Source organism: Citrobacter sp. Cf116 (genome assembly GCF_030336505.1).
GTDB classification, from domain to species: Bacteria; Pseudomonadota; Gammaproteobacteria; order Enterobacterales; family Enterobacteriaceae; genus Citrobacter; species Citrobacter freundii.
This window is the reverse complement of the sequence record NZ_JAOWEQ010000041.1, coordinates 333,664-448,316: the sequence shown is the minus strand read 5'-3', so window position 1 is coordinate 448,316 and position 114,653 is coordinate 333,664. Positions and strand designations below refer to the sequence as shown.

Here is a 114,653-nt window from a genome sequence, read left to right as displayed (position 1 = left end):
TACCGGCGTGACCGTCTTCACTGATGACACGTGCGGCGGCAGCGGCATAGTCGGCGCGGGTCGCTGAGGCAATTTTGCCTTCACCTGCAGCCCCGATAAACACGCCATGTTCCAGAGCAGCCGGTGCGCTGGCGAGATAGTTTTCGGTGTACCAGCCGTTACGCAGTAGCGCGTAGGCGATACCGGATTCAGCCAGCATCTGCTCGGTTGCCACATGCTCATCAGCCAGCCCCAGCGGGGAGGTGTCAGCGTGCAGCAGGCTGGTGTAGGCGATAAATTTCACGTGAGCGGCTTTCGCTGCGTTAATCACGTTGCGATGCTGCGGGGCACGTTGTCCCACTTCGCTGGAGGAGATCAGCAGTAGCTTGTCGATACCCTGTAAGGCAGTTGTAAAGGCGGCTTCATCGCTGTAATCCGCCTGACGAACGGTAATGCCCTGCTGACTAAGCGCCGTCGCTTTAGCGGGATTACGCACGATTGCCACAATCTGGCTGGCAGGAACGGTTTTCAGCAGAGATTCAATAACGTGTTGGCCCAGTTGGCCGGTGGCGCCGGTAATCGCGATCATGGGGTGACTCCTTGGTATTGGTCTTGTGTTTAATCACGCTAACACCTAAACTTACTTTTAGTAAGTACGTACAAAAAGGTTAGTATGAAAATGACAGCTTCGACGCTCTCCCAGCAGTTACGCGATGGCAACTTGTTTGCCGAACAGTGTCCCTCCCGCGAGGTGTTAAAACACGTCACCAGTCGATGGGGCGTGTTGATTCTGGTGGCGCTGCGCGACGGTACGCACCGTTTCAGCGATTTGCGCCGTAAGATGGGCGGGGTCAGTGAAAAGATGCTGGCGCAATCCCTGCAAGCGTTAGAGCAGGACGGGTTTATCAATCGGGTGTCATATCCGGTAGTACCGCCGCACGTGGAATATAGTTTGACGCCGTTGGGTGAGCAGGTGAGCGATAAAGTCGCCGCGCTGGCGGACTGGATAGAACTGAATTTGCCGCAGGTTTTAGCGCAGCGGGAAGAGCGGGCGGCGTAAAGTATTGTCGGATGGCGGCTAACGCCTTATCCGGCCTACAGATTATTTCGACTCGTAGGCCGGATAAGACGCTATTGCGTCGCATCCGGCACGAAAATTACTTACTTAAATCCAGCTGGTAAATGGCGAAACCGATGTCATCGGTCGCGACTTTTTTCAGCGGATACTGGCTTTTCTCTTTAATAAACGCCGCGGCTTTATCAGACGGTGATGTTTCAAAGCGAATATCCAGTGGCGTATCGCTGTGAATTGGCGCCAGACGCCAGTTGTTATCTGCCGCCGGATGAATTTCACCGGCACGCTTCGTCTCCGCACCAATCCACGCGGCCAGCACCGAGCGGTTTTCATCCGGAGAAGCAAACGCGATGTGGTTGTCGCCGGTTCCGGCAAACTTACCGCCGTAGGCGCGGTAGTTGTTGGTCGCGACGAGGAAGGTAGCATTCGGATCGATTGGTTTGCCGTTAAAGGTCAGATTTTTAATACGTTCCGCTTTCGGATTAATGGTCTGACATTCCCCGTCGTAGCGGGCGGGTTGCGATACATCAATCTGGTAATTTACGCCGTCAATCACGTCGAAATTATAGGTACGGAAGCCGTCCCAGTTAATCAACGACTGTGGTTTGCTGCTGTGGATATCAATCTGATTGAACTGCCCGGCGGAACATTCCAGCCACTCTTTCACCTCTTTACCGCTGGCTTTCACCACCACCAGAGTGTTGGGATAGAGATACAAATCAGCGGCGTTACGGAAGGTTAACTGGCCTTTTTCGACTTCTACAAAGCTGGCCGGATCGTTCTTACGCCCACCGACCTTAAACGGCGCGGCGGCGGAAAGTACCGGTAGTTTTGCCAGATCCGGATCGCCCTGAATAAAGTGTTCCACATAGGCTTTCTGCGCGTTGTTCACCACCTGTACGGTCGGATCATCCTGTACCAGCGCCAGATAGCTGTACATATTGTCGGCGGATTTACCGATCGGTTTGCTGACAAACTCACGCGTGGCGTCGTGATCGGCTTTCAGGATCTCAACGATTTTTTTGTCTTCTGCTGCCAGTGATTTTTTCGCTGCCGCGTCATAAATCGGACGTGCTTCGGCTTTCGCCTGGGTGACCTGCCATTTACCGCTGTCGTTATTCAGCACTAAATCCACCACCCCCAGATGATCGCCCCACATACCCGGCATCACCGCCGGAACCCCATTCAGCGTACCTTTTGTGATATCTGCACCTTTGATGTTGGCAAAGTCTTTACCAGGGAAAACGGCGTGAGCGTGGCCAAACATAATGGCATCCACGCCTGGGACTTCACTGAGGTAATAAACGGAGTTTTCCGCCATGGTTTGATACGGGTCGGCAGAAAGCCCGGAGTGAGCAACTACCACCACGACATCGGCACCTTTTTCTCGCATTTCGGGAACATATTTGCGTGCAGTTTCCGTAATGTCGTTCACCGTCACTTTACCGCTGAGGTTGGCTTTATCCCAGGTCATAATCTGCGGTGGCACAAAACCGATATAGCCAATCTTCAGCGTCTGCTTGTTCCCTTCTTTGTCGACAACCTCAGTGTCTTTGATCAGATAAGGCGTAAACAGCGGCTTTTTGGTCTTAACGTCGATGATATTGGCGTTAACGTAAGGGAACTTCGCCCCTGCCAGCGCGTTGTGCAGATACTCAAGACCGTAGTTGAATTCATGGTTGCCGAGGTTACCCACCGCGTAATCCAGGGTATTCAGCGCCTTATATACCGGGTGAGTTTCGCCCGCTTTCAGCCCTTTGGCCGCCATGTAATCCCCGAGCGGGCTGCCCTGAATCAGATCGCCATTATCAACCAGCACGCTGTTTTTGACTTCTCCACGCGCAGCGTTGATAAGACTTGCCGTACGTACCAGACCGAATTTTTCAGTCGGTGTATCTTTGTAATAATCGAAATCCATCATATTGCTATGCAAATCAGTGGTTTCCATTATACGCAGATCGACGGTCGCGGCATTGACGCTGGCTGCAATCAGCGTTGCCAGAAGCGTTGCACTAAACTTAATCATCAGGGGCATCCTTTTAAGATCTAAGCCACAAAAGAAAATGTATATAAATCTTCTTGCTTACAGAACTGTGAATCATGACATGAATATAGCGTTTAAAACCGCAGACGCTATCACAGTTGGCGGATCCCCTGACGATCGGGTATAAGTAAAACAACGAGTTAACACCACTGACAGAAACGAGGTGGAGAATGCTAGAACATGTATGCCAGCTTGCACGGAACGCGGGCGATGCCATTATGCAGGTCTACGATGGAATCAAACCGATGGAGATTACCAGCAAGCAGGATGATTCTCCGGTCACGGCGGCGGATATCGCCGCGCACAAGGTTATCCTCGAGGGATTACTGGCGCTGACGCCGGATATTCCCGTCCTGTCTGAAGAAGCGCCTCCTGGCTGGGATGTCCGCCAGCACTGGCAGCGCTACTGGCTGGTGGACCCGCTGGACGGGACCAAAGAGTTCATTAAGCGTAACGGTGAATTTACGGTCAATATTGCGCTGATCGAAAAGGGAAAGCCGGTTCTGGGCGTGGTTTACGCGCCGGTAATGAAAGTGATGTACAGCGCAGCAGAAGGTAAAGCGTGGAAAGAAGAGTGCGGCGTACGTAAACAAATTCAGGTTCGTGACGGGCGTCCGCCGCTGGTGGTCATTAGCCGCTCGCATGCCGATAATGAGTTAAAAGAGTATCTGCAACAGTTGGGCGAGCACCAGACCACGTCGATTGGCTCATCGTTGAAGTTCTGTCTGGTGGCGGAAGGGCACGCACAGCTGTACCCGCGTTTTGGGCCCACTAACGTATGGGACACCGCCGCGGGCCACGCTGTTGCCGCCGCAGCCGGGGCGCACGTTCACGACTGGCAGGGGAAACCTCTGGATTACACCCCACGTGAATCGTTCCTCAACCCCGGCTTCCGCGTTTCTATTTACTGAGCAATTTGTGCAGCAGGACAATCACCTGCTGCACCTCTTCCATTCTTTTCATTCTGAAAGGGCAGCGAACTGGCAGCCAGGATCGGCGGTGAAAGCGTCATGATTAACTGCCCATGCCAGGCATCGAAGGCCGCCACGGCATTGCGTTTTAAAAAGACATTTACCGCACGTTGCAGGCCAGGTGAATTCGCGCAATTGACGAAAAAGAGGCGCGTTTTGATATATCTCTGTCAGCGGCGTCTGCAGCATATTCCCTACCGCAACGGGCAAACGACGACAAGGATACACGTCGGCATTGGGCATGATGGTGATTAACCCTGCTCCTGCCTGGCAGCGATAAGGCGCGGATTCATGATGCTGAAATTGTAACGCGCGCAGCATTGAGATTTCAGTTTTGCTCTGAGGTTTTAAAAAACGATGCACAAAACTGGGACGTTCTATTTTCTTTTTAATCTGTGCCGCAAATTGAAAGAAATCCTGAGTTTCTGCTTGATCCAATATATCAGGTATGTTTTCGCGACAAGGGATCAGACGATCGAACCATAGACGGTCTACCGCATAGCGCCTGGCCATATTTGCAACGGTGGCAAAGCTTCTGATATTTTTTTTGTGTGCCGTAAAAGACCAGAGCACACGTCGGCCTTCAGCTTTTAACCGTTTTGTTGTCTCGAGTACGCGGGAGAAGTTGCCAGTGCCGCGGATTTCGTCATGAATGATGCTGTCTCCGTCCACGCTTAACTGAATAAAAGCCAGGCGCATTGGGGCGATAAGTTTTAAACGCGTTTCGGTGAGTAGCGTCCCGTTTGTGAGGATGGCGATGTTCGGGCGCTGCGGATGCTCATGCAAAAACTGAAGTAATTTGATGAAGTCTGGATGAGCGAAGGGTTCACCGCCGGTTAGCGTGAGCAAAAAAGGTAAGGGCGAGGACCCCGCCAGTTGCTGGTGGAAATGCAATATTTGCTCGGCTATTTCCTTGAGTTCAGCGAGCGAATTGCGTTTCCCCTCATACCCGGGTTGATAACAATGCTGACAGCGTAAATTGCAGCTATCTGTGATGTGCCACTGGACTGTTAAATGTTGAGGACGAAAATTCGCTACCATTTTTGATTAATCACCGCCGCATCCACCACATCCACTTCCTCCGCAGCTACTACCGCTACAACTACTGCCGCTACAGCTACTGCCGCCACAGCCACTGCTATCGCTAGTGTCGTGAATAAAACTGTTATTATCATAATCTGAAGCTGCAGCCTGTGCGGTATAAAGACCCGTGATAGCAGCGCTACCGATAAGCACTTTACTTAACCATTCCTGCTGCAGATTCTTGTTCGTGATGTTTAATAACGTGTCATGATAAAGCCGAATGTACTCTTGTCCGCAGGGGGTGAGAGTGACGGTATTCATATTTATTCTGCTGGCAAATACGACAGGGACAACAACAAATATGGTTAAGATGAGATAGCCAATATTAGCGTGTCCTGTATTCATGACAATTATGAGCTTATATAAACCAAGCACCATTAGTGATAACAAACATATTCTATGTCTCTTTATTATTTTTTGTTTATCTTTTTTACTATAAACCAAACACATGCTTTCTGCTTTTTTATGATGACTTTCATCTTTCCCAGTGAACACTTTGTTTATCCTGAATACGCTCTTTGGCTTCCTGAAATATGCAAGTATGAGTCTTTCATAGTTCGTGGTGTTCGTTTTTTTCTTTTTAGTTATTTGATAACATTGATCATTTTTTCTGATAATGTAACCTTCATCAAGCAGTGGTCCCATCACCATCCTGGCGATCCCCATTGTGGGATCTTTTAGCCATGCGATAAAAAAAGGGTCTTCATTGACATTTAAGGATGTGGATTGTTTTTTATGTAAACTTTTCTTATATAAAATAAGATAATACCGCGATGTTATGATTATTGTGTAATAGAAAAGTAAAAAGTGACCGCCACTCAGTGAAATAATTGGGTTGGCTCCCAGACTCCATGTCATGGTGATTAATCCTTAGTGATTTAATACTGTTGGTCAGGGTTATATCACGCGATTTCTTTCTCCGCCAGTTTTTGACGGAGAAAGAGGAATAAAGGACAATATATATGAAGTTTATTTATTGTGAGAGCAATTTGTGCAGCAGGGCAATTACCTGCTGCACCTCATCCTGCGTTAATGCGCCATCTTTTGCCCACTGCACGCGTCCGTCCTTATCGAGTACGACGATAGCGGAGCTCTCTTCATCCAGTTGCCAGGCTTTACGCGCAATGCCATTGCTGTCGACAATGAATTGCGACCACGGGTAGAGCTTCTTATTGCTCTCCAGACTGCTGCGCACAAACATACCTGAGCCGGGAATGGCGTCATCCGTGTTGACGATAGTGGTGGTCTGGTATTTGTCGTGCGGCAGGTTGGCGGCTTTGATTGCCTCGATCAGTGTCGCATTTTTCTCTTTGGCGGAGGTGCGTCCAGCAATGTGTTGCACAATTCGCACTTTCCCAGGCAACTGCGCGCTATTCCAGCTTTTGTAGCTAAACTTATCGTTATCGAGAATCAGTTCGCCGCGATCGGCGATCCCCACCGGTGGTACGCGTTGGTCAGTCTCAAACTTATGTGCGGAGGCAATCATCGGCAGCAGCAGAAACGACAGCGCCAGCAGTTTTCGTAAGGTCATAGGTTTTCCTTCTTTCTTTTATTTTGCAGGTGATCCGACCACTTGGGTCTGGAATTTAATCATATGTGCGATTGATGCTTTTTCCCGCAAGCGCGATGCCAGTTTGCGGACGGGCGCACAAATCCTGCGAAAAATGAAGGCTTATACTGAAGACAGCGAAGCGTTGAAAAGATAATTCTGAATAATTGTAACCTGAAGGTAAATAAACTTATACACGCTGGAAACATCAACGAGATAGTCTATAGTCATAGGGCATTAAAATTTGCGCCTGAGGATTGTCGGACCGATTGTGGTACCGCAAAGGCGTAATGCTCAGCAGGAGACAACAATGAAAATTTTCCAACGATACAACCCGCTGCAGGTGGCGAAGTACGTGAAGATCCTGTTTCGTGGACGGTTATATATCAAGGATGTAGGCGCTTTTGAATTTGATAAGGGTAAGATTCTTATCCCAAAAGTGAAGGACAAGCTGCATTTTTCCGTGATGTCCGAAGTTAACCGTCAGGTCTTGCGTCTGCAAACTGAGATGGCTTGATCAAGTGCTAGGCAGTAGTTAAAAAAACGGCTCCTGGACAGGAGCCGTTGATGTTTCTGTAAGGCGTTACGACGCCTTTGCCTCTTCTTTTGCATCTGGCAGTTTTGGTACCAGAACTGTAGGTTTGCTGTCCAGACGCGTCACCAGCAGCTGATCGATCTTGTAGTTATCGATATCCACCACTTCAAATTTGTAGCCAGAATACTTCACCGAGTCGGTGCGTTTCGGGATTTTACGCAGCATGAACATCATAAAGCCGCCGATGGTTTCATAGTTGCCGGACTGCGGGAACTCGTCGATATCCAGCACGCGCATAACGTCATCAATCGGCGTACCGCCATCAACCAACCATGAGTTCTCATCACGCGCCACAATCTGCTCTTCCAGACCCTGGCCAACTAAATCACCCATTAGCGTGGTCATCACGTCGTTGAGCGTGATAATCCCTACCACCAGCGCGTACTCGTTCATGATGACGGCAAAGTCTTCGCCTGCGGTTTTGAAGCTTTCCAGTGCTTCAGAGAGCGTCAGCGTGTCCGGGACGATCAGCGTATTGCGGATCTGTACGCCGCTGTTCAGCGCCATGCTTTGGTTCGCCAGTACGCGGTTGAGGAGATCCTTTGAATCGACATAACCAATGATGTGGTCGATATCTTCGTTACACACCAGGAATTTGGAGTGCGGATGTTCCGCCACCTTGTTCTTCAGGCTTTGCTCATCTTCATGGAGATCGAACCAGATAATATTCTCGCGCGAGGTCATTGAAGACGGGACGGTACGCGATTCCAGTTCGAACACATTTTCAATCAGCTCATGCTCCTGTTTGCGCAGAACACCCGCCAGCGCACCGGCTTCGACCACGGCGTAAATGTCGTCTGAGGTGATGTCGTCTTTTCGCACCATTGGGATCTTAAACAGACGGAAAATGTTGTTTGCCAGACCGTTAAAGAACCACACCAGCGGGCGGAAGACCAGCAGGCAGAAGCGCATCGGGTTGATGATACGCAAAGCCACAGCTTCTGGCGCAATCATACCGATGCGTTTCGGGGTTAAATCCGCGAACAGGATGAACAGGCCAGTAACCAGCGAGAATGACAGAATAAAGCTTAACTGTTCGGACAGCTCTGGAGCGAAGTATTTTGAGAACAGGCTGTGAAAAGCCGGGGAGAATGCCGCATCACCGACGATACCGCCGAGAATGGCGACCGCGTTAAGGCCAATTTGCACGACGGTAAAAAACATGCCGGGGTTTTCCTGCATCTTCAAAACACGTTGTGCGTTTACGTTGCCTTCATCGGCAAGCAGTTTAAGTTTTATTTTGCGTGATGCAGCAAGCGAGATCTCAGATATCGAGAAAAACGCACTCACGGCGATCAGGCAGAGAATGACTAAAATACTGTTTAACATATCTTATCCGACCGTTCAGGTCAGATCCTCGGAAGGGAGAAGTTGATACTCGTCGTCTTTCAAGCTGCAGGTGCGTTAGCTGCACTCATTCACCCCAGTCACATAGTTATCTATGCTCCTGGGGATTCACGAGTTTGCCGCCTGCCTGCAACTCGAAATCCATAGAGTATAAATCCAATGGAATATTCAATGAAAACCGGTCCGAAGGGAGTGGACCGGTAATTTCAGAAGCTAGTATAGCGTAAGGTACTGTAAAGCCGCCAGAGGGCGGCGATTATCCTTGTGGCGGCAGGCAAACACCAATCCCGCCAATACCACAGTATCCATAAGGATTTTTATGCAGATATTGCTGGTGATCGTCCTCGGCATAGTAGAAAGGCGTTGCCGTAGTGATTTCTGTGGTAATGGTGCGCTCGTCGCCTGCGGCGGTCATTGCTGCCTGAAAACGCTCAAGGCTGGCCTGTGCGGCGGCGGTTTGTTCCGGCGTTAACGGGTAAATGGCGGAGCGATACTGCGTACCCTGGTCGTTCCCCTGACGCATGCCCTGCGCCGGATCGTGATTTTCCCAGAACACCTGCAGCAGTTGTTCGTAGCTGATAACATGCGGGTCATAGACGATGCGTACCGCTTCGGCATGCCCGGTGTCGCCAGAACACACTTCCCGATAGGTTGGGTTTGGGGTGTAGCCGCCGGTGTATCCGGCTGCCGTGCTGTATACACCGGGTAATGACCAGAATAAACGCTCAACGCCCCAGAAACATCCCATGGCGAAATAAGCGGTCTCCATACCGTCGGGCACGTTGGTCATCGAATGTTGGTTAACCGCATGCAGCGTTGCCACTGGCATCGGGGTGTTGCGTCCAGGTAGCGCATCTGCTTGAGTAACAAGATGCTTTCTATCAAATAAACTCATGGCCGTTCTCCCGAAATCAGTCATTTGGGTTAAGGTTGTAACGAGACGCGTCTTTGCCCACAATAAACGGCGTGAATACGTCTAGAGTTAAACATAAGAAATATTTGGGTTGTCGTCTGTTTTTCAACTCTTATTGTTGATTTTTTGTTAAGCCGAGGAACGGCATAGTATTTTTTTCCAGGGGTGGGAAAAAAGGATATTCAGGAGAAAATGTGCCACATATCCGTCAGTTATGTTGGGTGGGATTACTGTGCTTAAGTGGCTCCGCCGCCGCCGCGAATGTTCGCTTACAGGTCGAAGGATTATCAGGACCGCTGGAGAAAAACGTCCGTGCGCAGCTGTCCACGATTCAAAGTGATGAAGTCACTCCAGACCGACGCTTTCGTGCGCGCGTTGATGATGCCATCCGCGAAGGGCTAAAAGCGCTGGGCTACTTTGAGCCGACCATTGATTTTGAACTACGTCCACCGCCGGCGAAAGGCCGCCAGGTGCTGATCGCCAAAGTGACCCCCGGCGAGCCGGTGCTGATTGGTGGCACCGAGGTGATTTTGCGTGGTGGCGCGCGTACGGATAAAGATTATCTGGATCTGTTGAAAACGCGCCCGGCAATCGGCACCGTGCTGAATCAGGGGGACTATGACAACTTCAAAAAGTCACTCACCAGCGTGGCGCTGCGCAAAGGTTATTTCGACAGTGAATTTAATAAAAGCCAGCTTGGAATAGCGCTTGAGCGCCGCCAGGCGTTCTGGGATATCGATTACAACAGCGGCGAACGCTATCGCTTTGGGCATGTCACCTTTGAAGGCTCGCAAATTCGCGATGAGTATCTGCAAAATCTGGTGCCCTTTAAAGAAGGTGAAGAGTACGAGTCGAAAGATCTGGGCGAACTGAACCGTCGTCTGTCGGCGACCGGATGGTTTAACTCCGTGGTCGTCGCGCCGGAGTTTGATAAAGCCCGCAAAACCAAAGTGCTGCCGCTGAAAGGCGTGGTCTCACCGCGCACCGAAAACACCATCGAAACCGGGGTCGGTTATTCAACTGATGTTGGACCACGGGTGAAGACCTCGTGGAAAAAGCCGTGGATGAACTCCTACGGCCACAGCCTGACGACCAGCGCCAGTATCTCGGCACCAGAGCAGGTGCTTGATTTCAGCTATAAAATGCCGCTGTTAAAGAACCCGCTGGAACAGTATTACCTGGTACAGGGCGGCTTTAAGCGAACCGATTTAAACGATACCGAGCAGGACTCCACGACGCTTGCGGTTTCCCGCTACTGGGACCTCTCCAGCGGCTGGCAGCGCGCGATTAACCTGCGCTGGAGCCTCGACCACTTTACCCAGGGTAACGTCACCAACACCACTATGTTGCTCTATCCGGGCGTGATGATCAGCCGGACGCGTTCACGCGGCGGCTTGATGCCTGTCTGGGGCGACTCTCAGCGTTATTCTATTGATTACTCCAACACCGCCTGGGGGTCAGATGTTGATTTCTCCGTTTTCCAGGCGCAAAACGTCTGGATCCGTACGCTGTACGATCGCCATCGCTTTGTGATGCGCGGCAACCTCGGCTGGATTGAGACCGGAGACTTCGACAAAGTACCGCCGGACCTGCGTTTCTTCGCCGGGGGCGATCGCAGTATTCGCGGCTATAAATACAAATCTATTTCGCCGGAAGGTAGCGACGGCAAGCTGAAAGGGGCCTCCAAGCTGGCAACTGGCTCGCTGGAATACCAGTACAACGTGACCGGTAAATGGTGGGGCGCGATGTTTGTCGATAGCGGTGAAGCGGTCAGCGATATTCGCCGAAGCGATTTCAAAACCGGTGCCGGGGTCGGCGTACGCTGGCAATCACCAGTGGGGCCTATCAAGCTCGACTTTGCCGTCCCGGTCGGTGACAAAGATGAACATGGTTTACAGTTTTACATCGGTCTGGGGCCTGAATTATGAGTTTATGGAAGAAGATAAGCCTCGGTGTGCTGATTTTTATCCTGCTGTTGTTAGGCACGGTGGCGTTCCTCGTCGGTACCACCTCGGGCCTGCATCTGATCTTCAAAGCCGCTAATCGTTGGGTTCCGGGGCTGGAGATTGGTCAGGTCACCGGTGGCTGGCGGGATTTATCACTGAAAAATATTCGTTATGACCAGCCTGGCGTGGCGGTGAATGCTGGCGAAGTACACCTGGCCGTGGGGCTTAACTGCCTGTGGAACAGTAGTCTGTGCGTCAACGATCTGTCGCTGAAAAATATCAATGTGGCGATCGACAGCAAAAAGATGCCGCCATCCGCGCCGGTTGAGGAAGAAGAGAGCGGTCCGCTTAATCTTTCCACGCCTTACCCCATCACGCTTTCGCGCGTGGCGCTGAACAACATCAATATCAAAATCGATGACACCACGGTTTCGGTGCTGGATTTTACCTCCGGCCTGAACTGGCAGGAAAAAACGCTGACGTTGAAGCCAACGTCATTACAGGGGCTACTGATTGCCCTACCTAAAGTGGCGGAAGTGGCGCAGGAAGAGGTTGTCGAACCGAAGATTCAAAACCCGCAGCCGGATGAAAAGCCGCTCGGCGAAACGCTAAAAGATCTGTTCTCAAAGCCGGTGCTGCCGGAAATGACCGATGTCCATCTGCCGCTCAATCTCAATATTGAAGAGTTTCGCGGCGAGCAGCTGCGCGTGACCGGAGATACGGATTTAACGGTCCATAGCATGCTGCTAAAAGTGAGCAGCATTGACGGCAACATGAAGCTCGACGCGCTGGACATTGACTCGAATCAGGGAACGGTAAAAGCCAGCGGCACAGCGCAACTGACCGACACGTGGCCGGTTGATATTACGTTAAACAGCACGCTAAACATCGACCCGTTAAAAGGCGAAAAGGTGAAGCTGAAGGTCGGCGGCGCGCTGCGCGAGCAGCTGGAAGTCGGCGTCAATCTGTCTGGTCCGGTGGATATGGACCTGCGTGCACAGACGCGTCTGGCTGAAGCCGGATTACCGCTCAACATTGAGGTGGTGAGTAAGCAGGTTTACTGGCCGTTTACCGGTGAGAAACAGTTCCAGGCCGATGACATCAAACTCAAACTGACCGGTAAGATGACCGACTATACGCTGTCGATGCGTACCGCCGTGAAAGGTCAGGATATTCCACCGGCTACCATCACGCTGGACGCCAAAGGCAACGAACAGCAGATCAATCTCGACAAACTCAGCGTTGCGGCACTGGAAGGGAAAACCGAGCTGAAAGCGCTGGTGGACTGGCAGCAGGCGATCAGCTGGCGCGGGGAGCTAACGCTGGATGGTATCAACACCGCAAAAGCGATACCGGACTGGCCGTCAAAACTGAATGGCCTGGTGAAAACTCGCGGCAGTCTGTACGGCGGAAGCTGGCAGATGGAGGTTCCCGAGCTGAAGCTGACCGGCAACGTGAAGCAGAACAAGGTCAATGTGAACGGTTCGCTGAAGGGGAACAGCTACCTGCAGTGGACGATCCCGGGCCTGCATCTGGAACTGGGGCGCAACAGTGCGGACGTAAAAGGTGAACTTGGGGTTAAAGACCTCAACCTCGACGCGACGATTGATGCCCCAAGCCTGGATAACGCGCTGCCGGGGCTGGGTGGTACGGCGAAAGGGCTGGTAAAAGTTCGCGGTACGGTTGAAGCACCACAGCTGCTGGCGGATATTACCGCCCGTGGTCTGCGCTGGCAGGAACTTTCCGTTGCTCAGGTACGTGTTGAAGGGGATGTTAAATCGGCCGAGCAAATCGCCGGTAATCTTAATGTTCGCGTAGAGCGGATTGTACAACCTGACGTGAATATTGGCCTGGTGACGCTCAACGCCAAAGGCAGTGAAAAGCAGCACGAGCTGCAGTTGCGCATTCAGGGGGAACCGGTTTCCGGGCAACTGGATCTTGCCGGGAGCTTTGATCGCAAAGAACAGCGCTGGAAAGGAGAGTTAAGCAATACCCGCTTCCAGACGCCGGTCGGTCCGTGGTCGCTCAACCGGGCTATCGCGCTGGATTACCGTAATCAGGAACAAAAAATTAGTATCGGACCGCACTGCTGGAACAACCCGAATGCGGAGTTGTGCGTACCACAGACGATTGATGCGGGCGCGGAAGGGCGCGCGGTGGTGAATCTAAACCGCTTCGACCTGGCGATGCTAAAACCGTTTATGCCGGAGACAACCCAGGCCAGCGGCGTGTTCACCGGTAAAGCCGATGTGAGTTGGGACACCACCAAAGAGGGTCTGCCACAGGGGCAGGTCACCCTGAGCGGACGTAACGTGAAGGTCACGCAAAGCGTGAATGATGCACCGCTCCCCGTGGCGTTTGAAACGTTGAATCTCACCGCCGACCTGCACAATAACCGTGCCGAGCTGGGCTGGCTGATTCGTCTGACCAACAACGGACAGTTTGACGGACAGGTGCAGGTAACAGACCCGCAAGGGCGCCGTAATCTGGGCGGTAACGTCAATATTCGCAACTTCAATCTGGCGATGGTGAACCCCATCTTCTCGCGCGGTGAAAAAGCGGCAGGGATGATCAACGCCAACCTGCGGCTGGGCGGCGATGTGCAAAGCCCGCAGTTGCTCGGACAGCTGCAACTGAGCGGTCTGGATATAGACGGTAACTTTATGCCGTTTGACATGCAGCCAAGCCAGTTAGCCGTTAACTTCACCGGAACACGCTCAACGCTGGCGGGCGTGGTGCGTACGCAGCAGGGAGAAATTAACCTGAGCGGCGATGCCGACTGGAGTCAGATAGACAACTGGCGGGCGCGCGTCGCGGCTAAAGGCAGTAGGGTACGTATTACCGTGCCGCCGATGGTTCGCCTGGATGTCTCGCCGGACGTGGTCTTTGAAGCCACGCCGAGCCTGTTTACCCTGGATGGCAACGTAGATGTGCCGTGGGCGCGTATCGTGGTACATGACCTGCCGGAAAGCGCGGTTGGGGTTTCCAGCGATATGGTCATGCTTAACAACAATCTGCAGCCCGAGAAACCGCAGACTGCTGGCATTCCGATCAACAGCAACCTGAACATCCACGTCGGTAACAACGTGCGTCTTGACGCCTTTGGTCTGAAAGCGCGTCTGACGGGCGACCTGAAAGTGGTACAGGATAAGCAGGGGCTGGGGCTGAACGGACAAATTAATATTCCGAGCGGTCGCTTCCATGCCTATGGTCAGGATCTGATTGTGCGTAAGGGCGAGCTGTTGTTCTCCGGTCCGCCGGATCAGCCGTTGCTCAACATCGAAGCGATTCGTAACCCTGATGCCACCGAAGACGACGTGATCGCTGGCGTTCGCGTCACTGGTACCGCCGATGAACCGAAGGCGGAGATCTTCTCTGACCCGGCAATGTCGCAGCAAATGGCACTTTCCTACCTGCTACGCGGACAAGGGCTGGATAGCGAGCAGAGCGATAGCGCAGCGATGACCTCAATGCTTATTGGTCTGGGGGTTGCACAAAGTGGTCAGGTTGTGGGTAAAATCGGGGAGACATTTGGCGTAAGCAATCTGGCACTGGACACGCAAGGGGTGGGCGACTCATCTCAGGTGGTTGTCAGCGGATACGTACTGCCAGGTCTGCAGGTGAAATATGGTGTGGGTATATTTGACTCCTTAGCGACACTCACGCTACGTTATCGTCTGATGCCTAAGCTATATCTGGAAGCAGTGTCTGGCGTAGATCAGGCACTTGATTTGCTCTATCAGTTCGAGTTTTAGCAATGCGAATATTTGTCTACGGCAGTTTACGAACCAAACAAGGCAACAGCCACTGGATGACCAATGCCCTGTTGCTGGGAAATTTCAGTATCGATAACTACCAGTTGTACAGCCTGGGCCACTATCCAGGCGCGGTTCCGGGAAATGGAACAGTACACGGGGAAGTTTATCGTATTGATAACGCCACGCTGGCAGAGCTTGACGCTCTGCGTACCCGCGGCGGTGAATACGCACGCCAGTTAATTCAAACGCCGTACGGAAGTGCATGGATGTACGTGTACCAACGTCCGGTTGATGGCTTAACGCTGATTGAAAGCGGTAACTGGTTAGACAGAGACCAGTACTAACATATACCTGATGGATTTCGAGTTGCATCAAGGCGGCGACGCAGAGAATCCCCAGGAGCGTACGTCAGTACGTGACTGGGGTGAGCGAGGACAAACTGGCACAGCCAGTTTGAACAGCGCTTACGCTGACCCCGAAGGGGCGAGGCCAAAGGCCGAGTAAAGCCAACGCAGAGGCAGTTTGAAAGACGACAGGTATAACACGCCACCCTCGGGTGGCGTTGTTTTATACGGTGGTCGCTGTAATCCTGGGCTATCAGGAAGCATTTCTCTTTTTTTAATCACATAAAAATACCTGTTCAATAAAGCGTTAATTAATATAATTTATTATTTTACTCAAAATATCACCGTGGATTATTGTAAGGCAATATGATCACGTTAGCAGAAATAATTTTATTTTAGTTGCACTCTCATTCTGTAAAAATAATTATCCAGGTAAGGATAGTAATGGAATGAGTAATATTGTTTATCTCAAGCTCATTGGTGAACAACAAGGCGATATTTCTGATGGATGTGGCACAACTGATTCAGTTGGTAATCGGTGGCAACTGAACCATGTGAATGAAATATTTGTTTTTTCTCTGGTTGCAGGAGTAGCGAGTACAGGTAAAGGTACGAATCTAAAGAACTTAACATTCAGTAAGCAAATAGATAAAAGCTCACCACTATTAATGAATGCGATTAATAACAATGAAAACCTGTTTCTAGAGTTTTGGTTTTATCACATAAATAGATATGGTCAATGGGAGAAGTATTATTATATTCAGCTCAGAGGTGCATCGATATCAAGTATTCAGATGAGGGTTATAAAAGACCAGATAGATACAGAAATAATATCAGTAAATTATGATTATATCCTTTGTAAGCACCTGATAAGCAATACCGAGTGTAGCTATCTGGCTTTACCTGCAGACTACAATAAGCTTTTTGTTCCGATTCCGAAACCCCAGACTCAAACTCTTAACAGTGCAGGTGTGGGCCGATTGCTGGCGGCTGGAGGGATTTATAACGGTAACATCGAAGGGTTCAGGGACACTGCAGAAAAACTGGGTGGTGATGCCGTCAAAGGCTACGATCAGATTCTTAATGAGAAAACGGTCGGCGTCGCCATTACGGCTGCCTCTATTGCCGCTGGTTATGGGCTTGGGAGGATGGAGTTAAGTTCGACGATAAGAAGTCTTGAAAAGCTGGGGCGGATTGAAACCAAGAGCATATCATTAGGGCGTAGTAACACCACTGAAAATTTATATCGTCGGACTAGCAATACTGAAGTGTTTTCAGATCTAAAAGTGCCTATGCAGATGCGCTATGTTGAACAGGCTGCACGTGAAGGTGGGATAGGCTTGGGGGGAGTTAAAGTGAGAATTATCAGGGATTCTGACCTGAAAGGTAAGAATATCTATGGTTATACTCACCCTAGTGGTGATATTGATTTGTACCCGGATGCTTTTGCGGATATTGAGCAATTAATAAAAACGTTAGGACATGAAAGAACACATACTATGCAAATCTATCTCTTTAAGCATCCAAATACATATGCTGATGATGCAATCAAGATGAATAAAGAATTGATATTGAATGAAAAAGCCGCCCATAGTATTGAAGATAGCTTTTGGCAATTTTACCTGAATAATAAGACCGGAAAGCTAGAGGAGTACAAATAGATGAACTCTTTGACCTATCTTGAATGGATGAAGCACTTACCAAAAGATGATGGTAGTTACAGTTCATGTGAATGCCCAGCATGTGGTAAAAAAGGACTTTCTTATCAATACTTTGGTTTCGATAATGGTGATATTGGCTGGAAGGTTATTTGGTGCGAAACCTGTAAATCTGGAGTGAAAATTTCGAGAACCAAAATACCTGAAGGGGCTAGTAGGTTAATAGATTTTCAAGAACAAGAACGTTTCTTTGAAACGAAGCCTGAACTGAAACTAATTGTTTAGATTGATCTCAATAAAAGCCCCTCATAAAGTGAGGGGCTTCAATAAGTTATGCTGACCTTAGAAAGCCAACTTACTTCTTCGCGCGCTCGAAGGAAGCAACGATTTCAGCTTTAGCGGCTTCAGCGTTGTCCCAACCGTCAACTTTTACCCATTTGCCAGCTTCGAGATCTTTGTAGTGTTCGAAGAAATGGGTGATCTGCGCTTTCAGCAGTTCCGGCAGGTCGGTCACATCTTTGATGTGATCGTATTCTTTGCTCAGCTTGGTGTGCGGTACCGCAACCAGTTTCGCATCTTCACCGGATTCGTCGGTCATTTTCAGTACGCCAACCGGACGGCAACGAATCACTGAACCTGGCTCCAGCGGGTACGGAGTCGGGACCAGAACGTCTACCGGGTCACCGTCCAGAGACAGGGTGTGGTTGATGTAACCGTAGTTGCACGGATAGAACATCGCGGTGGACATGAAGCGGTCAACGAACAGGGCGCCGCTCTCTTTGTCAACTTCGTATTTGATCGGATCTGCGTTAGCAGGGATCTCGATAACAACGTAGATATCTTCCGGCAGGTCTTTACCGGCAGGGACGTTGAGTAAGCTCATGTCTGTTTCCTTTAAATAAGCTATGGCAAACAAGTGGCGGGTATTATAGCCAACTCGCGCGGAATGTCTCCGCTTGTTTTCGCTTTCTCTGCGTGCATTTTCTTCTTTTCGCCTCTCTCTCGTGACAGAAAAATCCATATCTTCAGCCGCATTTTTCATAGCGAGATGAAAGCGATTACAAAGTTGTGATTAACGTTTTATTTACTTTTTTGAAGTGTGATGTAACGCAATCCGTTACATGCTCAATTGTCTATAGTTTTTTCGCAACGGTTAATTAACCAACAATAATCACCCTACGAGGACGCACTTATGTGGAAGCGCTTACTTTTAGTCACAGCAGTTTCGGCAGCCATGTCGTCTATGGCAATGGCAGCCCCTTTAACCGTAGGATTTTCGCAGGTTGGCTCTGAATCCGGCTGGCGCGCAGCAGAAACCAACGTCGCGAAAAGCGAGGCCGAAAAGCGGGGAATTACGCTGAAAATCGCTGATGGCCAACAAAAGCAGGAAAACCAGATTAAAGCAGTTCGCTCATTTGTTGCGCAGGGCGTCGACGCCATCTTTATTGCGCCGGTCGTGGCAACAGGTTGGGAGCCGGTTTTAAAAGAAGCGAAAGATGCCGACATTCCGGTCTTTTTGCTTGATCGTTCCATCGATGTAAAAGACAAATCTCTCTATATGACCACCGTCACCGCCGACAACGTGCTGGAAGGCAAATTGATTGGCGACTGGCTGATTAAACAAGTGGACGGCAAGCCGTGTAACGTCGTTGAGCTGCAAGGGACCGTCGGGGCCAGCGTGGCGATCGATCGTAAAAAAGGCTTTGCTGAAGCCATCGCCAGTGCGCCAAACATCAAAATTATCCGTTCTCAGTCCGGTGACTTCACCCGCAGTAAAGGGAAAGAAGTGATGGAGAGCTTTATCAAAGCAGAAAACAACGGCAAGAACATCTGCATGGTTTACGCCCACAACGATGACATGGTGATCGGTGCTATCCAGGCGATCAAAGAAGCGGGCCTGAAACCCGGCAAAGATATTCTCACCGGTTCTATCGACGGCGTACCGGATATCTACAAAGCGATGATTGACGGTGAAGCCAACGCCAGCGTCGAACTGACGCCGAATATGGCCGGTCCGGCATTCGACGCGCTGGAGAAATTCAAAAAAGACGGCACGATGCCTGAGAAGCTGACCATTACCAAGTCGATCCTCTATCTGCCGGATACGGCGAAAGAAGAGTTAGAGAAGAAGAAAAACATGGGCTACTAAGCCTTCATGAAAATGCCGGGGCGCTGCGCTTGCCCGGCCTACATTACGCTCTTTTGTAGGCCGGATAAGCGTAGCGCCATCCGGCGTGATGCAGGGGGAATCATGACCACCGACCAACATCAGGAAATCCTCCGCACCGAAGGATTAAGCAAGTTCTTTCCCGGCGTCAAAGCGTTGGATAACGTGGATTTCAGCTTGCGTCGCGGTGAAATTATGGCGCTGCTGGGGGAAAACGGAGCCGGCAAATCGACGCTCATCAAAGCGCTGACCGGCGTTTACCATGCAGATCGCGGCACTATCTGGCTCGAAGGCCAACCGATCTCCCCCAAAAACACCGCCCATGCCCAGCAACTGGGGATTGGCACCGTGTACCAGGAAGTGAACCTGCTGCCCAATATGTCGGTTGCCGATAACTTATTTATTGGCCGTGAGCCGCGGCGTTTTGGCCTGCTTCAGCGCAAGCAGATGGAAAAACGCGCGACGGAGCTGATGGCGTCATACGGTTTTTCCCTTGACGTGCGTGAGCCGCTGAACCGCTTTTCCGTGGCGATGCAACAAATCGTCGCCATCTGTCGGGCGATCGATCTCTCCGCGAAAGTGCTGATCCTCGATGAGCCGACCGCCAGCCTCGATACCCAGGAAGTTGAAATGCTGTTCGGCCTGATGCGTCATCTGCGCGATCGGGGCGTCAGCCTGATCTTCGTCACTCATTTCCTCGATCAGGTTTATCAGGTCAGCGATCGCATCACCGTTCTGCGTAACGGCGGCTTCGTTGGCTGCCGTGAAACCCGGGAATTACCGCAAATTGAACTGGTCAAAATGATGCTGGGTCGCGAACTGGATACCCATGCGCTACAGCGTGCGGGCCGCACATTGCTTAGCGATAAGCCGGTGGCGGCCTTTAGCGACTTTGGCAAAAAAGGCACCATCGCGCCGTTTGATCTACAGGTGCGTCCCGGTGAGATCGTCGGTCTCGCAGGGCTGCTGGGATCCGGGCGAACGGAAACGGCAGAGGTGATCTTCGGTATTAAACCCGCCGACAGCGGAAGTGCGCTGATCAAAGGCAAACCGCAGACCTTGCGATCGCCGCATCAGGCTTCGTGTCTGGGGATCGGTTTCTGTCCGGAGGATCGCAAAACGGATGGCATTATTGCCGCCGCTTCGGTGCGGGAAAACATCATTCTGGCATTGCAGGCGCAGCGCGGCTGGCTGCGGCCTATCCCACGGAAAGAACAAAACGAGATTGCCGAGCGTTTTATCCGCCAGCTCGGAATTCGCACCCCCAACGCTGAACAGCCGATCGAGTTTCTCTCCGGCGGCAATCAGCAAAAAGTATTGCTCTCGCGCTGGTTACTGACCAAACCGCAATTCCTGATCCTCGATGAACCCACGCGTGGGATCGACGTCGGCGCACATGCCGAGATCATCCGCCTGATCGAAACGCTGTGCGCGGATGGTCTGGCGCTGCTGGTCATTTCATCCGAACTGGAAGAGTTAGTGGGCTATGCCGATCGGGTCATTATTATGCGCGATCGCAAACAAGTGGCCGAGATCCCACTGGCTGAACTGTCCGTACCGGCGATCATGAACGCCATTGCGGCCTAAGGAGACTATGGTGATGCCTCAATCTCTCCCTCAATCCAATCCGCCTAAACGGCGGTTCCGTTGGCCAAAGGGGATGCCACAACTGGTGGCGTTACTGCTGGTGCTGCTGGTGGATAGCCTGGTCGCCCCGCACTTCTACCAGGTGATTTTGCAGGATGGTCGGCTGTTTGGTAGCCCGATTGATATTCTCAACCGCGCCGCTCCCGTGGCGCTGTTGGCGATTGGTATGACGCTGGTGATTGCCACCGGCGGCATCGACCTTTCCGTGGGGGCCGTCATGGCTATTGCTGGCGCCACTACTGCGGCGATGACGGTGGCCGGGCACAGTCTACCGGTGGTGCTGCTTGCCGCCTTAGGCTCCGGCATTCTGGCTGGGCTGTGGAATGGGATTCTGGTGGCCATACTCAAGATCCAACCGTTTGTCGCCACGCTAATCCTGATGGTGGCCGGGCGTGGAGTGGCGCAGCTTATCACTTCCGGGCAAATCGTCACTTTCAACTCGCCCGAGCTGTCGTGGTTTGGTAGCGGCTCGCTCTTACTGTTCCCTACGCCGGTAATTATTGCACTGCTCACGCTGGTGGTGTTCTGGCTGCTGACGCGGAAAACGGCGCTGGGTATGTTTATCGAAGCGGTGGGTATCAACATTCATGCGGCAAAAAACGCTGGGGTGAACACCCGCATTATCGTGATGCTCACCTATGTGTTGAGCGGCCTGTGCGCGGCTATCGCTGGCATTATCGTCACGGCGGATATTCGTGGGGCAGATGCCAATAACGCCGGATTATGGCTGGAACTGGATGCCATCCTGGCGGTAGTCATCGGTGGTGGCTCGCTAATGGGCGGGCGCTTTAACCTGCTGCTGTCGGTGGTAGGCGCGTTGATTATTCAGGGCATGAACACCGGGATTTTGCTGTCGGGCTTCCAGCCGGAACTGAATCAGGTGGTCAAAGCCGTGGTGGTGTTGTGTGTGCTGGTCGTGCAGTCACAACGCTTTATCAGCCTGATAAAAGGAGTGCGTGGTCATGATAAAACGTAATTTACCGCTGATGATCACCCTCGGCGTGTTTGTGCTGGGCTACCTTTACTGCCTGACGCAGTTTCCAGCTTTTGCTTCCACCCGGGTGATTTGCAATATCCTGACCGATAACGCTTTTTTAGGGATTATTGCCGTGGGCATGACCTTCGTGATCCTCTCTGGCGGGATCGACCTTTCCGTTGGCTCGGTGATCGCGTTTACCGGCGTATTTTTGGCGAAGGCCATTGGCTATTGGGGTATTTCCCCGCTGCTGGCGTTCCCCCTGATTTTGCTGATGGGCTGCGCGTTTGGCGCATTTATGGGGTTACTGATTGATGCGCTGAAGATCCCAGCATTTATTATCACTCTGGCGGGAATGTTCTTCCTGCGCGGCGTCAGCTATCTGGTCTCTGAAGAGTCGATCCCAATTAACCATCCGATTTATGACACGCTCTCCAGTCTGGCATGGAAAATTCCTGGCGGCGGTCGCCTGAGCGCGATGGGGTTGTTAATGCTGGGCGTGGTGGTGATTGGCATCTTCCTTGCGCACCGTACGCGCTTTGGTAATCAGGTTTACGCCATTGGCGGCAACGCCACCTCTGCTAACCTGATGGGCATTTCTACTCGCAGCACAACGATCCGCATTTATATGCTGTCTACCGGGCTGGCGACGCTTGCCGGCATTGTGTTTTCCATTTACACCCAGGCGGGTTATGCGCTGGCGGGCGTTGGCGTTGAGCTGGATGCGATTGCCTCAGTGGTGATTGGCGGAACGCTGCTAAGCGGCGGCGTGGGAACGGTGTTGGGTACGCTATTTGGCGTGGCGATCCAAGGGCTGATCCAGACCTACATTAATTTTGATGGCACATTAAGTTCCTGGTGGACGAAGATCGCGATTGGCATTTTATTGTTTATTTTTATAGCGTTACAACGCGGCCTGACGGTGCTTTGGGAAAATCGTCAAAGCTCGCCGGTTACCCGAGTGGGTACGGCGGCAACACCAAAGTAACATCCTGATTTTGCACAAAACATTTAAATACCTAAACTTTTTCCGGTTGTAGTCGATAGGTTCTGTACAGGTCTGTTTTAACCCTACAACCGGAAATATAACGATGCCAAAATCCCTTTCAATTCGATCAAGTTTGTTGGTGTTATTGTCTTTGCTGACTTTCCTTCTGTTACTGACCGGTGGTATGGGGCTATATGCCTCGACGCGTGTCATTACATCATTGATTTATCACGGTATTATGAGCGCTGCGATGTTGGCTGCTATCGCATTGCTGGCGGTTATTTGGTTTATGCTGCGAAATAAGTTTCTCAAACCGCTGGATAATATGGTTGAGCAACTGGAACGTCTGGCGACGGGGGATTTATCACCGGTTACCACGCTGTCGGCCAGCGCTGAATTCAACCGCCTGAACGCGGCAATGGATGACATGCGCCATGCGCTGGGCGACTCGGTACAACGCGTACGCGATGCCAGTTCGCAAATTGATATTGGCAGTCGTGAACTGACGGCCGGGAACCAGCATCTGGCGCAACGCACTGAATCGACAGCCACTTCACTGGAGCAGACTGCCGCCAGCATGGAAGAACTCACGGCGACGGTGAAACAGAATGCGCAGAACGCGGAACAGGCTCACCAACTGGCAAAATCGGTGTCGGATACCGCCGATCGCGGTAGTGAAATGGTGTGCTATGTGATCGAGAAAATGCGCGATATTTCCGGCAGCTCCAGCCGAATCGCCGACATCCTCAGCGTAATCGACGGTATTGCTTTCCAGACCAATATCCTGGCGCTCAACGCTTCCGTTGAAGCGGCGCGCGCCGGTGAGCAGGGGCGGGGCTTTGCGGTTGTTGCAGGTGAAGTACGTAATCTGGCCAGCCGCAGCGCCGAGGCGGCCAAAGAGATCCGCACGTTAATCAGCGATTCGCACACCCACGTAGGGGAAGGCAGCGAACTGGCGCAGCAGGCGGGCGAAACCATGGATGAGATTGCCAATGAAGTCATGCGCATGACCAAACTGATGCGTGAAATTGCCAGTGCGTCCCAGGAACAGAGTCGCGGCATAGAGCAGGTGAATATTGCGGTGATTCAGATGGATGAAACGGCGCAGCAAAATGCGGCGCTGGTACAGCAGTCGTCAGCGGCTACCCGCTCGCTGGAAGAACAGTCTTCAGCGCTAATCGAAGCAATGGCCGTATTTAAGCTACAGACAGCCTAACCGTGCGTAGGCCGGATAAAGGCGTTTACGCCGCCATCCGGCAATATCACCGTATTGTGCCGGATGGCACTTCGCTTATCCGGCCTGCAGCGTGCTGTAGGCCGGATGTTGCGCTTACGCGTCCGGGAACTCGCGGATAAAGCGTTCTACATCTTCAACCATATGGTCGTTACCCACGAAGAAGGAGCGGCGCTGGTGCAGGCTTTCCGGGATGATATCCAGAATACGATTTTTACCGTCGCTCGCCTTGCCGCCCGCTTGCTCGGCCAGCAGGGCCATTGGGTTGCATTCATACAGCAGACGCAGTTTCCCTTCCGGGTGGCTGGCAGTGCTTGGGTACAGGTAGATCCCGCCTTTCAGCAGATTGCGATGGAAGTCGGCAACCAGAGAGCCAATGTAGCGCGAGGTGTACGGGCGCTGGGTTGACTTATCTTCTTCCTGGCAGAATTTAATGTACTTCTTCACGCCGTTCGGGAATTTGATGTAGTTACCTTCGTTAATGGAGTACGTGCTGCCTTTCGCCGGGAAGCGCATACGTTCCTGGCTGAGGCAGAATACGCCCAGAGAAGGATCGTAGGTGAAGGCGTGCACGCCACAGCCGGTGGTGTACACCAGCATGGTGGAAGAACCATAAACCACGTAACCTGCAGCAACCTGCTTGTTGCCCGGTTGCAGGAAATCCTCTTCCGTGACCGGTGTGCCGACTGGGGTTACGCGGCGGTAGATAGAGAAAATCGTACCGACAGAGACGTTAACATCGATGTTGGATGAGCCATCCAGCGGATCCATTAGCACAACGTATTTAGCGTGTTCACAGCCTTCAAAGACGACGATTTCATCTTCTTCTTCCGAGGCAATGCCCGCCACAATGTCGCGCGCCTTCAGTGCAGCTTTCAGTTTTTCGTTCGCGAACAGATCGAGTTTTTGCTGAACCTCTCCCTGCACGTTCTCAGCACCGCTGGCACCCAGGATATCGACCAGACCGGCCTTGTTGATATCGCGGTGGATGATCTTGGCGCCCAGCTTTATTGCCGACAACAAAGCAGTGAGTTCACCGGTAGCATGAGAAAACTCGTGCTGCTTTTCGACAATAAATTCACCTAACGTTTTCATAACACTTTCCCTGCAATTTATGTGGAGTAAAGCGACCGCAACAATATTAACAAATATTTCCATTGTTGCGCTTAGGTGAATCGCGCCAGCAAACTGCGGAATATCCTGAAATGCGTTTCTCACTTGCCGGACATGTGCGTAAAATGGCCCCCAGATTAAAAAAGGATAGTGACGTATGCGCATTCATATTTTGGGAATTTGTGGCACTTTCATGGGCGGTCTGGCGATGCTGGCGCGCTCGCTCGGTCATGAAGTAACCGGTTCGGACGCCAATGTGTATCCGCCGATGAGTACCTTACTTGAGAGGCAAGGCATTGATCTGATTCAGGGTTACGATGCCAGCCAGCTTGACCCGCAGCCGGACTTAGTGATCATCGGCAATGCCATGACCCGTGGTAATCCGTGCGTGGAAGCGGTTCTCGAGAAGAACATTCCGTACATGTCTGGCCCGCAGTGGCTACATGACTTTGTATTGCGCGACCGCTGGGTACTGGCGGTTGCGGGTACGCACGGCAAAACCACCACCGCCGGAATGGCGACCTGGATCCTCGAAGCCTGCGGCTATAAGCCTGGCTTTGTGATCGGCGGCGTACCGGGTAACTTCGAGGTTTCTGCGCGTCTGGGCGAAAGCGACTTCTTCGTGATTGAAGCGGATGAGTACGACTGCGCGTTCTTCGACAAGCGTTCTAAATTCGTGCATTACTGCCCGCGTACGCTGATCCTCAACAACCTTGAGTTTGATCACGCGGACATCTTTGACGATTTGAAAGCGATCCAGAAACAGTTCCACCATCTGGTGCGTATCGTGCCGGGCCAGGGACGCATCATCTACCCGGAAAACGACATCAATCTGAAACAAACGATGGCGATGGGCTGCTGGAGCGAACAAGAGCTGGTGGGCGAACAAGGTCACTGGCAGGCGAAAAAACTGACCACCGATGCTTCTGAGTGGGAAGTATGGCTGGACGGTGAAAAAGTCGGCGAAGTGAAGTGGGGCCTGGTGGGCGAGCACAATATGCATAACGGCCTGATGGCGATTGCGGCTGCGCGCCATGTGGGCGTCGTGCCTGCAGATGCAGCTAATGCGCTCGGTTCATTCATTAACGCCCGTCGTCGTCTTGAGCTGCGCGGTGAAGCCAATGGCGTGACGGTGTATGACGATTTTGCCCATCACCCGACGGCCATTCTGGCAACGCTTGCGGCGTTGCGCGGTAAAGTGGGCGGTACGGCGCGCATCATCGCAGTGCTGGAACCTCGCTCGAACACCATGAAAATGGGCCTGTGCAAAGACGATCTGGCGCCGTCGCTAGGCCGTGCGGACGAAGTGTTCCTGCTGCAACCTCCGCATATTCCGTGGCAGGTAGCCGAAGTCGCTGAAGCCTGCGTTCAGCCGGCACACTGGAGTGGCGATGTGGATGCCCTGGCAGATATGGTGGTGAAAACCGCGCAGCCAGGCGATCACATTCTGGTGATGAGCAACGGCGGATTTGGTGGTATTCATCAAAAACTGCTGGATGGCCTGGCGAAGAAAGCTCAGGCAGAAGCGGAAGAGTAAAATAACGCCAGGCGGTACAGGCATAACGTTTTTCTGGCAGGGTCGTGATTGTCTACAACGGTATTAACTATGCTCACTCGCGAAAAAATAGCGTCTACCACCTCGGCACTTTTTCTCCCGTTGGATGCGCTTTACGCTCAGTCGTTTCCCTGGCATGAGCAGCGGGAAATGCCAGCGAAACAGTTGGCGTTAAGTAACCCGCACTATGCGCTGGAAGCGTGGTTTGACGGTACGACATTTGTGGGGCTCAGCGGTTGCTGGGATTTCGGCGAATATATGTATATCGAGCATCTGGCGATTGATGGCGCGCTACGTTCGCAAGGCTATGGCAAAAAGGTGTTACACACTATTCTCACCCGTTCTCCGATGACGATTCTGGAGATTGATCCGTTAACAACGGATATCGCTAATAAACGTTTACGCTTTTATGAGTCGATGGGGTTTTGTGCGAATGAATGGCCGCATACGCATCCGGCGTATCATCAGGGGATTGCTGACCATGAACTGATTGTGCTGAGCTATCCGCACGCAATAGATGCAGAATGCTACCAGCGCTTTAATGAGGATTTGCGCCATCATGTGATGGCGTTGTAAAGGTGGTGCCCCAAGGGATGGGGCATCCTTTGCGGAATTACGCCTCGTTTTCCGCCAGTTCACGCAGATACTGGAAGATCTGGCGGGAAGATTTTGGCGGCTTGTTGCCCGCTTTTTCTTTCCTGGCGTTACGCACCAGCGAACGCAGTTGCTGGCGGTCGGCGTCAGGCCACAGATTCATCACTTCTTCGATGGCTTCATCGCTACCGTCAACCATACGGTCACGCAGTTGCTCCAGCTTATGGAAGACAACGACCTGCTGGTTGTGACGATTTTTCAGCTTGTCCAGCGCCTGACGAATAGGATCAACATCGCGCTGGCGCAACATTTTGCCAATCAACTGCAGCTGGCGGCGGCGTCCTTCCATCTTAATACGCTGGGCCAGCTCAATGGCGGCACGTAAATCCGCATCAAGCGGGATCTTATCCAGCGCGTTTTTCCCCAGATCAACCAGTTCCGCACCCAGGCGTTTTAACTCCTCGGCATCGCGTTTAATTTCACTTTTACTGACCCAGATAATTTCATCGTCTTCGTCTTCGATGTCATCACCGGGAACGTCGTCGAGCCAGTCTTCGGGCTGCTTTGTCATTTCAGGCTCCTTAAAAAAAGAGGCTAATGTTACCAGTTAAGATGCGCACTGAAAAACGGTTCTCTGTTAGACTTCAGAGAAACTCTCTCTACATTATGGCATTTGCGATGAAAGTAATCTCACAAGTTGAAGCGCAGCGTAAGATTCTGGAAGAAGCAGTCTCGACGGCACTGGAATTAGCGTCAGGTAAGTCGGATGGCGCGGAAGTCGCTGTGAGCAAGACCACGGGTATTAGCGTCAGCACCCGTTATGGTGAAGTGGAGAACGTCGAATTCAATAGCGATGGTGCACTGGGGATTACGGTTTATCACCAGAACCGTAAGGGCAGCGCATCGTCCACCGATTTAAGCCCGCAGGCGATTGCACGCACCGTGCAGGCTGCGCTGGACATTGCACGTTACACTTCGCCGGATCCGTGCGCAGGCGTGGCAGATAAAGAACTGCTGGCCTTTGATGCGCCCGATCTGGACCTGTTCCACCCGGCGGAAGTTTCCCCTGATGAAGCCATCGAACTGGCCGCTCGTGCTGAACAGGCGGCGCTGCAGGCTGATAAGCGTATCACCAATACCGAAGGCGGCAGCTTTAACAGCCACTATGGCATCAAAGTGTTTGGTAACAGCCACGGCATGCTGCAGGGCTACTGCTCCACGCGTCATTCCCTTTCCAGCTGCGTGATCGCGGAAGAAAATGGTGATATGGAGCGTGATTACGCCTACACCATTGGCCGGGCGATGGGCGATCTGCAAACGCCGGAGTGGGTGGGGGCTGACTGTGCTCGCCGTACCTTATCACGCCTGTCTCCGCGTAAGCTGTCCACCATGAAAGCGCCGGTGATTTTCGCCAACGAAGTGGCGACCGGACTGTTCGGACACCTGGTCGGCGCGATCGCCGGCGGTTCGGTGTACCGCAAATCCACCTTCCTGCTGGATTCGCTGGGCAAACAAATTCTGCCGGAATGGCTGACTATTGAAGAACATCCGCACCTGCTGAAAGGGTTGGCGTCTTCACCGTTCGACAGCGAAGGCGTACGGACCGAACGCCGCGACATTATTAAAGAAGGCGTGCTGACTCAGTGGCTGCTGACCAACTATTCCGCACGTAAGCTGGGGCTGAAGAGCACTGGTCATGCAGGCGGGATCCACAACTGGCGAATTCCGGGACAAGGTCTAAGCTTCGAGCAGTTGCTCAAAGAGATGGGCACAGGTCTTGTGGTTACTGAGCTGATGGGACAGGGCGTAAGCGGCATTACCGGCGATTACTCGCGCGGCGCGGCGGGCTTCTGGGTCGAAAATGGTGAAATTCAGTATCCGGTGAGTGAAATTACCATCGCCGGTAACTTAAAAGAGATGTGGCGCAATATTGTGACCGTGGGGAACGATATTGAAACGCGCAGTAATATCCAATGTGGTTCGGTATTGTTACCGGAGATGAAAATCGCCGGGCAGTAATACTCGTTAAGGCGTTAATTTTTAATAATAAAAAAGGAAGTGAGCAATGCGTAAACACCTGTTAGCGATCGTCGCGGCTTCAACGCTGGTTCTTGGTTCTTCTGCGTTTGCAGCCGATCTCGAAGATGATATGGGGATCCTCAACGACAACCTGAAAATTGTCGAAAAAACGGATAATGCGACTGAACTGAAAGACGCGTTAACCAAAATGCGTGCAGCCGCGCTGGACGCGCAAAAAGGTACGCCGCCGAAGCTGGAAAACAAATCCCCGGACAGCCCGGAGATGAAAGATTTCCGCCACGGCTTTGACACGCTGATCGGCCAGATTGACGGCGCGCTGAAGCTGGCGAACGAAGGTAAAGTTAAAGAGGCGAAAGCCGTTGCGGAAGAGCTGAAAACCACGCGCAACGAAAATCACAAGAAGTTCCGCTAATCTGCGCTACCCGGCCTGCATACCCGTAGGCCGGATAAAATCCCCGCTACTACACGCCCATAAGTAAACGCTATCCCCATCACATTTTTTCATTTTTATCGTCCATTCATTGTTCGCACTTCCTTCCATTTTGCTGCCCACTCTTGCGATCTCAATCACATTCTTCCGGTGATAAATCGTGGTTCCAGCCCTTTTTGCGGCACAGATCACTATCGCTGCACACCTTTCCACTTCGAAGTGGAAAACAACTCGCTACAAACTTATAACCTCCGTCGCTAATTTACCCTCAGAGACATTAACGGGGTAAGACGAGTGAATAACGGAGCTGTAATGAATGACATGGGGGAATCGGTGGAACTGGCCGACCGCATGCTGGCGCAGGTGTATGCCTTGCTGCGTGAACGCAACATTATTCCCAACGCCGTACAGGAACAAATGCTGACGTCGCATGTTCGCGCCATGGCGCACCGCTCGGTAACGGGTGAACCCTTACCAGAAGTCGATGCCAGCTTGTTTGATGAAATATCTGCCGAGTCAATGGCGCTTGCCCGCGACGTGGTCGCCGAGTTTGGCAATCTTCCTGAGGAAGAGGCCTGGCTGCTGTCGGTGCACTTTGAAGTCGCGAAAGACAACCTTTAAGGAGAAAAAGATGGAACAGATTACCGTAGTGATTGGCGATCGTCTGGGTAAAGGCCAGAAAGTGGCGGCAGGCGTAGAGAAAGCGGGTGGCCGTGCCGTTGTGGTGCCGGGCGTTGCAGCAGATATGAAGCTGGGTGACGTGATGAAGGCGGAAAACGCCACCTTTGGTATCTCGTTTTGCGGCAGCGGTGGTGCGGGTGCGATTACTGCGCAGACCAAATACGGCTACAAGGCGAAATACGGCATGCGTTCGGTCGATGAAGGGGTAACCGCCATCAACGAAGGGTGCAACGTACTGGGATTCGGCTTTATGGACAAAGAAGAGCTCGGCGAGCGCCTGGTGCAGGCCTGGCAAAAGAAACACGGCGCTTAAGCATGAAAGAGCAATTCACCACCACGGTGAGAGTCACGGGTAAGGGCGAGACCAAAGCTCGCGCCTTTGCCGATGCCCTGAACCACGTTCAGGCTGCGGTGATGAAAGCGTCGCCGCATATCTTACTGCGTATTGAGCCACAGGATGTGCAGATTGTTCAAGCGCGTGAATCGGTGCGTAAAGAGGCGTTTTTATTCCTCTTTTTGCGCCGGGAAAGACGCACTTTCAGCGTGGAGCTGGACGTGACCGTCAACGTGACTGCCATCAATCTCGACAAGGTGGATTTCGTTACGCAACGCTGATTTTCTATTAAAAGGCATAATTATGTTCCTGATAATATTAATAAAATCGCTCATCATCGGCGCGTTGGTTGGCGTTGGTGTCGGCGCTGGGGCTGCACGCATGTTTCATGCGCCTACCACTCAAGGGATGGGCGCGTTTCGTACTCTTGGAGAACTGAATTCCTGCGAAGGGGATCCGGCTTCTCACTTCTCGTTCGGCCTGGGCTTCTTCTTTAACGCCTGGGCTTCCTCCGTTGCGGCGGGGGCGTTCACTCAGGACGTCGACCATCGCATCATCCCCAACTGGGGCGCCGCCGCGCTGATGATTAAAAATCGCAACGTCGGTGAAACGCTGCACGATCCTAAGCGCATGGCAATTGCCTGCGGCGTTATCGGGATGATCGTGGTGACCTTCCTGAACCTCACTGCGTCATCCGTACCGGAAGCGCTGCAGGTTACCGCCGTCAAGGTGCTGGTGCCCGCGGCTAACCTGCTGGTTAACACCGTGATGCCGGTGATCTTCTGGCTGGCGGCGATCGACGCCGGTAAGAAATCCGGCTTCTGGGCCACCGTTTTTGGTGGCGCGGCGCAGCTGATCATGGGCAACGCCGTTCCGGGGCTGGTGCTCGGCATTCTGATCGGCAAAGGTGTTGAAGAAAGCGGCTGGAACCACGTCACGAAAGTGATGATGGTAGCTATCGTCGCGCTGTTTGTTCTGAGCGGCTTCTTCCGCGGTTTCGATATGAAGATGATCGAATCCTTCCATCTGACCGTGCCTAACTGGCTCGAACTTATCCACAACTCGCTCAGCGGCAAATAACGGAGGTCATCATGGAACAGAATAAAGGTTTTTGGTTCGCTGACTGGTCGTTCCCGATCTTCGTGGGCCTGCTCTCATCCGGCGTATTTGCCGGAACGCACATGTACTACCTGTACGGTATTGGCGCATTTAACGAAGTGGCTTTTGTGGCGATGCTGAAGGCGGGAATGGATACCGGCTCCTATGGGGCGGTGGCGGCATTTGGTGCAAGTTTCCTGTTTGCCCGCATCATTGAAGGTTCGCTGGTGGGTATTCTGGATATCGGCGGGGCGATTCAGACCGGGGTTGGGTTAGGTGTTCCGGCGCTGCTGCTGGGCGCGGGCATTATCTTCCCGGTCGCCAACTTTGCCGCCTCGCTGGTCACCGGTCTGGTGATTGGTCTGGCGATTGGCTACATCATCATTCTGGCGCGTAAGTTCACCATCAACCAGAGCGACTCAACCTACGGTGCGGACGTCATGATGGGGGCCGGTAACGCCTCCGGCCGCTTCCTCGGACCGTTGATTATCCTCAGCGCGATGACGGCTTCTATTCCTATCGGAATCGGTTCTCTGGCGGGTGCGCTGCTGTTTTATCTGTGGCAAAAACCGATTACCGGCGGGGCGATCCTTGGGGCAATGATCCTCGGGTCCATCTTCCCGATTGCCATTAGCTAACTGTTGATTTGCAGGCCGGATAAGGCGGTTACGCTGCCATCCGGCATAGGAGAGAGCGATGTTTGATTTACTCCTGCGCCGTGCGCGCCTCGTTGACGATACAGTGAGCGATATTGCGCTCAAAGACGGCAAGATCGCGGCGTTGGGCGACGTTGATGGCCCGGCGCTGAAAACCATTGAGCTGGGCGGCGAGTGCTACGTCAGCGCAGGCTGGATTGACTCCCACGTTCATTGCTACCCGAAATCCCCGATTTACCACGACCAGCCGGATAGCGTCGGTATTGCGACCGGCGTCACTACCGTGGTGGATGCGGGCAGTACCGGGGCGGATGACATCGACGATTTTTACACCCTGACCCGGGAAGCTGCCACCGAGGTGTATGCGTTGCTGAATATCTCCCGCGTTGGGCTTATCGCCCAGAACGAGCTGGCCAACATGGCCAATATTGACGCTGATGCGGTGCGAGAGGCGGTGAAACGCCACCCTGATTTTATCGTCGGTCTGAAGGCACGTATGAGCAGCAGCGTAGTCGGTGAAAATGGCATCACGCCGCTGGATCGCGCCAAAGCGATGCAAAAAGAGAACGGCGACCTGCCGCTGATGGTGCACATCGGCAACAACCCGCCGGACCTGGATGAGATCGCCGAGCGCCTGAGCGCGGGTGACATCATTACCCACTGCTACAACGGTAAGCCGAACCGCATTCTGACGCCGCAAGGCGAGCTGCGGGCGTCAGTGACGCGGGCGATTTCACGCGGCGTGCGTCTCGACGTTGGGCATGGCACCGCCAGCCTGAGCTTTGCGGTGGCAAAACGCGCTATTGAACTGGGGATTTTGCCACACACCATCAGTTCCGATATTTACTGTCGCAACCGTATCAGCGGCCCGGTGCATTCTCTGGCGAATGTGATGTCGAAATTTCTCGCCATTGGGATGTCGCTTCCGCAGGTCATTGAGTGCGTTACCGCCAATGCTGCCGACGGCCTGCGCCTGAAACAGAAGGGGAGACTGCAGGTCGGTCTGGATGCTGATTTAACCCTCTTTACGCTTAAGCGCCAGCCAACCGTGCTGGTAGATGCAGAAAACGACAGCCTGCAGGCTGAACAACTGCTGGTGCCGCTTGCCGCAATACGTGCGGGCAAGGGCTATATGACCGAACAAGGGAGCGCGGAACATGCCTTCGATTTTTGAGAAATACGATTTAAAACAGGTGATTAATACCTCCGGCCGCATGACGGCGCTTGGCGTTTCCACGCCGCGACCAGAAGTGGTTGAAGCGGCGATGGCGGGGATGAACCACTATTTCGAGATGAAAGATCTGGTCAATAAAACCGGCGACTACATCGCGAAATTGCTGGAAGTGGAAGGGGCAACCGTTGTCTCTTGCGCCTCGGCGGGGATCGCCCTGTCGGTGGCTGGCGTATTGGTTAAAGACAGCGACTGGCTGCTGGAGAACCTGCACGTCACGCCCATCGAGAACAACGAAATCGTGCTGCCCAGAGGCCACAACGTCAACTTTGGCGCTCCGGTGGGTACCATGGTGGCGCTTGGCGGCGGTAAGTTAGTGGAAGCCGGTTATGCCAACGAATGTTCCGCGGCGCAGCTGGCTGCGGCCATTACACCGCGTACGGCGGCCATTCTGTATATCAAATCTCACCACTGCGTCCAGAAAAGTATGCTCAGCGTGGAGCAGGCTGCGGTGGTGGCGCGTACGCATAACCTGCCGCTGATCGTGGACGCGGCGGCGGAAGAAGATTTGCAATGCTACTACCGGGTTGGCGCAGATCTGGTTATTTATAGCGGCGCGAAGGCGATTGAAGGACCAACCAGCGGTCTGGTGATAGGTAAAACCCAGTACGTTGAGTGGGTGAAACGCCAGACGGCGGGAATTGGCCGGGCGATGAAGGTGGGGAAAGAGGGAATTCTTGGCCTAACCTGCGCCATCGAACTGTATCTGAACGCGCAGAAAGAGAGTGGCGCGGAGATGGTCGAGAAAATGACGCCGTTCATTAATGCGTTGAACCAGCTTAACGGCGTGAGCGCCCGCGTGGTGTGGGATAGCGCAGGGCGCGACATCGCACGCACGGAAATTAAGTTTGATGAAGCGGTAACCGGGATCGCTACGGGCGAACTGGTTGAAGCCCTGAAACAAGGCGAGTACGCGATTTACTTCCGTGGTTACAAAGCTAACGAAGGCATTATCGAAGCCGATGTGCGCAGCGTCGATCGTGCGCAGCTGGAGATTGTGGCCCGTCGAATTGGTGAAGTGATTTCGCAGGAGAAAGAAGTATGAAACTGACCCCTAACTTTTATCGCGACCGCGTCTGCCTGAACGTGCTGGCAGGCTCCAAAGAAAATGCGCGGGATATTTACGCGGCGGCGGAAGGACACGTGCTGGTTGGTGTGTTGTCAAAAAATTACCCGGATGTCGCAAGCGCAGTAGCGGATATGCGTGAATACGCAGCGCTTATCGACAATGCGCTCTCCGTGGGATTGGGGGCAGGCGACCCAAACCAGTCGGCGATGGTCAGTGAAATTTCCCGTCAGGTACAGCCGCAGCATGTTAATCAGGTCTTTACCGGCGTGGCCACCAGTCGCGCGCTGCTGGGCCAGCAGGATACAGTAGTCAACGGTCTGGTCTCGCCAACCGGCATGCCGGGCAGGGTGAAAATCTCCACCGGTCCGCTGAGCAGCCAGACGCCGGAAGGTATTGTGCCGGTAGAAACCGCGATTGCGTTGCTCAAAGATATGGGCGGTAGCTCGATTAAATACTTCCCGATGGGCGGCCTGAAATGCCGTGAAGAGTACATTGCCGTAGCGCAGGCATGCGCCCGTCATGACTTCTGGCTGGAGCCAACCGGCGGTATCGACCTGGATAATTTCACTGAAATCCTGCAGATTGCCCTCGATGCCGGAGTGAGTAAAATCATTCCTCACATCTATAGTTCGATTATTGATAAGGTGAGTGGTAACACTCGTCCGGATGACGTACGCCAGCTGATGGCGATGACCCGGGCCTGCGTAGGCTAACTGACTGATGAGGAAACTGACGTGCGATTCCCCAACCAACGTTTAGCACAGCTGTTTGACATGTTGCAAAACGAAGCGCTTCCACAGGACGAGCTGGCGCAGCGGTTGTCGGTTTCCACACGCACCGTACGGGCGGATATCACTGCGCTAAACGCGCTGCTCACCCAGTACGGCGCACAGTTTGTCCTCAGCCGGGGTAACGGTTATCAGCTCAAAATTGACGATCCGGCTAGTTATAACACCCTGCAAACGCAGCAGCCCAACGCGTTGCTACGCATCCCTCGAACCAGCCAGGAACGGATACACTGGCTGGTGGTGCGTTTTCTGACGTCGGCTTTCTCGCTAAAGCTGGAAGATTTGGCTGATGAATGGTTTATCAGCCGCGCGACGCTGCAAAACGATATGGCTGAGGTGCGCGAGCATCTGCAACGTTATCATCTGACGCTGGAAACGCGTCCCCGTCACGGCATGAAACTGTTCGGCAGCGAAATGGCGATTCGCGCCTGTTTGACCGATCTGCTGTGGACGCTGGCACAGCAGGATCCGCAGCACCCATTAGTGATGCAGGAGGCGCTTAATGCCGGGATCCCTGAGCAGCTACAGCCCGTTTTGCAGGATATTTTCGCTCGTTTTCATATTCGTCTGACCGATGAGGGCGAGCTGTTTTTACGCTTGTACTGCGCGGTGGCGGTACGGCGGATTAGCGAAGGGTATCCACTCCCGGATTTTGCCGCAGAAGAGGCCGATCAATCGGTGTGCCTGGCCACGCGGGAAATCGCGGCGGTATTGCACCGCCTGGCAGACAAACCGCTTTCCGTTTCTGAAGAAAACTGGCTACAGGTGCATATTGCTGCTCGCCAGGTACAAGAGATCGCGCCCAGTGCTATCAATGCGGATGATGACGAAGCGTTGGTCAATTACATCCTGCGTTTTATCAACACCCAGTACAACTACAACCTGTTGAATGACAAACAGTTACATGCTGACCTGCTGACGCATATTAAGACGATGATCACCCGGGTGCGTTACCAGATAATGATCCCCAATCCGCTGCTGGAAAATATTAAACAGCACTACCCCATGGCGTGGGACATGACGCTGGCCGCCGTCTCGGGATGGGGAAAATATACGCCGTACACCATCAGTGAAAATGAGATCGGCTTCCTCGTGCTGCATATTGGCGTCGGGCTGGAGCGTAGTTACAACATCGGTTACCAGAGACAGCCGAAGGTTCTGCTGGTATGCGATGCCGGAAATGCGATGGCGCGGATGATTGAAGCGGTGCTGGCGCGTAAGTATCCGCAGATAGAGATCGTCGATACCGTGACGCTGCGTGACTACGAACAGCGGGAAAGCATTAGCGAAGATTTTGTTATCTCTACCGCGCGGATCGGTGAAAAAGATAAGCCCGTAGCGATGATTGCGCCGTTTCCGACCGATTATCAACTGGAACAAATTGGCAAACTGGTGCTGGTGGATAGAACCCGCCCGTGGATGTTGAACAAATTCTTCGATGCCGCCCATTTTCGTGTAATTGACGAGCCAATGGATCAACAAACGTTGTTCAAAACCTTATGCCGTCAGTTGCAGGATGAAGGTTTTGTCGACGCGGAGTTCCTTGATTCAGTGGTTGAGCGTGAGGCCATCGTCAGCACCATGCTGGGTGACAGCATTGCCTTGCCGCACGCCCTCGGTCTGCTGGCCAAGAAAACGGTGGTTTACACTATCCTCGCCCCGCAGGGCATTGCCTGGGGCGATGAAACCGCGCACGTGATCTTCTTGCTCGCCATCAGTAAAAGCGAGTACGAAGAAGCGATGGCGATCTACGATATTTTCGTCACCTTCCTGCGTGAACGCGCTATGACGCGGCTCTGCGCATGCCGGAATTTCACCGAGTTCAAAACGGTCGCCATGGAGTGTGTCAGTCGTTTTTGAGAGGCAGAAAACAGAATATTAACCGCCTGGAGATCAACGCAAATGATGCACAACCTGGTTGCTGCTGCCGCGCCAGATTAGCGCCGGGTCTTTAAGATCCTGCACGTATTTGCCATCGACCAGTACGTTGATGAGATCGACCACCTGCATTTGCGCGGCGTTGAGTTCATCGAGCTTGTAGCCGGTCCACACCCAGATATCTTTGCCGGGGCACTCAGCGCGAACGCGCTGCACTAGTTGCAGGATTTCCGGCACGTTTTGCGGATGTAGCGGATCGCCACCGGAGAGCGAGATCCCCTGACGCTTGATTCGCGTATCGTTCAGATCGGCAATGATCTTGTCTTCCATCTCTTTGGTAAATGGCTCGCCGGAATTGAGCCGCCAGGTGCTTTTGTTATAGCAACCGGGACATTCATGCACGCACCCGGACACAAACAGCGTGCAGCGGGTGCCGGGGCCGTTAACGATGTCGACGGGATAGTATTGGTGAAAGTTCATTTTCGCTTCTCATCCGCTTATCAATTCGCGCCATAGCTGCGTTAGCTGCATTCGTGCGCCCGAGTCACTTACTTATGTAAGCTCCCCGGGACCCACTCATTTGCTGCCTTGCTATGACGTGAATTGCGTTGCGGAAAAAATGGCCCGAAAAGCATCGCATTGCCGGGCAATAATACTGTCGAAATTAACCTATCTGCCCATTACCCAAATGCTTAACGCGGCGCTTCACTTCTTCCTGCTTACCGGCGTTAAACGGACGGGCGTCCGGGCTGCCTAAATAACCGCAGACGCGGCGGGTGACCGACACGCGCGCGGCGTCGTGGTTACCACATTTCGGGCAGGTAAAGCCTTTGCTGGTGCACTCGAACTCACCGGTAAAGCCGCACTCGTAGCATTCATCAATTGGCGTGTTGGTCCCGTAATACGGCACGTGCTGATAGCTGTAATCCCAGACGTCTTCCAGTGCTTTCAGGTTGTGTTGAATATTCGGGTATTCGCCGTAGCAAATGAAGCCTCCACTCGCCAGCGGCGGGTATGGCGCTTCGAAATCGATCTTGTCGTACGGGTTAACCTTTTTCTCCACATCGAGGTGGAAGCTGTTGGTATAGTAACCTTTGTCGGTAACACCCGGCACCACGCCAAACTCGGCGGTATCCAGACGGCAGAAACGATCGCACAGGTTTTCACTTGGTGTGCTGTACAGGCTGAAGCCGTAGCCGGTCTCGTCTTTCCACTGATCGACTGCCTGACGCAGGCGTTCGACAATGGCGATAGCTTTGGCGCGAAGCTGCTCGCTGTCGTACAGATGTTTGTCACCAAACAGTGCGTTAATGGTTTCGTGAATGCCGATGTAACCCAGCGAGATAGACGCGCGGCCATTTTTAAAGATTTCTGACACGTCATCGTCCGCTTTCAGACGCACGCCGCAGGCACCTTCCATATACAGGATTGGCGCCACGCGAGCTTTCACGCCTTCCAGACGCGCAATGCGTGTCATCAGCGCTTTACGTGCCAGCACCAGTCGATCGTCGAGCAGTTTCCAGAAGGTGGCTTCATCGCCGTGGGCTTCCAGCGCGATACGCGGCAGGTTGAGGCTGATAACGCCGAGGTTGTTACGCCCGTCGTGAATCTGTTCGCCGTTCTCGTTTTCCCACACGCCGAGGAAGCTGCGACAGCCCATCGGCGTTTTGAACGAACCGGTCACTTTCACTACCTGATCGTAGTTCAGGATGTCCGGATACATGCGCTTGCTTGCACATTCCAGCGCCAGCTGTTTGATGTCGTAGTTAGGATCGCCAAATTTGTGGTTCAGACCGTCACGAATCGCAAACACCAGTTTCGGGAACACAGCGGTTTTACGATTTTTACCGAGGCCCGCAATGCGGTTACGCAGAATGGACTGCTGGATCAAACGTGATTCCCAACTGGTTCCCAGGCCAAAACCGAAGGTGACGAACGGCGTCTGGCCGTTAGCGGTATGCAGGGTATTCACTTCATACTCGAGGGACTGGAATGCGTCGTAGCACTCTTTCTCGGTACGGGAATGCGCATAACCGTCGGCATCCGGGATCTGCCACTCTTCAGCGGTTTTGCGATGCTTGTTAAAGCTCTCGGTCACGAATGGTGCGAGAACTTCGTCAATACGGTTAATGGTGGTACCGCCATAAATATGGCTGGCAACCTGCGCGATAATTTGCGCGGTGACGGCCGTAGCGGTGGAGATGGATTTTGGCGGCTCAATCTCCGCGTTACCCATCTTAAAGCCCTGCGTCAGCATGCCTTTCAGGTCGATCAGCATGCAGTTAAACATTGGGAAGAACGGAGAGTAGTCGAGATCGTGATAGTGAATATCACCACGCTCGTGCGCCTGGACGACATCACGCGGCAGCAGGTGCTGACGCGCATAGTGTTTGGCGACGATACCGGCCAGCAGGTCACGCTGGGTCGGGATCACTTTGCTGTCTTTGTTGGCGTTTTCGTTCAGCAGAGCAGAGTTGGTTTGCTCAACCAGACCACGAATTTCCTGGTTCAGACGGCCACGCTTTTCACGCTGTATATCACGGTCGTGGCGATATTCGATGTACGCACGGGCGAGTTGTTTGTACGGACCAGACATCAGCTGGTTTTCTACCGCTGTCTGGATCTCGTTGATATCGACCTGGCTGCGCTCATTCATCTGGCTACTAACGACTTCTGCGACGGTGGCACAGTAATCTGCGTCATCGACTCCCGCTGCTTTAGCTGCACGCAGAATGGCTTCTTTGATGCGCTCTGATTTAAACGGCACTTTACAGCCATCTCGTTTCATCACATGCGGTGTCATGATCACTCCATATTTATAAGAACAGGTTATCCACAGAGGTTGGGGAAGCGGCCATGGCTTTATTCATCTCTATTGCCAATGACTTCCCGCAATCCTGACCCACTTTATCCACAATTTCACCGTAAAGCGGTGCACTGTAGTTGTAGCAATTGTAGTCGATTAATACAACATATTGGGTCGGCGTGCATTTTAAGTTCTATATGTAGTGATTTGCATCAAGGATGTTTACGGTTTATTTGATGTAGCGCAAAGTAAAAATCGGAGCGTACAGATGACGGGCAGTACAGCGATTGTAAATTATGGGCAGAAAATTCTGATTAATTATTCAACAAAAACAGTAGGGTAAGCTAAGCGCATGTAGCAACGCCCGGCAGCGCTATGCGTACCGGGCTTGAACATAATTGCAAGCTATTTTTGTACCCACCAGACGGCCTCAAAAGGACGTAGTGTCATGTCCCCAGGTTGGCTGGCGACCTCGGCATAGTTGTGCATCAGCACCTGCCAGTTTCCATCGGCCAAGGCTGGCTGCCAGTTCTGGAAGGCATCGCTCAGATTAGCAATGACCAGCAGCCGCTGCCCTTGCCACTCGCGTTGGTAACACCACAGATGTGGGCTGTCCGGTAACAGATCCTGATAGTTGCCCCAGGTAATAACTGGCTCCGCTTTGCGCAATGCGATCAGTTTCTGATAGGTGTAGAACACCGAGTCGGTATCGTTCAGTGCTGCAACCACGTTGATCTCCGCCGCGTTGTCACACAGATTGATCCATGGCTCGCCCTCGGTAAAGCCCGCGTGTTGGCTGGCATCCCACTGCATCGGCGTGCGGCTGTTATCGCGGGATTTACTGGCGAGGATCGCCAGCAGTTCGTCGGCATCCCGCCCCTGACCGTTCAGTTCGGCAAACATGTTATGGCTTTCCACATCGCGATAATCGGTAATCTGGCTGAAGTGCGGGTTGGTCATGCCGATCTCTTCACCCTGGTAGATATAGGGCGTGCCCTGCATGCCATGCAGCACCATCGCCAGCATTTTGGCCGACGGAATGCGGTATTTACCTTCATCGCCAAAACGCGACACGATGCGCGGCTGATCGTGGTTACACCAGAACAGCGCGTTCCAGGCCTGATTGTGCATGCCTTGCTGCCAGTGACGGAACAGGGTTTTCAGCGCGACATAATCGGGTTTGGCTAACGTCCACTTCTCACCGTTGGGGTAATCCACTTTCAGGTGGTGAAAGTTAAAGGTCATCGACAGTTCGCTGCCATCGAGCGCGGCGTACTGCTGGCAATTTTCCAGTGTGGTGGAAGACATCTCGCCCACCGTCATCAGGCCGCGTGGCGTGAAGACGTCGCGGTTCATCTCGCGTAAAAACGCATGCGCGCGCGGGCCGTCGGTATAAAAACGCCGCCCATCGCCGTCGGGATCGTGCGGGAAGTCCTGATCTTTAGAGATAAGATTCACCACGTCGAGGCGCAATCCGTCCACGCCGCGATCGGCCCAGAACTCACAGACTTTTTTTAGCTCGGCGCGTACCGCCGGATTTTCCCAGTTCAGATCGGCCTGCTCCGGAGCAAAGAGGTGCAGATAGTACTGCTCGCTTTCGGCGTGCCAGCCCCAGGCGTTACCGCCAAATTTGGAACGCCAGTTATTCGGCGGGCTGTCTGGCGTGCCGTCGCGCCAGAGATAAAACTGACGATACGGGCTGTCTTTATCCAGCGCTTCACGAAACCAGGCGTGCTGGGTTGAGGTGTGGTTAAACACCATATCGAGAATAATACGGATGCCGCGCGCTTTCGCCTGCGTCACCAGTTCGTCAAAATCTTCCAGCGTACCGTAGGCCGGATCGACAGACAGGTAATCTGCGACGTCGTAACCGTTATCAACCTGCGGCGAAATATAGAATGGCGTCAGCCAGATGGCATCGACTCCCAGTTTTTGCAGATAGTCGAGGCGCTGCGTCACGCCGCGTAAATCGCCGGTGCCGCTGCCGGTAGTGTCCTGAAAACTCTTGGGGTAAACCTGATAGATAACGCCGTTTTGCCACCAGTGGGGAATATTCATGGTTGTTTCCTGGAAATACGCTGGGGCGCAACTGCGCCCCGAAGAAAAGTTAGATAATTTGTAATGTGCCCAGACGGTATTTACGCTGGTAAACAAATGAGGTCAGTATCATTGGGATAACAATCGCAATGACCATCGCCATGCCAAATACCTGCCAATAAGTCGGCTGGATGGAGAGGATGCCCGGCAAACCGCCGACGCCAATCCCGTTTGCCAGCACACCGTTCAGGCCGCACAGCAGTCCGGCGAGACCGGAGCCGATCATCGCGCACAGCATCGGGAAGCGGTATTTCAGGTTGATCCCGTACATTGCTGGTTCAGTTACTCCAAGATAAGCAGAGATCGCGGCAGGAACGGAGATTTCACGTTCGTTGTGCTTGCGACTGGAGATAATGATCCCGACCACCGCAGAAGCCTGAGCGATATTCGACAGTGCGATCAGTGGCCATACCGGCGTGCCGCCCATGCTCTGAATCATCTGCATGTCGATAGCCAGCGTGGTCTGATGCACACCGGTGATCACCAGCGGGGCGTACAGGAAGCCGAACAGGGCCGCGCCAATCGGAGCAAAACTGCCGGTCAGCAGATGGCGGACCGCAAACGCGACACCGTCGCCGATCATGCGACCAAACGGACCGATGAAGGCGTGCGCGAGGAACACCGCAATGATCAGCGAGCACACCGGGACGATCACCAGATACAGATAATCCGGCACGATGCGCTTCATGCGTGTTTCAATAAACCCGAGCGCCAGACCAGCCAGCAATGCCGGAATGACCTGCGCCTGGTAGCCCACTTTCTCAATGCTGAACAGGCCGAAGTTCCACACTTCCGGTACCTGCTGACCGAGCAAATAAGCGTTCATTAACTGCGGTGAAACCAGGGTTACGCCCAGCACAATACCGAGGATCGGCGTACCGCCCATTTTCTTCACCGCCGACCAGCAGATCCCGACCGGCAAATAGAAGAAGATCGCCTCGCCAATCAGCCACAGGAAGTCGTAAAGGGTTTTCAGCGAAGGATGCATCTGCGCCAGCGTCTGGCCATTGCTCATCGGCAGATCGCCGATCACGTTACGGAAACCTAAGATCAAGCCGCCGCTAATCAGCGCGGGCAGCAGCGGGAAGAAGATCTCCGCAAAATGAGAAATCAGCTGTTCATGCCATTTCATATTCTGCCGTGCCGCTTTTTTCGCCTGCTCTTTGTCGGCGCTGGCTTGTCCGGTAGTCGCCAGCAGCGCTTTGTAGTAATCACCTACCTCGGTGCCAATCACCACCTGAAATTGCCCGGCGTTGGTGAAGCAGCCTTTGACCATCGGCAACTGTTCGATCTCTTTCGGCCTGGCGTTCGCAGGCTGATTCAGCACAAAACGCAGGCGAGTAATGCAGTGACTTACCGTGGCGATATTGTCGCGCCCGCCTACCAGCTCAATCAGCCGGTCGATGTCTGCTTGTTTTATTTTGCTCATGATGACGTGTGTTCCCCGTAGGCCGGATAAGACGCGTTAGATCGCCATCCGGCAACTCTCGCGTTGTTGGCGCCAGAGTATATCGTCGATGAATATTTAAAAATGGGAACGTTCCCGAAACGCAGCAAAGATCACAAATTAACGCTCAGAAAGCGGTCAGGAGAGGGTGGAAGGAATAACGATTTGTCGTGGTTCGCTGCGGCCGTTGATCTGCTCGATCAGCTGAGAGGCCGCTTGTCGCCCGGCTTCGGCGTATCCTGGGTCGACGGTGATAATTTCCGGATGGAGGAATTTCATCAGCGGCGTGCTGCCCACGCTCGCCAACTGCAGGTTCTCAATTCGCTGCTCCTGCAGGTATTTGCTGACCCCAAGGGCGAGGGTGTCCGTCGCGCAGACTAATGCGGTGGTTTCCGGGGTGATGACACTGGCGGCCTGCTCATAGCCCTGCTTCATGGCCAGACCCGGCAGCGCGGCAACCGGATGCAATTTGTGTTTCTTACAGAATGCCAGATAAGCTTCATGGCGGCGCTTACCGGTGGTCACGTCGCTATGAGGAACGCCAAGAAAGCTAATATGGCGATGCTCGCGTTCATATAAACGCTGCATCAGGGTGCGAATGGCACCCTCATCGTCATAGCAGACCGAGGCAAAGCCTTTGGCATCTCTTGCCAGCAGCACCAGCGAATCCTGCCAGGTGGTGAGCATGGATTCAGTAATGCCGGTAAAACCAAACAGCACCACGCCGTCAATATTACGGCGTCGGAGCATGCCGAGATGTTCTTCAACCAGTTCGGGTGAGAACTGGCTTTCCATCATGATCGGATCGTAACCCTGTTCATAAAAGGCGGGCAGCATGGTCTGCACGGCGAGATTTTCCGAAAGCGAGTCCAGACGCGTGACGATAATCGCCACTACCTTGTCGCTTTGCCCACGCATGGCGCGTGCGGAGCGGGAAGGGGAAAAACCGTGCTGATTCATCACCGCTTCAACGCGCTCGCGGGTGCGTTCACTCACGCCGCTTTCATTGTTGAGCACACGGGAAACGGTTGATTTTCCCACACCGCTTAAGCGGGCGATGTCTTTAATGGTCAGCCGATTTTGCATCCTGTTTTCCCATGTTGCGTGTGAAGTTATGCCAAATAGAGAATAACTTTACTCAAGCGCAGTGCAATGGGCAAAGTCTGGTATACATTTGGTTTAGTTTCCGTGCTGTATCATACCGCCATAATTGCCACAAACCTTATGGTTTTCTGCGTATAATCCGCAGCGCAAATCTTTCACTTACCGGAGGCTATATGGATCCCGATCCCACCCCTCTCCCGAGACGGAGAAACAACCCTTTCCGGTAAGCCTGTCTTTCACTGTCTTACCGGATGCGTAAGACAGTGACGTTCTGACGTCCCTGTTACGATTTTGAGATTGCCATCAGGCAAGGCTTCGCCACGCCTGAAGGATTTACTGCGCCTGTTTATACTGGTGCAGGGGGACTGCCTATGTTCAAAAATATTACTCGCCAGCTATTTGCCCGGTTAAACCGCCATCTACCGCATCGTCTGGTGCATCGCGATCCGCTACCCAATGCGCAAACCGTTGCCAGCACACCGATCCCACCCTCGCTGAGCGAACATTGCCTGAAAATGGCGCTGATGGACGAAGCCGCGCTGTGGAAAACGTTCGGCGCGCACCCAGAAGGGTTGAACGCCGCAGAAGTCGAGAACGCTCGCGAAATCCATGGCGAAAACCAGTTGCCGGCGCAGAAGCCGTCGCCCTGGTGGGTGCATCTGTGGGTCTGCTACCGCAACCCGTTTAATATTCTGCTGACCATCCTTGGTGCGATTTCCTATGCCACCGAGGATCTGTTCGCTGCTGGCGTCATCGCGCTGATGGTCGCCATCTCGACGCTGCTGAATTTTGTGCAGGAGGCGCGTTCCACCAAAGCGGCGGATGCGTTGAAAGCGATGGTCAGCAACACCGCCACGGTGCTGCGCGTTATCAACGAGAAAGGGGAGAACGGTTGGGTTGAACTGCCGATCGATCAGTTGGTTCCTGGCGATATTATCAAACTGGCGGCAGGGGATATGATCCCGGCCGATCTGCGCGTGGTACAGGCTCGTGACCTGTTTGTGGCTCAGGCTTCGCTGACCGGTGAATCGCTGCCGGTAGAGAAAGTTGCAACCAGCCGCGACCCGCAGCAAAGCAACCCGCTGGAATGCGATACCCTGTGCTTTATGGGCACCAATGTGGTGAGCGGCACGGCGCAGGCCATCGTGATTGCGACCGGGGCCAATACCTGGTTCGGGCAACTGGCGGGCCGCGTCAGCGAGCAGGAAAGCGAGCAGAATGCCTTCCAGAAAGGGATCAGCCGTGTCAGCATGCTGCTGATCCGCTTTATGCTGGTGATGGCGCCGATTGTGCTGATCATCAACGGTTATACCAAAGGTGACTGGTGGGAAGCGGCGCTGTTTGCGCTGTCTGTGGCGGTGGGACTGACTCCAGAAATGCTGCCGATGATCGTCACCTCTACGCTGGCGCGTGGGGCGGTGAAGCTGTCAAAACAAAAGGTTATCGTTAAACACCTCGACGCTATCCAGAACTTTGGCGCGATGGATATTCTGTGCACCGATAAAACCGGCACTCTGACACAAGATAAAATAGTGCTGGAGAATCATACTGATATATCTGGAAAGCCCAGCGAACACGTCCTGCATTCTGCGTGGCTGAACAGCCACTACCAGACCGGGCTGAAGAATCTGCTGGATACGGCAGTGCTGGAAGGCGTGGACGAAGAATCCGCACGCCGTCTCTCTACCCGCTGGCAAAAAATCGATGAGATCCCGTTTGATTTCGAACGTCGCCGCATGTCGGTGGTGGTGGCAGAAGAAACCGATGTGCACCAGTTGGTCTGTAAAGGGGCACTACAGGAGATCCTCAGCGTGTGTACCCAGGTGCGCCACAATGGTGAGATTGTTCCGTTAGATGACAACATGCTGCGTCGGGTGAAACGCGTCACGGACACGCTGAACCGCCAGGGGCTGCGCGTGGTGGCGGTGGCGACGAAATACCTGCCAGCGCGTGAAGGTGATTACCAGCGTATTGATGAATCCGATCTGATCCTCGAAGGCTATATCGCGTTCCTCGATCCGCCGAAAGAGACCACCGCACCGGCGCTTAAAGCGCTGAAAGCCAGCGGTATTACGGTGAAAATTCTGACGGGCGATAGCGAGCTGGTGGCGGCGAAAGTGTGTCATGAAGTGGGGCTGGATGCGGGCGATGTGGTTATCGGTAGCAGCATTGAGGGGTTAAGTGACGACGAGCTGGCCCAACTTGCCCAGCGCACCACGCTGTTTGCCCGCCTGACACCAATGCACAAGGAGCGTATTGTCACGCTGCTCAAGCGCGAAGGTCATGTGGTCGGCTTTATGGGGGATGGCATTAACGACGCTCCGGCGCTGCGCGCGGCGGACATTGGTATCTCCGTTGATGGCGCGGTTGATATTGCCCGCGAAGCGGCTGATATCATCCTGCTGGAAAAGAGCCTGATGGTGCTGGAAGAAGGGGTAATCGAAGGACGCCGTACCTTCTCTAACATGCTGAAGTACATCAAAATGACGGCCAGTTCTAACTTCGGTAATGTGTTTAGCGTGCTGGTGGCGAGCGCCTTCTTACCGTTCCTGCCGATGTTGCCGTTGCACTTACTGATTCAGAACCTGCTGTACGATGTATCCCAGGTGGCGATTCCGTTTGATAACGTTGATGAAGAGCAGATCAAAAAGCCGCAGCGCTGGAATCCCGCCGAGTTGGGCCGCTTTATGATCTTCTTTGGACCGATCAGCTCGATCTTTGACATTCTGACTTTCTGCCTGATGTGGTTCGTCTTCCATGCCAATACGCCTGAACATCAGACATTGTTCCAGTCTGGCTGGTTCGTGGTGGGCCTGCTGTCGCAAACGCTGATTGTGCATATGATCCGTACCCGTCGCGTGCCGTTCATCCAAAGCCGCGCCGCATGGCCGCTGATGCTGATGACGCTGGTGGTAATGGTGGTGGGCATTGCATTACCGTTCTCGCCGCTGGCCAGCTATCTGCAATTGCAGGCGCTGCCGCTGAGCTACTTCCCGTGGCTGATTGCGATTCTGGCGGGTTACATGACATTAACCCAGCTTGTGAAAGGTTTTTATAGCCGCCGCTACGGCTGGCAGTAATCCTCAACTTCTCTTCTGCAGGATGGTGTTAATACCATCCTGCATTTCTCTTTTTCATTCGAAAGATATTCTCCCGAAATATTGGTGTTTTATTTTTATTGAAATACTAACGCGGGTTGTTAGTATCAAATCGCCTTTCTTGCGTTGTTTTTTTATCAATAAAACGATCTGCATTGCAAAAATGAAACAGCGTGCTAAAAAATTTAACTGTCTGCGATTTTTTGTGAACGTAGTCATCGAAATAAATTGTTACACCAGTTAGTCTGCGCAGGTAACGTCGTTAAGAAAGTTTCTCGCTGCCCGTTTTTAATTCCGGCAGTCATTTGCTCTGCAAGCTATTCCTGTTAATGGATATTATGAACTTCTGGAGAAGGACAAATGAAACTGACAAAAAACCTGTTAAGTCTGTGTATTGGCGCGTCTGTATTACTGGCGAGTCATGCAACGCTGGCACAAACCTTTCGCGCCGCAGATGTGCATCCGGCTGATTACCCGAACGTTGTTGCCGTGAAACATATGGGGGAAAAACTTAGCGCCGCCACCGAAGGTCGTCTGGAGATTAAAACCTTTCCCGGTGGTGTGTTAGGCGACGAAAAACAGATGATTGAGCAGGCGCAATTAGGCGCTATCGATATTATTCGTGTCTCAATGACGCCAGTCGCCGCTATTCTCCCTGAAATTAACGTGTTTACCCTGCCATATATTTTCCGTGATGAAGACCATCTGCATAAGGTTCTCGACGGCATGATTGGTCAGGAGATTGGCGACCGCCTGACGGCCAACGCCAAATCGCGGCTGGTGTTCCTCGGCTGGATGGATGCCGGAACGCGCAACCTGATCACCAAAAATCCAGTGGTGAAACCGGAAGATTTACACGGTATGAAAATCCGTGTTCAAGGGAGTCCGATAGCGCTGGATACCCTGAAAGCGATGGGCGCGAATTCCGTTGTCATGGGCGTTAGTGAAGTATTTAGCGGCATGCAGACCGGCGTTATTGATGGCACGGAAAATAACCCGCCAACGTTTGTTGCGCATAACTATTTGCCGGTCGTGAAAAACTATACCTGGAGCAAACACTTTATTATTCCTGAGCTTTTTCTGTTCTCGAAAGCCAAATGGGATAAGTTAAAAAAAGAAGACCAGGACCTCATTATTAAACTCGCCAAAGAAGCACAGGTAGAGCAACGAAAACTTTGGCGGGATTATAATGCAAAATCGCTGGAGACCATGAAAGCCAACGGCGTTCAGTTCCACGATATTGATACGGACTATTTCTATAAAGCCACGCAGTCAGTGCGGGATAATTACGGTAAAGACCACCAGGATTTGATCAAACGAATTCAGGATGTGAAGTAATTCATCAGGTGGAGGATATCAACCCTCCGCCTGAATCTTTTGATTAATTCGAGGTGATGATTATGGGTGAATGCTATTCATCGGTAATGGATTTTCTTTATCGGGTGTCAATGTGGATTGCCGGTATCGCATTATTAGTCATGGTCGCCATTATCCCCATTGGTATATTCGCGCGTTATGTTCTGAATAACGCCCTGTCATGGCCTGAACCCGTCGCTATTCTGTGTATGGTGACATTCACCTTTATTGGCGCGGCGGTGAGCTATCGTGCAGGCTCGCATATCGCGGTAAGTATGGTGATTGACCGTCTGGGTGATGCTTCCCGCCGTTATTGCTCTGTAATCGCTGACGTTATGTTAGTGGCGATAAGCCTTTTTATCCTCTGGTACGGAACCAATCTCTGTCTTGAGCTGTGGGGACAGCCCGTGGCCGAATTCCCGCTTTTAAGCGCCGGGCAAAACTACCTTCCATTGCCGATTGGCTCTGCCATAACGCTGCTGTTTATCGCAGAAAAGATTTCCCGTGGTCCGCAGTACCAACGTCCCGTTGTCATGCTGGGATCGACCAGCTAGTTACTGCCCCCATTTCAGAAAGGAAAGCAGATGGATGCATTTATTCTCGTCTTTACGCTCGGCATTATGCTGGCAATTGGGGTACCGGTAGCGTATGCGGTTGGCATTAGCGCCATCATTGGCGCCTGGTACATAGATATTCCGCTGGAAGCGGTGATGATCCAACTGACCAGCGGGGTGAATAAGTTCTCCCTGCTGGCGATCCCGTTCTTTATTTTGGCCGGAGCGATCATGGCCGAAGGGGGAATTGCGCGGCGACTGGTGAACTTTGCCTATATTTTTGTTGGCTTTATTCGCGGCGGACTGTCGCTGGTAAACATTGTGGCATCAACCTTTTTTGGCGCTATTTCTGGATCGTCTGTAGCGGATACCGCATCCATTGGTTCGGTAATGATCCCGGAAATGGATAAAAAAGGTTATCCGCGCGACTTTGCCGCGGCGGTAACGGCCAGTGGTTCGGTGCAGGCGATTCTTACGCCGCCCAGCCATAACTCGGTTATTTACTCGCTGGCTACAGGCGGAACGGTGTCGATTGCCGCACTGTTCATCGCCGGGATCCTGCCGGGCCTGCTGTTAAGTTTCAGTCTGATGGTAATGTGCGTGGCTTTTGCGCACAAGCGCGGTTATCCAAAAGGGGAACGCGTACCGTTTCGCCAGGCGCTGAAGATTTTCGTCGATACGCTGTGGGGCCTGATGACGGTTGTGATCATCATGGGCGGTATCTTGTCAGGTATCTTTACCGCGACGGAATCTGCGGCGATTGCCTGCCTGTGGGCCTTCTTTGTCACCATGTTTATCTATCGTGACTATAAATGGTCCGAGCTGCCAAAGCTGATGTTCCGCACGGTGAAAACAGTCACGATCGTCATGATCCTGATAGGCTTTGCCGCTGCGTTCGGCGCTGTCATGACTTATATGCAGTTGCCGATGCGTATTACCGAAGCCTTCACCAGCATCTCGGACAACAAATACGTCATTCTGATGTGCATTAACATCATGCTGCTGCTGATCGGCACGCTGATGGATATGGCGCCGCTGATCCTGATTTTGACGCCGGTTCTGCTGCCGGTGACCAACGCGCTCGGTATTGATCCGGTCCATTTTGGCATGATCATGCTGGTGAACTTAGGGATCGGCCTGATTACGCCGCCGGTAGGGTCAGTGCTGTTTGTGGCCAGTGCGGTGAGTAAGCAGAAAATAGAACAGGTGGTAAAGGCGATGCTGCCGTTCTACCTTGTGCTATTCCTGGTGTTGATGTTGGTGACGTACATTCCGGCGATTTCGCTTTTCCTGCCGAAATTGTTTGGCGTGATGTGATAAATGCCCGGTGGCGCTCACGCTTACCGGGCCTACAAACTACGCTTGCGTAGGCCGGATAAGGCGAAGCCGCCATCCGGCACAAGGAGACTTAGCGACGAACGGCGATCGCTTCAATCTCGATTTTCACGTCTTTCGGCAGACGGGCAACTTCTACGCAAGAACGCGCCGGGAAGGTCGCGTTGTGCTCGGTGAAGAATGCTTCGTAGGTCGCGTTTACGGTGGCGAAATCGTTCAGGTCTTTAACGAAAACGGTCGTTTTTACGATGTCGCCCACTTTCAGGCCTGCTGCTTCAACGATAGCTTTTACGTTTTCCAGCGACTGACGTGCCTGAGCGGATACGTCTTCCGCTACGGCACCGGTTTTCGGATCGACCGGGATCTGACCGGAAGTGATTACCATGCTACCCAGGTCAACGCCCTGAACGTATGGGCCGATTGCTGCTGGTGCATTTTCCGTCGCGATAGTCTTGCTCATGATTTCTCCTGAATTTACAGCGGTAGTAGAATGTTCCCGCCCATTATACACGTCATCCTTCACACTGCCTCTTCGTTGGCTACGTCCTCTTACCCTGGTCACATAGTTTACTATGCTCCCAGTGATAATCGGACTTGCCGCCTCGATGCATTGCGAATGCTTATGTGTAACGGGAGCCGGGATCTCATAACCAACCCCAATTAGTTGGCCAGCACCACATAATGCGAAAACTCTTTTTCACAGTATTTGCATTTGAGTGCGATGTCATCGGCACGTTTTTTCACTGCAAAACTGGAAGAAACCGGCTCAGCATGACTGATGCAGTTGCTGTTCGGGCAAACCAGCACGTTATCGATACGCTCAGGCAGGCTCGGACGTGATTTACCCACTACGTCGTAATCGTCAATGCGGTTTACCGTTGCCTGCGGGGCGTACAGGGAGAGCTGGTTTACCTGCTCGTCGGTCAGGAACGTGTTTTCGATTTTAATCAGATCCTTACGGCCCATCTCGCCAGACGGCAGGTTCAGACCGATGGTGATACGTTGGTCGGTTTCCGTCAGTTTGAACAGCGTCAGCAGCTTAAAACCAACCTGTGCGGGAATGTGGTCAATCACGGTGCCACGTTTGATGGCTTCAACCTGCAGTTTGTTATCGTGTGTCATTTCTTTTTCTCCCTTACAGTGCCAGTTCGCTATTCAGTACCAGTGCCAGTAACGCCTGGCGGGCGAAGATGCCGTTGCCAGCCTGCTGGAAATACCAGGCGTGCGGCGTCTTATCGACGTCGGTGGTGATTTCATCGATGCGCGGCAGCGGATGCAGCACCTTCATGTTCGCTCTGGCACCGTTCAAATCGCTGGCGCGCAGGACAAACTGTGCTTTCACGTTGGCGTATTCGGACGGGTCCAGACGCTCTTTTTGTACGCGGGTCATGTAGAGGATATCGACCTCCGCCATCACTTCTTCGATGGTGCCGTGCAGGCTCCAGGCGATACCTTTTTCGTTCAACATATCCAGAATGTATTGCGGCATGGCCAGTGCGTCCGGGGCGATGAAGTAGAAACGGTTACCTTCGAACTTCGCCAGCGCCTGGGTCAGGGAGTGGACGGTACGGCCATATTTCAGGTCACCCACCATGGCGATGTGGAGATTGTCCAGGCGACCCTGCGTTTCCTGAATGGTAAACAGGTCCAGCAGCGTTTGGGTGGGATGTTGGTTGGAGCCGTCGCCTGCGTTCAGTACCGGAACGTTACCGGAGAACTCTGTAGCCAGACGTGCGGCGCCTTCCTGCGGATGACGCATGACGATGGCGTCGACATAGGTGCTGATGACGGAAATGGTATCGGCCAGGGTTTCGCCTTTTTTGCCCAGCGACGTGTTGCTGCTGTCAGAAAAACCCACCACGCTGGCGCCCAGGCGGTGCATGGAGGTTTCAAAGGATAAACGGGTGCGGGTTGACGCTTCAAAGAAGCAACTGGCGATAACCTTATGCTTTAACAGCTCCGGCTGTGGGTTAGCTTTTAATTTCGCCGCCGTCGCGAGGACCAGATTGAGGTCATCGCGGCTGAGGTCGTTTATGGAAATGATGTGTTTTTGATAGAGCGGGTTAGCCATGTTTATCTCCTGACGCCTGGGCAAAAAAAAAGCCCCTCAATTGAGGGGCTCGGAATGGGTGATCAACGGAAAGAAAAACGGCAGGCCAGCGTCCTTTTTCAGACGCGGTAAGACAAAATGTCGTACACACTGAACCATACATCCTCCCGGCAAATTGTCCGCGATTATACTCAGCTCCGTTATGGGATCAAGCGGAAAATGCACAATTTATTCACCGCAAACGGTTCTTATGAATTTTAATTCATTTTAAATAGATAGTTAATCTGCTTGTGCACCAGCCCCGTTCGCTGCACAACTCGCGGCGCAACCCAGACAATACTGCTGCCAGCGATGACACCCAGAATCTCTGGTAACGCGTGGTAATCGAGGATTCTGGCAACGGCACGGCCATAACCTGCCGCCGTGTGGATGAGGATAAATTCGCTATTGTGCTCAACGCTGACCACCATTTCAGCAATCGATCGGGCAGCATCAGGAGCGGGGCGCGACTGCGGATTTACAGAATAAATTTTTTGCCCTTTTGTATTTCTTATTTTTATAGCCCCGAGCAGTTTCAGCAGACGGGATACCGTTGACTGGCTAATTCCGGTAAAACCATGGTGTTGGAGATCGCGGCGAAGCGCTTCCTGAGAAAGGTAGCTTTTTTCGCTAATCAGGCGCTGACAAATCGCCAATTGTTTCTGCTCTTTGGTCGAGTAATCATCGAATTCCTTCATAAATACACCCTAAGTTTATCATTTGTATCAATGTGATGGCGAAATTCACCACATTTGCAGTATCAATAACGGCTCAAACGGGCGGTTGCGCAGAAAAACGAGAGTGCGCTCAAAAAAGCCGTCGGGATCCGACGGCTAAAAGGGCTACAACATCGCGCCGATACTCAGGACGGCCATGTTCAGTAACGTCAAAATGAGCAGGAGCGGGGCGACCCATTTCAGGTAGCGCACGTAAGGAACACGGGCGATGGCTAACCCACCCATCACGACGGCTGAGGTGGGTGTAATCAGATTCACAATGCCGGAAGCGGATTGATACGCGGTGACGACCAGATCCCTCTGTACATGCGCGAAGTCGGCCAGCGGGGCCATAATGGGCATCGTGAGCACCGCCAGGCCAGACGAGGAAGGGACCAGGAAGGAGAGCAATACTTCCAGCCAGTAGGTTACATTGATGAAAATGGTGGTGGACAGACCGGAGACTAAATTTTCGGCGCTGTGCAAAATAGTGTGGGTGATCATGCCGTTGTCCATCACCACCACGATACCGCGTGCAATGCCGATAATCAGCGCCACGCCAAGCAGATCCCGCGCACCGTCAATGAAGGTACAGGTGAAGGCTTCTTCACTCATGCGGGCAATCACGCCGACGATAATGGCAGAACCCAGAAAGACTGCGGATATTTCTGCCATCCACCATCCGAGTACTGCGACGCCATAAATCATTACCGCAAAGGCGGCGGCGAATATCAGCAGGATCCACTTACGCGTGGCTGTGAATTCAAGATTGGTATTGCCGCGATTGCCGAGAAAATGCGCACGGTTTTCCTCCATTTTATCCGCCACAATCGACAACTCCGGGTGATTGCGGACTTTGCGCGCATAACGCATGACCCACACCACACAGATAACATAGCCGACGACCAGCAGCAGAATGCGCATCAGCATTCCCTGGGTGAAGGGGATCCCGGCGGCGTTAGCCGCGATAACCGTTGCGAAAGGGTTGATTGTCGAGCCGAGTGTGCCAATGCCCGCGCCGAGCAGAACGGTGGCGGCGGCAACCAACGGATCAAAGCGTGCGGCCATCATGACCGGAACCAGCAATGTGTAGAATGGGAGTGATTCCTCCGCCATCCCGTAAATCGTACCTCCGGCGGCGAAAAGCCCCATTAGAATGGGGATCATCCACTCCTCTTTACCGTTCAACCTGACCGTCACGCGCTCGATACCTGCGTCGATGGCGCCTGTTTTGTTTACTACGCCGAGAAACCCACCAATAATCAGGACAAACAACGCCACATCAATTGCGCCTGCGGTATAGGTTTCGTGGTTGTAAAGACCGTCAATCGGGGCCAGCAGTACAGCGGTAAAACCTTGCGGGTGCGCCTCTGTGGGGGCATAAGTACCGGCAACTGGCACTTCTTTGCCCAGAGTAGCATTCATCGCCATCTGGTATTTCCCTGCCGGGACTATCCAGGTCATAACCGCGACGAGTGCAATGAGAATAAACAGGATGGTATATGCGCTGGGAAATTTGAATTTGCCCATGATGTTCTCCGGATAGCTTGGGCATATGCCGTCAGGCGACATACGCCCGCTGGGGTTAGTCGCCGAGGGTCGCTACCATTACCGCTTTAATGGTATGCATCCGGTTCTCTGCTTCGTCGAAGACGATGGAATGAGCTGACTCAAAAACCTCTTCCGTGACTTCAAGCCCTTTCAGGCCGTAGGCCATTTCGATTTCACGTCCAACCTTTGTGTGCTCGTTATGGAAGGCGGGCAGACAGTGCATAAATTTCACATTGGGGTTACCGATTGCGTTGATGACCCGCTGGTTAATTTGATAGGGCGTCATCAGGCTAACGCGTTCTGCCCAGGCTTCTTTGGGTTCGCCCATAGAGACCCAGACATCGGTGTAGAGGAAATCGACGTCGTATACGCCTTCCTCAACATCCTCTGTGAGCGTAATGCGTGCGCCAGTCACGCTGGCAATTTCACGGCATTCGGCAACCAGTGCCTCGTCAGGCCAGAAGGATTTAGGTGCGACCAGACGGATATCCATCCCCATTTTCGCTGCGCCAACCATCAGCGAATTACCCATGTTATTGCGGGCGTCACCGAGATAAGCGAAACTCAGTTCCGGCAAGGTTTTACCCGGCGCGTGTTCCAGCATGGTCATCAGATCCGCGAGGATCTGGGTGGGGTGAAATTCATTTGTCAGTCCATTCCAAACAGGAACTCCGGCAAATTGCCCCAGTTCCTCCACAATGTCCTGGCCGTATCCGCGATATTCAATGCCGTCGTACATGCGGCCTAGCACGCGGGCAGTATCTTTCATTGATTCTTTATGGCCGATCTGCGATCCGCTTGGGCCGAGATAGGTCACCTGCGCGCCTTGATCGAAAGCGCCGACTTCAAAGGCACAGCGGGTACGGGTTGAGGTTTTTTCGAAGATCAGCGCGATATTTTTACCGACCAGCGTCTGTCTTTCGCGCCCGGCCTTTTTTGCCGTTTTTAACTCGATAGCCAGATCGATCAGGTACTGGATTTCCGTCGGGGTGTAGTCCAGCAGTTTGAGAAAATTGCGATTTTTCAGGTTAACAGTCATGAAAATGTCCTTATGTAGGCCGGATAAGGCGAAGCCGTCATCCGGCAAAAAAAAGTCCTACGCGTTAGCGTCGGTGGTTTCGAGACGAATTAGCGTGCCTTTGTCGCCGGCGAGAATGGCCGGACCGTCGGCCAGTGAACCGATGCCAGCAATTCCCCGACAGTGAGAGACGAATTCCGCGCAGGCGGTGACTTTGGGGCCCATTGAACCGGCGTCGAATTGCATTTCACCGAGCAGTTCCGGGGTGACCTGGGACAGCGGGCGCTGGGTAGGTTTGCCCCAGTCGAGGTACACGGCATCAGCATCGGTGAGGATCAGCAACGCATCGGCATGGAGTTGGCGGGCGAGTAGGGCGGCGGAGAGATCCTTGTCGATCACCGCTTCAATGCCGTGGTAGCCATCGGCTTTTTCCACCACCGGTACGCCGCCTCCGCCGTTGCAAATCACCAGATGATCGCGGGCGATCAATGTACGAATGGCATCACTTTCAACGATACGTTTGGGTTGTGGAGAGGGCACAACGCGGCGGAACGCTTTGCCATCGGCTTTGAAAATCCAGCCCTTTTCCGCGTGTAGCGTTTTAGCCTGAGCGTCGTCGTAAATCGGTCCGATATATTTGGTCGGATTGCTGAAGGCTGGATCGCGGGCATCGACTTCAACCTGAGTCAGCAGCACACTAATTTCACGCTGTGGAAGCTGGTTTTTCAGCGCCTGTTGCAGCATATAGCCAATCATTCCCTGACTTTCCGCGCCGAGAATGTCGAGCGGATAGGGGGTGACGCTGGCATACGCACTGTTTTGCAACGCCAAAAGTCCAACCTGCGGGCCATTGCCGTGCACCAGAATCACGCGCCATTGCTGTGTGAGCTGAGCGATAGTTTTTGCCGCCAGCTCAATGTTCTTGCGCTGGATGTCAGCTTCCAGCGGCTCGCCGCGTTTGAGCAGCGCATTGCCGCCCAACGCCACAACCAGAGTAGGTTTGTTTTCCATGACTTTTCCTTAAATACCGTCGCGTTCCAGTGGGCAGCTCATGCAGCGTGCGCCGCCGCGTCCGCGTCCAAGTTCGTCGCCAGGAATGGGTAAAACGGTGATGCCTGCTTTGTCGTATTTCTCGTTGGTCCAGATGTTGCGCTCGTAGCCCACGACCACACCGGGGCGTAGCGTCAGGACGTTGTTGGCGTCATTCCACTGTTCGCGTTCAGCTTCGAAGGCGTCGCCTCCGGTGGTTATCAGCGTGATTTGGTCAAGGCCCAGCGCTTTTTCGAGGGCATGTACCAGAGTACTTTCCTGGGTGCGTTTCAAGCCGCCGCGCCCGTCTGGCGTCAGGGTCCAGCACTGGACATCCGGGCGTACCACTTCCGGGTAGACGGAGAAGGTATCGATATCAATGTGGGTCATGACGGTATCGAGGTGCATACAGGAGCGATGTTTCGGCAGTTCAACCGCGATGACGCGTTCAGCCTGGCGATGCTTAAACAGCGACTGGGCAAGGAATTCAATGCCCTGCGGGGTGGTGCGTTCTGACATACCGATGAGTACCGCGCCGCGACCAATGACCAGCACATCTCCACCTTCTAATGTGGCGTGGTCGTAATTAATATTTTCATCGCCGAAATATTTAATAAATTCACCATCAGCAAATTGGGGGTGCCAACGGTAGATCGCCCTCAGGTTATTGGTTTCTCTTTGCCGCGCGGTTTTTGCCATTGGGTTAATTGACACACCGTTATATATCCAGCATGAGGTGTCGCGGGTAAATAAGTGGTTTGGTAATGGCTTCATAATAAAGTCATTAATATCGTGAGTATCGACCACCATATTTTTGATGGAGGCAGGAATTTCTCCGTAGGTTAGCCCACCGCTTAAATGCCGGGCGAGTTCCCGATGCTGCATATCTGCAAGCCAGGCGCGAATATCCGTGGCGAAAGCGGGGCCAAGGCGATAATCAGAGATTTGTGTCTCCAGCAACCAGTCTTTGGCATCTTGGACATCTAAGGTTTGTGTCAATAAATCAGTGAGTAACAGAACCTCAATCCCTTGCTGACGTAACGTGTTGGCGAAAATGTCATGCTCTTCTCCTGCACGTTCTACCGAAAGAACATCATCAAAAAGCAGTTCCTGGCAATTTGATGGCGTCAGCCTTTTTAAGCTGAGATTAGGGCGATGTAGCATTACGCTACGTAATTGACCGATTTCAGACCCGACATAATGCTTTTCCATCATTATTCCTTTAATACGATTTTAAAAAATAAAGAGGATGTGCCTGCAAATAATATTTATTGCAGTCATGACTTTTCAGCTGATTTCAGAATCTATATTTAGATCTTATTTGATGAGGAAACGTGATTTATTTCACAGTCAGGTCGATATTTGACTTTTGATGTTTAATTTATGATATGGCTCGGAGAATTAATAAAATAAAAACATGAATAATTGAATTACTACGCGGGAATATGTCTTGTTATTTATCGGTGTTAATTTTATGTACACTTTTAGTGTGCTGTAATATAAGTAATACATTGATTTATTTGTGCTTTTTTCTGTGTTGTGAATTATTATGCGAATATATGATTTTATTATTTGCGCGGTAAAGTTCATTTCAAAATAAATATGACGATGAAGAAGGATAGCGAAGGAGAGGTGAACTGTGATCGATAGCTGGTTTTTCTAATAAAACTTTTAATAACAGTTGGTTACTGATCTGTTTGAAAAAGGGTGGCCGAAAGTTATGCAAAGTTTATGCATAACCTGTTGCTGAGAGTTAGCAATTATTTAACACCATCAGCGATAAACATGCGTTGACGCAAAATATCGGCAAATAGCAGTAGTATGGCAGGCCGTTTTTTCGTATAACAACTAAAATGAAACGATGTTTTAATTAAGGGGTTTGAGATGATTGTTGGCAATATTCACAACCTGGATGCCTGGCTGCCGGAAGAGCTGCGTCAGGCAATTGAACACATTAAAGCGCATGTGACGGATGCGACGGAAAAAGGTAAGCACGACATTGACGGCGATCGCCTGTTTTATCTGATTGCCGAAGATATGACGGAGCCGTTTGCACAGCGCCGCGCCGAATATCACGCTCGCTATCTGGATATTCAGATCCTGCTCAAAGGCCAGGAAGGAATGACCTTCAGCACGCAGCCTGCAGGCGCGCCGGAAACTGACTGGCTGGCGGATAAAGATATCGCCTTCCTGCCGGAAGGGGTACAGGAGAAGACGGTGGTGCTGAACGAAGGTGATTTCGTGGTGTTCTATCCGGGTGAAGTGCATAAACCGCTGTGCGCGGTCGGTGCTCCAGCGCTGGTACGCAAAGCCGTGGTGAAAATGCAAGTGGCATAAGCGTATTTGCCGGGGGCGGCTTCGCCTTGCCCGGCCTACGAGAGCGCCGTTGTAGGCCGGATAAGATGCTTAGCATCGCCATCCGGCATTCTTTTGATCCATGCCCTCACTTCGCCAGCGTCGCCACCATCACCGCTTTGATGGTGTGCATCCGGTTTTCCGCCTGATCAAATACGATGCTGGCGGGTGATTCAAAGACCTCATCGGTCACTTCCATACCGCCGTGCAGACCATATTCCTGTGCCATTTGTTTGCCAAGCGTGGTTTGATCGTCATGAAATGCGGGCAGGCAGTGCAGGAATTTCACCTGTGGATTGCCGGTCAACGCCATCATCGTGCTATTAACCTGGTACTTACGCAGCAGCGCAATACGTTCGGCCCACTTCTCTTTTGCTTCGCCCATTGATACCCAGACGTCGGTATAGATAAAGTCCGCACCTTTCACGCCCGCGGCGACATCTTCGGTCAGCGTAATATTGCCACCGTTTTTCTGTGCCAGCGCTTTGCACTCTGCAACCAGACTTTCCTCTGGCCAGCATGCCTGCGGTGCGACCAGGCGCAGATCCAGCCCAGTTAACGCAGCGGCTTCCAGCATGGAATTGCCCATATTGTTGCGGGCATCACCGGTGTAGACCAGCGTCATCTCATTAAACGCTTTACCCGGCAGGTGTTCCTGCATAGTTAACAGATCCGCCAACAGCTGGGTGGGATGAAACTCGTTGGTTAATCCGTTCCACACCGGAACTCCGGCATATTCCGCCAGCGTCTCGACAATCTCCTGGCCGTGTCCCCGATACTGAATACCGTCGTACATGCGGCCGAGCACGCGGGCGGTGTCTTTGATCGACTCTTTATGGCCAATCTGGCTGCCGCTTGGCCCGAGATACGTCACGCGAGCGCCCTGGTCGTATGCGGCAACTTCGAAAGAGCAACGGGTGCGGGTTGAGTCTTTTTCGAAGATGAGCGCGATGTTTTTACCGGTGAGCTTTGCGACTTCAGTGCCGTTTTTCTTATCTGCCTTTAGCTGTGCGGCGAGCTGGAGCAGTGACGTGAGTTCAGCAGAGGTGAAATCAAGCAGTTTCAAAAAATGTTTATGATAAAACGCAGACATGGTTCCCTCACATGGCTTAGGCCATTTATTGAATTAAAATTCAATTTATATGTATGTTTATTCATTTGCAACCTTGTTTAACAAATCTTTCCTGGAAAGGTGGAGGCAATGACAGCGGTATGTGACAATAAGAGTATCGGCAGGACATTATGAGGAACGAGCCATGGCAAACCCGGAACTACTGGAAGAACAGCGTGAAGAAACGCGCTTGATTATTGAAGAGTTACTCGAAGATGGCAGCGATCCAGACGCGCTGTACACCATTGAGCATCACCTTTCCGCGGATGACTTCGAAACCCTGGAAAAAGCGGCAGTAGAAGCCTTCAAGCTGGGTTATGAAGTGACCGAGCCGGAAGAGCTGGAAGTGGAAGAAGGCGACACGGTTATTTGCTGTGACATTTTGAGCGAATGTGCACTGAATGCGGAGTTGATCGATGCTCAGGTTGAGCAACTGATGAACCTGGCTGAAAAATATGATGTGGAATACGACGGTTGGGGCACCTATTTTGAAGACCCGAACGGCGAAGAAGGTGAAGACGGCGACGATGAAGATCTCGTCGACGAAGATGATGACGGCGTGCGTCACTAAGTCATCTACTGACCTGCGGTAGCCCAGGCTGCCGCAGGCCAAGGACAATGTATGGATTACCTGCAAATACTCTCCCCGATCCACAATTTCCTGCACTGTAAAACGCCCCAGGCCTGGCTTGATAAAGCGCGAGACCCGGCTAATCTGCCTCTATTATTGACCGACCACCTCGTCTGTGAGCTGAAAGCGGCGCAAACGGCGATGCTGCTGGTGCGTAAGTATGTCGCAGATAAACAGGGATCTCAGGCGCTGCTGGACTGGCTGAAACCCTATGAAGCGTTTGCTTTCAGAGAAGGGGATGAGCCGGATTTTATCGCGCTGAATAAACAGATAAGCAAAAGCGTGATGCCGCAAACCGACGACCCGTGGGGACGCAAGCTTATCGACAGCATGGTTTTGCTGATCAAGGAAGAACTGCATCATTTCTGGCAGGTGCGTGAGGCGATGATGAGTCGCAACATTCCCTATATTAAGATTACCGCCAGCCGTTACGCCAAAGGCATGCTCAAAGAGGTGCGCACCCACGAGCCGCTGACATTAATCGATAAACTGATTTGCGGGGCTTACATTGAGGCGCGTTCCTGTGAACGGTTCGCCGCGCTCGCACCGTATCTGGATAACGATTTGCAGGCGTTTTATCTGTCGCTGCTGCGATCCGAGGCGCGGCACTATCAGGATTACCTGGCGCTGGCGCAGCAGGTTTCAACCGATGATATCAGTCGCCGGGTGCAGTTTTTTGGCGAAGTAGAAGCCGCGTTGATCACCTCTCCTGACGATGAATTCCGCTTTCACAGCGGTGTGCCAGCTTAGTTCCTTTCTTTGACGCGCGGTGCCCATCGCCGCGCGGTTTAATCCTTCCTGTTTCTGTTAGCAAAATCTGGTGGCTGGAAATAGCTCGCTGCTGCCGTAATAATCAAAACATCGAAGGGGAAATATATCCCTGTAACAGAGACGATTTGGCATAAGGATGGTTAATGAACTGGGCACACGTTTTGTTGGCAGGTTATATCGGGGCGGTGATTGCTATCGTCGTCGGCATGTTTCGCAAAAAAGGCTGGCTGGGCAAGGTCTCCGGCGCGGTGGTCTTTGTGGTGGCGATTATCGCGTGGAATCTGTTTGATGTGCACTACCTGATCCCACGCGAAAGCCCGGATTATGGTCTGACGGATGCGCAGAAATTTGAAAACGCGATGCTGTCCATGCCCGTTTATCAGGTGCTTAAGGAGCAGGAGCCAGCGCTGTGGCAGAACATCCTCACCCAGGCAACGCAGCTGAAAGAGGCGGGGAAAAACGAGCAACAGATTATCGACGCTATTCAGCCGCAGATCCTACAGGTACAGATGGCGCGTTTGCAGCAGGCGCCTGATGCCAACGTGATCGAGTATATGAAGATTAATCTCGAGCAGATTGCCGCGGTGGCAAAAGTGGGTAATGACGAATGTTTTCGCTTTTTGTTCCCGGCTGTGAAAGGCGGGATTAACCCGGTGCGTATTATTCCGCGCGAGCTCATGAACCGTCGTATGGCCAGCGACATGAGTATGATGCACGCGGCCTATGGCCCGAACAAACATACGGTTACGGCGGAAGAAAAACAGTTGGCGCTTCAGGATCTGCAATCCATCAGTCCGGGGCTGGTACAGCGCTTTGGACCGGATATCCAAATCATGGCCGATCCGAGTAAAGGCGTGGGCAAAGAGAAAGTCGTCTGTGAAATGGTGCAAGATTTATGGTCACAGGTGCTGAAGCTGCCAACCGCTCGTGCGGCTGGCGTTATTCGACTGATGCTCTCAGCCGAGATGCAGTAACGCGGTTAAAGCCTCTCGGCGTAAGGTTAGAGGGGCTTTAACATTCGCACTTCACAATCTACGTGCCCGGTACAGCCCAGCGCTTCGCTGATATGCTCAAAGCCTAAATGCTCATACAGGCGGATTGCCTCAGTCAGAAACGCCGTGGTCTCAAGATAGCACTGCTTGAAACCTTGCTCACGGGCATGTTCAAGCGCCATCAGCGCCAGTTTTTTCGCCAGCCCCTGACCGCGCGCGCTCGACAGGAAGTACATCTTTTGCAGCTCGCAAATGTCTGGTTCACTACATCCTAACGGTGCAACACCACCGCCGCCCACGACTTCACCGTTTTGCTCAACCACCCAGTAGGCCGCGCCCGGCTGGCTGTAAACCTGGAACAATTCGTCCAGATTAGGGTCGGCAACGGTGTAGCCTTTATCGGCGGTAAGGCCGTATTCAGCGGAAACTTTGCGGATAACGCGGGCAATTGCGGCGTTATCATCGGCAGAAATTCGGCGCAGCGTTGCCGCGACGGAGGTAATGGCACTCATAGCGAACTCATGACATAAAAGTGAGACATATGCAGTTAATACCACTGCGGTGAGGGGAAGCGCAAGCGAGGATAATTCAATAAAAAGCCTCTGAGCATATGCGTCAGAGGCTTTTATTGTCTGCGGCGTCGGATGTACTACGCTTATCCGACCTACGTTGACGGTGCCCGTTTGCCGGATAAGCGTAGCGCCATCCGGCAAACGTACGGGCACGATTTTTACAGCGCGGCGATAACTGCCTGCTGCTCAATCAGCTTCGCTTTGGCTTCTGCGTAACCGTCCAGCTTCTCACGCTCTTTGGCGATGACCGCTTCCGGTGCGCGGGCAACGAAACCTTCGTTAGACAGTTTGCCTTCGATACGGGCAATCTCACCTTCGATTTTCGCCACTTCTTTCGCCAGACGCGCCAGCTCATCTTCTTTGTTGATGAGGCCAGCCATCGGGATCAGCAACTCGGCGCCGTCGATGATTTTGGTCACGGAGATCGGACCTTTGTCATCGGCTGGCAGCACGGTGATGCTTTCCAGACGCGCCAGGTTAAGCAGGAAGCTCTTGTTGTCGTTTACACGACGCATCGCATCCGCGCTGCAACCACGCAGCAGCAGCTCCAGCGGTTTGCCCGGGGCAATGTTCATTTCCGCGCGAATATTACGTACGGCAACGATCGCCTGCTTCAGCCATTCGGTATCGGCCAGCGCCGCTTCATCTACCTGAGCCGCGTTATATTCCGGGAACGGCTGCAGCATGATGGTATCTGCGGTGTTGCCACAAATCACCTTCACACGCTGCCAGATGGTTTCGGTGATGAACGGAATGATCGGGTGCGCCAGGCGCAGCAGACCTTCCAGCACGGTCACCAGCGTATTGCGGGTGCCGCGCAGTTCAGCATCAGTTCCTCCGGTCATTACCGGCTTGGTCAGCTCCAGATACCAGTCGCAGAACTGGTTCCAGGTGAACTCGTACAGGATGCCCGCAGCAATATCGAAGCGGAAGTTATCCAGCGCTTCGCGGTACGCTTTGATGGTCTGGTTGAATTCAGCGAGGATCCAGCGGTCTGCCAGAGACAGGGTCATTTCGCCGCCGTTGAAGCCGCAATCATTTCCTTCAGTGTTCATCAGCACGAAGCGGCTGGCGTTCCACAGCTTGTTACAGAAGTTACGGTAACCTTCCAGACGCTTCATATCCCAGTTGATATCGCGGCCGGTAGAGGCCAGCGCCGCCAGGGTAAAGCGCAGGGCGTCGGTGCCGTGCGGCTCGATGCCGTTCGGGAACTGCTTCTCGGTACGTTTGGCGATCTTCTCGGCCAGCTGCGGCTGCATCATGTTGCCGGTACGTTTTTCCAGCAGCTCCGGCAGTGAGATACCGTCGACCATATCCAGCGGGTCAATTACGTTGCCCTTGGATTTGGACATCTTCTGGCCTTCGTCGTCGCGAATCAGACCGGTCATGTAGACGGTATGGAACGGAACCTGCGGCTTGCCGTTTTCATCTTTGATGAAGTGCATGGTCATCATGATCATGCGGGCAATCCAGAAGAAGATGATGTCGAAGCCGGAAACCATCACGCTGGTTGGGTGGAACTGACGCAGCGCGTCGGTATTTTCCGGCCAGCCCAGGGTAGAGAAGGTCCACAGCGCGGAGGAGAACCAGGTGTCGAGAACGTCTTCGTCCTGACGCAGCGCAACGTCGGCGCCGAGGTTGTTTTCCTGACGCACTTCGTCTTCGGTACGGCCAACATATACGTTGCCGTCGTTGTCATACCATGCCGGGATACGGTGACCCCACCACAGCTGACGGGAGATACACCAGTCCTGGATATCACGCATCCAGGAGAAGTACATGTTTTCGTACTGCTTCGGTACAAACTGGATGTCACCATTCTCAACCGCTTCAACCGCCGGTTTCGCCAGCACGTCGGCACGCACGTACCACTGGTCGGTCAGCATCGGTTCGATAACCACGCCACCACGGTCGCCGTAAGGCACGGTCAGGTCGTGAGGTTTGATCTCTTCCAGCAGGCCCAGCGCATCAATGGCAGCGACGATCGCTTTACGCGCGGCAAAGCGTTCCAGCTTCTGGAACTCAGCCGGGATTGCGTTGGAGTAAACGTCGGACTCTTCACCTTTGGTGTCGTACACTTCCGCGGTTTCACGGATGTCACCGTCAAAGGTCAGAATGTTGATCATCGGCAGGCCGTGACGTTTCCCGACTTCGTAGTCGTTAAAGTCGTGTGCCGGGGTGATCTTCACGCAGCCGGTGCCTTTTTCCATATCGGCATGTTCGTCGCCGACGATCGGAATACGGCGGTCAACCAGCGGCAGAATAACGAATTTGCCGATCAGATCTTTATAGCGCGGATCTTCCGGGTTCACGGCCACGCCGGTGTCGCCCAGAATGGTTTCCGGACGGGTAGTCGCCACGACCAGGTAATCTTTACCGTCTGCGGTTTTCGCGCCGTCGGCCAGCGGATAGCGGATGTGCCACATCGAGCCTTTAGACTCGCGGTTTTCCACTTCCAGGTCAGAGATGGCGGTGCGCAGTTTCGGGTCCCAGTTTACCAGGCGCTTGCCACGGTAAATCAGGTCTTCTTTGTACAGGCGAACGAAGACTTCTTTCACGGCATTGGAAAGGCCTTCGTCCATGGTGAAGCGCTCGCGCTCCCAGTCAACGGAGTTGCCGAGACGGCGCATCTGACGGGTAATGGTGCCGCCGGATTCCGCTTTCCACTGCCAAATTTTATCGATAAACGCTTCGCGACCGTAGTCGTGACGGGTTTTACCTTCTTCAGCGGCAATCTTACGCTCAACCACCATCTGGGTAGCGATACCCGCGTGGTCGGTACCAGCCTGCCACAGGGTGTTTTTACCCTGCATGCGCTGGTAGCGAATCATGGTATCCATGATGGTTTGCTGGAAAGCATGACCCATATGCAAACTGCCGGTGACGTTCGGCGGCGGGATCATGATGCAGAAGGACTCTTTGCTTTCATCGCCGTTAGGTTTGAAATAGCCCTGCTTTTCCCAGTGCTCGTAAAGCGGCTGTTCGATATCTTGTGGGTTGTATGTCTTTTCCATTATTTCCAGGTTGCCGTATTCAGGTTAAAACCAGCCACGCGGTAAGCTTTGTAGCGATCGCGTGCCGATTGTTTCAAAGAATCTTCGTAAGGAACGAAGTCTATCACTTCTGTGAAAGCGGTGGCAAAATCTGCAAAGCCAACGCGCAAACTGATGAGCAGGTCGCGCGGGCTGCTATTGCGTTTCTCCGGCCAGGCAATCTCTACCGGCGCGCCGCCTCTGGGGCCTTCGCCCGCCAGATTATGCGGAACAAAGCTTTCTGCCGGTCTTGCCCACAGGGCTTCATCCAGTCGAAGAGCCTGCTTTTCGTTTTCACAGGCGATAAGCACGCGCTTGCCAGCCCGCCAACGTTCTGCGGCAATTTCACACACCAGTTGCTCGACGGCGCTTAAACCATCTTGTTGTGTGTCGTTGTCCAGAAGATAGAACGTCGCATTCTTCATATATGGGGCTTCTTGTGGTGGATTTAAATGCAAAGCCGGGTGGCGCTACGCTTACCCGGCCTACGGTTGAGTGACGTTGTAGGCCGGGTAAGGCGAAGCCGCCACCCGGCGTTTTACATCACTCTTCGCCGTTAAAACCCGCGCGATTGAGCAGGAACTGCGACAGTAACGCGACCGGACGACCGGTTGCACCTTTGGCCTTACCGGAACGCCATGCGGTACCGGCGATATCCAGGTGCGCCCAGTTGTACTTACGGGTAAAGCGTGACAGGAAGCAGCCCGCGGTAATGGCGCCGCCAGGGCGTCCGCCGATGTTCGCCATATCCGCAAAGTTAGACTCTAACTGCTCCTGGTATTCATCACCCAGCGGCAAACGCCACGCGCGGTCGCCAGCCTGCTCGGACGCACCGATCAGCTCATGCGCCAGCGGGTTGTGGTTCGACATCAGGCCGGTGATGTGATGGCCCAGAGCAATCACGCACGCGCCGGTCAGGGTCGCAACGTCAATCACCGCCTCCGGCTCAAAGCGCTCGACGTAGGTTAACACGTCGCACAGCACCAGACGGCCTTCGGCGTCGGTATTGAGCACTTCAACGGTCTGACCAGACATGGTGGTCAGCACGTCGCCTGGGCGATACGCGCGGCCACCCGGCATATTTTCGCAGCCCGCCAGTACGCCGACGACGTTGATGGGCAACTGAAGCTCGGCCACCATGCGCATTACGCCGTACACAGCCGCCGCGCCGCACATGTCGTACTTCATCTCATCCATGCCTTCGGCTGGTTTGATGGAGATACCGCCGGAGTCGAAGGTTAACCCTTTACCGACCAGTACAATTGGACGCGCGTCTTCGGACGGGTTGCCTTTGTACTCGATGACTGACATCAGCGACTCGTTCTGCGAACCGTGACCGACGGCGAGATAAGAGTGCATACCCAGCTCTTTCATCTGCTGCTCGCCGATCACGCGGGTCACAACATTTTTGCTGTAGCTGTCTGCCAGCTGACGCGCCTGAGAGGCCAGATAAGCTGCGTTACAGATGTTCGGCGGCATGTTGCCGAGATCTTTCGCCGCTTTAATGCCAGCGGCGATTGCCAGACCGTGTTGGATCGCACGCTCACCGCTGGTCAGCTCGCGGCGGGTCGGCACGTTGAAGACCATTTTACGCAGCGGGCGACGCGGCTCGCTTTTGTTGGTCTTCAACTGGTCAAAACTGTACAGCGTTTCCTGTGCCGTCTCAACGGCCTGGCGCACTTTCCAGTAGTTATTGCGCCCTTTGACGTGCAGCTCAGTCAGAAAGCAGACGGCTTCCATTGAGCCAGTATCATTCAGCGTATTGATGGTTTTCTGAATGACCTGCTTGTACTGGCGCTCGTCAAGTTCGCGCTCTTTGCCACAACCAATGAGGAGAATTCGCTCAGACAGAACGTTAGGAACATGGTGCAGCAACAGGGTTTGACCCGGTTTGCCTTCCAGTTCGCCACGACGCAGCAGTGCGCTGATGTACCCGTCGCTGATCTTGTCGAGCTGCTCTGCAATCGGAGAGAGGCGGCGTGGTTCAAAGACACCCACGACGATGCACGCACTCCGCTGTTTCTCCGGGCTACCGCTTTTTACACTGAACTCCATGCACTACGCTCCTGAATCTTAAAGACAACAGCGGTGGCTACGGATAGAATTGCAAGCTTTCGTAACTCATACCCGCTGTTGCGGTGACTTCGTGTTAATCTTAACGTTATTACGGCATTGGCACGTCAGAACAATTTCTGAGAGGTGGATCCGTTGAGTATAATGATCTTAGCGACGATTTCGACGACTCAAGAGAATAAATGACGTTTAAGCCATGAAACAAGCTAAATTCCGGCAAAAGACGGGTTTTTACGGGCGTATTTAAAGTGATAATCATAAGATATCTGGTTCGGGAAACGCTCAAAAGCCAACTTGCGATCCTATTCATCCTGCTTTTGATCTTCTTTTGTCAAAAGTTGGTCAGGATCCTTGGTGCGGCTGTTGACGGTGATATCCCGGCAAATCTGGTGCTCTCGCTGCTGGGGCTGGGCGTGCCAGAAATGGCGCAACTTATCTTGCCCTTAAGCCTGTTCCTCGGGCTGCTGATGACGCTGGGCAAACTGTATACCGAAAGTGAAATTACGGTCATGCATGCCTGTGGGCTGAGCAAGGCTGTGCTTGTTAAAGCGGCGATGGTGCTGGCGTTGTTTACCAGTATTATTGCGGCGGTCAACGTGATGTGGGCCGGACCGTGGTCCTCCAGACATCAGGACGAAGTCCTGGCGGAGGCGAAAGCGAACCCCGGTATGGCGGCGCTTGCTCAGGGGCAATTCCAGCAGGCGACCAACGGCAGTTCGGTGCTGTTTATCGAAAGCGTTGACGGCAGCAACTTCAAAGACGTGTTCCTCGCGCAAATCCGCCCGAAAGGCAACGCTCGTCCTTCGGTCGTCGTAGCTGATTCCGGACATCTTACCCAATTGCGCGATGGCTCTCAGGTTGTGACGCTAAACCAGGGGACGCGCTTTGAAGGTACCGCGCTGCTGCGTGATTTCCGCATTACCGACTTCCAGGATTATCAGGCGATTATCGGCCATCAGGCCGTGGCGCTGGATCCAAACGATACCGAACAGATGACCATGCGTACGCTGCTGGCGACCGACACCGATCGTGCCCGCGCGGAGCTGACCTGGCGTATCACGTTAGTATTCACCGTATTTATGATGGCGCTGATGGTTGTACCGCTGAGCGTGGTAAACCCGCGTCAGGGTCGCGTGCTGTCGATGCTGCCAGCAATGCTGCTCTATTTGCTGTTCTTCCTGGTTCAGACATCGCTGAAGTCGAACGGTGGCAAAGGTAAGCTGGATCCGGTGTTCTGGATGTGGGTGGTTAACCTGGCTTATCTGGCGCTGGCGATTGTGCTTAACCTCTGGGATACGGTGCCGATGCGCCGCTTGCGTGCCCGTTTTATGCGTAAAGGAGCGGTATAATGCAGCCTTTTGGTGTACTTGACCGCTATATCGGTAAAACCATTTTCACCACCATCATGATGACGCTGTTCATGCTGGTGTCGCTCTCCGGGATCATCAAGTTCGTTGACCAGCTGAAAAAAGCCGGGCAGGGGAGCTACGATGCGATGGGCGCCGGGCTGTATACCCTGCTCAGTGCGCCGAAAGATATCCAGATCTTCTTCCCGATGGCGGCACTGCTGGGGGCATTGCTGGGGCTGGGCATGCTGGCCCAGCGCAGTGAACTGGTGGTGATGCAGGCTTCTGGCTTTACCCGTATGCAGGTGGCGTTGTCGGTGATGAAAACCGCGATTCCGCTGGTGCTGCTGACGATGGCCATTGGCGAATGGGTCGCACCGCAGGGTGAACAGATGGCGCGTAACTACCGTGCGCAGCAGATGTACGGCGGCTCTCTGCTCTCTACCCAGCAGGGTTTGTGGGCGAAAGACGGTGACAGCTTTGTCTACATCGAGCGGGTGAAAGGCGAGGCCGAGCTGGGTGGGATTAGCATCTACTCGTTTAACGACAAGCGCCGTCTGCAGTCTGTACGCTACGCTGCGAGCGCGACGTTTGACCCGGAACAGAAGGTCTGGCGTTTGTCGCAGGTGGATGAATCCAACCTGACCGATCCGAAACAAATCACCGGCTCGCAAACGGTGAGCGGCACCTGGAAAACCAACCTGACGCCCGACAAGCTCGGCGTCGTGGCGTTGGATCCTGACGCGCTGTCGATTAGCGGTCTGCATAACTATGTGAAGTACCTGAAGTCGAGCGGCCAGGATGCCGGACGCTACCAGCTCAATATGTGGAGCAAAGTCTTCCAGCCGCTGTCAGTGGCGGTCATGATGCTGATGGCGCTGTCGTTTATCTTTGGTCCGCTGCGTAGCGTCCCGATGGGTGTGCGTGTGGTGACGGGGATTAGCTTCGGTTTTGTGTTCTATGTGCTGGACCAAATCTTTGGCCCGCTGACGCTGGTGTACGGCATTCCGCCGATTATCGGTGCGCTGCTGCCAAGCGCCAGCTTCTTCCTGATAAGCCTGTGGCTGATGCTGCGTAAATCGTAATCACAGTAATCGTAGGCCTGATGGCGTTGCGCTTTTCAGGCCTACTCCGGACCCGTAGGCCGGATAAGGCGTTAAGCCGCCATCCGGCAACGTAATACGGGCTAGCGTTTTCTCCCCCCCATCAAACTCCCCAACATGCCGCGGATTATCTGATTAGTAACCTGTCGCGCCGCGCTTTTCGCCACGCTCTGTACCACGCCATCGCGCTTGCCGCCGCGCGGCCCTGTGCTGCCAAATAAAATATCCTTCAATCCACCGAGAATACCGCCGTCCACCTCGACCGCTTTACCGTTGGCGGGAGGCGTATTTTGCTGCTCGGTACTGGCCTGCACGCCCTGCTGTAAACGTTCATAGGCGGACTCTCGGTCGATATCTTCTTCATATTTGCCGTACAGCGAAGAGTGATTAATCAGCCCGTTGCGCTCGTCGTCCGTCACCGGTCCCATCCGTGAGCAGGGCGCAATCACCATCGCCCGTTCAACCACCGACGGGCTGCCTTTGGCGTCCAGAAACGACACCAGCGCCTCGCCGGTTCCCAGCTCCTGAATGGCTTTTTCGGTATCAAATGCCGGGTTGGCGCGCATGGTTTGCGCCGCGGTTTTCACCGCTTTCTGATCTTTCGGCGTGAACGCGCGCAGGGCGTGCTGCACGCGGTTCCCCAGCTGACCAAGCACGTTGTCCGGAATATCCGACGGGTTTTGCGAGACGAACCACACGCCGACCCCTTTCGAGCGGATCAGACGGATCACCTGTTCGATTTTATCCAGCAGCACCTGCGGGGCATCGTTGAACAGCAGATGCGCTTCATCAAAGAAGAACACCAGTTTTGGCTTCTCCAGATCGCCCGCTTCCGGCAACTGTTCGTACAGTTCTGAGAGCATCCACAGCAGGCTGGCGGCGTACAGTTTGGGCATCTGGTAGAGCTTCTCTGCGCTGAGAATATTAATCATCCCTTTGCCGCTGGCGTCGGTACGCATCCAGTCTTTGATATCCAGCATCGGTTCGCCAAAGAAGTGTGCCGCTCCCTGCTGCTCCAGCGACAGTAGTCCGCGCTGGATAGCCCCGACCGAAGCGCTGCTGATATTGCCGTACTGATTCTGGAAGGATTTAGCGTTATCGCCGATGTACTGAGTTATGGCCCGCAGGTCTTTGAAATCGAGCAGCAGCAGGCCCTGGTCATCGGCAATGCGGAAGATAATATCCAGCACGCCGGACTGAACGTCGTTGAGATTCAACAGACGAGCCAGCAGCAGCGGCCCGAGGTCAGATACCGTGGCTCGCACCGGGTGACCCTTTTCGCCGAAGATATCCCACACCGTGACCGGATTACCATGCGGTTGCCAGTCGGTAATGCCGATGTTTTTCAGGCGGGCGAGCAGCTTTTCAGAGGCTTGTCCTTCTTCGGCCACGCCGGTTAAGTCACCTTTCACATCGGCCATAAATACCGGCACGCCAATCTCGGACAGCGATTCGGCCAGCTTTTGTAGTGTGACGGTTTTACCGGTCCCGGTCGCGCCGGTAATCAGCCCGTGACGGTTGGCCATGCCTGGCAGTAAAAACAGTTCGGTGTCCGGCGTGCGGGCAATTAGCAGGGGTGCGCTCATTGAGATTTCCTCCATTTATCCTGCCTGGAGTATAGGCAACCGTGACGCACTCTTCACCGCTAAATTGCGGAGATTGTGAGGAGAATTTTACCTGCCTGGAATAGCGGGGAGAATAGCCGGGAAGCTTACGCCTCCCGACAAAGACGATCAGAAGTCGGCTTTCAGCACCACGCGGTAGCGGGCTTTGCCGTCACGCACATGCTGGATTGCTTCGTTAATTTGCGACATCGGGTACAGCTCGGTGGTAGGCGACACCTTGCTGCGCCCGGCAAACTTCATCAGCTTGCGCAGCTCGAATGGCGTCCCGGTCGCCGAACCGGAGATGCTGCGATCCCCGGCAATTAAGGTAAACGCCGGAACCGGCAGCGGCTTCAGCACTGCACCGACGGTATGGAAGTTACCGCCGTAGGCCAGCGCTTCAAAATAGGGCTGCCAGTCGAGATCGACGTTAACCGTGTTAATGATGAGATCGAACTGGCCCGCCAGCGCTTTTAGCGCATCTGGATCGCGGCTGTTGACCACCTTATCCGCCCCCATTGCCAGCACTTCCTGCTCTTTCGCCGGATTGGAACTGAATGCGGTGACTTCGCAGCCCATCGCGTGTAACAGCTTAATGGCGATATGCCCCAGCCCGCCGATGCCGATCACCCCGACGCGGCTGGTGGCGGTGATATGGTGCATCAGCAGCGGTTTGAACACCGTAATGCCGCCGCACAGCAAGGGACCAGCCGCCGCCAGATCGATGCTCTCCGGTAGCGGGATCACCCACTGCCAGTCGGCCCGCAGCTTCTCGGCAAAGCCACCGCGATTAAGAATAGTGGGAACGGAACCTTCCAGGCAGTTGATTTGATTACCGCTGATACAGGCGTCGCAGTGCCCGCAGCTGCGTGCCGTCCAGCCAATACCGACGCGCTGACCAACCTTCAGACCCTTATCCTGCGCCGCGCTGCCGAGCGCTGCCACACGACCAATCACCTCATGCCCGGCAACTAGCGGATACTGAGAGAACCCCCATTCGTTGTCGATCATCGACAAATCGGAATGGCAGATACCGCAGTAATCGACCTGTACCTCGACATCTTCCGGCTTGAGCTCTCCCGCATCATATTCATAGAGTTCGAGTTCGCTGCCTGCTTCTTTGGCGGCGTAGCTTTTTATCATCGACATCGTGTTTCCCTCAGTGTGGTGTTGAACTGGAAGTGTAGAGCATGGGGAAACGGGACGCTTCGCAGAAGGGGGGGTTAAGAAGAGGGCAAACTGTGATGATGGTTACAGGTAATAAAGGTAATGCTGAAATTTTCAACACTTAGCGAGCCAGACACACGCTGGCGCTTGCATGGTGGCGCACGACAGGTATAATCCACAACGTTTTCCGCATCCCTTCCGTGCCGGAGTGGCGAAATCGGTAGACGCAGTTGATTCAAAATCAACCGTAGAAATACGTGCCGGTTCGAGTCCGGCCTTCGGCACCATCGGAACATCAATAGACGTCAACGGACGTCTTTTTTTGTGCCTGAAATCCAGTATCCGCAAGGCTTTCCTCGCTTTTTCACTCAACCTAAGTCAACCTGATTCAATCTACATCAACTTACTGATGCGGGTACAACTGCGGGTATATCGCGGTTCGATAATGTTTGTACCCACACAGAACCCTTGAAAGGATACTCATCATGGCTCTGAGTGATGTGAAGGTTCGTTCGGCTAAGCCTGAAGCAAAAGCCTATAAACTTACTGATGGTGACGGTTTGGTTTTGCTGGTTCACCCGAATGGCTCAAAATACTGGCGGCTGCGTTATCGTTTTGGCGGTAAGGAGAAGATGCTGGCGCTTGGGAAATACCCTGAAGTGTCGCTGGCGGATGCCCGGGCACGCCGGGATGAAGCTCGTAAGCTGTTAGCTAATGGCGTCGATCCCAGTGAGAACAAGAAAGCCGTTAAGGTAGAGCAGGAGCAAGAGGCGATAACGTTTGAATTGGTTGCCAGAGACTGGCACGCCAGCAATCAGAAGTGGTCTGCATCGCATAGAGCTCGAGTATTGAAAAGCCTCGAAGATAATCTCTTTGCTGCTATCGGTAAGCGGAACATTGCAGAACTGAAAACGCGAGACCTACTTGTACCCATCAAAGCGGTGGAATCATCCGGGCGACTCGAAGTCGCCGCCCGTTTACAGCAGCGAACTACTGCGATTATGCGCTTTGCCGTTCAGAGCGGCTTAATCGACTATAACCCCGCACAAGAGATTGCCGGTGCGGTAGCTACGGCGAAAAGACAACATCGTGCTGCTCTGGAACTTAATCGCATTCCTGAATTACTTCACCGCATTGATCACTATTCTGGCAGGCCGTTAACTCGACTGGCGGTTGAACTCACTTTGTTGGTTTTCATCCGTTCAAGCGAGCTGCGTTTTGCTCGCTGGTCAGAAGTGGATTTTGATACTGCCATGTGGACGATTCCAGGGGAGCGTGAACCGCTGGAAGGCGTTAAACATTCTCAGCGTGGTTCAAAGATGCGGACTCCCCATCTTGTTCCTTTGTCGCGGCAGGCTCTGGCTATTTTGGAAAAGATCAAAAGCATGAATGGGAGCCGTGACCTGATCTTCGTAGGAGATCACGATCCGCGTAAGCCAATGAGTGAGAATACGCTTAATAAGGCCTTGCGAGTAATGGGCTATGACACGAAAACGGAAGTGTGTGGGCATGGTTTCAGGACGATGGCGTGTAGCTCATTGATTGAATCGGGTTTGTGGTCGAGAGATGCGGTGGAAAGGCAGATGAGCCATCAAGAGCGTAGCTCTGTGCGTGCGGCGTATATTCATAAGGCGGAACATTTGGGAGAACGCAGGTTGATGCTGCAGTGGTGGGCTGATTTTCTTGATGCAAATCGTGAGAAGGCGATGAGTCCATTTGATTTTGCCAAACTTAGGCGGTGATTAATTGCGGTTTCTCCCACATTATGCGGAGGGGGACGATGTATTGGTTAAAGCGGTCCATCCGAAGGAGACCAGTAGTGCCAGCAGTAATGCTGTTACTGCTGGTTAATGACATGCTTTTTTTTGTCTATTTTTCAATCTGCGTTATGTCTCTCGGAGGTAACTCTGTGTTAAATATTGATAGGGCTAGTTTGCACAATGAAGAACCGAACAAAGTATTGATTTAACATTAGTATTTACTTAGCTGTTCTGACCGGTTTCTGCGATACAATGCTACCAAGTATGTAACTAATTCTAAGCAAAGGTGCTTTATAATCGAGAGGCGATTGAATGGATGCTTTAAGGGCTACAACATCGACAAATTTCAGTTTTCTCGCTGAACATGACCCGCTGTTTCTACAAATCGCCACTGCTGCAGAAAACGCCTTCTCAGGCGATCCCAACACCACCTTGATTAAGTTGCGCCAACTAGGTGAAGCCTTAGCACAACATATTGCTGCGCTGGTCGGGATCACGTTTGATGAACCGCCCACTCAGGCTGATTTACTCTACCGCCTCAATCGCGAGCTAAAATTTGAACCCACGGTACTCGAGCTATTTCATCTATTGCGGATAGAGGGCAACAAGGCCACTCACCAGTTCAAAACCAAGCACAAAGAGGCGCTAGATGGCTTAAAAGTGGCGCGAGCGCTAGCTATCTGGTTCCACCAATCTTTCGGCAAGCAGGGCGCGGCCTTTAAACCCGGCGCTTTTATTGCTCCTCCAGACCCGAGCAATCAGCTTAGGCAACTCCAAACGGAAATCGATCGCCTCAAAAGTGAGCTCACTACCGCCAACATACAGCTAGATTCCAGCCAACAGCTGCAAAATTTGCTGGTGCAGGAAAAGAGTGAATATGAAGCGCTGGCGTTAGCCATGGATGATGAAACTAAGGTGTTAGCATCGCAGGCGAAAGAGCAGGAAATTGCACTCGAACAGCTTCGACAGCAATACGAAGAAAAATTAAAAATCCTGCAAGCGCAACTGACCGAAAAAGATGAAAAGCAGGCCCGAACACAACGGCGAGAGTTTGCCCAGAAGAGCCGCCGTGCCAGCCAACATATCGCGTTAAATGAAGAACTCACCCGTATATTGATTGACCAAAACTTAAATGATGCGGGCTGGCTTGCTGACAGTCAGGAACTGACCTGGGCTAACGGAACTCGCCCTGAAAAGGGGATAAACAAAGCCATTGCCGAATGGCCTACGGAGTATCAGGGTAAAAAAGGTCGCGCTGATTACGTTCTATTTTGCGGCTTAACTCCGCTGGCCACGGTCGAAGCCAAAAAAGAAAACACCGATGTTGCGGGAAAAATTCCGCAGGCAGAACGCTACAGCAAAGGCTTCAAAATCACGTCCCCCATGATTGGCGCATGGGAGCGGGAAGGCCGAACCATTGCATGGGCGGATGAGACTGACGGGCATTATATTATCCCGTTTGTATACTCCTGCAACGGTCGCCCCTACGTGCCACAGTTGGCTGAGTCATCAGGAACTTGGTTCCGGGACGTGCGCGAACCGTCCAACATCCGCCGTGCGCTGCAAAAGTTTCATACCCCGCAAGGCTTGCTGGATAAACTCGAACGCAGCAAAGACAGCGCCGAACAGAAGCTAAAGCAAGAAGGCTTCGCTTACCTCCGGTTACGCGATTATCAGCAAAAGGCCATTCTCGCCGTTGAAAGCACATTGGCGCAAAACATCCGCAATGCCCTTCTGGCGATGGCGACCGGCACCGGGAAAACACGCACCATTGTTGGTCTAATGTACCGTTTTCTGAAAACTGAACGCTTCAAGCGCATCCTCTTTCTGGTTGACCGTACGGCTTTGGGCGAGCAAGCCACGGACACCTTCAAAGAAGCGCCGTTGGAGCAAAACCAGACGCTGTCTCAGATTTACAATATCGCTGAGCTCGGCGATATGGCTACACAGGCAGAAACCCGAGTACAGGTCGCGACGGTACAGGCCATGGTTAGCCGCATTTTTTCCTCGGACACACCACCGCCGGTGGATGAATTTGACTGCATCATCGTTGATGAAGCCCACCGAGGCTACACCTTAGATCAGGAAATGACTGAAGGGGAACTCTCGACCCGCGACGCCAGCCAATATCTCTCCAGCTACCGTCGGGTGCTCGATTATTTCGACGCGGTAAAAATCGGCCTTACCGCCACTCCGGCGAAACATACCAGCGATATCTTCGGCAAACCGATTTACATCTACTCCTACCGTGAAGCCGTGGCGGATGATTGGCTTATCGATCATGAACCTCCAATCCGTTATGAAACGCTGCTGACGCAAAATGGCATCCACTTTGACAAAGGGAGCCAGGTGCATGCCATTAATATCCACACCGGAGAGGTTGAGATTGATCAGCTAGAAGACGAAGTGGATTTCAACGTTGATGCATTTAACCGTGGCGTCATCAGTGAAAACTTTAATCGGGTTATTTGCCAACAGCTCGTGAAAGAGCTCGATCCCTTTGGCGAAGAGAAAACGCTGGTTTTCTGCGTTACAGACAAACATGCCGACATGGTCAAACGCTTGCTGGATGAAGCGTTCTCTGCTGAATATGAAAACTATAATCAAGCGGCCGTCGAGAAAATCACCGGTGAAAGTGACAAAGTCAAACAGTTGATCAAACAGTATAAAAATGAACGCTATCCGAATATTGCAATCACCGTTGATTTGCTTAGCACCGGCATTGACGTGCCGAAGATTTGTAATCTGGTTTTCATGCGTCGGGTGAAGTCACGTATTTTATTTGAACAGATGATAGGCCGCGCAACACGCCGCTGTGATGACATTGGCAAAACGGTCTTCCGTATTTACGATCCAGTAGATATTTATGAGGCTCTCAGTGACGTTAACACCATGAAACCGCTGGTCAAAGACCCCAATATCACACTTGAACAATTGGTCGGCGAGCTAACCGATACTGAACAGCTCGAAAAAGCGCTCAACAGCCCCGGTGAACATACAGGTGAAACTCAGGCTGATGTGGTGCTCAGCCAGTTAAGCCAAAAGGTGATGCGCATCCTACGTAAGGCGGAGAAACGGGCAGAAAATCGCCCAGTGGTGAAACAAAAATTGGCTGACCTCCATCAACTGTGGGGCGTTGAGCCAAAACAGCTGCATCAACATCTGCATCACTTAGGGCCGCGTCAGGCGGCAGCCTTCATCCAACAACAGCAAGGGCTAATCTGCCAGCTCAACGAGATAGCTACATTACTCGGAAGTGAATACCGGCCGATTATTTCTGAGCATCATGACCAACTACAGGAACGTAACCAGAGCTACGGTAGCCATCAGCGGCCAGAAGATTACCTGGAAAGCTTTGCGGATTTTATTCAGCAGCAGCTTAACCAATCCACTGCGCTGGCCGTGGTTGTCAACAAACCCCGCGACCTCACTCGTGAACAGCTTAAAGAGATCCGCTTATTATTAGACGGTGCGGGCTATTCCGAAGCTAATCTACAAACCGCCGTGCGTAATCAAACCAATCAGGATATCGCCGCCAGCATTGTCGGCCACATTCGCCGTGCTGCACTAGGGGAGCCTCTTGTGCCTTTTGCACAGCGCGTATCACAGGCAATGATCAACATTTATAACAGCCGCGCATGGACAACCCAGCAACGAAAATGGCTGGATCGTCTGGCAAAACAGCTGGTTCATGAAGTGATCATTGATCACCAATTTATTAACAATAGTTTTGCTGATGATGGCGGCGTAAAACAGCTCAATAAGATATTGGTAGACCAACTGGACAGCGTGCTGGATGAACTTAACGGTGCGATATGGCCACAACAAAGCGCCTGATTCTGGTAAAATTCGCTAGCGAAACTCGCCTTTTTAATCGCGCTTGCGGCATATTTCGCGAGCGAATGCAGGAAAAATAATGAGTAATAATAACGATATCGTACAAAAACTGTGGAACCTGTGTGATGTACTGCGTGATGACGGCATCAACTACAGCGATTACGTCACCGAACTAGTGCTACTACTGTTTATCAAAATGGTGCATGAAAATACCGAAGCAGAATTATTAGATCAGCACACTTTACCGCAGGGCTGCCGCTGGAGCGATCTCAACAGTTTATCGGGCCTCAACTTGCTTAACCATTACAAACAAATGCTGTTGAAGCTCTCCAGCGGCAAAGACGCTGAAGGTAATTCGGTTCATGCTGACCCGCTGATTAGCGCCATTTATGACGATGCGCAGACCCGCCTGCGTGAGCCTCGTCATCTCGAACAGATGATCCGCACCCTCGACCAAATTGACTGGTTTAGTGCTAAAAAAGACGGTCTCGGTGATCTTTATGAAGGTCTGCTGGAGAAAAACGCCGGAGAAACAAAATCTGGCGCAGGTCAATATTTTACGCCGCGGGCCTTAATTAACAGCATGGTACGCTGCATTAAGCCACAGGCTGGAGAAGTGATCCAAGATCCCGCTGCGGGCACCGCAGGGTTTTTGATTGCCGCCGATCAATACATCAAGCAACAAACTGACAACCTCTACGACCTTACTGCCAAAGCGAGAACCTTTCAAAAAAATAAAGCCTTTATTGGTGTGGAACTGGTTCCGTCTACGCGCCGCCTGGCACTGATGAACTGCCTGCTACACGGCATGGAAGGGGATGACGAAGGCGTCGTGCATCAGGGCAACGCGTTGGGCATGGTGGGTGCTAGCTTGCCCAAGGCCGATATCATTCTTGCTAACCCGCCGTTCGGTACGGCGAAAGGCGGTGAAGCCAGCATTACTCGTGATGACTTAACCTACCCAACTAGTAACAAACAGCTAGCGTTTTTACAGCATATCTACCGTAACTTAAAACCGGGTGGCCGTGCAGCTGTGGTGCTACCCGACAACGTCCTGTTTGAAGCGGGTGTTGGCACCGATGTACGCCGCGACCTTATGAACAAATGTAACCTGCACACCATTTTACGTTTACCCACCGGGATTTTTTACGCCCAAGGGGTGAAAACCAACGTTTTGTTCTTCACCAAAGGCAGCGCCAACAACAAACATCAGGATGAAAATTGTACCGAAAACGTCTGGATCTATGATCTGCGTAGTAACATGCCAAGCTTTGGCAAACGCACCCCGTTTGGTGAGCAACATTTAAAACCCTTTGAAGCGGTTTACGGCGACGATGCCAACGGTCAAAGCCCACGCAGTGAAGGGGAATGGAGTTTTAACTCCGACAAACTTGACGTGCCCGATAACGCCGAAAATCAGCACGTTGACAACCGCATGGCGACCAGCCGTTGGCGCACATTCAGCCGTGAATGGATCCGCGATGTTAAAGGTGATTCATTAGATATTGCATGGCTGAAAGATAACAACAGCGTTGATGTGACTAACCTGCCTGAACCTAGTGTATTAGCGATTGAAGCAAAAGAAGAATTAACCACTGCTTTAGCAGAACTGGATGCTTTATTGACTTTATTAGGAGCAACTCGCTGATGAGTAAGATTATTCTACCTGAAGGGTGGTCCAATTGTACTCTTGCAGATATTGCTGAAGTTAACCCTAAAAAAATAGAGGCTGAACCTGACATAATTGCAGGCTTTGTTCCTATGTCTCATGCCCCAACAAACTATTACGGGAAATTAGAGTTTGAAGAAAAGACTTGGGGTGAAATTGGTAAATCTTACACTAACTTTAAAAATGATGATGTGATTTTTGCAAAAGTAACGCCTTGTTTTGAAAATGGTAAAGCAGCAATTGTAAAAGATATGCCAAATAATATCGGTGCAGGCAGCTCTGAATTTTATGTTCTACGCGCTCGTAATCAAGAGATACCAGCCAGTTATTTACTTGGGATTATTAAGACCAGAAAATTTATGCAGGAAGGTGCAGAAAATATGACAGGTGCTGTTGGTCTGCGCCGTGTTCCAAGGGCTTTCGTTGAAAGCTTTCCTTTGATACTTCCCCCTCTTGCAGAACATAAAATCATCGCCGATAAACTCGATATTCTGTTAGCACAGGTCGAAAGCGCCAAAGCACGCCTTGAGCAAATACCACAAATCCTGAAGCGTTTTCGTCAAGCGGTGTTGGCATCTGCGGTGAGTGGAAAATTAATACCAAAGGATCAAAAGTCCAATGTACGATTTGATGTCTCAGTTGGTTCACTTTGTATAACTTCGTTTGATGGCCCTTTTGGGTCAAAATTAAAAACGGCTGATTATACAAATGCGGGTGTTCGTGTCGCTCGACTAGAAAATATTGGTCATTTAACATTTAATGATGAAAAAGAAACGTATATCAGCGATACAAAATTTAATAGCCTAAAAGGAAATAAGCTCGAAAAGGATGATGTGTTATTCTCATCATTTGTAGATGAAGATGTTCGTGTATGTCTTTTTCCACATAACGATAAAATTTTTATAAACAAGGCAGATTGTTTTTGTTTAAGGATCAATCAAGAAATAGCATCACCAAAATATGTAGCTTTAACATTAGCAAGCAGAACTTCGTATGAACAAATTAAAGCACAGGTTCAAGGTGTAACACGACCTCGTATTAATTTAAAGACGTTAAGGTCTTTGTCGTTTACGTTTCCTTCTCTACAAGAACAAAACGAAATTGTTCGCCGCGTAGAACAACTCTTCGCCTATGCTGATGGCATCGAAAAGCAGGTACACAACGCCCTTGAGTGCGTCAACAACCTCACACAGTCGATTCTGGCTAAAGCATTTCGTGGGGAACTCACGGCGCAATGGCGTGCAGAAAATCCCGATTTAATTAGTGGTGAAAATAGCGCACAAGCATTACTGGTGAAAATTCAACAGCAGCGCAAAAACATAAAAAATATCAAACGCAACAAGGGTAATAATTGATGCGACTGATTTCTTTAGATTTGAGAGGCAGCTACAAAGGCTTGAAAGATCAATTCTTTGACTTCAGTTATGCCCAAGATAATATAATTGCATTGATTGGCCTTAATGGTTCTGGTAAATCTCAATTGCTTGAGTTAATCGGAGAAACTTTTGCTTATCTAGAGCGATGGCAACGTGCAGAGTTCAAAAATAAAACATCGTTAGGTTTTAGCGTCGCGGTACACTATCAATGGGATCTTAGAAATGATAGTGCTGTTATATCTTACCCAGACGAGCTCATGAATCATGGTGAGAGCATTGAGCTAAAGGTAACTATTGAGCTTGACGGCGATGTGTTTTTAAATGTTCGTGGTACTTATGAGTGGCATGTAATACAGCTTGGTGAGCGCCATTTCCCCATCCCTCTCGTGGTTGGTTATGCTTCGGGGCTAAACGAAAATTTACAGCGAAGTTTTATGAAAAATGCTGTGCAATATTTTGAAGTCCGTCGAATTAGTAGCCAGCGTCTAAAAATGCTATCACGAGAAATTAATGATGAACAGTTGGCTGAAATCAATAAGAAGTATCTTAAAAAATACCCACACATATTTGATCCTTTATCAGAAGGTGATTTTTTTCCAAATTATCACCTGAATTTGAGAGAAGTGAATCCTGCCCCTAGCAATTTTAACTATCTTGATTACGATAATATTGGGCTCTTAATTTTATCGCTATCGATTCTTCCGGCTGGGACAGTATTTCAACTATTAGATGAAATAACATATAAACATCCTGTCAAAGCTGTACTTCATTACGACTTTCGTTCTGGCATCATAGAAGATGATGCCATTCGTGATGTGAAAATGTTGATCCGTATAGCAGGCTCCGATCAAGTAAGGCCAACAGGAGGCCGAACTACAGATAACCAGTATGAACTTTATGAGTTAGAATATCTGTCTGGAGAAATCACTCTCGAATTAAGTGATGAGGCTGTTTTAAACCGACTTCGTGAAGATAACTACTTTGATTCTTTCGCATTATTTAAAAGACTTAATAATATTCAACAGCTTGGCATAAAGAACTGGGATCGTACATCTCGTTTGAAATTGATGAAAGATGATTTTATAGGTACGGTAAAAAAACCGCTTCAGTCAAGGTTACCTTTATCTGTTGTTGAGTTATTAATGGCTAATGAACAGGGCGATACCGTGAAGTTTGATGATTTATCTGACGGTGAAGCTCAATTGATTCAGGTTGTTGCCGCAACAAGGATATTCAGTCAGGTTCAAGCGCTATTTCTTTTTGATGAGCCAGAAACACACCTTAATCCGTCTTGGCGTACCTATTTTCATCAGCGTTTAACTGAAGCATTTACACCTGGAAATGAGAGGAAAGGTCAATCGCAATTCTTTCTATCTACTCACTCACCATTCATGATTTCCTCGCTCAAACGCGAGAATGTATTTTTCTTCGAGCGTAGTGATATGGGTTGTATCAGTATGGAACCGGTGTCCAGCCAGACTTATGGCACATCATTTGATGTCTTGGTTAAGAACCACTACGGTCTGCGTTCCCTTATTTCACAGACAGTGGTGAAGGATGTTAAAAATCGATTACCAGAAGATAATAATCCTGAAGCAGTTATAGCTGCGCGACTCTGGATTGAGGAAAATCTGGGAGAATCAATGGAAAAGGCTTATCTGCTAAGGAAACTAGATAGCTAATGTTATTTTCACTTAATCCACAGACGCCTCAATGTTCGGTATTTGCATTTCTTAATGCTGAATTTCTTCATTTTTTGCAAGCTACTATTAATGCTGATGTATTCTCAGAAAACTTATTCCGCACTTTTCCTGAGATGATTGAAGATACAGAAGTACTTGTCCCTAGTGTATGTTGGAGTAATGAGCCCACAAGAGAGAAATTTCTTGGGTTATGGGAAGCGCGGCCTACGACCGTTGCGCAGCGACGGGAGTTGTCAGACCAAATAAGTCAGGCTCAGGATATTAATGTATTTTTCAACAATACCCAAGCTGTATTGCCGCAATTAGTACCAGCCTCTTTATTCGAAGCATGTAAGGCGTTAACAACTCATTTGTTTACACGTACCAAAGATCTAGCTCAAGCAAAGTCACAATCCAATAGTTCTATTGAAAAACATTATCAGAATTTCGTCAGAGAAAATAATAATAGCCATCTATGTCCTATTTGTGGCACTGCACTTCTCTCTCAAAATCGAGAAAGCGTAGCAGAGGAAGAACAATGGCGATCAGATTATGACCACATTCTTTGCAAAGATAAATATCCAGTTTACAGTGTCCATCCAGGAAACTTCATTCCGACTTGCCATATTTGTAATAGTAAAGCTAAAGGGGCAAGGGACTTACTGAATACTGTTGGTCTCCAGAGACGATTAGCATTTTATCCACTTCCCCCATCACAAGAGTCATGTGAGCAATTTGTTGTGGTATCGCTTCACCTCAGTGACCGTAGAGATTTAATTGTGAATAGTTGGGAAACACCGTTGGAGTCAGCATCCATTTTATTCCCCAGAGCTCCAGCTGACATAGTAGATAAAATAGGTGTATGGAAAGAAGTTTATAAAGTACCAGAAAGAGTTGAACAGCATCTTAAGGTCAACTTTTGCGAGCGTATAGCCGCTGATCTACGACCAGTAAGCTTTGATGATTTCTGTGAGCAATTACATAGATATTCGAGACAAATGCCAGCAGACTATAGAAAATCGGAATGGAGGTTTTGGTGGCAGAAAGTCTATGAATTCTTATCAGATCAAAATAGAGACTATTTACACGATGTGTGGATATTAATTGCCTGGAAATTAAGGTTATCAAATGATGCTGATATGGCTGATACGTTTAATCAAATTTAAATTTTACTTCAACAGGGTGAGAGTATTGTTACTCTCCCTTTTTAAAATACATTGTAGAAGGTGCGCTTATTACTACGCAACCATCAATGCCTTTTATCTTCAATACCCCTTCCTTGAATTTAACATGTTCTTGTGTTGCTCGAGTGCAGTCCCACAGGAAGCTGATGATATACGAATCCTTATATTTTTCGTCGACACGATAAAGTGACGCATCTTCTGCAATTTCTCCTATTAGTGCAGGAAACGATTTTTTTGTATCTTTTCGGTATTTTACTTCAATAATTGTGTGCAGTGATGGCAGATAAAGGTCTATGCGGGGGTTTTTTTGTCCGACAGGCTGAAGATTCACCTCATCTGCAATATCGTTGAATATTGGCGCAAGTAGGATATAAAGCAGATTCTGAACATGATATTCATTTTCAACTTGCCACTTTACGGGCTCTGCGCCTCTGGTTCGACCTGAGTCCTCCCATGTCCATCGTTTTAACCCTGCAGGGATATGTTCCAGAAATCCTAGCAGGTCATCCAGTGTCCATCCAGACGGTGGAGCAATGGCAATTTCCTGATTAATTTGATTAAAAACGTAAAGCATTACACACAAGAGAGTAACTGAAGGATTTTCTGTAGCTTGTGCTTGAAATTCGCTCATGAAACGTCCGACAAGAGAAAGTCGGTTCTGATGACTATTGATCTTCAATAACTTTCGATAATGAAGGAAGAGTGGTATGCAGGCACTACTAAAGGAGGCTGATTCGCTGTTACCGACATATGCCGCGATATCTTTCTCGAAGATACTTAGATGGTTGCTTTCAATTTGCTGAGCCAGAAACCCTGAAATCCACTTTTCGAACTCGTGATTTATGCTCTCATCTTGCATCTGTGCCGTTAGCCATTTCACTGCCATTACACCGAACATATCCGATACCCAAGGTCTCGGTGTTGAATCAATCTTGGGAGCTTGTCCGAGCAGGCGAGAGACATCCTGGACCGAGACAGTTTCATCTAGAATACCTAAACCTGAAATTGCACAGCGTTGGTATAAAGATAGGTCCGCAAAGCTAAAATTCGTAATGCAGCTTTTATCTCCTTCCAGGAGACTAAAAAAGCAGGACTTAAATGGATCAATGTGAGCGGATTCGATCACCTTACTGTGAAAATAGTCGCGTAGCTGATAAACGTTTTCTTTCTCTATAGGAACCATTGTGAATGCCCTATTTTTCCAATCATGACTGAGTCACTCCAGCCCGGAAGCTGATTCAACCATCCTAAATTATGGGCGATAAGATCGGAATAAGTGATGGTAACTGGCATGGGATTGGGGAAGTAACTACGCCAGGAGTGTGATGCGAAACTGTAGAGCTGAGCACTCAAATACTTAATATCTTTGAAGGTCGAGTCTTTATGAACGTTGACGATCACACCACGTGGATGACCGTCCGTTTCTTGTCGTAATTCACGTTGGCCGATCAGGTAAACAAGCATTTCGTTTTTAGAAAGCTTAAACGTATTTCCGCGATGTGTCGCCAGGCGTCCTTTCGACATAGTCGCCGTTGAAGAGTCGAACATGTGGAGTCCGTGATTCTCTGAGATTTTTACGAAGGCATACTCGATCTGATAATCTCTATACTTGTCGATTACCGCACGGACTGCCTGAATCTCTTCCTTATTGAACTTTTTGACTTGTACATGGAAAATTAAGCGAATCGTATCGCCTTTCTGCCAGTTCATTCGCCTTTGTATTTTTTCTATATTCTCGGCCAGAACAGAGGTTAGAGCGTCGCAGTAAGCTTCCGGTACAACGGCTTTGGACGTACTCGAGACAATGTAACTACCGTCTCCCGAAAATACGGTGGTGATTCCCATAATGCGCTGATTATGGGCACCACGCTCTTGGACTATATTTGCACTGCCAATACCGATCACGAGTTCATGGGATAGTGTTGGCGATGATTTGAGTAGCCACGGGACTCCACCCATCTTCGCATAGCAGGCCAGTGACATGTTATTAAGCGAGTAGCCGAGTGAATAATCAGACTGCGTTAGCAGCTCTATTGTGAAATCCTGTACAGGAACTTGGTGCAAGTAAAATAGGCTTTTACCAAGATAGTAAGGATTATCAGCAACTTTGAGTTTTTTAAATGACTGCCGCACCTGTACGAGGGCCAGATCCCAACGTCCTCCTTCATCAGCTTTTTTGCGTATTGCAGCTTCGATGGCATTTTTGTATGCATCGACGCTGTCTGTGGATGTTTCGAACACTTCAACACGACTGGTTCCAAGTGCAAATTTACCCTCAAGGCCATTTCTGAAATATTTGCTATTAGCAATGCCTTTCAGAAGCTTACGGACGAACTGCTCGACTCGCCCTTTGTCATGTTGGGCGCAGATCACGCAGATTGATGGATCGTTCCTATCGAAGGTACGCTTTGTATAGGGGCCATTTTGTGTAAGACCCTTCTCAGTCCAATCTGCTTCACCGTTATCGTTGAAGACGAACACCGGCTTTTGCATCTGTGCACAATCTTTTTGAATATCGGATGGATCCTCAATTTCGATACGCGTTCCATCGAGCAGCGAGATGTTTGTCGCTTGGATATACTTCTTAAGGGCGTCGATGCGGTCTTTTTTATTCTCGCCTCCGTTGAAAATGGAAACGGACTGCCGAATATGTTCGACAATGGAGTCTTTCTTCGTACCATGCGTATGAAGGATGTAGTCGTCAAAATTAGCTCGACTAGCTTCGAGATAAACGTCTTTAGCCTCAGCATGAACTGCTTGGCCGTCGGGACGAATGACACTCAGAGTTCTCCCTTCGTGGCAGCTTTCTACAAACCCTAAAAGTTTTCTAAATCCGTCGTCCTGCTCGGTGACGACGTAGCGACCAATAACATTGAATCCGGTTTTTAGGAAAAACAGGCAGTTCTCTTTTACTACACGACGTGTTGAGCAATCAATTATAAGACACGGCTGACCTTGGACAGTACGAGTGTCGATTGAATACTTGGCACAAATTTTTAAGGGATAAGCCTCACCAAGAATTGAGGCTAAAAGATTGTCTTTTGGTTTGGCACTTACCACCTCGATAGGATTGAAGCCGCAAGGAGTTCGACCCAATCCAGCGAAGTGCTTGAGCAGACCATCTTTAACCAGAGAGCAAAAGGTTCCCAAATTATCCTTTAGTTGCAGTGTCTGCGGTGTACCAGGTTTGGGGAACGTACCATCACTCGAAAAAATCTGAATATTGTCACCCTGACGCCGGAAGACGTGCGTCACTTTATGGGAGGAGCGGAGGCTATCTAGAGTCGTCTTGTCGTAGGGGATCTGGACAAATTTCAACTCCAATTCAGGGATTTTCAGTGGAAACGCATTCAGGACAATCGGCAAGACCCACCCCTTTTGTGTTAGTGAAAAATCCAACATACTGCGTCTCGATAATTATTCCCAGTCAGGGATGTGCTGGCACCTGACTGGCGCTCGCTGTGGGTTCCCTCCATCCGACTCTGGAAATAACTGTTTCAACAATTAATTTTCCTACACTGTAGCGTAAATTTTCTTAAGGCTCCCAAAGCGATTATTTAACTCTTTAAACTAATCTAATGTAAAGACTAGGGAAATGATACGAGTGTAGTCTATGTCTTCGCTGTGATGAGGATCTATTCTTCGGTGTACATAGGGGTACTTAAGTTCCGATATAACACTCAACCAGCCTAAATTACATCTGCAGGATCTCATGATTAAAATGATCTATGTGGTAGGTCATTAAATGGAGTAACCGGTCTCTCATAGGCAGGCGTAAGCCACCCCTGAGGGGCAGACAGATGCCATGCAGTTGAATGGTTTAAAGGGTTTGAGAGGGTGATAGTGCTGCGGTTGTCACACTATAGAGTTCTGGCGTAAAAACAGTCAGGCATCTCGGCATTTATCAACTCGTCCAACGCTCCTCTGAAATTTGCGGGATCGGTTTAGTTTCAGGTGGGGGCGCTGAGGCCCCCGATTTATCGTACTCAGGATTGTGCGGTGTAATAGACCAAAGCCAGCTTGTTGCCATCGGGGTCTCTAACATAAGCGCTGTAGAAACCTTCGCCGTAATGCGGGCGCAGGCCAGGTGCTCCCTCGTCCGTGCCTCCTTGGTTTAAAGCGAGCGCGTGAAGCTGCTGGATATGTTCGGCAGTGCGGGCAATCAGGGCGACCATCACACCATTTCCGGTTGTGGCATCCTGTTTATCAAAAGGTATGCCGATACCCAGTGCCGTCGTGTTATTACCGTTGAAAACGCCCAGCTACGCGACGTCCTCATTCCTGCCACAATGGGTATAGCTCTGCATCTCCATGAACGGATAGTCGAATGTGAGGGCATGTGGCTGGTAGTTTGTTTTAAGCATAATGTAAGAAAACATGGGCCTCCTTAATGGATTCAGGGGGAGTGACTATAATCAGCTCAAATCACTCGTCCGCTTTATGAGCCCAGGCGGGCATTGCCGTCAGATAACGTTTTGCCCGCTTCAATGCTTCTTCCGGGCCGACTTTTTGCCAGGAATCAAGGAAGCTGGCTAAACCTGATACCGCTTCTTCCCAGGGTTTGAGATTGCCGTTGCTGTCGCTGCAGTACGCACAATAGTGATCGCTTGCACTGTGTGCATCGGGTGCCGACATCGGCATTCCGCAAGCCTGACAGAACTGTTCATGTTGTGACATAAGATGCTCCTTATGGCGACGTGCTGATTAATAAACATACTGAATATGCATTGTGCAGGTGATGCATCAGATCAAAGCAAAGGCGAAGCTCCCGGTATCTCCAGTCAAAAATACCGGGAAGCTATTGTTACCTAGCGATGAGCGCGAACACGCCCCAGCCAAAGTATTCCCGCGCGTAAGTTACGTGGCGTTTCGGCGAGAGTGATAGCTCGGCCCTGACTTCGGCGGCGAAGCCGTCGTCAGGATTCGCTTCCAGCCAGCGGCGCATGGTCAGCCATTTCGCGGCTTCATACCGGTCCCAGCCTTCCTGGTCTGCCAGTACCATTTCCACCACGTCGTAGCCGAGTTCATCGAACGCGTTGACAAGCCCTGGCAGCGTCAGGAAATCGGTCGTCGAGCTGACGCCGCAGGCCTGGGCAATCTCTTCCGTCGCAGGTAGCTGACGCCAGTAGGGTTCGCCGATAAGCATGATCCCGCCCGGTTTCAGGCTTTGAGCCAGCAGCTCGATGGTCCCGGCAAACCCACTGGCTATCCATGTCGCACCGACACAGGCAGCCACGTCGCATTTCTCTTCTGTAACATATCCGGCGGCGTCGTTATGTATGAACTGAACCCGGTTGCTGACGCCGAGCTCTTCTGCGCGGCGTCTGGCCTGCTCGCTGAACAACTGGCTCATATCGATACCGACACCGGTAATGGCGTGGTCCCGGGCCCAGGTACAGAGCATCTCGCCCGAGCCGCTGCCGAGGTCAAGAATGCGGGTATCCGGCTTCATGCGCAGCACACGGCCCAGCGTGGCGTACTTCTCTTCGGTGAACGGGTTATGAATACGGTGCTCACTTTCGCTAATTGTAAAAATACGTGGGATATCCAATGTTGAATTCCTTTTATTGCGTTGAGTATGAAGAGGAAGTTCCTCTGAGGTTTTTGCTTTTTCAGCCAGCAGAGCAAACAGCTTTCCTTCAAATGTCTCGCTGACTGGCCAGTCGTGATCCTGAGACAAATGGTTCGCCATCATGTGTTGGCTGAAGGCCGGTTCGTCCCAGGGGATTGTACTTTCCTCCGCTGACAGCTGGACGTGTCGGGATGAGGAAATAAGGGGACTGATATCCACCATGCTCTCCTTAGCGGTTATCAAGCTGAGCGCGGACGTTATGCAGCCCGGTGGTGTTGATTCGGTAGGGCTGGCCATTGACGGACTTGATCAGTTTTTTGGTTTTGAGTTTTTTGAAGACGGCGAGCGTGCAGTCGGTCAGCAACAGCCCCTCGCGGCTGTAGCATTCAACGGAAGTGACGCGGCCTGAAGAATCGCGGACGTGCGCAATACGTCCACCTTTAGCGAGAACGTGTAAGGTACGTTGTTCCTGACGGGATAAATTCATACTGAAGAACCTGTTTAATCATCATGTGCAAAACGTGCAAACACACAGCGGTGTCCGCATTCGATTTCGGCGCATTGATAATCAGTCCGGCCTGAAAAGGTCGGTAAGCTGATTATCGGATGATTACATTCTCCAGCATCAAAGCCTCGGGTTGAGTTGAAAGGTATTTACGGAGCGAATAGTAACACGTAGTTTTAGGAGGGATATGTTTCAGTAGAAAAAGTGTGATGTACTTTGGAAATTGAATGCCAACCCATATACTGGGAAAGGCAGATGACACTGACGAATGCATGTTGAAGTACGTCAGAAATGGCCTCATCGGCTTTTCCCCTCCGGACGTTATTCTCCTTTTGTTAAATCCAGAACATAAATATGCTCACCCTCTTCGATGCCTGAAAAATGAAAGCCAGTCCTGATAAGTAATTTTATTGAAGAGGTATTCTCCGGATCCACACCGGCTTTGATGAGTGAAAAACCGTTCTCCTTTATCCAGCCGATGGTGGCGGTAATGGCTTCAAATGCATATCCCTGGCGAGCATGAGCGGGGCTGATGGTATAACCGAGCCAAAATACATCGCATTGCTGACGTAAATAGATATCACCAATCAAAACCTGCGTCAGCTTGTTGACGATGGCCAATTGAATTCCCTGAGTAAGCGTAAGAACGCCCAGCAATGCTGATTCATAGTCCTCTTTTGTTAGACCCTTAAACCCCTGATATTTCATCCACTCCGCATCATTGCGATACACCATAAAACTATCGATTTCGTGTGGCTGAAATGGCCGAATAATGCACCCTGGCGAAATTATTTGCATAAGACTTCCTTTTAAATGATTCATCTGCACCAGTCTCTGCGACCAAAAGAGTTACCGCCTGATGCTATGCCCGACAGCCGCTCCCTGACTATGTCCGGTGCGTCGCCGCTTTCATACACAACACGAAAACTGTCAGTTTAATGTTCAACCCTCATCGGCATAGAACACAAAAGCCAGCTTATTCCCGTCCGGATCGCGTACATAAGCACTATGGAATCCCTGTCCGTATTGCGGCCTGTGCCCCGGCGCACCTTCATCCGCGCCTCCCAGACTAAGGGCAAGCGCATGCAACTGCTGGATGTGTTCAAACGAGCGGGCGTTCAGCGCCACCATCGTGCCATTACCAGCCCCGGCGGGTTGCATGTCAAAGGGCCTGCCGACGCACAATCCGATGGTATGGTTATCGCTGAACGTCCCCCAGGATGCGCCTTCTTCATTTCGGCCTGCCTTTGGATACCCAAGCAATTCCATCAACGGATCGTAGAATCGGATGGCTCGTGGCAGATCGTTAGTACCCAGCATCACGTAAGAAAACATAAACCCTCCTTACTCACTTTTGTATTTTTGTTGCAGACAGCCTGCCGGTGATACTGACAGGCTCTGATGCTGCCCACGCAGTTTAAGCAGGCGGGCAACTGATATGATGACGGCTATACCGGCCAGCAGAGCCGCGCCGTGGAAAGCAATCCTGCCGCCGGCATGTAAGTAAACCCAGCGGGTTATTTCAATGCTAAGGGCAATTATGCCAAGCGCCAGAATATTCAGCGTGGCAGAAACGGTGCCTTTTGGCAGGTTATGAGAAAAGAGCGTGAAGCGAAACAGCACCGGATAGAGTAGTCCAATACCCAGGGCATAAAAGCTCGTTCCCAGTACTGACCATAGCCAGACGTGTGGCCATAGCAGGTTGCCGACAAGCAAAGTCAGCAAGCCAGCAAGCTGTATCGGGACTGTACCCCAGATAAAACGCGGTGAAGTCGGGTCTTTGATAAAATTCGCTACGATCGCACTGGCGATAATGATCCCACTAAACACGGGCACCTGTGTCCAGGCATAGGTACCGGGAGACATACCCCCGTGCTCAATCAGGATCACGGGGGAGAGCGCCACCCAGGTGATGATGGGCAGGTTACCAAAAGCGACTGCCAGTGAGCCGGTCAGCACCACTGGATGGCGAAATGCCGCGATGAAATCTGACAGCACTTCACCCGGTTTGAATTCTCTTCCCTGAGATATAACTGTTTCCGGCATTTTGAACAGTAGTAAGAACCATGCTACCAGACCAAACACACCGATGATGGCAAAGAGCAGTTTCCAGTGAATGAACTCCATCAGCGCAGCGCCGGCCACCGGCCCGATAACCGGGGCGAGCAGAACAATAGAGGTCAGCGCAGCCATGATCCTGATGGAATCCTTTTCATCAAAGGCCTCCTGTATTGATACATAACCAACGGTGGAGATAAAACAGATGCTGGTGCCCTGAATAAAGCGGGCGACGAAGTATTGTTCGATCGAGGTGACAAACAGCATGCTCAGGCATGCCAGGGCAAAGATCATTGCACCCGTGAGCAGGACGGGGCGGCGGCCAACCCGGTCGGAGAGAGGACCCAGGAGCCACTGGAGCGCCAGTCCGCCTGCCATATACAAACTGACTGATACTGGAGCCAGCGTAACATCCGCCTGTAACTCATTTATAATGTTAATGACGCCCGGCTGAATAAGGTCCGTTGTCAGGTAAGCTGAAAAATCGTAGATGATCATCGCCAGTGGAAATAATAGTACGCTGCCATACCTGCTAAGGCGTCCCGAAAATGGCGTCATAAACGGGTTCTCCGTTTTTTATTATTGAATGGTTATTTATCAACTTAGATCGTGCAGTTCCTTATCCATCGCAGGAGTCAGTCTGAGATCAAGAAATGCTACCTCCAACCCCTTGCGCTGAGGTGTACAACACATGATGCCCGTTTTGACAGGGCCTGTAGGGAAATGGCATAAGCGAAGTAATGGCCAGTGCTGTCCATCTGAGGAGTACTGCAGTCGTAACGCATCTTTTTTACGGGTCAGACGCAGCCAGAATTCCTTCGGATCCCCGGGAAAGAGTCCTGTAGCCCAGTCGGAGTTTCTCATCGTGAGTACACTCCCGATTGCAGGTGCTCCATCGTTAAATTCGATGCCAGCTTTGAGCCAGTGCTGTTCGTCAGAGAGCATCATAATTCCGGCCTGGTCATAGAGTGTGGTGAAGTTTGCGCGGATCCTGACCTGAAAAGTAAAATCACCCGTTACATCAGTAGCGTAGATGTGGCCGGTAAAACGCTCAAACCCGTACCAGGTACGGCACCAGAAATCAGTATGCTCATCTGTGATTACCGACAGGGCGTTATTTTCGTTGCACCATACGGCGGGCTCATTGATCCATTCAAACTTGCAACTCATCATTGTTCTCCTGTCATGCGGAACGCAGCATAACGATAGTTTAAAATGTCAGTTCCATTTCAAACTGGTATAACGGTTCAGCCTGATAACCCGCCGCAGTAAATAATGGTGCCAGCGTTTCTGGGATCGCGGCTGATGTACTTATGCCAGGCCATCTGGCATTGATTTTCTGAAGCATTCTTATAGCCCGTCCCTGGTAACGATACACCGGTTCCACAAACAAACAGCGGAGCTGAGGTTGTCCCATGAACTCCGCGACAGCACACCATGCATGTTCGTTATCCCTGAAGATGTCGCAGGGAATAGACAAGAGCTGTAGGGGGCTGACCAGCCAGGGAAGATCATCATCTGGTGCAGACCAGACGGTACGCAGGAAGTCATCAGCAGACTTGGATTCCATATCCCCTGAAGGTATTTCCAGACGAGACTGTGGATCTCCCCGGTATTTGCACAGATGTCGGCGAACCTGAAAACCGAGCGCGTGATAGAGATCGATGGCCCGGGTATTTTCGCGCATCACTTCCAGCCTCACGCTGGATAACTTTTTCTCTTTTAAGGAGGTAAACAGAGGAGTAAGCATCTGTTTTGCCAGTCCCTGGCTCCGGTACTCGGGCAACACACCAAATGCTGCCAGACGCGCTTTGTCCATTCTGCGGGTTACGATGGCTATTGCCGCTGGGTTATCATTGACCAGCCAGACAAACGAGTCTTAAAGGCTGAGTCCTTCGGAAATGAAACGTGAGGCAAACATTTCCGGTGGCAACGCAAATGGTGTCAATGATTCATTAAAGCTGTCTGCAAGAATACGGCACAGCTCAGTAATGCTGCATTCAAGGGCTGATACCGGAATTACGGTCATTGATAAAGCTCTCCATTGCGATTACCGGGAGCTACAGGGGAAAATATGCTCCCTGTTTTCTCAGACAGTGAAGCTGATTTCTACAGAGCGGGCACTGCGATCGCCCTCACCATGGTAAACAGCTTCGATGTTGTTACCGTCCGGATCCAGAACAAAAGCGGCATAGTATCCGGGATGATAGGTTCGTTCGGCAGGTGCGCCGTTATCACGTCCGCCATGATTTAGTGCTGCGTGGTAAAACGCGTTCACCGATTCACGGTCTGCGGCCTGAAAGGCCAGATGGTGCCGTCCTGTAGGCACTCCGCCAGACTCCGAACTTTTTACTGACGAAATGACCAGTTCGTCAGCCCAGATATAATCGTCATCGGTAATAACCATGGGGATCTTAAGTTCCGCCAGAACAGCAGTGTAAAACGCTTTGCTTGCGGCAAAGTCGTTTACCACGAGCTGGATATGGTCGATAAGTCTGCCACGATGCAGCGTATAGTTATCCATGGTTCATTTCCTTATTCAGATTCTGTCAGTCAGGTCTTTACCTGTGAAACTCAACAGAGGCACAACTCTACGTAATGATTGTGTTGTTGGAAAAAAATACATTAAGTTTTGTGCTCTGAACCCGACAGATATCAGAAAATCATTCCACATTTGGTCTTTGTACAGGAATTGCTATTCCGTTATTCGCTTATGACCAGGCTCTCAATTGCCAGTTGTAATATAACGAGCAGGTATGAGATAAGAGCAAGCCATTTTACGGGGCGTAGTTTACGTTCAGGTATAGAGAGCGTGTGGAGTATGGCATGACGCTTCATTTTATTGAGTGGCATGCTGCCTCCTGAAAAAGAGCCCCCTGCACAGGCTGCTAAACAATGAAAAAAGAATCATTCCACAACCAAGGCACTTATGAGTAAGGTTAATTGCCGTGGCGCTAACGTAACGGTCGAGGCGGTAAAAACAAGCCACAAGTGGCTAACCGTTTTCCTACCGAATTGACAGCGTCCTCCTGTAGAGCTGTTCGTTTGTTAGCCAGAACAGGTTAACGGATAAAAACGGTATATCCATATCAAATAAGAGGTTGTTTAGCGTTTATTTAAAAAATACCAATCGAATAATGCGCGCTCGAATAATAACATATTCTTAACTATCCAGAAATGCTAATTAATAGGTGCTTATGAGAACTGGAGAGATAACTCCTTCTGATGAGCCATAATGCAGTCACATCCCGGTCAGGGGATTCTCAGGTTTAATAAGCATGATTAACCAGTACTGTAATGATGGCTCAGCGTAAGACGCGTCAGTTTGCTGTTGACTCTCCTGTAAGGTAAGACTGTAAGGTCCACTTATTCATTCAGGGAGATAGTTACATGTATCAAATAGGGCTGTTTTCAAAGATCTGCCGTGTGACGATAAAAACGCTTCATTACTATAATGAAATTGGTTTACTCGTCCCTGCCTATATTAATCCTGAGAATGGTTATCGATTTTATACTTCTGACCAATTAATGAAATTCCATCAGATTGCGAGTTTACGTCAGCTTGGATTTACAATAACTGAAATAGTTACTCTTACTCAGGATGAAAATTCCTGCCGCATAATTGAACGGCGACGCCTTGAAGTACAGAAACAAATTCGGGACATGAACGATATGCTCTCCCGGATTAACCACTATCTGCAACATAAAAAAAGGAAAGAATTATGTTATATCAAGCTGTTTTGAAAGAGATCCCGGAATGTATTGTTTATTCCAAGCGTTTCATTGTTCCTGATTTTTCCTCTTATATCAAATTAATTCCGCCTATAGGACGAGAGGTTATGAAGGCAAATCCAGGTTTAACCTTAACTACCCCGGCTTATTGTTTCACTCTTTATCATGATAAAGAGTATAAAGAGAAAAACATGGATGTGGAGTTCTGCGAAGCTATTAATGATTTTGGTAAAAATGAAGGAAATATTATTTTCCAGGTAATCCCTGCCATAACAGCTGTAACTGTAATACATAAGGGACCATATGATTCATTAAGAAATGCTTACATTTACCTTATGCAATGGGTTGAAGACAATGGTTACTTGTTAACAAATTCACCAAGGGAAAGCTACATCGATGGCATCTGGAACAAACAAGACTCCGCAGAGTGGATGACTGAAATACAGTTCCCTGTAGAGAAAGTTTAATCGAAATGCAGGCTGGCCCGGTTAAGGGCCACCTGCTGATAACCATTCAGATTGGAAATTCCCAGGCTGGCATTGTCGTCAGGTAACGTTTTGCCTGCTTTTGTGCCCGACTTTTTGCCAGCAATCAAGGCAACTCTGTATCGCCTATGACCAGTGTTTAAGATTGCCGTTTCTGTCGCTGCAGTACGCACAATATTTATCACTAGCACTTTGTGCATCGGTTGAATACATCGCCATTCCGCAGGCCTGATTAAACCACTTGTGCTGTGTCATCATGTGCTCCTTCAGTCAGTTGATTGTCTACTAAACATACAAACTTACTGCACTGTCTTTAACGGGTCAGATCAACAGCTCCTGATGGAACGGAACCACTATGAACATTGATTGAACTCATTTACCTAAAAAGCGCCATTTTGATAGTCTCGACTTATCTCGTTGAACATCTACAGGATTGTAACGTTGGAAATCTTTTTTTAACCCGCTGAAAAATATCTCTTAAATATTTTTCATACACAAACATTCATGGTCCGTTCAGTACGGATCCGATTTTGTATGGGTTAAAAAAGGTACGTTATGAAAGTTACATGGACCGTCACGCCTGTGGGGTATCAGCGCATCGCGAAACGATGCCCTTCATGCAACATTAAACGGGACTTCACGCCATCAGGTGCATTTCGGATTAATTCGCAAAAGAAGGTGCTGGACGTGTGGAGTATCTATAAATGCACACACTGTGATTACACCTGGAATATCTCCCTGTTTTGGCGCCTGCACGTCAGCAAAATCGACCGCCAGCTTTATCATCGGCTAATGACAAACGATGCCGCCACGGTTCAACATTTTGCCTGTGATATCGCGACGCTGAAGCGGAACAACGCCGAGCTATCGGGTCGGCCTGATTTTACCGTTCAGGAGCGCTGGCAGTTAAGCATCTCCGCCCACCAGCGGGTTCGCGTTAGTGTCAGGATCTCCCGTTCATTTCAGGTAAGTCTGCTGTCGATTTTGAAGCAGCAGCTCATGCTTAGCGCTGGTGAGATTCAGAGAAGGGTGGAAGCAGGGCAGATCGGTGGCGTTACGATGAAGATGCTTAAATCGAGAAAGCTAAAGGCAGCGGAATATGAATTCCAGCTGTCTACGGAAACGTTATATGCCCGGCGCAGGATTGTTCTGACACGTCGTTAAAAAATAAGAAGCTCACCCTAGGAAATAAACGTCAGTATGGCAGTCGTTCTACATAACAACGGATAGGCCAGGGATAGGGTGGGCTTCTGTTTTTCAGCTTCTGAATTGAGAACTTTAGTGAATGGGGTGATAGAGGATATCGCTTGAATTGTGCCGAGTCTGAATGGTGTTTTAAGGATTGGGGTATTGGCAAAGGCGTAGCTTAATTGAATGGGTTCTATCATTGGCCGCGCGAATCCGTAATGCGCTGCTGTAACCATAATTCGACTTCGCTTTGCTTCCAGCGGGAACTGCGGCCCAGCTTAATTGGTCTCGGAAACAGACCATCTTTTATCAGCTTGTAAAACCATTTATCTGTCAGCCCCGTTAGCTTCGTGATGAACCGCATATCCACCAGTTGATCATCGAGCAAAGAAATATGTTCTGTCATGATGCTGTCTTCCAGTGTGGGATTATCCTGAGCTGGTGGTTGATTACTCGTTACCACCAGCCCTTCCACATCAATGGATTAATACGTAAAAAAGTGCAGAACGTGAGTTACACCGCGCGAGGACGCCCCAGTCCGCTGGGTGACGGTACCTCACTGGCTCCGTAGTGATAGTGACCGTGTTTTTGCTCTTCTTTGGCGAGGTAGCTGATGATGTAGCGCAGGTTATCGATGGCTTCGGTATCACCGTAGTTCACCGGCCTATTAATACTGACTTCATAAGTGGGTTTGTACTCGCAGCGGTTGTAATAGCCTTCTCGTTGCGTTATTTCCCGCCATATTGTTCCTACTCTTTCAGCTATTGGGTAGGTAGCTTGGTTAAGGTGCCTGTCGAGATAGAACGCGATATGGGCATGGCATCCGTGGTCTACAGAGTTCTCGAGTACCCAGAAATACCCTGCCAGATTTGTGTGCTGCAGAGTGCGTTCAACCAGCATGCGTACTTCTCGCTCAGTTTCGTTCCAGGAATGACGTTTATAGCGCTCTGTACCTTTCTGATAGAACAGGTCGAGTCGGAGTGCCTGTATTCGGGAATATCGGTTCAGTAGCTGATTCAGGTGGTCATTGAGTAGAGACAGTAGAAACCAGTTCATCGTGTATCTGGAATTGAAAGGGTAAGGTGTGTGCATTGATTTATCCTTTGTCAGGTGGAGTGCAAAGGATTGGGATGAGATGTAATTTTTAAGAGAAGCAGGTATACGGCAGATACAGGGAATTGTGTATCCAGGGGAATACAGGCAGGGTTAATGATTGGGGGAAGGAGCTGTGAAAAAGGTGGTATAGAAACAAGGAGTACCCCTTAATTATACTAAAAACCCAAATGTTCATATCTGCTGTTGAACGATTCTAATGAGGTGAACAGAGGAGATTCATAGAGTAAAAACCACAGGAATAACGCAGTGAAATGTCAGAGTATTATCACAATAAAATCAGTGGGATATCAGTTAAATATCAGTCATTCTTCAGGTCTGTGACCCGACTCTACCAACCAAAAAGGTACTCATGCTAATCTATTTTTGGGAGTCAGAAACAGAGGGAAAGACGATGTTGCATTACGATATGATCCGTAACGAGATAATGTATTTAAAAATGCTTGGTGCGCTTTCCAACACTGATTACTCCTTACAGTGGAGTACTTATGATTCGCCGGATCAGTTTCGACGTTTAATCTCTGAGATCCTTGAACGGCATTTCCTGGGCGATCAGGACAGGATCAAAGTTGGCCGGAAAACTCTTAAAGAATGGGCTGAGCTGCTACTGATTGATAAAGATTATTTTGATTGTTTCAAAGGTACACCAAGAGCATTGTGGTTTGCTCACCATTATATTTTTGAATACCCAGTATTATCTGCAGGGCTGACGCTTGGTGGTTTGGGGGATGGCTTTGATTGTTCAGGTGGTTTTAATTCTCTTTTAATGGACGATAATATCTTCACAAATCTTGATTTCTCTAATTTGAATACCGACCTGGGCGATATAGATTGGGACCTGATAACAAATCCACAGGCCACTGCTTCAAAGAAACCGAAACGCGTTTTCTCCCGATTTTATCTGAACGCGGGAGCTAGTACCTCTCTGTATAACCCCACTCCGGTAACTGAGCGTGAACTCATCAATGGTGTGATGAGGTACATTGATGAAGCGCCATGCTCACTTGGAGATAAGATCTCTTATTTCAAAAAACTGCATGAGCGCTGGCTTGAACAATATGATTTTTTTCTGTCAGACTTTGACTGGATGTCCCGTGATGATGAAACTCAACTAGTATATCTCTGGGACTATCTCAAGGGAAAAGGACGAATAGCGGGCTATCTTCGCCCTTATAATATATCTATGCGTTATGACATGATTATTGCGGCTATAGATGTGTGGAACGTCCAACCTGAAGCGAAGCTGGAGTTTATTGAGAAGATGAAACATGCCTGGCAAGCGGCGAAATCTTATCGGCGATCTGCTAAATAGCGTTGTGATCTCAGTGGTTTCTTCGTCTGATTTCTCAGTATTGTAATGAATCTTAATGGACCAAGGTCTATAGCTATCTCTCTCTTGTCCCGTTAAGTAGAGAGCACATACTTGTTAAAGATTAATATGGCGGGGTATGGATGATGGAGCGGTTTCCTGTTTACTAGAATGTATGTTTTTGGCTCGAACCTTACAAGCTAACTGAGCTGAAGGTCCGCTGAGAGCGAGGAGCAGAAGTTATATTAAAAATTAATTAGCACGTTGATTTAATCACCATGAAGGATAATTAGGGTTTTTTCCTCTTAAAAGAGATACTTTGTCAATTATCTCAACAGAAGCAGTTCTATAACCCTCCTGCTGAAGTAGGTGAACTGCATAATCTCTTAATTCTTGCAAAGTGGAAAAGCCGTTACTTTCGATGAGTATTATAATTATCTTAATATACTTAAAGATTTGTTCAGAGGATTCGTTCGCGTTGACGTTAAGTTCGTAAAAATCTTTACCATCATGAACAAGCTTGTTTCTTACGTCAGTATATAACTCGTCATAAACTTCTAGGTTTTTCTTAAATTTGATTAGTGAGTTATTACATGTAAGTGCTGCAATGTAGGTCCTTTGCTTCCATCCTTTCCAATTTGGGTCAATATTAGCAAGACCATCAAGTGCAAAGACTAGGTTTAGAAATTGTGATTCCGCGCCAATTGAATAAAAAGATTGCCTACATGCCCTAACTACGGAGCTAACTAATTTTGAAAGTTCATTTTCAACGACTCCATCGTAGATAGAAGATAAATATTGCAACCCAGGGTAATACAAGCTGTCAACCTGAGGGCCTAGCCAATTATTACTCACGGCAAGGGGTCTTGATATTCCACTTATCTTAATTGGTTTAAGATGAGTTATCTCACGAGGAATGATTTCTACATCATAAAACCCGTCAGAGCGTTGACCTGCAGGATTAGGGGTATATTCCATACGTGTAAATGCGCTGTGAGAAAATCTGACTAAATCGAGCGCATATTCAGCTATAGACAAACACATGTTTATAACATGGCTGTTATGATCAATGCTTGAATTAAGTTTTAATAAATCAATATATGGTAGGTCACAGTTAAACTGTATATACGAACCATCTTGCTCTGATAATCGCTTATGTGACTCTTCATCAAATTGTCTTCCGCAATAAAAAATATACTTTCCGATCTCGATGGTTTCCTGAATGAAAATCTTCTCAATCGGCACAATAACTATGCACTCCATATTTTTGTTTTTACCCTCTAATTCAGCTAATTCTAGGTTAGAGCTTCTTGATTTAGCTAACTCTATTTCTACCCACTCAAAGCATATTGAGAAGTCTTCTAGAATTTCGATGCTGCTTTTTTGATAACTATCCTTGGTGTATTTAAATGTAATGCCATCTCCTTCAGGATAGGCACTGGCCCAATATCCCATATCTCTTAACTTTTTTAGAGATGTTGAGATATCGTCGACTTTATTAATAAAATCCTCTTTTCGCCATAAAACATTGCCAGTGTAGTTTTCGTACGGTGGTATTAAACGAGCTTTCATATAACTTCCTTATTATCCAAGAGGATGTGACTGAAATTTTTATCAGACTTATCTACAATAATATAAATTGACATGAAAAATCTACTCAACAATTAACCGTTATGATTTGCTTGCGACGACTAAAACATGCCGATGGGTCGCATCCGCTCCTGGCACTAAGCGGACATCTTTTAGTTCTGCGCAGCAGAAGTCCGTTTACGTGTTAATCTAAAATTCAAAGTAATTTCAGATAGATATCATCTCTGTGAATCCCCCGCCTTCCTGACTGAAACGCGGGGTTTTTAATTTTTCACGCTGAGACTACTGTATGAATAAACCTGATGGCCTTCAGGCCTTTGAACAACCGCTTGCGTCGCTTCCCTCTACGCTTCGCGAGCTTATTCTTGAACGTATCCAGAACCTGACCCACTACGAGCCGGTTATTGGCATCATGGGCAAAAGTGGTGCAGGTAAATCCTCTCTTTGCAACGAACTTTTCCGGGGCGAGGTGTCCCCGGTGAGTGACGTGAATGCCTGTACTCGCGACGTGCTGCGTTTCCGGTTACGCAGTGGGCGTCACAGCCTGGTGATTGTTGATTTACCGGGCGTGGGCGAAAACGGGCAGCGGGATCAAGAATACCGTGCCCTGTACCGTCGAATCCTGCCGGAGCTGGACCTGGTGCTGTGGGTCATTAAGGCCGATGATCGGGCACTAACCGTGGACGAGCAGTTCTGGCACGGTGTGATGCAAACTTACAGGCAAAAGGTACTGTTCGTGATTAACCAGGCCGACAAAATCGAACCCTGCCATGAATGGGATACCCTCACCAGCAAACCTTCACCGCACCAACTGGGAAATCTTAAAGCGAAGCAGGCTGCGATTATGGTGATGTTTAAACCGCATCATCCGGTCTGTGTGGTGTCAGCCCGCACTGGATGGGGCATTGAGGAGATGGTGGCAGCCATGATGCGCTGTCTGCCTGACCGCGCCACCAGCCCGGTGGTGACACAACTGCACAGGAAACTCTGCACAGAGCCGGTAAAGTCGCAGGCTCGTGACAGTTTCGGTGAAGCTGTGGGCCGGGTTTTCGATACCGCAGAATCATCTTCGTTCCTGTCTACATCGCTGAAAACGGTGATTCGTAGCGTGCGTGATGCGGTGGTGTCGGTCGCACGGGCCGTCTGGGACTGGATATTCTTCTGATATCGCAATTTTCTCTGCGAATGATGAACTTGTTGTTAATGATGTGTTGATTGTGGACACGTCCTTTCCATTGCGTTTTATCATCAACAAAATCAGGAGAAGCATCATTATCTGTCAGACGAGCGCTCACAAGGCCGGGCTGCTCATAAAAAATAGTTCCGATGTTGTCCATACCCTGTCCACCCCTTCCTTTAAAGTAATCATTATTAATTCAGAGAGTTAACTTCTCAGGAGAAATCTTTCATGACGCTTCAGGAGCGGCGACATGACCGGCTTGCCGTCAGGTTGTCGTTGATTATCAGCCGCCTGGTGTCCGGTGAAACTCTGTTTATTCGCAAACTGGCAACTGAATTCGGGGTGTCAGAGCGCACGTTACGTCGTGACTTTCGGGAACGTCTGATGTATCTCGACCTGGATTATTACCAGGGGCAGTGCAGTCTGCGCTCGGATATTCACAGTACGCGGCAGGAAATAGATATTCTGACCTTTGCTCACCGTACGGGGCTGGCCGGGGTTTTCCCGGGCTTTGACCGGCGACTGGTCAGCAGCCTGCTGGACTGTGATGATCGACCCTGTCTGGTATGGCATCAGGACAGACCTCATCCCCCGGCAGGAAAGCTCTCCTTCTACAGGCTGGTCAGAGCTATTTCTGGATGTCAGCGCATCACCATTCTGACTGAAGGGGAGCGTCATGAGGCCGTTGCACCTTACCGGCTAATCGCTCTGGACGGTTACTGGTATCTGGTCGCTGAACATAACAGGCAATTACGTGTCTTCCGGCTGGATGAGATTCATCTGGTAAGGCCATCGCGGGAAACATTTATTCGCAGTGAGCTTCTCTATCAGCTGTCGGAGGATAAACATTTTATCTCTGCCTTACCTCATTTCCGTTTTATTCAGCAGTCGCTGAATTCATTTTCTCCCTCAGAAAGTCGGGGGCAATCCGGACAAACTGATTAGAGATGGTCTCCATAATTAAATGTAAGGTTAATCTAATGAAAGAATTGAAATTGTTGTCTTTACTGCCAGTCATATTGTTCCCCTTACTTATCGCAGGTAATGCTCACGCAGCACGTCCTTATAGCGGATTCCTGCCTGCAGCAGTGAATAATAAGAGTGGGAATATATTCTGGTGTGATGCCCACCGCCAGGTCAGAAAACTGTGTACAGCGACGGAAGTGGATTCAATGGGATGGTTTATTGTTGTTCGCTCGAAACCTTCCAGAGATTGTCCGGGGGGCCTTTGGGGGTGGATCACTCCCAGTAAAGACGATGTAGCAACAGGGTATACCATTACGCCAGGTAAAGAATTCAATCTCACCATGAAGGATATGTGCAGTCCCGATATGAAAGTAACGTTCCGCCCGAATAAAAAGGACCCTCGTTATGACGATCTCGTCGGGATTTATGCAGGGAAAGAAGCTTTTCGCTACAAACAAATAAAATAATCCAACTGTTTTTTCGTTACTTTATTGTTTTAAACAACAAAAGCTTTATTACATGATTTGAGGACAACATTATGCGACTGCCTTACGTAATATTTACATTAGCTATGCTGGCTTCTGTATCAACAGCACAGGCTATTCCCAATATGTGGACGAGTGGTTTTGGGATGGGCGTGACCGAATATATCATTACCAGCCCGGAGAAGGTGGTGTTTAATCTGAACTGTACTGGCAATCCGGATGCGCAGAATATTCTGCAACACGGTGTTGATCTCACCCTGCCTGATGGAACATCAGTAAGCTCTCATGACGACGGAACGGAAATCACGGTCGTCATGGATAACAGTCAGTATCCGTTACCGTCATTCCTCGGCTGGCGAAACGGTGACAATGCCTGGGTGTCATTTATTGACGCCCTGAGCCAGTCTGCGAATTTTGATGTTTACGTCAACGATAAAAAAGTCGGCACCTTCAGTCCGGGGCTGAAGAATACGCAGAAAGAGCTGTCTGACCTCAGTGAGTGCCGGACCACACACTACAGCGATTAGTTACTTACATTTCAGACCTCTCCAGCCCGCTACGCACCAACACCAGATAGCAACAGGCCATGCTCCTTCGGGAACATGGCCTTTTTTGTTTTTATTTGATTATCAGATAAGGAGTTAGCTATGCGACTAGCCAGCCGCTTTGGCCGTATAAACCAGATACGCCGTGACCGGCCTCTGACCCACGAAGAGCTGATGAGTCATGTACCCAGCGTGTTCGGGAGTGACAAGCATGAATCTCGTTCAGACAGGTACACCTACATCCCGACCATCACCATCCTCGAAAGCCTGCAGCGGGAAGGCTTTGAGCCGTTCTTTGCCTGCCAGACAAAAGTTCGCGACCAGAGCAAGCGGGAGCACACCAAGCACATGCTTCGACTGCGTCGCTCCGGGCAACTGACCGGGCATCAGGTGCCGGAAATCATTCTACTTAACAGCCATGACGGCTCATCAAGCTACCAGATGCTGCCGGGCCTGTTTCGTGGCGTCTGTACCAACGGCCTGGTCTGCGGTCAGTCATTCGGAGAAGTGCGGGTACCGCATAAAGGGAATGTTGTCGAGAAGGTGATTGAAGGGGCTTACGAAGTGCTCGGTGTGTTTGACCGGGTGGAGGAGAAGCGCGATGCAATGCAGTCACTGGCACTGCCAGAACCAGCCCGTAACGCCCTGGCGAATGCCGCGCTGAAGTATCGCTTTGGTGAAGACCACCAGCCGGTCACGGTATCGCAGTTGCTGACCCCACGTCGCCGGGAGGACTACAGCGATGACCTGTGGACCGTATACCAGCGCGTGCAGGAGAACCTGATGAAAGGAGGTCTGTCAGGGCGAACCGCTCAGGGGAAAAGCAGCCGCACCCGTGCTGTTATCGGCATTGACGGCGATGTGAAACTCAATCGCGCCCTGTGGATTATGGCAGAAAACATGCTCGAATTTTTCGGGCGTTAAACAACCGTTCCGGCATAAGGAGATAGTTTAATGGATACCCACAACCCTGAGTTTGCTGAGCAGGCAGCAATTACTGCCTCGGTAGTCCCTGACGAGTTACGTATCGGCTTCTGGCCAAAGCGCTTTGGATCTATCCCACAATGGATAACCCTTGAGCCCCAAATATTTGGCTGGATGGATCGTCTGTGCGCTGATTACAGCGGCGGCGCCTGGAGCTTTTACACACTCAGCAACGGCGGCGCATTTATGGCTCCGGAGCCCGACGGTGAGAAGTGGACGTTGTTCAACCCGATGAATGGAAACGATGCGGAGATGAGCGGAGAGGCTGCCGGTATAGCGGCCTGCCTGATGGCATACAGCCACCACGCTTGTCGCACCGAATGTGACGCGATGACTGAGCACTATTATCGCTTACGTGACTACGCGCTAAACCATCCGGAATGCAGCGCCATTATGTATCTAATCGACTGAGGAATACCTGACATGAATATCGCATTATCCCCGGTATCATCGCAGCCTGAACTCTTTCCGCTGGCGGTTATGGCCCAGCATAGTTGCCTGCTCCCCGCGACCTCCGGATTGACACCTTATGCCCAACGGACCATTCGACGTGCTATCAACCTGCTGGATAAATATCTGCGCCAGCCCGGCATGTCCTTTACCTCAAGCACGGCTGCCCGTGACTGGCTTCGGTTACAGCTGGCAGGACAAGAACGGGAAGTGTTTATGGTGCTCTATCTCGATAACCAGCACCGTTTACTGGAGAGTGAAACGCTATTTGCCGGTTCGGTTAACCATGTCCAGGTCCATCCCCGTGAGGTGGTGAAGTCAGCGCTTCGCTTCAATGCTGCTGCTGTTGTGCTGGCGCATAACCATCCATCCGGTGATCCGGAGCCCAGCCAATGTGACCGCAACATTACGGGCAGGCTTAAAGAAGCGCTGGCACTGGTTGATGTGAACACTCTCGATCATCTGGTTATCGGTTCAGATGGAATTGTGTCGTTTGCAGAGCGAGGCTGGATATGAGGGCACTTCAATGAAATCTACTGACTCAGAGAACGATTCATTTCTCAAGTGGGGTCTGAATCGTAATGTGACACCTTGCTTTGGCGCTCGTCTGGTACAGGAGGGAAACCGGCTGCACTATCTGGCTGACCGGGCCAGTATCACCGGTAAGTTCAGCGAAGCAGAATGTCTTAAGCTGGATATGGCATTCCCGCATTTTATTAGCCAGATGGAATCGATGCTGACTACTGGTGAAATGAATCCTCGCCATGCCCACTGTGTCACCCTGTACCACAATGGTTTCACCTGCGAAGCCGATACCCTTGGCAGTTGCGGCTACGTATACATCGCCGTTTACTCCACCCATCGTTAACTACTTTCACAAGAGCAAATATGAAAACTCTACCTGCAACAAATCCGCAGGCGGCGAAGCTATGTCTGTCGCCCGTGGCTGTCTGGCAAATGCTGCTTGCACGCCTGCTGGAACAACATTATGGCCTGACACTCAACGACACGCCATTCAGTGATGAAACGGTAATTCAGCAACATATCGATGCCGGTATATCTTTGGCCGATGCCGTTAATTTTCTGGTGGAAAAGTACGGGCTGGTTCGTATTGATCGCAGGGGATTCGACTGGCAAGAACAGTCCCCATATCTGCGGGCAGTCGATATTCTGCGGGCGCGACAGGCAACTGGTTTATTGAAAAGAAATCGTATTAGCGCGGCACGGTGAATATTGGGAATAGCCTTCCTGATTCACACTGCAGCTTTCCTTACTTATTTAATTTACTCATTCCAAAAAGCACCTGCCGATGCTGGTTGGTGCTTTTACTTATATGGACGAAATATCATGCAAATAGAAGCTGTAATTTTAACTGGGCACATTATCGCAAGTACAATCCGGGAATGCTGGGCCGTCGTTGTTGATGGTTTTGACGCATGCGGCGAACAAGCTTATGATCCAGCTTAATTTCTTTTCCTCATGAAGGGACGGGTATGGGCAACAGAATGTGGATGATTCGCGGTGACGGCGGCAAGCTCTATGACGATTTTCGCGATAAGCAAATTGTAGGCATCGGTTGGTCTCAGCTGGCTCCATTAGTCAAACCCGGCCTGTCCCGAGCCCAGTTACTCGCCTTATACCAGGAGGCAGATCCCTTAACAAAGCTGGGAACAGCCCGTTCTGGTGCATCGCAGGTCTGGCGTTTTGTGAATGAGATCCAAAAGGGTGATTGGGTTATTACCTATTCGCCAGCCAACCGTACTTATTTGCTAGGCAAAGTCACATCCGACTTCCAATATCATCCTGAATGGGTGGAAGAGGGGATGGGGATCGCTCGGCAGGTTAAATGGAATACTCAAGAAATCGACCGCGATAGACTGTCTGTTGCTACCAAAAACACATTGGGTTCTACGCTGACGGTTTTTCAGCTTCCAGAATATGCGCTAGAAGAGCTTTTGCAGGATAAGAAACCCACTATAGATGTAATTACTCAGAATCCAGTTGCAATGGATGAAGATGAGGTCGTTTCTGATCCGCTTCGCGATATGGAAATGCTGGCGTTTGAGGGTATCAAAGATCGTATTAACTCTCTTGATTGGGACGAGATGCAAAATCTTGTTGCCGGAGTTTTACGCAGTATGGGCTATAAAACGCAGGTTTCACCTGCGGGAGCCGATCGGGGTAAAGACATCATTGCTTCACCTGATGGGTTCGGTTTTGAAAATCCGCGTATTATCGTTGAGGTAAAGCACCGCAGGGAACAGATGGGAAGCCAACAGATACGCAGCTTTATCGGCGGTCGCCATAAAGACGATCGCGGGCTTTATGTCAGTACAGGGGGTTTTACGAAAGATGCTCGATATGAAGCCGACCGTTCGACGATACCACTGACGCTCTGGACACTTGATGATCTCGTCCGTGCGCTTATTGAGAACTACGAACAAGTTGATATCGAGACTAAACTTTTGGTGCCTCTGAAGAAAACTTTCCTGCCTGCCTGAATCTTGCTTTGATAGCCATATCGGTGTTCTACTGGTATGGCTTTATACCCACTTGCAATGTCTATTTTTTATACGGACTTTAACTTGTGGGTACAAGTGTGGGTATAACTATTTATTCCTATTTATAAACTGCATTGATATCATTCTGTTAGGTGTGAAATTCGAGTCCGGCCTTCGCATTCACCCTCTAAACACTTCCTTCCTGTGCCACTCCACAAACCCTTCTTTTGGATAATTCTCGCGCATCATCGGTAGCGCTATCGATTTACCGTCGAAATCCCAGAACAGTCTGCCAACAATGCCGCTGCCATTCACTGCGGTGGACACCTGAACCCGCATACTTTCATCCAGCCCAATCGAACCTTTATCAAAGGCTTTATGGTGAATTGCACACAGCGCCAGGCCGTTTGAAATCTCGCAGGGGCCGCCGTGCTGTTTCCATTTGATATGGGCGGCTTCCAGGGCGACTGAGGTGCTGTCGTGGCGCATATTGAAGCCACAAATAGCGCATTCATAGTTATAGGCACGCAGAACCTGCTGGCGGAACAATGGATCCCGCTGTTTGCGGATTTGCAGGATATCAAATCCCAGTTCATCCCCGATCTCTTCCTGGATGCTTTCGGTGAAGTGCGCCTCGAGGATTTGCTGGGCCAGGGCGTTGATGAGGCTCTTGCTCTTTTTCAGCAGGGCAAAATGCTGTTCATCAAAACCTCCGGCAACGTTGTGCGACACCAGTTCTCCGGCAGGAGGCTGTTTGCTGCTACCGGATGTTGAACAGTGCTCGGCGTTTTGTAGCTCCCAGAACCCATCTCCCTGTAAGCGCCAGAAAGGCATATCCGGGCGGTATTGCGCGCGCTGTGGTCCAAATCGCTCCAGCAGACTATGCAACGGGTCGCGAACTTCCGAACCGTAGTCAAACAGGCGACCGTGACCCTGCTGATAACCGGCCAGCACATGAAGCAGCAGCAGGGGCTTGTGCGGCGCACGCTGCTCGCCTTTACGCCAGATGGTGATGTCGGCAATCGCCTGTTGCAGGGTTTTACTGGAAGTCATTGATTTCATTATCAGGTAAATAATTGCGATGATGCTCGCAAAATATCACCTGATCAAGCAAAGACGGGTTGATGCGCTACCGACATCACTTTTATGTTTTCTGAAAAACACATACGCCATGGCGTTTACCGTTCCCCAAACTGGAGACGCAGGAGTACAATAAGTAAGCAAATTATTGCATATCGAAGGATCTTTGATGGTGAAGGATAACGAGGTATTGGAATTTTTTCGGGGGGAGTTATCTCTCGCGGTAACGTTTACTTTCAAGCTTATCCCGATTGAACTTGATACGCCGCTGCAAGGTTACGCTGAATGGGATGAATTACCGTATGCCATTGAAGATTTTGGAGAGAAATATAACGTTGAGGTTTCAGTCATTGATTTCGAAGCCTATTACCCCAGGGAAAGAGAATCGGTCTATCGAAAGTGGTTTACGAAAGAACCCATCAAACAAGTGTCAAAACCGCTTACTGTGCGTATGTTCGCAGAATCAGCCAGAGCAGGTCACTGGTTATATGATTGACTGTATGCTTACAGAGGATACTGACGCAATTAGATGTTGATTGCATTGACAAAATCTGGGAAATAATTATACGAAGAATAATGGCAGTATCAGTTTACTCAAAAGTTTTGGTGGTGTATCTCGCTGTTTATTAGAGAGGAATGACCTCGTTTGTTCATAAAACGTATGCTTTCACCACCAGCACATTCTTTCTGTGCTGGTGAAATACTCAATGGCAGTTACGAAATTACTCTGTGATTCCAGGCATCCTTATAAATGATATTTCCATCGCAGTGCTTCCATGTAATAGCCTCATATCTTAGCTGAATAGTTTCATTGTGGGTTCCTGTTCCCGAATCGGGGAATAAATTTGGTGTGATTCCTGTCACTTTTACATTTTCTAAAATGATATTGAAATATTCACTTTCAATACCAACCTCTAGAGTTTGATACATTTTTATTGTGGCTGATTTTAATGTCTGGCTTTCACTTAACGCTTTATACAAAAGAGGCGTTTTTTTATCAAACTCCTTCTGTATTGTAATCGGCGCGTGCACACGCGTTCCTGTCAGTCTACCTGTATTTACATCTACAGGGATAGACAGGTGATTAGTGACTGCTTTCAGTTCAATAGCACCAATGCTCCCAGCGACTTGTGAGCTTCCCATTACGGGGGAGCCATTTGCATCGGTTAACCGCAGATAGGCTGGGTTTGACATGATTAGTCCTTATCTACATTTATATGAGAAGGGAAATAAAGCATGATGAGAATCCAAACGAATGTTCCAATAATTTTTATGGGCCAGGGTTCAAGAAAAGCGAAACAGGCGAGGGCCCCTGCGATTAGCAATGGACCGGATAATAGATCAAGAACTCCACCCATCAGGTGTATATTTGTTTGTAAGAACCTATTGGCTATAAAGGCGATAATATAAGCACTTCCAACGATGATAATAATGGCAAGGATTTTATCCTCCCATGAATAGAATTCGATGAGAGAAATTAAACAAAGGGTGGCAACATACCCACAAAACAATGAGTTTATTATTAGGGTGATTAGTTTTTTCATGTTACCAGTCCTTAGGCTTACTGTTTAATTGTTCTTCCACTAACTCAATAATTTTTATAAAAAAAGCTTGTCTTCTGTATGTCCAGTATGTATAGAATCAACAAAAGATTGTACTGTATCAGGTGAAATGATAATGTTATAGATCCTTCTTGCAATGCCTTCTATATCGGCCATGGCAATCCTTTAATAAAATAAGATGGCTAGAAATGAAAGCATGTAAATAACAAAAATAGATGGTGAAATAGTTGACCTGAGTAACAGTTTCTCAAATAACATTAAGAATATCGACATTGGTTATTAATTAGAGATATTAATTCTTGAGCTAAATATTCTAGTGCTGATATAAAAAATCATATGAAAATGCTTCCTCAATAAAGGCACCCGCAGGCGCCCCAATGACAATCACACTCTCACCCCTTCGACCCTTTCCCCGCAATTACCCCGATAAACTCCAGTACCTGCTTTTGCTTACGCGCGGAGAGTTTTTCCACGGCGCGCAGGGATTTCATCAGTTCTGACTCTTCGGGGTCGGCGGTGCGGGCGGTTAATACGATGCAGCCTTGCATTACGCGAACATCAACGTCGGTGCCGGTATCGAATCCGGCGGCTTTCAGCCACTGGCCCTTCATCACAATGGACGGAAACCGAACGTACTTCACCGGAATACGGCTGTAATCAGGATAACGGCTCGCATAACCCACCTTCAGGCGACGGTTATCTGCGGCGTGGACTTCTGAATCAAACGAAACTGCAATACAATGCGTATCAGTCATGATGGCTATTCTCGTGAAATAGTTACTGTGATTAGCGATGTGCAGGTGTTGGCGCACCTTCGCATCGCGCTAATAAAACCCCTGTAAATTACGCCAGTATCCTGGGGGAAGTCCAGATGTAAATAAGATGAAATAAGCGCGAATAGCACGCTTTCGGAATAAATAGAAAACGCCTTCACCCCAATAAATCCGGTATTATTCACCGTATAAATCCATTCCCCTCCAGTCCGCCAAATACCTGCCATTTCCAGAAAATAACGCTCCTCTGCATCTGGCCAAAAATGCGATCTCACTCACTGAAGCAAATAGTAAACTCTGAAACAACACCGTTTTGTACACTTTGCTTTACACTTTTGGTGATGTGTATCACAAATATCACTCCGTGAA

General features: G+C 50.8%; 110 protein-coding genes, 1 tRNA gene and 2 pseudogenes (1 of these 113 running past the window's edge). 61 read left to right on the top strand and 52 right to left on the bottom strand.

Translation table 11 applies throughout. From position 1 onward, the window contains the following. Positions 1-568, bottom strand: the 5' portion of a protein-coding gene (locus OGV74_RS23030; protein WP_286521618.1) for an SDR family oxidoreductase. It extends 281 nt beyond the left edge of the window; the window shows 568 of its 849 coding nt (coding positions 1-568); it begins with the start codon at positions 566-568; the stop codon falls past the left edge of the window. A gap of 90 nt (positions 569-658) precedes the next feature. Here OGV74_RS23030 and OGV74_RS23025 point away from each other — a divergent pair, with 90 nt between their 5' ends. Next, a complete protein-coding gene (locus OGV74_RS23025; protein ID WP_003025698.1) occupies positions 659-1,039 on the top strand; it encodes a winged helix-turn-helix transcriptional regulator in 381 nt (126 codons plus the stop codon). A 97-nt stretch (positions 1,040-1,136) separates the two neighbouring features. Here OGV74_RS23025 and cpdB read toward each other — a convergent pair whose 3' ends face one another. Then, entirely contained in the window at positions 1,137-3,080 is a 1,944-nt protein-coding gene (gene cpdB / locus OGV74_RS23020) for a 2',3'-cyclic-nucleotide 2'-phosphodiesterase (RefSeq protein WP_086504839.1), read from the bottom strand. A 188-nt stretch (positions 3,081-3,268) separates the two neighbouring features. Between cpdB and cysQ the strand changes: the two genes are divergently transcribed. After that, positions 3,269-4,009 carry a 3'(2'),5'-bisphosphate nucleotidase CysQ gene (cysQ, locus tag OGV74_RS23015; protein ID WP_086504840.1) on the top strand — a complete coding sequence of 247 codons (741 nt, stop codon included), beginning with the start codon at positions 3,269-3,271 and terminating at the stop codon, positions 4,007-4,009. Between the two features lie 48 nt (positions 4,010-4,057). On the opposite strand, the gene OGV74_RS23010 is transcribed toward cysQ, so the two are convergent. From OGV74_RS23010 to OGV74_RS23000, 3 genes are all read right to left on the bottom strand, one after another. Continuing rightward, the gene (locus OGV74_RS23010) at positions 4,058-5,110 is read right to left on the bottom strand and encodes a radical SAM/SPASM domain-containing protein (protein ID WP_071696496.1); all 1,053 of its coding nucleotides are present in this window, start codon (positions 5,108-5,110) and stop codon (positions 4,058-4,060) included. 6 nt (positions 5,111-5,116) lie between these two features. Then, a complete protein-coding gene (locus OGV74_RS23005; protein WP_086504841.1) occupies positions 5,117-6,010 on the bottom strand; it encodes a TIGR04222 domain-containing membrane protein in 894 nt (297 codons plus the stop codon). A 115-nt stretch (positions 6,011-6,125) separates the two neighbouring features. Next, the gene (locus OGV74_RS23000) at positions 6,126-6,683 is read right to left on the bottom strand and encodes a YtfJ family protein (protein WP_086504842.1); all 558 of its coding nucleotides are present in this window, start codon (positions 6,681-6,683) and stop codon (positions 6,126-6,128) included. A 328-nt stretch (positions 6,684-7,011) separates the two neighbouring features. On the opposite strand from OGV74_RS23000, the gene OGV74_RS22995 reads away from it, so the two are divergent. Then, a complete protein-coding gene (locus tag OGV74_RS22995; protein ID WP_003025710.1) occupies positions 7,012-7,218 on the top strand; it encodes a DUF1107 domain-containing protein in 207 nt (68 codons plus the stop codon). 66 nt (positions 7,219-7,284) lie between these two features. Here OGV74_RS22995 and paeA read toward each other — a convergent pair whose 3' ends face one another. Beyond that, a complete protein-coding gene (paeA, locus tag OGV74_RS22990) occupies positions 7,285-8,625 on the bottom strand; it encodes a polyamine export protein PaeA (RefSeq protein ID WP_048219853.1) in 1,341 nt (446 codons plus the stop codon). A gap of 274 nt (positions 8,626-8,899) precedes the next feature. Further along, positions 8,900-9,538 carry a peptide-methionine (S)-S-oxide reductase MsrA gene (gene msrA / locus OGV74_RS22985; protein WP_003025715.1) on the bottom strand — a complete coding sequence of 213 codons (639 nt, stop codon included), beginning with the start codon at positions 9,536-9,538 and terminating at the stop codon, positions 8,900-8,902. A gap of 212 nt (positions 9,539-9,750) precedes the next feature. On the opposite strand from msrA, the gene tamA reads away from it, so the two are divergent. From tamA to OGV74_RS22960, 5 genes are all read left to right on the top strand, one after another. Beyond that, complete coding sequence (gene tamA, locus OGV74_RS22980) at positions 9,751-11,484, top strand: autotransporter assembly complex protein TamA (protein ID WP_003025718.1); 1,734 nt, start codon at positions 9,751-9,753, stop codon at positions 11,482-11,484. Then, entirely contained in the window at positions 11,481-15,257 is a 3,777-nt protein-coding gene (gene tamB / locus OGV74_RS22975; protein ID WP_086504843.1) for an autotransporter assembly complex protein TamB, read from the top strand. The genes tamA and tamB overlap by 4 nt, the downstream gene beginning before the upstream one ends. Positions 15,258-15,259: 2 nt before the next feature. Continuing rightward, complete coding sequence (locus tag OGV74_RS22970) at positions 15,260-15,604, top strand: gamma-glutamylcyclotransferase family protein (RefSeq protein ID WP_003025723.1); 345 nt, start codon at positions 15,260-15,262, stop codon at positions 15,602-15,604. Positions 15,605-16,053: 449 nt separating this feature from the next. Further along, positions 16,054-17,265: a type VI secretion system tube protein TssD gene (tssD, locus tag OGV74_RS22965; RefSeq protein ID WP_060855413.1), complete on the top strand. Its 1,212-nt coding sequence runs from the start codon at positions 16,054-16,056 to the stop codon at positions 17,263-17,265. Continuing rightward, complete coding sequence (locus OGV74_RS22960) at positions 17,266-17,547, top strand: hypothetical protein (RefSeq protein ID WP_003839553.1); 282 nt, start codon at positions 17,266-17,268, stop codon at positions 17,545-17,547. Positions 17,548-17,617: 70 nt separating this feature from the next. Here OGV74_RS22960 and ppa read toward each other — a convergent pair whose 3' ends face one another. Then, positions 17,618-18,145, bottom strand: a complete 528-nt coding sequence (ppa, locus tag OGV74_RS22955) for an inorganic diphosphatase (protein ID WP_003025726.1) — start codon at positions 18,143-18,145, stop codon at positions 17,618-17,620. A 309-nt stretch (positions 18,146-18,454) separates the two neighbouring features. On the opposite strand from ppa, the gene ytfQ reads away from it, so the two are divergent. The 5 genes from ytfQ to OGV74_RS22930 all read left to right on the top strand — a co-directional run bounded on the left by ytfQ (position 18,455) and on the right by OGV74_RS22930 (position 24,256). After that, complete coding sequence (gene ytfQ / locus OGV74_RS22950; protein ID WP_003025728.1) at positions 18,455-19,411, top strand: galactofuranose ABC transporter substrate-binding protein YtfQ; 957 nt, start codon at positions 18,455-18,457, stop codon at positions 19,409-19,411. A gap of 102 nt (positions 19,412-19,513) precedes the next feature. Beyond that, complete coding sequence (ytfR, locus tag OGV74_RS22945; RefSeq protein WP_016149467.1) at positions 19,514-21,016, top strand: galactofuranose ABC transporter, ATP-binding protein YtfR; 1,503 nt, start codon at positions 19,514-19,516, stop codon at positions 21,014-21,016. A gap of 13 nt (positions 21,017-21,029) precedes the next feature. Then, entirely contained in the window at positions 21,030-22,052 is a 1,023-nt protein-coding gene (ytfT, locus tag OGV74_RS22940; RefSeq protein ID WP_199880203.1) for a galactofuranose ABC transporter, ATP-binding protein YtfT, read from the top strand. Beyond that, a complete protein-coding gene (yjfF, locus tag OGV74_RS22935) occupies positions 22,039-23,040 on the top strand; it encodes a galactofuranose ABC transporter, permease protein YjfF (RefSeq protein WP_003025736.1) in 1,002 nt (333 codons plus the stop codon). The genes ytfT and yjfF overlap by 14 nt, the downstream gene beginning before the upstream one ends. Positions 23,041-23,143: 103 nt before the next feature. Beyond that, entirely contained in the window at positions 23,144-24,256 is a 1,113-nt protein-coding gene (locus tag OGV74_RS22930) for a methyl-accepting chemotaxis protein (RefSeq protein ID WP_003839560.1), read from the top strand. A gap of 114 nt (positions 24,257-24,370) precedes the next feature. Here OGV74_RS22930 and fbp read toward each other — a convergent pair whose 3' ends face one another. Beyond that, positions 24,371-25,369, bottom strand: a complete 999-nt coding sequence (gene fbp, locus OGV74_RS22925; protein ID WP_003025742.1) for a class 1 fructose-bisphosphatase — start codon at positions 25,367-25,369, stop codon at positions 24,371-24,373. 175 nt (positions 25,370-25,544) lie between these two features. On the opposite strand from fbp, the gene mpl reads away from it, so the two are divergent. Both mpl and OGV74_RS22915 read left to right on the top strand, forming a co-directional pair. Continuing rightward, positions 25,545-26,924 (top strand): UDP-N-acetylmuramate:L-alanyl-gamma-D-glutamyl-meso-diaminopimelate ligase, encoded by a 1,380-nt coding sequence (gene mpl, locus OGV74_RS22920; RefSeq protein ID WP_003025745.1) that lies wholly within the window; start codon positions 25,545-25,547, stop codon positions 26,922-26,924. 69 nt (positions 26,925-26,993) lie between these two features. Next, positions 26,994-27,518: a GNAT family N-acetyltransferase gene (locus OGV74_RS22915; protein WP_032932826.1), complete on the top strand. Its 525-nt coding sequence runs from the start codon at positions 26,994-26,996 to the stop codon at positions 27,516-27,518. Positions 27,519-27,555: 37 nt separating this feature from the next. On the opposite strand, the gene yjgA is transcribed toward OGV74_RS22915, so the two are convergent. Next, positions 27,556-28,107, bottom strand: a complete 552-nt coding sequence (gene yjgA, locus OGV74_RS22910; protein WP_003025750.1) for a ribosome biogenesis factor YjgA — start codon at positions 28,105-28,107, stop codon at positions 27,556-27,558. A 95-nt stretch (positions 28,108-28,202) separates the two neighbouring features. Here yjgA and pmbA point away from each other — a divergent pair, with 95 nt between their 5' ends. From pmbA to OGV74_RS22855, 11 genes are all read left to right on the top strand, one after another. Beyond that, the gene (gene pmbA, locus OGV74_RS22905) at positions 28,203-29,555 is read left to right on the top strand and encodes a metalloprotease PmbA (protein WP_032937740.1); all 1,353 of its coding nucleotides are present in this window, start codon (positions 28,203-28,205) and stop codon (positions 29,553-29,555) included. Positions 29,556-29,601: 46 nt separating this feature from the next. Then, positions 29,602-29,988 (top strand): cytochrome b562, encoded by a 387-nt coding sequence (cybC, locus tag OGV74_RS22900; RefSeq protein WP_003025756.1) that lies wholly within the window; start codon positions 29,602-29,604, stop codon positions 29,986-29,988. Between the two features lie 330 nt (positions 29,989-30,318). Further along, the gene (locus tag OGV74_RS22895; protein WP_003025758.1) at positions 30,319-30,627 is read left to right on the top strand and encodes a glycine dehydrogenase; all 309 of its coding nucleotides are present in this window, start codon (positions 30,319-30,321) and stop codon (positions 30,625-30,627) included. 10 nt (positions 30,628-30,637) lie between these two features. Then, a complete protein-coding gene (locus tag OGV74_RS22890; RefSeq protein WP_003830384.1) occupies positions 30,638-31,000 on the top strand; it encodes an SFCGS family glycine-rich protein in 363 nt (120 codons plus the stop codon). Positions 31,001-31,002: 2 nt separating this feature from the next. Continuing rightward, positions 31,003-31,302 carry a DUF4312 family protein gene (locus OGV74_RS22885; protein WP_086504846.1) on the top strand — a complete coding sequence of 100 codons (300 nt, stop codon included), beginning with the start codon at positions 31,003-31,005 and terminating at the stop codon, positions 31,300-31,302. Between the two features lie 22 nt (positions 31,303-31,324). Next, entirely contained in the window at positions 31,325-32,101 is a 777-nt protein-coding gene (locus OGV74_RS22880) for a DUF4311 domain-containing protein (RefSeq protein WP_003025764.1), read from the top strand. 11 nt (positions 32,102-32,112) lie between these two features. Then, entirely contained in the window at positions 32,113-32,757 is a 645-nt protein-coding gene (locus OGV74_RS22875; protein WP_003830379.1) for a DUF4310 family protein, read from the top strand. A gap of 58 nt (positions 32,758-32,815) precedes the next feature. Further along, entirely contained in the window at positions 32,816-33,949 is a 1,134-nt protein-coding gene (locus tag OGV74_RS22870) for an amidohydrolase/deacetylase family metallohydrolase (protein ID WP_016149471.1), read from the top strand. After that, entirely contained in the window at positions 33,933-35,051 is a 1,119-nt protein-coding gene (locus tag OGV74_RS22865) for a DgaE family pyridoxal phosphate-dependent ammonia lyase (protein WP_003025770.1), read from the top strand. Before OGV74_RS22870 ends, OGV74_RS22865 begins: the two co-directional genes overlap by 17 nt. Beyond that, the gene (gene dagF, locus OGV74_RS22860) at positions 35,048-35,788 is read left to right on the top strand and encodes a 2-dehydro-3-deoxy-phosphogluconate aldolase (protein WP_086504847.1); all 741 of its coding nucleotides are present in this window, start codon (positions 35,048-35,050) and stop codon (positions 35,786-35,788) included. The genes OGV74_RS22865 and dagF overlap by 4 nt, the downstream gene beginning before the upstream one ends. 21 nt (positions 35,789-35,809) lie before the next feature. Beyond that, complete coding sequence (locus OGV74_RS22855) at positions 35,810-37,723, top strand: BglG family transcription antiterminator (protein WP_003839574.1); 1,914 nt, start codon at positions 35,810-35,812, stop codon at positions 37,721-37,723. A 33-nt stretch (positions 37,724-37,756) separates the two neighbouring features. On the opposite strand, the gene nrdG is transcribed toward OGV74_RS22855, so the two are convergent. The 5 genes from nrdG to treR all read right to left on the bottom strand — a co-directional run bounded on the left by nrdG (position 37,757) and on the right by treR (position 45,177). Then, complete coding sequence (gene nrdG, locus OGV74_RS22850) at positions 37,757-38,221, bottom strand: anaerobic ribonucleoside-triphosphate reductase-activating protein (RefSeq protein WP_003839580.1); 465 nt, start codon at positions 38,219-38,221, stop codon at positions 37,757-37,759. Positions 38,222-38,405: 184 nt separating this feature from the next. After that, positions 38,406-40,544 (bottom strand): anaerobic ribonucleoside-triphosphate reductase, encoded by a 2,139-nt coding sequence (gene nrdD / locus OGV74_RS22845; RefSeq protein WP_003844922.1) that lies wholly within the window; start codon positions 40,542-40,544, stop codon positions 38,406-38,408. 408 nt (positions 40,545-40,952) lie between these two features. After that, a complete protein-coding gene (treC, locus tag OGV74_RS22840; protein ID WP_086504848.1) occupies positions 40,953-42,605 on the bottom strand; it encodes an alpha,alpha-phosphotrehalase in 1,653 nt (550 codons plus the stop codon). 49 nt (positions 42,606-42,654) lie between these two features. After that, positions 42,655-44,073: a PTS trehalose transporter subunit IIBC gene (treB, locus tag OGV74_RS22835; protein WP_003025786.1), complete on the bottom strand. Its 1,419-nt coding sequence runs from the start codon at positions 44,071-44,073 to the stop codon at positions 42,655-42,657. A 156-nt stretch (positions 44,074-44,229) separates the two neighbouring features. Then, positions 44,230-45,177, bottom strand: coding sequence for a trehalose operon repressor TreR (gene treR / locus OGV74_RS22830; protein ID WP_003025788.1), 948 nt, complete (start codon positions 45,175-45,177; stop codon positions 44,230-44,232). An 11-nt stretch (positions 45,178-45,188) separates the two neighbouring features. Here treR and mgtL point away from each other — a divergent pair, with 11 nt between their 5' ends. The 5 genes from mgtL to OGV74_RS22810 all read left to right on the top strand — a co-directional run bounded on the left by mgtL (position 45,189) and on the right by OGV74_RS22810 (position 51,520). Beyond that, positions 45,189-45,422, top strand: coding sequence for a mgtA regulatory leader peptide MgtL (gene mgtL, locus OGV74_RS23320; protein ID WP_099975506.1), 234 nt, complete (start codon positions 45,189-45,191; stop codon positions 45,420-45,422). Between the two features lie 144 nt (positions 45,423-45,566). Next, complete coding sequence (gene mgtA, locus OGV74_RS22825) at positions 45,567-48,275, top strand: magnesium-translocating P-type ATPase (RefSeq protein ID WP_048219843.1); 2,709 nt, start codon at positions 45,567-45,569, stop codon at positions 48,273-48,275. A gap of 378 nt (positions 48,276-48,653) precedes the next feature. Next, the gene (locus OGV74_RS22820; RefSeq protein ID WP_086504850.1) at positions 48,654-49,631 is read left to right on the top strand and encodes a TRAP transporter substrate-binding protein; all 978 of its coding nucleotides are present in this window, start codon (positions 48,654-48,656) and stop codon (positions 49,629-49,631) included. Positions 49,632-49,693: 62 nt separating this feature from the next. After that, a complete protein-coding gene (locus OGV74_RS22815; protein ID WP_286521604.1) occupies positions 49,694-50,203 on the top strand; it encodes a TRAP transporter small permease in 510 nt (169 codons plus the stop codon). A 30-nt stretch (positions 50,204-50,233) separates the two neighbouring features. Next, positions 50,234-51,520, top strand: coding sequence for a TRAP transporter large permease (locus OGV74_RS22810; RefSeq protein WP_003839607.1), 1,287 nt, complete (start codon positions 50,234-50,236; stop codon positions 51,518-51,520). 91 nt (positions 51,521-51,611) lie between these two features. On the opposite strand, the gene ridA is transcribed toward OGV74_RS22810, so the two are convergent. The 4 genes from ridA to pyrL all read right to left on the bottom strand — a co-directional run bounded on the left by ridA (position 51,612) and on the right by pyrL (position 53,747). Then, positions 51,612-51,998, bottom strand: a complete 387-nt coding sequence (gene ridA, locus OGV74_RS22805; RefSeq protein WP_000047544.1) for a 2-iminobutanoate/2-iminopropanoate deaminase — start codon at positions 51,996-51,998, stop codon at positions 51,612-51,614. Between the two features lie 200 nt (positions 51,999-52,198). After that, on the bottom strand, positions 52,199-52,660 hold the full coding sequence (pyrI, locus tag OGV74_RS22800) for an aspartate carbamoyltransferase regulatory subunit (RefSeq protein ID WP_003025816.1): 462 nt from the start codon (positions 52,658-52,660) through the stop codon (positions 52,199-52,201). A gap of 13 nt (positions 52,661-52,673) precedes the next feature. Beyond that, the gene (gene pyrB / locus OGV74_RS22795; protein ID WP_003025818.1) at positions 52,674-53,609 is read right to left on the bottom strand and encodes an aspartate carbamoyltransferase; all 936 of its coding nucleotides are present in this window, start codon (positions 53,607-53,609) and stop codon (positions 52,674-52,676) included. A 36-nt stretch (positions 53,610-53,645) separates the two neighbouring features. After that, positions 53,646-53,747: a pyr operon leader peptide gene (pyrL, locus tag OGV74_RS22790; protein WP_003025819.1), complete on the bottom strand. Its 102-nt coding sequence runs from the start codon at positions 53,745-53,747 to the stop codon at positions 53,646-53,648. Here pyrL and OGV74_RS22785 point away from each other — a divergent pair. Further along, positions 53,727-53,849 carry a hypothetical protein gene (locus OGV74_RS22785; protein ID WP_085951582.1) on the top strand — a complete coding sequence of 41 codons (123 nt, stop codon included), beginning with the start codon at positions 53,727-53,729 and terminating at the stop codon, positions 53,847-53,849. The genes pyrL and OGV74_RS22785 overlap by 21 nt on opposite strands. Here the strand turns inward: OGV74_RS22785 and OGV74_RS22780 are convergent. The 5 genes from OGV74_RS22780 to arcA form a co-directional block, all read right to left on the bottom strand. After that, positions 53,846-54,325: an arginine repressor gene (locus OGV74_RS22780; protein WP_003839609.1), complete on the bottom strand. Its 480-nt coding sequence runs from the start codon at positions 54,323-54,325 to the stop codon at positions 53,846-53,848. The genes OGV74_RS22785 and OGV74_RS22780 overlap by 4 nt on opposite strands. A gap of 144 nt (positions 54,326-54,469) precedes the next feature. Then, a complete protein-coding gene (locus OGV74_RS22775) occupies positions 54,470-55,873 on the bottom strand; it encodes a YfcC family protein (protein ID WP_071698795.1) in 1,404 nt (467 codons plus the stop codon). 55 nt (positions 55,874-55,928) lie between these two features. Further along, positions 55,929-56,933 (bottom strand): ornithine carbamoyltransferase, encoded by a 1,005-nt coding sequence (gene argF, locus OGV74_RS22770; RefSeq protein WP_286521602.1) that lies wholly within the window; start codon positions 56,931-56,933, stop codon positions 55,929-55,931. Between the two features lie 57 nt (positions 56,934-56,990). Next, complete coding sequence (arcC, locus tag OGV74_RS22765) at positions 56,991-57,923, bottom strand: carbamate kinase (protein ID WP_048234071.1); 933 nt, start codon at positions 57,921-57,923, stop codon at positions 56,991-56,993. A 9-nt stretch (positions 57,924-57,932) separates the two neighbouring features. After that, on the bottom strand, positions 57,933-59,153 hold the full coding sequence (gene arcA, locus OGV74_RS22760; protein WP_003025834.1) for an arginine deiminase: 1,221 nt from the start codon (positions 59,151-59,153) through the stop codon (positions 57,933-57,935). A 672-nt stretch (positions 59,154-59,825) separates the two neighbouring features. Here arcA and OGV74_RS22755 point away from each other — a divergent pair. After that, positions 59,826-60,278, top strand: coding sequence for a YhcH/YjgK/YiaL family protein (locus tag OGV74_RS22755; protein ID WP_003839618.1), 453 nt, complete (start codon positions 59,826-59,828; stop codon positions 60,276-60,278). Positions 60,279-60,384: 106 nt separating this feature from the next. Here the strand turns inward: OGV74_RS22755 and argF (OGV74_RS22750) are convergent, their stop codons facing one another. Then, positions 60,385-61,389, bottom strand: a complete 1,005-nt coding sequence (argF, locus tag OGV74_RS22750; RefSeq protein ID WP_003844898.1) for an ornithine carbamoyltransferase — start codon at positions 61,387-61,389, stop codon at positions 60,385-60,387. After that, the gene (gene argL / locus OGV74_RS23420) at positions 61,359-61,454 is read right to left on the bottom strand and encodes a putative translational regulatory protein ArgL (protein ID WP_370766361.1); all 96 of its coding nucleotides are present in this window, start codon (positions 61,452-61,454) and stop codon (positions 61,359-61,361) included. Before argL ends, argF (OGV74_RS22750) begins: the two co-directional genes overlap by 31 nt. A 98-nt stretch (positions 61,455-61,552) precedes the next feature. On the opposite strand from argL, the gene rraB reads away from it, so the two are divergent. The 3 genes from rraB (at position 61,553) to OGV74_RS22735 (ending at position 63,783) form a co-directional block, all read left to right on the top strand. Next, positions 61,553-61,978 (top strand): ribonuclease E inhibitor RraB, encoded by a 426-nt coding sequence (gene rraB, locus OGV74_RS22745; RefSeq protein ID WP_003025845.1) that lies wholly within the window; start codon positions 61,553-61,555, stop codon positions 61,976-61,978. Between the two features lie 51 nt (positions 61,979-62,029). Continuing rightward, positions 62,030-62,788 carry a tRNA isopentenyl-2-thiomethyl-A-37 hydroxylase MiaE gene (gene miaE / locus OGV74_RS22740; RefSeq protein ID WP_003025847.1) on the top strand — a complete coding sequence of 253 codons (759 nt, stop codon included), beginning with the start codon at positions 62,030-62,032 and terminating at the stop codon, positions 62,786-62,788. Between the two features lie 164 nt (positions 62,789-62,952). Further along, positions 62,953-63,783 (top strand): topoisomerase II, encoded by an 831-nt coding sequence (locus OGV74_RS22735; RefSeq protein ID WP_086504852.1) that lies wholly within the window; start codon positions 62,953-62,955, stop codon positions 63,781-63,783. Positions 63,784-63,809: 26 nt separating this feature from the next. Here the strand turns inward: OGV74_RS22735 and OGV74_RS22730 are convergent, their stop codons facing one another. The 4 genes from OGV74_RS22730 to pepA form a co-directional block, all read right to left on the bottom strand. Then, entirely contained in the window at positions 63,810-64,313 is a 504-nt protein-coding gene (locus tag OGV74_RS22730; protein WP_003025856.1) for a GNAT family N-acetyltransferase, read from the bottom strand. 218 nt (positions 64,314-64,531) lie between these two features. Beyond that, positions 64,532-67,387, bottom strand: a complete 2,856-nt coding sequence (locus tag OGV74_RS22725; RefSeq protein WP_286521599.1) for a valine--tRNA ligase — start codon at positions 67,385-67,387, stop codon at positions 64,532-64,534. Next, positions 67,387-67,830, bottom strand: coding sequence for a DNA polymerase III subunit chi (gene holC, locus OGV74_RS22720; RefSeq protein WP_003025862.1), 444 nt, complete (start codon positions 67,828-67,830; stop codon positions 67,387-67,389). Before holC ends, OGV74_RS22725 begins: the two co-directional genes overlap by 1 nt. A 118-nt stretch (positions 67,831-67,948) precedes the next feature. Next, on the bottom strand, positions 67,949-69,460 hold the full coding sequence (gene pepA / locus OGV74_RS22715) for a leucyl aminopeptidase (RefSeq protein ID WP_003025870.1): 1,512 nt from the start codon (positions 69,458-69,460) through the stop codon (positions 67,949-67,951). Positions 69,461-69,613: 153 nt separating this feature from the next. Here pepA and OGV74_RS22710 point away from each other — a divergent pair, with 153 nt between their 5' ends. From OGV74_RS22710 to lptG, 3 genes are all read left to right on the top strand, one after another. Then, the gene (locus OGV74_RS22710) at positions 69,614-69,664 is read left to right on the top strand and encodes a hypothetical protein (RefSeq protein ID WP_212723231.1); all 51 of its coding nucleotides are present in this window, start codon (positions 69,614-69,616) and stop codon (positions 69,662-69,664) included. Positions 69,665-69,726: 62 nt separating this feature from the next. Further along, positions 69,727-70,827 carry an LPS export ABC transporter permease LptF gene (gene lptF / locus OGV74_RS22705; RefSeq protein WP_003839630.1) on the top strand — a complete coding sequence of 367 codons (1,101 nt, stop codon included), beginning with the start codon at positions 69,727-69,729 and terminating at the stop codon, positions 70,825-70,827. Continuing rightward, positions 70,827-71,909 carry an LPS export ABC transporter permease LptG gene (lptG, locus tag OGV74_RS22700; protein ID WP_003025875.1) on the top strand — a complete coding sequence of 361 codons (1,083 nt, stop codon included), beginning with the start codon at positions 70,827-70,829 and terminating at the stop codon, positions 71,907-71,909. Before lptF ends, lptG begins: the two co-directional genes overlap by 1 nt. A 101-nt stretch (positions 71,910-72,010) precedes the next feature. On the opposite strand, the gene OGV74_RS22695 is transcribed toward lptG, so the two are convergent. Further along, on the bottom strand, positions 72,011-73,513 hold the full coding sequence (locus OGV74_RS22695; RefSeq protein ID WP_003025876.1) for a helicase HerA-like C-terminal domain-containing protein: 1,503 nt from the start codon (positions 73,511-73,513) through the stop codon (positions 72,011-72,013). A 147-nt stretch (positions 73,514-73,660) separates the two neighbouring features. Continuing rightward, positions 73,661-74,680, bottom strand: a complete 1,020-nt coding sequence (gene ahr / locus OGV74_RS22690) for an NADPH-dependent aldehyde reductase Ahr (protein WP_032937718.1) — start codon at positions 74,678-74,680, stop codon at positions 73,661-73,663. A 220-nt stretch (positions 74,681-74,900) separates the two neighbouring features. Here ahr and OGV74_RS22685 point away from each other — a divergent pair. The 7 genes from OGV74_RS22685 (at position 74,901) to OGV74_RS22655 (ending at position 86,188) form a co-directional block, all read left to right on the top strand. Continuing rightward, positions 74,901-74,985, top strand: a tRNA-Leu gene (locus tag OGV74_RS22685). 198 nt (positions 74,986-75,183) lie between these two features. Further along, a complete protein-coding gene (locus OGV74_RS22680; protein ID WP_001757853.1) occupies positions 75,184-76,440 on the top strand; it encodes a tyrosine-type recombinase/integrase in 1,257 nt (418 codons plus the stop codon). A 330-nt stretch (positions 76,441-76,770) separates the two neighbouring features. Beyond that, positions 76,771-80,295 carry a type I restriction-modification system endonuclease gene (gene hsdR / locus OGV74_RS22675; RefSeq protein ID WP_001757855.1) on the top strand — a complete coding sequence of 1,175 codons (3,525 nt, stop codon included), beginning with the start codon at positions 76,771-76,773 and terminating at the stop codon, positions 80,293-80,295. A gap of 79 nt (positions 80,296-80,374) precedes the next feature. Continuing rightward, on the top strand, positions 80,375-81,943 hold the full coding sequence (locus OGV74_RS22670; protein ID WP_001757857.1) for a class I SAM-dependent DNA methyltransferase: 1,569 nt from the start codon (positions 80,375-80,377) through the stop codon (positions 81,941-81,943). Then, positions 81,943-83,319, top strand: coding sequence for a restriction endonuclease subunit S (locus OGV74_RS22665; RefSeq protein ID WP_060627053.1), 1,377 nt, complete (start codon positions 81,943-81,945; stop codon positions 83,317-83,319). Before OGV74_RS22670 ends, OGV74_RS22665 begins: the two co-directional genes overlap by 1 nt. Continuing rightward, positions 83,319-85,022 carry an AAA family ATPase gene (locus tag OGV74_RS22660; RefSeq protein WP_001757859.1) on the top strand — a complete coding sequence of 568 codons (1,704 nt, stop codon included), beginning with the start codon at positions 83,319-83,321 and terminating at the stop codon, positions 85,020-85,022. The genes OGV74_RS22665 and OGV74_RS22660 overlap by 1 nt, the downstream gene beginning before the upstream one ends. Beyond that, positions 85,022-86,188 (top strand): hypothetical protein, encoded by a 1,167-nt coding sequence (locus tag OGV74_RS22655; protein ID WP_001757860.1) that lies wholly within the window; start codon positions 85,022-85,024, stop codon positions 86,186-86,188. Before OGV74_RS22660 ends, OGV74_RS22655 begins: the two co-directional genes overlap by 1 nt. 28 nt (positions 86,189-86,216) lie before the next feature. On the opposite strand, the gene OGV74_RS22650 is transcribed toward OGV74_RS22655, so the two are convergent. From OGV74_RS22650 to OGV74_RS22595, 12 genes and pseudogenes are all read right to left on the bottom strand, one after another. Continuing rightward, positions 86,217-87,389: a PD-(D/E)XK nuclease domain-containing protein gene (locus OGV74_RS22650; RefSeq protein ID WP_064764923.1), complete on the bottom strand. Its 1,173-nt coding sequence runs from the start codon at positions 87,387-87,389 to the stop codon at positions 86,217-86,219. Next, the gene (locus OGV74_RS22645; protein ID WP_197986481.1) at positions 87,377-89,608 is read right to left on the bottom strand and encodes an argonaute/piwi family protein; all 2,232 of its coding nucleotides are present in this window, start codon (positions 89,606-89,608) and stop codon (positions 87,377-87,379) included. The genes OGV74_RS22650 and OGV74_RS22645 overlap by 13 nt, the downstream gene beginning before the upstream one ends. Positions 89,609-90,192: 584 nt before the next feature. Next, positions 90,193-90,585: pseudogene (locus OGV74_RS22640) on the bottom strand (VOC family protein). A gap of 46 nt (positions 90,586-90,631) precedes the next feature. Further along, positions 90,632-90,883, bottom strand: a complete 252-nt coding sequence (locus OGV74_RS22635) for a zinc ribbon domain-containing protein (protein ID WP_060627055.1) — start codon at positions 90,881-90,883, stop codon at positions 90,632-90,634. Positions 90,884-91,010: 127 nt separating this feature from the next. Then, entirely contained in the window at positions 91,011-91,757 is a 747-nt protein-coding gene (locus OGV74_RS22630) for an SAM-dependent methyltransferase (protein WP_286521634.1), read from the bottom strand. Positions 91,758-92,007: 250 nt separating this feature from the next. After that, positions 92,008-92,265: a YjhX family toxin gene (locus tag OGV74_RS22625; RefSeq protein ID WP_060627057.1), complete on the bottom strand. Its 258-nt coding sequence runs from the start codon at positions 92,263-92,265 to the stop codon at positions 92,008-92,010. A 339-nt stretch (positions 92,266-92,604) separates the two neighbouring features. Continuing rightward, entirely contained in the window at positions 92,605-93,081 is a 477-nt protein-coding gene (locus OGV74_RS22620; protein WP_072200166.1) for a GNAT family N-acetyltransferase, read from the bottom strand. Positions 93,082-93,225: 144 nt separating this feature from the next. After that, complete coding sequence (locus OGV74_RS22615; RefSeq protein ID WP_060627058.1) at positions 93,226-93,618, bottom strand: VOC family protein; 393 nt, start codon at positions 93,616-93,618, stop codon at positions 93,226-93,228. Between the two features lie 9 nt (positions 93,619-93,627). After that, on the bottom strand, positions 93,628-94,899 hold the full coding sequence (locus tag OGV74_RS22610) for an MFS transporter (RefSeq protein WP_286521593.1): 1,272 nt from the start codon (positions 94,897-94,899) through the stop codon (positions 93,628-93,630). Between the two features lie 39 nt (positions 94,900-94,938). Continuing rightward, positions 94,939-95,511: a DUF1349 domain-containing protein gene (locus OGV74_RS22605; protein ID WP_021571988.1), complete on the bottom strand. Its 573-nt coding sequence runs from the start codon at positions 95,509-95,511 to the stop codon at positions 94,939-94,941. A gap of 40 nt (positions 95,512-95,551) precedes the next feature. After that, positions 95,552-96,205 carry a GNAT family N-acetyltransferase gene (locus OGV74_RS22600; RefSeq protein WP_286521631.1) on the bottom strand — a complete coding sequence of 218 codons (654 nt, stop codon included), beginning with the start codon at positions 96,203-96,205 and terminating at the stop codon, positions 95,552-95,554. Between the two features lie 225 nt (positions 96,206-96,430). Further along, positions 96,431-96,865: a VOC family protein gene (locus OGV74_RS22595; RefSeq protein ID WP_001756912.1), complete on the bottom strand. Its 435-nt coding sequence runs from the start codon at positions 96,863-96,865 to the stop codon at positions 96,431-96,433. 866 nt (positions 96,866-97,731) lie between these two features. Here OGV74_RS22595 and OGV74_RS22590 point away from each other — a divergent pair. After that, positions 97,732-98,085 (top strand): MerR family transcriptional regulator, encoded by a 354-nt coding sequence (locus OGV74_RS22590; protein ID WP_286521592.1) that lies wholly within the window; start codon positions 97,732-97,734, stop codon positions 98,083-98,085. Then, positions 98,064-98,540: a GyrI-like domain-containing protein gene (locus OGV74_RS22585; RefSeq protein ID WP_286521591.1), complete on the top strand. Its 477-nt coding sequence runs from the start codon at positions 98,064-98,066 to the stop codon at positions 98,538-98,540. Before OGV74_RS22590 ends, OGV74_RS22585 begins: the two co-directional genes overlap by 22 nt. Before the next feature lie 46 nt (positions 98,541-98,586). On the opposite strand, the pseudogene OGV74_RS22580 reads toward OGV74_RS22585, so the two are convergent. Beyond that, positions 98,587-98,813, bottom strand: a pseudogene (locus OGV74_RS22580) (hypothetical protein). 300 nt (positions 98,814-99,113) lie between these two features. Between OGV74_RS22580 and OGV74_RS22575 the strand changes: the two are divergent. Beyond that, complete coding sequence (locus OGV74_RS22575; protein ID WP_021571982.1) at positions 99,114-99,722, top strand: DUF1062 domain-containing protein; 609 nt, start codon at positions 99,114-99,116, stop codon at positions 99,720-99,722. 220 nt (positions 99,723-99,942) lie between these two features. Here OGV74_RS22575 and OGV74_RS22570 read toward each other — a convergent pair whose 3' ends face one another. Together OGV74_RS22570 and OGV74_RS22565 are read right to left on the bottom strand one after the other, a co-directional pair. Continuing rightward, the gene (locus OGV74_RS22570) at positions 99,943-100,152 is read right to left on the bottom strand and encodes a helix-turn-helix transcriptional regulator (RefSeq protein WP_021571980.1); all 210 of its coding nucleotides are present in this window, start codon (positions 100,150-100,152) and stop codon (positions 99,943-99,945) included. A gap of 107 nt (positions 100,153-100,259) precedes the next feature. Next, complete coding sequence (locus OGV74_RS22565) at positions 100,260-100,838, bottom strand: YagK/YfjJ domain-containing protein (protein WP_286521590.1); 579 nt, start codon at positions 100,836-100,838, stop codon at positions 100,260-100,262. 415 nt (positions 100,839-101,253) lie between these two features. On the opposite strand from OGV74_RS22565, the gene OGV74_RS22560 reads away from it, so the two are divergent. Then, a complete protein-coding gene (locus OGV74_RS22560; RefSeq protein ID WP_226194425.1) occupies positions 101,254-102,171 on the top strand; it encodes a hypothetical protein in 918 nt (305 codons plus the stop codon). Positions 102,172-102,441: 270 nt separating this feature from the next. Here the strand turns inward: OGV74_RS22560 and OGV74_RS22555 are convergent, their stop codons facing one another. Further along, the gene (locus tag OGV74_RS22555; RefSeq protein WP_226194423.1) at positions 102,442-103,740 is read right to left on the bottom strand and encodes a hypothetical protein; all 1,299 of its coding nucleotides are present in this window, start codon (positions 103,738-103,740) and stop codon (positions 102,442-102,444) included. Between the two features lie 307 nt (positions 103,741-104,047). Between OGV74_RS22555 and OGV74_RS22550 the strand changes: the two genes are divergently transcribed. From OGV74_RS22550 to OGV74_RS22505, 10 genes are all read left to right on the top strand, one after another. Next, positions 104,048-104,923 (top strand): GTPase family protein, encoded by an 876-nt coding sequence (locus OGV74_RS22550; RefSeq protein WP_239042603.1) that lies wholly within the window; start codon positions 104,048-104,050, stop codon positions 104,921-104,923. A gap of 243 nt (positions 104,924-105,166) precedes the next feature. After that, entirely contained in the window at positions 105,167-105,883 is a 717-nt protein-coding gene (locus tag OGV74_RS22545) for a helix-turn-helix transcriptional regulator (RefSeq protein ID WP_001757887.1), read from the top strand. A 35-nt stretch (positions 105,884-105,918) separates the two neighbouring features. Continuing rightward, complete coding sequence (locus OGV74_RS22540) at positions 105,919-106,371, top strand: hypothetical protein (RefSeq protein ID WP_077264947.1); 453 nt, start codon at positions 105,919-105,921, stop codon at positions 106,369-106,371. A 71-nt stretch (positions 106,372-106,442) separates the two neighbouring features. After that, on the top strand, positions 106,443-106,916 hold the full coding sequence (locus tag OGV74_RS22535) for a YfjT/YkfB family phage-associated protein (protein ID WP_024185729.1): 474 nt from the start codon (positions 106,443-106,445) through the stop codon (positions 106,914-106,916). Between the two features lie 120 nt (positions 106,917-107,036). Continuing rightward, complete coding sequence (locus OGV74_RS22530) at positions 107,037-107,858, top strand: DUF932 domain-containing protein (RefSeq protein ID WP_001757890.1); 822 nt, start codon at positions 107,037-107,039, stop codon at positions 107,856-107,858. A 30-nt stretch (positions 107,859-107,888) separates the two neighbouring features. Continuing rightward, positions 107,889-108,329, top strand: coding sequence for an antirestriction protein (locus OGV74_RS22525; protein ID WP_001757892.1), 441 nt, complete (start codon positions 107,889-107,891; stop codon positions 108,327-108,329). A 12-nt stretch (positions 108,330-108,341) separates the two neighbouring features. Continuing rightward, positions 108,342-108,884, top strand: a complete 543-nt coding sequence (gene radC / locus OGV74_RS22520; protein ID WP_001757893.1) for a RadC family protein — start codon at positions 108,342-108,344, stop codon at positions 108,882-108,884. A gap of 10 nt (positions 108,885-108,894) precedes the next feature. Then, positions 108,895-109,236, top strand: a complete 342-nt coding sequence (locus tag OGV74_RS22515) for a type IV toxin-antitoxin system YeeU family antitoxin (protein WP_024185730.1) — start codon at positions 108,895-108,897, stop codon at positions 109,234-109,236. A gap of 20 nt (positions 109,237-109,256) precedes the next feature. Beyond that, complete coding sequence (locus OGV74_RS22510; protein ID WP_001757895.1) at positions 109,257-109,598, top strand: TA system toxin CbtA family protein; 342 nt, start codon at positions 109,257-109,259, stop codon at positions 109,596-109,598. A gap of 281 nt (positions 109,599-109,879) precedes the next feature. Continuing rightward, a complete protein-coding gene (locus OGV74_RS22505) occupies positions 109,880-110,869 on the top strand; it encodes a restriction endonuclease (RefSeq protein ID WP_490493735.1) in 990 nt (329 codons plus the stop codon). A 180-nt stretch (positions 110,870-111,049) separates the two neighbouring features. Here the strand turns inward: OGV74_RS22505 and OGV74_RS22500 are convergent, their stop codons facing one another. Further along, positions 111,050-111,922 (bottom strand): phosphorothioated DNA-binding restriction endonuclease, encoded by an 873-nt coding sequence (locus OGV74_RS22500; protein WP_286521583.1) that lies wholly within the window; start codon positions 111,920-111,922, stop codon positions 111,050-111,052. A gap of 196 nt (positions 111,923-112,118) precedes the next feature. On the opposite strand from OGV74_RS22500, the gene OGV74_RS22495 reads away from it, so the two are divergent. Further along, positions 112,119-112,445 carry a DUF1493 family protein gene (locus OGV74_RS22495; RefSeq protein ID WP_040230261.1) on the top strand — a complete coding sequence of 109 codons (327 nt, stop codon included), beginning with the start codon at positions 112,119-112,121 and terminating at the stop codon, positions 112,443-112,445. A 218-nt stretch (positions 112,446-112,663) separates the two neighbouring features. Here OGV74_RS22495 and OGV74_RS22490 read toward each other — a convergent pair whose 3' ends face one another. The 3 genes from OGV74_RS22490 to symE form a co-directional block, all read right to left on the bottom strand. Beyond that, positions 112,664-113,143 carry an Hcp family type VI secretion system effector gene (locus OGV74_RS22490; protein WP_286521582.1) on the bottom strand — a complete coding sequence of 160 codons (480 nt, stop codon included), beginning with the start codon at positions 113,141-113,143 and terminating at the stop codon, positions 112,664-112,666. 2 nt (positions 113,144-113,145) lie between these two features. Continuing rightward, entirely contained in the window at positions 113,146-113,493 is a 348-nt protein-coding gene (locus OGV74_RS22485) for a hypothetical protein (protein ID WP_286521580.1), read from the bottom strand. 410 nt (positions 113,494-113,903) lie between these two features. Then, a complete protein-coding gene (gene symE, locus OGV74_RS22480) occupies positions 113,904-114,266 on the bottom strand; it encodes an endoribonuclease SymE (RefSeq protein WP_286521579.1) in 363 nt (120 codons plus the stop codon). Between the last annotated feature and the right edge of the window lie 387 nt (positions 114,267-114,653).

What these genes read in the sequence shown, in the direction of transcription:
- OGV74_RS23025 (WP_003025698.1), top strand. Translation starts at nt 659, where the DNA reads ATGACAGCTTCGACGCTCTCCCAGCAGTTACGCGATGGCAACTTGTTT.
- cpdB (WP_086504839.1), bottom strand. Translation starts at nt 3,080, where the DNA reads ATGATTAAGTTTAGTGCAACGCTTCTGGCAACGCTGATTGCAGCCAGC.
- cysQ (WP_086504840.1), top strand. Translation starts at nt 3,269, where the DNA reads ATGCTAGAACATGTATGCCAGCTTGCACGGAACGCGGGCGATGCCATT.
- OGV74_RS23010 (WP_071696496.1), bottom strand. Translation starts at nt 5,110, where the DNA reads ATGGTAGCGAATTTTCGTCCTCAACATTTAACAGTCCAGTGGCACATC.
- OGV74_RS23005 (WP_086504841.1), bottom strand. Translation starts at nt 6,010, where the DNA reads ATGACATGGAGTCTGGGAGCCAACCCAATTATTTCACTGAGTGGCGGT.
- OGV74_RS23000 (WP_086504842.1), bottom strand. Translation starts at nt 6,683, where the DNA reads ATGACCTTACGAAAACTGCTGGCGCTGTCGTTTCTGCTGCTGCCGATG.
- OGV74_RS22995 (WP_003025710.1), top strand. Translation starts at nt 7,012, where the DNA reads ATGAAAATTTTCCAACGATACAACCCGCTGCAGGTGGCGAAGTACGTG.
- paeA (WP_048219853.1), bottom strand. Translation starts at nt 8,625, where the DNA reads ATGTTAAACAGTATTTTAGTCATTCTCTGCCTGATCGCCGTGAGTGCG.
- msrA (WP_003025715.1), bottom strand. Translation starts at nt 9,538, where the DNA reads ATGAGTTTATTTGATAGAAAGCATCTTGTTACTCAAGCAGATGCGCTA.
- tamB (WP_086504843.1), top strand. Translation starts at nt 11,481, where the DNA reads ATGAGTTTATGGAAGAAGATAAGCCTCGGTGTGCTGATTTTTATCCTG.
- OGV74_RS22970 (WP_003025723.1), top strand. Translation starts at nt 15,260, where the DNA reads ATGCGAATATTTGTCTACGGCAGTTTACGAACCAAACAAGGCAACAGC.
- tssD (WP_060855413.1), top strand. Translation starts at nt 16,054, where the DNA reads ATGAGTAATATTGTTTATCTCAAGCTCATTGGTGAACAACAAGGCGAT.
- OGV74_RS22960 (WP_003839553.1), top strand. Translation starts at nt 17,266, where the DNA reads ATGAACTCTTTGACCTATCTTGAATGGATGAAGCACTTACCAAAAGAT.
- ppa (WP_003025726.1), bottom strand. Translation starts at nt 18,145, where the DNA reads ATGAGCTTACTCAACGTCCCTGCCGGTAAAGACCTGCCGGAAGATATC.
- ytfQ (WP_003025728.1), top strand. Translation starts at nt 18,455, where the DNA reads ATGTGGAAGCGCTTACTTTTAGTCACAGCAGTTTCGGCAGCCATGTCG.
- ytfR (WP_016149467.1), top strand. Translation starts at nt 19,514, where the DNA reads ATGACCACCGACCAACATCAGGAAATCCTCCGCACCGAAGGATTAAGC.
- ytfT (WP_199880203.1), top strand. Translation starts at nt 21,030, where the DNA reads ATGCCTCAATCTCTCCCTCAATCCAATCCGCCTAAACGGCGGTTCCGT.
- yjfF (WP_003025736.1), top strand. Translation starts at nt 22,039, where the DNA reads ATGATAAAACGTAATTTACCGCTGATGATCACCCTCGGCGTGTTTGTG.
- OGV74_RS22930 (WP_003839560.1), top strand. Translation starts at nt 23,144, where the DNA reads ATGCCAAAATCCCTTTCAATTCGATCAAGTTTGTTGGTGTTATTGTCT.
- fbp (WP_003025742.1), bottom strand. Translation starts at nt 25,369, where the DNA reads ATGAAAACGTTAGGTGAATTTATTGTCGAAAAGCAGCACGAGTTTTCT.
- mpl (WP_003025745.1), top strand. Translation starts at nt 25,545, where the DNA reads ATGCGCATTCATATTTTGGGAATTTGTGGCACTTTCATGGGCGGTCTG.
- OGV74_RS22915 (WP_032932826.1), top strand. Translation starts at nt 26,994, where the DNA reads ATGCTCACTCGCGAAAAAATAGCGTCTACCACCTCGGCACTTTTTCTC.
- yjgA (WP_003025750.1), bottom strand. Translation starts at nt 28,107, where the DNA reads ATGACAAAGCAGCCCGAAGACTGGCTCGACGACGTTCCCGGTGATGAC.
- pmbA (WP_032937740.1), top strand. Translation starts at nt 28,203, where the DNA reads ATGGCATTTGCGATGAAAGTAATCTCACAAGTTGAAGCGCAGCGTAAG.
- cybC (WP_003025756.1), top strand. Translation starts at nt 29,602, where the DNA reads ATGCGTAAACACCTGTTAGCGATCGTCGCGGCTTCAACGCTGGTTCTT.
- OGV74_RS22895 (WP_003025758.1), top strand. Translation starts at nt 30,319, where the DNA reads ATGAATGACATGGGGGAATCGGTGGAACTGGCCGACCGCATGCTGGCG.
- OGV74_RS22890 (WP_003830384.1), top strand. Translation starts at nt 30,638, where the DNA reads ATGGAACAGATTACCGTAGTGATTGGCGATCGTCTGGGTAAAGGCCAG.
- OGV74_RS22885 (WP_086504846.1), top strand. Translation starts at nt 31,003, where the DNA reads ATGAAAGAGCAATTCACCACCACGGTGAGAGTCACGGGTAAGGGCGAG.
- OGV74_RS22880 (WP_003025764.1), top strand. Translation starts at nt 31,325, where the DNA reads ATGTTCCTGATAATATTAATAAAATCGCTCATCATCGGCGCGTTGGTT.
- OGV74_RS22875 (WP_003830379.1), top strand. Translation starts at nt 32,113, where the DNA reads ATGGAACAGAATAAAGGTTTTTGGTTCGCTGACTGGTCGTTCCCGATC.
- OGV74_RS22870 (WP_016149471.1), top strand. Translation starts at nt 32,816, where the DNA reads ATGTTTGATTTACTCCTGCGCCGTGCGCGCCTCGTTGACGATACAGTG.
- OGV74_RS22865 (WP_003025770.1), top strand. Translation starts at nt 33,933, where the DNA reads ATGCCTTCGATTTTTGAGAAATACGATTTAAAACAGGTGATTAATACC.
- dagF (WP_086504847.1), top strand. Translation starts at nt 35,048, where the DNA reads ATGAAACTGACCCCTAACTTTTATCGCGACCGCGTCTGCCTGAACGTG.
- nrdG (WP_003839580.1), bottom strand. Translation starts at nt 38,221, where the DNA reads ATGAACTTTCACCAATACTATCCCGTCGACATCGTTAACGGCCCCGGC.
- nrdD (WP_003844922.1), bottom strand. Translation starts at nt 40,544, where the DNA reads ATGACACCGCATGTGATGAAACGAGATGGCTGTAAAGTGCCGTTTAAA.
- treC (WP_086504848.1), bottom strand. Translation starts at nt 42,605, where the DNA reads ATGAATATTCCCCACTGGTGGCAAAACGGCGTTATCTATCAGGTTTAC.
- treB (WP_003025786.1), bottom strand. Translation starts at nt 44,073, where the DNA reads ATGAGCAAAATAAAACAAGCAGACATCGACCGGCTGATTGAGCTGGTA.
- treR (WP_003025788.1), bottom strand. Translation starts at nt 45,177, where the DNA reads ATGCAAAATCGGCTGACCATTAAAGACATCGCCCGCTTAAGCGGTGTG.
- mgtL (WP_099975506.1), top strand. Translation starts at nt 45,189, where the DNA reads ATGTTGCGTGTGAAGTTATGCCAAATAGAGAATAACTTTACTCAAGCG.
- mgtA (WP_048219843.1), top strand. Translation starts at nt 45,567, where the DNA reads ATGTTCAAAAATATTACTCGCCAGCTATTTGCCCGGTTAAACCGCCAT.
- OGV74_RS22820 (WP_086504850.1), top strand. Translation starts at nt 48,654, where the DNA reads ATGAAACTGACAAAAAACCTGTTAAGTCTGTGTATTGGCGCGTCTGTA.
- OGV74_RS22815 (WP_286521604.1), top strand. Translation starts at nt 49,694, where the DNA reads ATGGGTGAATGCTATTCATCGGTAATGGATTTTCTTTATCGGGTGTCA.
- OGV74_RS22810 (WP_003839607.1), top strand. Translation starts at nt 50,234, where the DNA reads ATGGATGCATTTATTCTCGTCTTTACGCTCGGCATTATGCTGGCAATT.
- ridA (WP_000047544.1), bottom strand. Translation starts at nt 51,998, where the DNA reads ATGAGCAAGACTATCGCGACGGAAAATGCACCAGCAGCAATCGGCCCA.
- pyrI (WP_003025816.1), bottom strand. Translation starts at nt 52,660, where the DNA reads ATGACACACGATAACAAACTGCAGGTTGAAGCCATCAAACGTGGCACC.
- pyrB (WP_003025818.1), bottom strand. Translation starts at nt 53,609, where the DNA reads ATGGCTAACCCGCTCTATCAAAAACACATCATTTCCATAAACGACCTC.
- OGV74_RS22785 (WP_085951582.1), top strand. Translation starts at nt 53,727, where the DNA reads ATGTCGTACACACTGAACCATACATCCTCCCGGCAAATTGTCCGCGAT.
- pyrL (WP_003025819.1), bottom strand. Translation starts at nt 53,747, where the DNA reads ATGGTTCAGTGTGTACGACATTTTGTCTTACCGCGTCTGAAAAAGGAC.
- OGV74_RS22780 (WP_003839609.1), bottom strand. Translation starts at nt 54,325, where the DNA reads ATGAAGGAATTCGATGATTACTCGACCAAAGAGCAGAAACAATTGGCG.
- OGV74_RS22775 (WP_071698795.1), bottom strand. Translation starts at nt 55,873, where the DNA reads ATGGGCAAATTCAAATTTCCCAGCGCATATACCATCCTGTTTATTCTC.
- argF (WP_286521602.1), bottom strand. Translation starts at nt 56,933, where the DNA reads ATGACTGTTAACCTGAAAAATCGCAATTTTCTCAAACTGCTGGACTAC.
- arcC (WP_048234071.1), bottom strand. Translation starts at nt 57,923, where the DNA reads ATGGAAAACAAACCTACTCTGGTTGTGGCGTTGGGCGGCAATGCGCTG.
- arcA (WP_003025834.1), bottom strand. Translation starts at nt 59,153, where the DNA reads ATGGAAAAGCATTATGTCGGGTCTGAAATCGGTCAATTACGTAGCGTA.
- OGV74_RS22755 (WP_003839618.1), top strand. Translation starts at nt 59,826, where the DNA reads ATGATTGTTGGCAATATTCACAACCTGGATGCCTGGCTGCCGGAAGAG.
- argF (WP_003844898.1), bottom strand. Translation starts at nt 61,389, where the DNA reads ATGTCTGCGTTTTATCATAAACATTTTTTGAAACTGCTTGATTTCACC.
- argL (WP_370766361.1), bottom strand. Translation starts at nt 61,454, where the DNA reads ATGAATAAACATACATATAAATTGAATTTTAATTCAATAAATGGCCTA.
- rraB (WP_003025845.1), top strand. Translation starts at nt 61,553, where the DNA reads ATGGCAAACCCGGAACTACTGGAAGAACAGCGTGAAGAAACGCGCTTG.
- miaE (WP_003025847.1), top strand. Translation starts at nt 62,030, where the DNA reads ATGGATTACCTGCAAATACTCTCCCCGATCCACAATTTCCTGCACTGT.
- OGV74_RS22735 (WP_086504852.1), top strand. Translation starts at nt 62,953, where the DNA reads ATGAACTGGGCACACGTTTTGTTGGCAGGTTATATCGGGGCGGTGATT.
- OGV74_RS22730 (WP_003025856.1), bottom strand. Translation starts at nt 64,313, where the DNA reads ATGAGTGCCATTACCTCCGTCGCGGCAACGCTGCGCCGAATTTCTGCC.
- OGV74_RS22725 (WP_286521599.1), bottom strand. Translation starts at nt 67,387, where the DNA reads ATGGAAAAGACATACAACCCACAAGATATCGAACAGCCGCTTTACGAG.
- holC (WP_003025862.1), bottom strand. Translation starts at nt 67,830, where the DNA reads ATGAAGAATGCGACGTTCTATCTTCTGGACAACGACACACAACAAGAT.
- pepA (WP_003025870.1), bottom strand. Translation starts at nt 69,460, where the DNA reads ATGGAGTTCAGTGTAAAAAGCGGTAGCCCGGAGAAACAGCGGAGTGCG.
- lptG (WP_003025875.1), top strand. Translation starts at nt 70,827, where the DNA reads ATGCAGCCTTTTGGTGTACTTGACCGCTATATCGGTAAAACCATTTTC.
- OGV74_RS22695 (WP_003025876.1), bottom strand. Translation starts at nt 73,513, where the DNA reads ATGAGCGCACCCCTGCTAATTGCCCGCACGCCGGACACCGAACTGTTT.
- ahr (WP_032937718.1), bottom strand. Translation starts at nt 74,680, where the DNA reads ATGTCGATGATAAAAAGCTACGCCGCCAAAGAAGCAGGCAGCGAACTC.
- OGV74_RS22680 (WP_001757853.1), top strand. Translation starts at nt 75,184, where the DNA reads ATGGCTCTGAGTGATGTGAAGGTTCGTTCGGCTAAGCCTGAAGCAAAA.
- hsdR (WP_001757855.1), top strand. Translation starts at nt 76,771, where the DNA reads ATGGATGCTTTAAGGGCTACAACATCGACAAATTTCAGTTTTCTCGCT.
- OGV74_RS22670 (WP_001757857.1), top strand. Translation starts at nt 80,375, where the DNA reads ATGAGTAATAATAACGATATCGTACAAAAACTGTGGAACCTGTGTGAT.
- OGV74_RS22665 (WP_060627053.1), top strand. Translation starts at nt 81,943, where the DNA reads ATGAGTAAGATTATTCTACCTGAAGGGTGGTCCAATTGTACTCTTGCA.
- OGV74_RS22660 (WP_001757859.1), top strand. Translation starts at nt 83,319, where the DNA reads ATGCGACTGATTTCTTTAGATTTGAGAGGCAGCTACAAAGGCTTGAAA.
- OGV74_RS22655 (WP_001757860.1), top strand. Translation starts at nt 85,022, where the DNA reads ATGTTATTTTCACTTAATCCACAGACGCCTCAATGTTCGGTATTTGCA.
- OGV74_RS22650 (WP_064764923.1), bottom strand. Translation starts at nt 87,389, where the DNA reads ATGGTTCCTATAGAGAAAGAAAACGTTTATCAGCTACGCGACTATTTT.
- OGV74_RS22645 (WP_197986481.1), bottom strand. Translation starts at nt 89,608, where the DNA reads ATGTTGGATTTTTCACTAACACAAAAGGGGTGGGTCTTGCCGATTGTC.
- OGV74_RS22635 (WP_060627055.1), bottom strand. Translation starts at nt 90,883, where the DNA reads ATGTCACAACATGAACAGTTCTGTCAGGCTTGCGGAATGCCGATGTCG.
- OGV74_RS22625 (WP_060627057.1), bottom strand. Translation starts at nt 92,265, where the DNA reads ATGAATTTATCCCGTCAGGAACAACGTACCTTACACGTTCTCGCTAAA.
- OGV74_RS22620 (WP_072200166.1), bottom strand. Translation starts at nt 93,081, where the DNA reads ATGCAAATAATTTCGCCAGGGTGCATTATTCGGCCATTTCAGCCACAC.
- OGV74_RS22615 (WP_060627058.1), bottom strand. Translation starts at nt 93,618, where the DNA reads ATGTTTTCTTACGTGATGCTGGGTACTAACGATCTGCCACGAGCCATC.
- OGV74_RS22610 (WP_286521593.1), bottom strand. Translation starts at nt 94,899, where the DNA reads ATGACGCCATTTTCGGGACGCCTTAGCAGGTATGGCAGCGTACTATTA.
- OGV74_RS22605 (WP_021571988.1), bottom strand. Translation starts at nt 95,511, where the DNA reads ATGAGTTGCAAGTTTGAATGGATCAATGAGCCCGCCGTATGGTGCAAC.
- OGV74_RS22595 (WP_001756912.1), bottom strand. Translation starts at nt 96,865, where the DNA reads ATGGATAACTATACGCTGCATCGTGGCAGACTTATCGACCATATCCAG.
- OGV74_RS22590 (WP_286521592.1), top strand. Translation starts at nt 97,732, where the DNA reads ATGTATCAAATAGGGCTGTTTTCAAAGATCTGCCGTGTGACGATAAAA.
- OGV74_RS22585 (WP_286521591.1), top strand. Translation starts at nt 98,064, where the DNA reads ATGTTATATCAAGCTGTTTTGAAAGAGATCCCGGAATGTATTGTTTAT.
- OGV74_RS22575 (WP_021571982.1), top strand. Translation starts at nt 99,114, where the DNA reads ATGAAAGTTACATGGACCGTCACGCCTGTGGGGTATCAGCGCATCGCG.
- OGV74_RS22570 (WP_021571980.1), bottom strand. Translation starts at nt 100,152, where the DNA reads ATGACAGAACATATTTCTTTGCTCGATGATCAACTGGTGGATATGCGG.
- OGV74_RS22565 (WP_286521590.1), bottom strand. Translation starts at nt 100,838, where the DNA reads ATGCACACACCTTACCCTTTCAATTCCAGATACACGATGAACTGGTTT.
- OGV74_RS22560 (WP_226194425.1), top strand. Translation starts at nt 101,254, where the DNA reads ATGTTGCATTACGATATGATCCGTAACGAGATAATGTATTTAAAAATG.
- OGV74_RS22555 (WP_226194423.1), bottom strand. Translation starts at nt 103,740, where the DNA reads ATGAAAGCTCGTTTAATACCACCGTACGAAAACTACACTGGCAATGTT.
- OGV74_RS22550 (WP_239042603.1), top strand. Translation starts at nt 104,048, where the DNA reads ATGAATAAACCTGATGGCCTTCAGGCCTTTGAACAACCGCTTGCGTCG.
- OGV74_RS22545 (WP_001757887.1), top strand. Translation starts at nt 105,167, where the DNA reads ATGACGCTTCAGGAGCGGCGACATGACCGGCTTGCCGTCAGGTTGTCG.
- OGV74_RS22540 (WP_077264947.1), top strand. Translation starts at nt 105,919, where the DNA reads ATGAAAGAATTGAAATTGTTGTCTTTACTGCCAGTCATATTGTTCCCC.
- OGV74_RS22535 (WP_024185729.1), top strand. Translation starts at nt 106,443, where the DNA reads ATGCGACTGCCTTACGTAATATTTACATTAGCTATGCTGGCTTCTGTA.
- OGV74_RS22530 (WP_001757890.1), top strand. Translation starts at nt 107,037, where the DNA reads ATGCGACTAGCCAGCCGCTTTGGCCGTATAAACCAGATACGCCGTGAC.
- OGV74_RS22525 (WP_001757892.1), top strand. Translation starts at nt 107,889, where the DNA reads ATGGATACCCACAACCCTGAGTTTGCTGAGCAGGCAGCAATTACTGCC.
- radC (WP_001757893.1), top strand. Translation starts at nt 108,342, where the DNA reads ATGAATATCGCATTATCCCCGGTATCATCGCAGCCTGAACTCTTTCCG.
- OGV74_RS22515 (WP_024185730.1), top strand. Translation starts at nt 108,895, where the DNA reads ATGAAATCTACTGACTCAGAGAACGATTCATTTCTCAAGTGGGGTCTG.
- OGV74_RS22510 (WP_001757895.1), top strand. Translation starts at nt 109,257, where the DNA reads ATGAAAACTCTACCTGCAACAAATCCGCAGGCGGCGAAGCTATGTCTG.
- OGV74_RS22505 (WP_490493735.1), top strand. Translation starts at nt 109,880, where the DNA reads ATGATTCGCGGTGACGGCGGCAAGCTCTATGACGATTTTCGCGATAAG.
- OGV74_RS22500 (WP_286521583.1), bottom strand. Translation starts at nt 111,922, where the DNA reads ATGACTTCCAGTAAAACCCTGCAACAGGCGATTGCCGACATCACCATC.
- OGV74_RS22495 (WP_040230261.1), top strand. Translation starts at nt 112,119, where the DNA reads ATGGTGAAGGATAACGAGGTATTGGAATTTTTTCGGGGGGAGTTATCT.
- OGV74_RS22490 (WP_286521582.1), bottom strand. Translation starts at nt 113,143, where the DNA reads ATGTCAAACCCAGCCTATCTGCGGTTAACCGATGCAAATGGCTCCCCC.
- OGV74_RS22485 (WP_286521580.1), bottom strand. Translation starts at nt 113,493, where the DNA reads ATGAAAAAACTAATCACCCTAATAATAAACTCATTGTTTTGTGGGTAT.
- symE (WP_286521579.1), bottom strand. Translation starts at nt 114,266, where the DNA reads ATGACTGATACGCATTGTATTGCAGTTTCGTTTGATTCAGAAGTCCAC.